Origin of the sequence: Brasilonema octagenarum UFV-OR1 (assembly GCF_963888615.1) — a bacterium.
Taxonomy (GTDB): domain Bacteria; phylum Cyanobacteriota; class Cyanobacteriia; order Cyanobacteriales; family Nostocaceae; genus Brasilonema; species Brasilonema sennae.
In genome coordinates, this window is sequence record NZ_CAWPKW010000055.1 from 1 (window position 1) to 109,353 (window position 109,353).

The 109,353-nt window shown below is 42.0% G+C and carries 95 protein-coding genes, 1 tRNA gene and 2 pseudogenes; 42 read left to right on the top strand and 56 right to left on the bottom strand.

Annotated elements, in window-relative coordinates; genetic code table 11:
• Positions 1-260 precede the first annotated feature (260 nt).
• Positions 261-1,199: a DMT family transporter gene (locus AC5590_RS04000; RefSeq protein ID WP_169263116.1), complete on the bottom strand. Its 939-nt coding sequence runs from the start codon at positions 1,197-1,199 to the stop codon at positions 261-263.
• Positions 1,200-1,505: 306 nt separating this feature from the next.
• On the opposite strand from AC5590_RS04000, the gene AC5590_RS04005 reads away from it, so the two are divergent.
• Both AC5590_RS04005 and AC5590_RS04010 read left to right on the top strand, forming a co-directional pair.
• Positions 1,506-1,856 (top strand): hypothetical protein, encoded by a 351-nt coding sequence (locus tag AC5590_RS04005; protein ID WP_169263117.1) that lies wholly within the window; start codon positions 1,506-1,508, stop codon positions 1,854-1,856.
• 147 nt (positions 1,857-2,003) lie between these two features.
• Positions 2,004-2,270, top strand: coding sequence for a hypothetical protein (locus tag AC5590_RS04010; protein ID WP_211178251.1), 267 nt, complete (start codon positions 2,004-2,006; stop codon positions 2,268-2,270).
• Between the two features lie 114 nt (positions 2,271-2,384).
• On the opposite strand, the gene AC5590_RS04015 is transcribed toward AC5590_RS04010, so the two are convergent.
• The 9 genes from AC5590_RS04015 to AC5590_RS04055 all read right to left on the bottom strand — a co-directional run bounded on the left by AC5590_RS04015 (position 2,385) and on the right by AC5590_RS04055 (position 12,201).
• Positions 2,385-4,352: an ATP-binding protein gene (locus AC5590_RS04015; protein ID WP_348982675.1), complete on the bottom strand. Its 1,968-nt coding sequence runs from the start codon at positions 4,350-4,352 to the stop codon at positions 2,385-2,387.
• Between the two features lie 223 nt (positions 4,353-4,575).
• Positions 4,576-6,069, bottom strand: coding sequence for a circadian clock protein KaiC (kaiC, locus tag AC5590_RS04020; RefSeq protein ID WP_169263118.1), 1,494 nt, complete (start codon positions 6,067-6,069; stop codon positions 4,576-4,578).
• 64 nt (positions 6,070-6,133) lie between these two features.
• On the bottom strand, positions 6,134-6,415 hold the full coding sequence (locus tag AC5590_RS04025) for a circadian clock KaiB family protein (RefSeq protein WP_169263119.1): 282 nt from the start codon (positions 6,413-6,415) through the stop codon (positions 6,134-6,136).
• A 146-nt stretch (positions 6,416-6,561) separates the two neighbouring features.
• Entirely contained in the window at positions 6,562-6,786 is a 225-nt protein-coding gene (locus AC5590_RS04030; protein ID WP_211178252.1) for a hypothetical protein, read from the bottom strand.
• Between the two features lie 376 nt (positions 6,787-7,162).
• Positions 7,163-7,387, bottom strand: a complete 225-nt coding sequence (locus AC5590_RS04035; RefSeq protein WP_169263120.1) for a hypothetical protein — start codon at positions 7,385-7,387, stop codon at positions 7,163-7,165.
• A 289-nt stretch (positions 7,388-7,676) separates the two neighbouring features.
• Positions 7,677-8,030, bottom strand: coding sequence for a hypothetical protein (locus AC5590_RS04040; protein WP_246162610.1), 354 nt, complete (start codon positions 8,028-8,030; stop codon positions 7,677-7,679).
• A 189-nt stretch (positions 8,031-8,219) separates the two neighbouring features.
• Positions 8,220-9,977, bottom strand: coding sequence for a hypothetical protein (locus AC5590_RS04045; RefSeq protein WP_169263121.1), 1,758 nt, complete (start codon positions 9,975-9,977; stop codon positions 8,220-8,222).
• A 319-nt stretch (positions 9,978-10,296) separates the two neighbouring features.
• The gene (locus AC5590_RS04050) at positions 10,297-11,085 is read right to left on the bottom strand and encodes a TspO-related membrane protein (RefSeq protein WP_169263122.1); all 789 of its coding nucleotides are present in this window, start codon (positions 11,083-11,085) and stop codon (positions 10,297-10,299) included.
• Between the two features lie 144 nt (positions 11,086-11,229).
• A complete protein-coding gene (locus AC5590_RS04055) occupies positions 11,230-12,201 on the bottom strand; it encodes a hypothetical protein (RefSeq protein ID WP_169263123.1) in 972 nt (323 codons plus the stop codon).
• A gap of 311 nt (positions 12,202-12,512) precedes the next feature.
• Between AC5590_RS04055 and AC5590_RS04060 the strand changes: the two genes are divergently transcribed.
• From AC5590_RS04060 to AC5590_RS04105, 10 genes are all read left to right on the top strand, one after another.
• Positions 12,513-13,079, top strand: a complete 567-nt coding sequence (locus AC5590_RS04060) for a TetR/AcrR family transcriptional regulator (protein ID WP_169263124.1) — start codon at positions 12,513-12,515, stop codon at positions 13,077-13,079.
• 42 nt (positions 13,080-13,121) lie between these two features.
• Entirely contained in the window at positions 13,122-14,408 is a 1,287-nt protein-coding gene (locus AC5590_RS04065; RefSeq protein ID WP_169263125.1) for an ABC exporter membrane fusion protein, read from the top strand.
• A 284-nt stretch (positions 14,409-14,692) separates the two neighbouring features.
• On the top strand, positions 14,693-15,058 hold the full coding sequence (locus AC5590_RS04070; RefSeq protein ID WP_169263126.1) for a DUF2834 domain-containing protein: 366 nt from the start codon (positions 14,693-14,695) through the stop codon (positions 15,056-15,058).
• A gap of 20 nt (positions 15,059-15,078) precedes the next feature.
• Complete coding sequence (gene devC / locus AC5590_RS04075; protein ID WP_169263127.1) at positions 15,079-16,245, top strand: ABC transporter permease DevC; 1,167 nt, start codon at positions 15,079-15,081, stop codon at positions 16,243-16,245.
• A 169-nt stretch (positions 16,246-16,414) separates the two neighbouring features.
• The gene (locus AC5590_RS04080) at positions 16,415-17,245 is read left to right on the top strand and encodes a class I SAM-dependent methyltransferase (RefSeq protein WP_169263128.1); all 831 of its coding nucleotides are present in this window, start codon (positions 16,415-16,417) and stop codon (positions 17,243-17,245) included.
• Between the two features lie 38 nt (positions 17,246-17,283).
• Positions 17,284-18,033, top strand: coding sequence for a DevA family ABC transporter ATP-binding protein (locus AC5590_RS04085; RefSeq protein ID WP_169263129.1), 750 nt, complete (start codon positions 17,284-17,286; stop codon positions 18,031-18,033).
• A 31-nt stretch (positions 18,034-18,064) separates the two neighbouring features.
• Entirely contained in the window at positions 18,065-18,481 is a 417-nt protein-coding gene (locus AC5590_RS04090) for a XisH family protein (protein ID WP_169263130.1), read from the top strand.
• On the top strand, positions 18,469-18,804 hold the full coding sequence (locus tag AC5590_RS04095; RefSeq protein ID WP_169263131.1) for a XisI protein: 336 nt from the start codon (positions 18,469-18,471) through the stop codon (positions 18,802-18,804). The genes AC5590_RS04090 and AC5590_RS04095 overlap by 13 nt, the downstream gene beginning before the upstream one ends.
• 97 nt (positions 18,805-18,901) lie before the next feature.
• Complete coding sequence (locus tag AC5590_RS04100; RefSeq protein ID WP_169263132.1) at positions 18,902-19,948, top strand: serine/threonine protein kinase; 1,047 nt, start codon at positions 18,902-18,904, stop codon at positions 19,946-19,948.
• 185 nt (positions 19,949-20,133) lie between these two features.
• Positions 20,134-21,444, top strand: a complete 1,311-nt coding sequence (locus tag AC5590_RS04105) for a serine/threonine-protein kinase (protein ID WP_169263133.1) — start codon at positions 20,134-20,136, stop codon at positions 21,442-21,444.
• A 176-nt stretch (positions 21,445-21,620) separates the two neighbouring features.
• On the opposite strand, the gene bchH is transcribed toward AC5590_RS04105, so the two are convergent.
• On the bottom strand, positions 21,621-25,382 hold the full coding sequence (bchH, locus tag AC5590_RS04110; protein WP_169263134.1) for a magnesium chelatase subunit H: 3,762 nt from the start codon (positions 25,380-25,382) through the stop codon (positions 21,621-21,623).
• Between the two features lie 108 nt (positions 25,383-25,490).
• Positions 25,491-26,477 carry a CHAD domain-containing protein gene (locus AC5590_RS04115; protein ID WP_169263135.1) on the bottom strand — a complete coding sequence of 329 codons (987 nt, stop codon included), beginning with the start codon at positions 26,475-26,477 and terminating at the stop codon, positions 25,491-25,493.
• Positions 26,478-26,698: 221 nt separating this feature from the next.
• On the opposite strand from AC5590_RS04115, the gene AC5590_RS04120 reads away from it, so the two are divergent.
• The gene (locus tag AC5590_RS04120) at positions 26,699-27,766 is read left to right on the top strand and encodes a DUF3616 domain-containing protein (RefSeq protein WP_169263136.1); all 1,068 of its coding nucleotides are present in this window, start codon (positions 26,699-26,701) and stop codon (positions 27,764-27,766) included.
• Between the two features lie 46 nt (positions 27,767-27,812).
• Here AC5590_RS04120 and AC5590_RS04125 read toward each other — a convergent pair whose 3' ends face one another.
• The gene (locus AC5590_RS04125; protein WP_169263137.1) at positions 27,813-28,403 is read right to left on the bottom strand and encodes a flavodoxin family protein; all 591 of its coding nucleotides are present in this window, start codon (positions 28,401-28,403) and stop codon (positions 27,813-27,815) included.
• Between the two features lie 241 nt (positions 28,404-28,644).
• Between AC5590_RS04125 and AC5590_RS04130 the strand changes: the two are divergent.
• Positions 28,645-28,838: pseudogene (locus tag AC5590_RS04130) on the top strand (DUF433 domain-containing protein).
• Positions 28,839-28,880: 42 nt separating this feature from the next.
• Here the strand turns inward: AC5590_RS04130 and AC5590_RS04135 are convergent.
• Genes AC5590_RS04135 through dusB form a run of 3 tightly spaced genes read right to left on the bottom strand, consistent with a single transcriptional unit; the run spans position 28,881 to position 30,425 of the window.
• Positions 28,881-29,108, bottom strand: a complete 228-nt coding sequence (locus AC5590_RS04135) for a type II toxin-antitoxin system HicA family toxin (protein ID WP_169263138.1) — start codon at positions 29,106-29,108, stop codon at positions 28,881-28,883.
• Positions 29,101-29,310, bottom strand: coding sequence for a type II toxin-antitoxin system HicB family antitoxin (locus AC5590_RS04140; RefSeq protein WP_169263139.1), 210 nt, complete (start codon positions 29,308-29,310; stop codon positions 29,101-29,103). The genes AC5590_RS04135 and AC5590_RS04140 overlap by 8 nt, the downstream gene beginning before the upstream one ends.
• Positions 29,311-29,369: 59 nt before the next feature.
• Entirely contained in the window at positions 29,370-30,425 is a 1,056-nt protein-coding gene (gene dusB / locus AC5590_RS04145; RefSeq protein WP_169263140.1) for a tRNA dihydrouridine synthase DusB, read from the bottom strand.
• A 433-nt stretch (positions 30,426-30,858) separates the two neighbouring features.
• Here dusB and dnaK point away from each other — a divergent pair, with 433 nt between their 5' ends.
• From dnaK to AC5590_RS04160, 3 genes are all read left to right on the top strand, one after another.
• The gene (gene dnaK / locus AC5590_RS04150) at positions 30,859-32,781 is read left to right on the top strand and encodes a molecular chaperone DnaK (RefSeq protein ID WP_169263141.1); all 1,923 of its coding nucleotides are present in this window, start codon (positions 30,859-30,861) and stop codon (positions 32,779-32,781) included.
• Positions 32,782-33,460: 679 nt separating this feature from the next.
• Complete coding sequence (locus AC5590_RS04155) at positions 33,461-36,484, top strand: zinc-dependent metalloprotease (protein ID WP_169263142.1); 3,024 nt, start codon at positions 33,461-33,463, stop codon at positions 36,482-36,484.
• A gap of 8 nt (positions 36,485-36,492) precedes the next feature.
• The gene (locus AC5590_RS04160) at positions 36,493-37,239 is read left to right on the top strand and encodes a hypothetical protein (protein WP_348982676.1); all 747 of its coding nucleotides are present in this window, start codon (positions 36,493-36,495) and stop codon (positions 37,237-37,239) included.
• A 53-nt stretch (positions 37,240-37,292) separates the two neighbouring features.
• On the opposite strand, the gene AC5590_RS04165 is transcribed toward AC5590_RS04160, so the two are convergent.
• From AC5590_RS04165 to AC5590_RS04180, 4 genes are all read right to left on the bottom strand, one after another.
• The gene (locus AC5590_RS04165) at positions 37,293-37,532 is read right to left on the bottom strand and encodes a type II toxin-antitoxin system HicA family toxin (protein ID WP_169263143.1); all 240 of its coding nucleotides are present in this window, start codon (positions 37,530-37,532) and stop codon (positions 37,293-37,295) included.
• On the bottom strand, positions 37,529-37,750 hold the full coding sequence (locus tag AC5590_RS04170) for a 2-oxoisovalerate dehydrogenase E1 subunit beta (protein WP_169263144.1): 222 nt from the start codon (positions 37,748-37,750) through the stop codon (positions 37,529-37,531). The genes AC5590_RS04165 and AC5590_RS04170 overlap by 4 nt, the downstream gene beginning before the upstream one ends.
• Before the next feature lie 171 nt (positions 37,751-37,921).
• Complete coding sequence (pcrA, locus tag AC5590_RS04175; protein WP_169263145.1) at positions 37,922-40,267, bottom strand: DNA helicase PcrA; 2,346 nt, start codon at positions 40,265-40,267, stop codon at positions 37,922-37,924.
• Between the two features lie 1,224 nt (positions 40,268-41,491).
• Complete coding sequence (locus AC5590_RS04180; protein WP_370460535.1) at positions 41,492-41,629, bottom strand: hypothetical protein; 138 nt, start codon at positions 41,627-41,629, stop codon at positions 41,492-41,494.
• Positions 41,630-41,868: 239 nt separating this feature from the next.
• Between AC5590_RS04180 and AC5590_RS04185 the strand changes: the two genes are divergently transcribed.
• From AC5590_RS04185 to AC5590_RS04200, 4 genes and pseudogenes are all read left to right on the top strand, one after another.
• The gene (locus AC5590_RS04185) at positions 41,869-42,870 is read left to right on the top strand and encodes a metal ABC transporter substrate-binding protein (RefSeq protein WP_171975996.1); all 1,002 of its coding nucleotides are present in this window, start codon (positions 41,869-41,871) and stop codon (positions 42,868-42,870) included.
• A 257-nt stretch (positions 42,871-43,127) separates the two neighbouring features.
• Positions 43,128-43,904, top strand: coding sequence for a metal ABC transporter ATP-binding protein (locus tag AC5590_RS04190; RefSeq protein WP_211178253.1), 777 nt, complete (start codon positions 43,128-43,130; stop codon positions 43,902-43,904).
• A complete protein-coding gene (locus AC5590_RS04195; protein ID WP_169263146.1) occupies positions 43,904-44,782 on the top strand; it encodes a metal ABC transporter permease in 879 nt (292 codons plus the stop codon). Before AC5590_RS04190 ends, AC5590_RS04195 begins: the two co-directional genes overlap by 1 nt.
• A gap of 164 nt (positions 44,783-44,946) precedes the next feature.
• Positions 44,947-45,093, top strand: a pseudogene (locus tag AC5590_RS04200) (L-histidine N(alpha)-methyltransferase); the annotation flags it as partial.
• Positions 45,094-45,274: 181 nt separating this feature from the next.
• Here the strand turns inward: AC5590_RS04200 and AC5590_RS04205 are convergent.
• The 8 genes from AC5590_RS04205 to AC5590_RS04240 form a co-directional block, all read right to left on the bottom strand.
• Positions 45,275-46,111 (bottom strand): sterol desaturase family protein, encoded by an 837-nt coding sequence (locus AC5590_RS04205; RefSeq protein WP_169263147.1) that lies wholly within the window; start codon positions 46,109-46,111, stop codon positions 45,275-45,277.
• A 138-nt stretch (positions 46,112-46,249) separates the two neighbouring features.
• A complete protein-coding gene (locus AC5590_RS04210) occupies positions 46,250-49,090 on the bottom strand; it encodes a CHAT domain-containing protein (protein ID WP_169263148.1) in 2,841 nt (946 codons plus the stop codon).
• A 166-nt stretch (positions 49,091-49,256) separates the two neighbouring features.
• Positions 49,257-49,547 (bottom strand): hypothetical protein, encoded by a 291-nt coding sequence (locus AC5590_RS04215; RefSeq protein ID WP_169263149.1) that lies wholly within the window; start codon positions 49,545-49,547, stop codon positions 49,257-49,259.
• Between the two features lie 303 nt (positions 49,548-49,850).
• Entirely contained in the window at positions 49,851-50,795 is a 945-nt protein-coding gene (locus AC5590_RS04220; protein WP_169263150.1) for a hypothetical protein, read from the bottom strand.
• Between the two features lie 84 nt (positions 50,796-50,879).
• Positions 50,880-52,574, bottom strand: coding sequence for a serine/threonine-protein kinase (locus tag AC5590_RS04225; protein ID WP_169263151.1), 1,695 nt, complete (start codon positions 52,572-52,574; stop codon positions 50,880-50,882).
• A 250-nt stretch (positions 52,575-52,824) separates the two neighbouring features.
• Positions 52,825-54,546: a sensor histidine kinase gene (locus AC5590_RS04230; protein WP_169263152.1), complete on the bottom strand. Its 1,722-nt coding sequence runs from the start codon at positions 54,544-54,546 to the stop codon at positions 52,825-52,827.
• Positions 54,547-55,085: 539 nt separating this feature from the next.
• Positions 55,086-56,348 (bottom strand): methionine adenosyltransferase, encoded by a 1,263-nt coding sequence (gene metK / locus AC5590_RS04235; RefSeq protein ID WP_169263204.1) that lies wholly within the window; start codon positions 56,346-56,348, stop codon positions 55,086-55,088.
• Positions 56,349-56,645: 297 nt separating this feature from the next.
• Positions 56,646-57,647, bottom strand: a complete 1,002-nt coding sequence (locus AC5590_RS04240) for a phosphoribulokinase (RefSeq protein ID WP_169263153.1) — start codon at positions 57,645-57,647, stop codon at positions 56,646-56,648.
• A 553-nt stretch (positions 57,648-58,200) separates the two neighbouring features.
• On the opposite strand from AC5590_RS04240, the gene cpcD/petH reads away from it, so the two are divergent.
• The 4 genes from cpcD/petH (at position 58,201) to AC5590_RS04260 (ending at position 62,568) form a co-directional block, all read left to right on the top strand.
• Complete coding sequence (gene cpcD/petH / locus AC5590_RS04245) at positions 58,201-59,490, top strand: bifunctional rod-capping linker CpcD/ferredoxin--NADP reductase PetH (protein WP_169263154.1); 1,290 nt, start codon at positions 58,201-58,203, stop codon at positions 59,488-59,490.
• 152 nt (positions 59,491-59,642) lie between these two features.
• Positions 59,643-60,929: a homoserine dehydrogenase gene (locus AC5590_RS04250; RefSeq protein WP_169263155.1), complete on the top strand. Its 1,287-nt coding sequence runs from the start codon at positions 59,643-59,645 to the stop codon at positions 60,927-60,929.
• Positions 60,930-61,028: 99 nt separating this feature from the next.
• The gene (locus tag AC5590_RS04255) at positions 61,029-62,051 is read left to right on the top strand and encodes an S-layer homology domain-containing protein (RefSeq protein ID WP_169263156.1); all 1,023 of its coding nucleotides are present in this window, start codon (positions 61,029-61,031) and stop codon (positions 62,049-62,051) included.
• Positions 62,052-62,382: 331 nt separating this feature from the next.
• Positions 62,383-62,568, top strand: coding sequence for a hypothetical protein (locus AC5590_RS04260; protein WP_169263157.1), 186 nt, complete (start codon positions 62,383-62,385; stop codon positions 62,566-62,568).
• Positions 62,569-62,971: 403 nt separating this feature from the next.
• Here the strand turns inward: AC5590_RS04260 and AC5590_RS04265 are convergent, their stop codons facing one another.
• On the bottom strand, positions 62,972-63,145 hold the full coding sequence (locus AC5590_RS04265; RefSeq protein WP_216669986.1) for a hypothetical protein: 174 nt from the start codon (positions 63,143-63,145) through the stop codon (positions 62,972-62,974).
• 32 nt (positions 63,146-63,177) lie between these two features.
• Complete coding sequence (locus tag AC5590_RS04270; protein ID WP_169263159.1) at positions 63,178-63,627, bottom strand: CAAD domain-containing protein; 450 nt, start codon at positions 63,625-63,627, stop codon at positions 63,178-63,180.
• A gap of 765 nt (positions 63,628-64,392) precedes the next feature.
• Here AC5590_RS04270 and AC5590_RS04275 point away from each other — a divergent pair.
• Both AC5590_RS04275 and AC5590_RS04280 read left to right on the top strand, forming a co-directional pair.
• Positions 64,393-64,587: a hypothetical protein gene (locus AC5590_RS04275; protein ID WP_169263160.1), complete on the top strand. Its 195-nt coding sequence runs from the start codon at positions 64,393-64,395 to the stop codon at positions 64,585-64,587.
• Between the two features lie 327 nt (positions 64,588-64,914).
• Positions 64,915-65,814 (top strand): proline iminopeptidase-family hydrolase, encoded by a 900-nt coding sequence (locus AC5590_RS04280; protein ID WP_169263161.1) that lies wholly within the window; start codon positions 64,915-64,917, stop codon positions 65,812-65,814.
• A 293-nt stretch (positions 65,815-66,107) separates the two neighbouring features.
• Here the strand turns inward: AC5590_RS04280 and AC5590_RS04285 are convergent, their stop codons facing one another.
• The 7 genes from AC5590_RS04285 to infC all read right to left on the bottom strand — a co-directional run bounded on the left by AC5590_RS04285 (position 66,108) and on the right by infC (position 73,435).
• Entirely contained in the window at positions 66,108-66,563 is a 456-nt protein-coding gene (locus AC5590_RS04285) for a pentapeptide repeat-containing protein (protein ID WP_169263162.1), read from the bottom strand.
• A gap of 493 nt (positions 66,564-67,056) precedes the next feature.
• Positions 67,057-67,929 (bottom strand): S-methyl-5'-thioadenosine phosphorylase, encoded by an 873-nt coding sequence (locus tag AC5590_RS04290; RefSeq protein ID WP_169263163.1) that lies wholly within the window; start codon positions 67,927-67,929, stop codon positions 67,057-67,059.
• Between the two features lie 100 nt (positions 67,930-68,029).
• Positions 68,030-69,628, bottom strand: coding sequence for a peptidoglycan-binding domain-containing protein (locus AC5590_RS04295; RefSeq protein WP_169263164.1), 1,599 nt, complete (start codon positions 69,626-69,628; stop codon positions 68,030-68,032).
• Positions 69,629-70,011: 383 nt separating this feature from the next.
• Positions 70,012-70,674: a DUF5673 domain-containing protein gene (locus tag AC5590_RS04300; protein WP_169263165.1), complete on the bottom strand. Its 663-nt coding sequence runs from the start codon at positions 70,672-70,674 to the stop codon at positions 70,012-70,014.
• A 223-nt stretch (positions 70,675-70,897) separates the two neighbouring features.
• Positions 70,898-71,341: a secondary thiamine-phosphate synthase enzyme YjbQ gene (locus AC5590_RS04305; RefSeq protein ID WP_169263166.1), complete on the bottom strand. Its 444-nt coding sequence runs from the start codon at positions 71,339-71,341 to the stop codon at positions 70,898-70,900.
• A 126-nt stretch (positions 71,342-71,467) separates the two neighbouring features.
• Positions 71,468-72,640 (bottom strand): pyridoxal phosphate-dependent aminotransferase, encoded by a 1,173-nt coding sequence (locus tag AC5590_RS04310; RefSeq protein WP_169263167.1) that lies wholly within the window; start codon positions 72,638-72,640, stop codon positions 71,468-71,470.
• 261 nt (positions 72,641-72,901) lie between these two features.
• A complete protein-coding gene (gene infC, locus AC5590_RS04315) occupies positions 72,902-73,435 on the bottom strand; it encodes a translation initiation factor IF-3 (protein WP_169263168.1) in 534 nt (177 codons plus the stop codon).
• A gap of 530 nt (positions 73,436-73,965) precedes the next feature.
• Between infC and AC5590_RS04320 the strand changes: the two genes are divergently transcribed.
• Complete coding sequence (locus AC5590_RS04320) at positions 73,966-74,880, top strand: alpha/beta fold hydrolase (RefSeq protein WP_169263169.1); 915 nt, start codon at positions 73,966-73,968, stop codon at positions 74,878-74,880.
• A 305-nt stretch (positions 74,881-75,185) separates the two neighbouring features.
• On the opposite strand, the gene AC5590_RS04325 is transcribed toward AC5590_RS04320, so the two are convergent.
• Positions 75,186-75,914, bottom strand: a complete 729-nt coding sequence (locus AC5590_RS04325) for a Bax inhibitor-1/YccA family protein (protein ID WP_169263170.1) — start codon at positions 75,912-75,914, stop codon at positions 75,186-75,188.
• Between the two features lie 568 nt (positions 75,915-76,482).
• Here AC5590_RS04325 and AC5590_RS04330 point away from each other — a divergent pair.
• Positions 76,483-77,265, top strand: a complete 783-nt coding sequence (locus AC5590_RS04330) for an RNA polymerase sigma factor SigF (protein WP_169263171.1) — start codon at positions 76,483-76,485, stop codon at positions 77,263-77,265.
• Between the two features lie 35 nt (positions 77,266-77,300).
• Here AC5590_RS04330 and bchD read toward each other — a convergent pair whose 3' ends face one another.
• The 9 genes from bchD to typA form a co-directional block, all read right to left on the bottom strand.
• Positions 77,301-79,379, bottom strand: a complete 2,079-nt coding sequence (gene bchD / locus AC5590_RS04335; protein WP_169263172.1) for a magnesium chelatase ATPase subunit D — start codon at positions 79,377-79,379, stop codon at positions 77,301-77,303.
• A gap of 176 nt (positions 79,380-79,555) precedes the next feature.
• Complete coding sequence (locus AC5590_RS04340) at positions 79,556-79,636, bottom strand: DUF5710 domain-containing protein (RefSeq protein WP_370460543.1); 81 nt, start codon at positions 79,634-79,636, stop codon at positions 79,556-79,558.
• A 14-nt stretch (positions 79,637-79,650) separates the two neighbouring features.
• Positions 79,651-80,943: a hypothetical protein gene (locus AC5590_RS04345; protein ID WP_169263175.1), complete on the bottom strand. Its 1,293-nt coding sequence runs from the start codon at positions 80,941-80,943 to the stop codon at positions 79,651-79,653.
• Between the two features lie 137 nt (positions 80,944-81,080).
• Entirely contained in the window at positions 81,081-82,256 is a 1,176-nt protein-coding gene (locus AC5590_RS04350) for an LptF/LptG family permease (protein ID WP_246163096.1), read from the bottom strand.
• Positions 82,257-82,520: 264 nt separating this feature from the next.
• Positions 82,521-83,249, bottom strand: a complete 729-nt coding sequence (lptB, locus tag AC5590_RS04355) for an LPS export ABC transporter ATP-binding protein (protein ID WP_169263176.1) — start codon at positions 83,247-83,249, stop codon at positions 82,521-82,523.
• Positions 83,250-83,278: 29 nt separating this feature from the next.
• Positions 83,279-83,773: an LptA/OstA family protein gene (locus AC5590_RS04360; RefSeq protein WP_169263206.1), complete on the bottom strand. Its 495-nt coding sequence runs from the start codon at positions 83,771-83,773 to the stop codon at positions 83,279-83,281.
• 338 nt (positions 83,774-84,111) lie between these two features.
• Positions 84,112-84,513 carry a DUF309 domain-containing protein gene (locus AC5590_RS04365; protein ID WP_169263178.1) on the bottom strand — a complete coding sequence of 134 codons (402 nt, stop codon included), beginning with the start codon at positions 84,511-84,513 and terminating at the stop codon, positions 84,112-84,114.
• A complete protein-coding gene (locus tag AC5590_RS04370; protein WP_169263179.1) occupies positions 84,510-84,878 on the bottom strand; it encodes a ferredoxin thioredoxin reductase catalytic beta subunit in 369 nt (122 codons plus the stop codon). Before AC5590_RS04370 ends, AC5590_RS04365 begins: the two co-directional genes overlap by 4 nt.
• A 485-nt stretch (positions 84,879-85,363) precedes the next feature.
• Entirely contained in the window at positions 85,364-87,154 is a 1,791-nt protein-coding gene (gene typA, locus AC5590_RS04375; RefSeq protein ID WP_169263180.1) for a translational GTPase TypA, read from the bottom strand.
• A gap of 437 nt (positions 87,155-87,591) precedes the next feature.
• Here typA and AC5590_RS04380 point away from each other — a divergent pair, with 437 nt between their 5' ends.
• Entirely contained in the window at positions 87,592-87,942 is a 351-nt protein-coding gene (locus AC5590_RS04380) for a hypothetical protein (protein WP_169263181.1), read from the top strand.
• Positions 87,943-88,156: 214 nt separating this feature from the next.
• Positions 88,157-88,627 carry an ABA4-like family protein gene (locus tag AC5590_RS04385; protein WP_169263182.1) on the top strand — a complete coding sequence of 157 codons (471 nt, stop codon included), beginning with the start codon at positions 88,157-88,159 and terminating at the stop codon, positions 88,625-88,627.
• 45 nt (positions 88,628-88,672) lie between these two features.
• Here AC5590_RS04385 and eat read toward each other — a convergent pair whose 3' ends face one another.
• From eat to AC5590_RS04400, 3 genes are all read right to left on the bottom strand, one after another.
• On the bottom strand, positions 88,673-90,124 hold the full coding sequence (gene eat / locus AC5590_RS04390; protein WP_169263183.1) for an ethanolamine permease: 1,452 nt from the start codon (positions 90,122-90,124) through the stop codon (positions 88,673-88,675).
• Between the two features lie 631 nt (positions 90,125-90,755).
• Positions 90,756-91,067, bottom strand: coding sequence for a DUF3181 family protein (locus AC5590_RS04395; protein ID WP_169263184.1), 312 nt, complete (start codon positions 91,065-91,067; stop codon positions 90,756-90,758).
• Positions 91,068-91,180: 113 nt separating this feature from the next.
• Positions 91,181-91,438: a 2TM domain-containing protein gene (locus tag AC5590_RS04400; protein WP_169263185.1), complete on the bottom strand. Its 258-nt coding sequence runs from the start codon at positions 91,436-91,438 to the stop codon at positions 91,181-91,183.
• A gap of 168 nt (positions 91,439-91,606) precedes the next feature.
• Here AC5590_RS04400 and AC5590_RS04405 point away from each other — a divergent pair, with 168 nt between their 5' ends.
• Positions 91,607-92,041 carry a hypothetical protein gene (locus tag AC5590_RS04405; protein WP_169263186.1) on the top strand — a complete coding sequence of 145 codons (435 nt, stop codon included), beginning with the start codon at positions 91,607-91,609 and terminating at the stop codon, positions 92,039-92,041.
• A 91-nt stretch (positions 92,042-92,132) separates the two neighbouring features.
• Here AC5590_RS04405 and moaC read toward each other — a convergent pair whose 3' ends face one another.
• The gene (gene moaC, locus AC5590_RS04410; RefSeq protein WP_169263187.1) at positions 92,133-92,639 is read right to left on the bottom strand and encodes a cyclic pyranopterin monophosphate synthase MoaC; all 507 of its coding nucleotides are present in this window, start codon (positions 92,637-92,639) and stop codon (positions 92,133-92,135) included.
• Positions 92,640-92,673: 34 nt separating this feature from the next.
• Between moaC and AC5590_RS04415 the strand changes: the two genes are divergently transcribed.
• Positions 92,674-92,747: transfer RNA gene (locus AC5590_RS04415), tRNA-Arg, on the top strand.
• Positions 92,748-92,791: 44 nt separating this feature from the next.
• Here AC5590_RS04415 and AC5590_RS04420 read toward each other — a convergent pair.
• Positions 92,792-94,018 carry an MFS transporter gene (locus tag AC5590_RS04420; RefSeq protein ID WP_169263188.1) on the bottom strand — a complete coding sequence of 409 codons (1,227 nt, stop codon included), beginning with the start codon at positions 94,016-94,018 and terminating at the stop codon, positions 92,792-92,794.
• A 426-nt stretch (positions 94,019-94,444) separates the two neighbouring features.
• Positions 94,445-95,383 (bottom strand): NAD-dependent epimerase/dehydratase family protein, encoded by a 939-nt coding sequence (locus AC5590_RS04425; RefSeq protein WP_169263189.1) that lies wholly within the window; start codon positions 95,381-95,383, stop codon positions 94,445-94,447.
• Positions 95,384-95,755: 372 nt separating this feature from the next.
• On the opposite strand from AC5590_RS04425, the gene AC5590_RS04430 reads away from it, so the two are divergent.
• Entirely contained in the window at positions 95,756-96,898 is a 1,143-nt protein-coding gene (locus AC5590_RS04430) for a glycosyltransferase (protein WP_169263207.1), read from the top strand.
• 67 nt (positions 96,899-96,965) lie between these two features.
• Here the strand turns inward: AC5590_RS04430 and AC5590_RS04435 are convergent, their stop codons facing one another.
• Complete coding sequence (locus AC5590_RS04435; RefSeq protein ID WP_169263114.1) at positions 96,966-97,286, bottom strand: hypothetical protein; 321 nt, start codon at positions 97,284-97,286, stop codon at positions 96,966-96,968.
• Between AC5590_RS04435 and AC5590_RS04440 the strand changes: the two genes are divergently transcribed.
• From AC5590_RS04440 to AC5590_RS04460, 5 genes are all read left to right on the top strand, one after another.
• Complete coding sequence (locus AC5590_RS04440) at positions 97,213-97,965, top strand: undecaprenyl-phosphate galactose phosphotransferase family protein (protein WP_169263208.1); 753 nt, start codon at positions 97,213-97,215, stop codon at positions 97,963-97,965. The two genes, AC5590_RS04435 and AC5590_RS04440, sit on opposite strands and share 74 nt — an antisense overlap.
• Before the next feature lie 588 nt (positions 97,966-98,553).
• Positions 98,554-99,633, top strand: a complete 1,080-nt coding sequence (gene gmd / locus AC5590_RS04445; RefSeq protein ID WP_169263190.1) for a GDP-mannose 4,6-dehydratase — start codon at positions 98,554-98,556, stop codon at positions 99,631-99,633.
• A gap of 22 nt (positions 99,634-99,655) precedes the next feature.
• Positions 99,656-100,600 carry a GDP-L-fucose synthase family protein gene (locus tag AC5590_RS04450; RefSeq protein ID WP_169263191.1) on the top strand — a complete coding sequence of 315 codons (945 nt, stop codon included), beginning with the start codon at positions 99,656-99,658 and terminating at the stop codon, positions 100,598-100,600.
• A 69-nt stretch (positions 100,601-100,669) separates the two neighbouring features.
• Positions 100,670-101,212 carry a 5-formyltetrahydrofolate cyclo-ligase gene (locus AC5590_RS04455; protein ID WP_169263192.1) on the top strand — a complete coding sequence of 181 codons (543 nt, stop codon included), beginning with the start codon at positions 100,670-100,672 and terminating at the stop codon, positions 101,210-101,212.
• A 168-nt stretch (positions 101,213-101,380) separates the two neighbouring features.
• The gene (locus AC5590_RS04460) at positions 101,381-101,692 is read left to right on the top strand and encodes a hypothetical protein (RefSeq protein WP_169263193.1); all 312 of its coding nucleotides are present in this window, start codon (positions 101,381-101,383) and stop codon (positions 101,690-101,692) included.
• Positions 101,693-101,963: 271 nt separating this feature from the next.
• Here AC5590_RS04460 and AC5590_RS04465 read toward each other — a convergent pair whose 3' ends face one another.
• Positions 101,964-103,175: a HEAT repeat domain-containing protein gene (locus tag AC5590_RS04465; RefSeq protein ID WP_246163095.1), complete on the bottom strand. Its 1,212-nt coding sequence runs from the start codon at positions 103,173-103,175 to the stop codon at positions 101,964-101,966.
• A gap of 139 nt (positions 103,176-103,314) precedes the next feature.
• Positions 103,315-103,719: a QcrA and Rieske domain-containing protein gene (locus tag AC5590_RS04470; RefSeq protein WP_169263194.1), complete on the bottom strand. Its 405-nt coding sequence runs from the start codon at positions 103,717-103,719 to the stop codon at positions 103,315-103,317.
• 440 nt (positions 103,720-104,159) lie between these two features.
• On the opposite strand from AC5590_RS04470, the gene AC5590_RS04475 reads away from it, so the two are divergent.
• From AC5590_RS04475 to AC5590_RS04485, 3 genes are all read left to right on the top strand, one after another.
• Entirely contained in the window at positions 104,160-105,767 is a 1,608-nt protein-coding gene (locus AC5590_RS04475) for a ferredoxin--nitrite reductase (RefSeq protein ID WP_169263195.1), read from the top strand.
• A 192-nt stretch (positions 105,768-105,959) separates the two neighbouring features.
• On the top strand, positions 105,960-107,471 hold the full coding sequence (locus AC5590_RS04480; RefSeq protein WP_169263196.1) for a NarK family nitrate/nitrite MFS transporter: 1,512 nt from the start codon (positions 105,960-105,962) through the stop codon (positions 107,469-107,471).
• 457 nt (positions 107,472-107,928) lie between these two features.
• Positions 107,929-109,353 (top strand): molybdopterin-dependent oxidoreductase (locus tag AC5590_RS04485; RefSeq protein WP_169263197.1); only part of this gene is annotated, 1,425 nt, incomplete at its 3' end.

The window sequence follows — 109,353 nt, forward strand, 5'->3', positions numbered from 1 at the left end:
TATCTGGTGAGACCAGCGCGAATGACGGCTCTCCCGACAGAGGCGACTGGCGTTCGCCCTTGGCGTGCCGCAGGCATACCCGAAGGGCGTTGGGGTTCCCAAGGACGGTGCACCTGGCGTGAGGGATGCCCGACAGGGCAGGGTGAGGTTAAAAATTTTGGGTAATTCGATGACTTGTGTGTACACGGTAGCCTTAGTAAGGAGAGGGGTACCCGGAGGGTGGGGTGAGGTATTGATCCGAACGGATATGATATGAAACATTACTTGAGGTAAAACAGCAATCCAATCCCTGCGATCGCAACTATAACACCAGCGATCGCCCTGACGCTGACTTTCTCTTTCATAGCGATCGCAATGGGGATGACAAATAATGGACTCGTCTGCAACAAAGTGAAGGATATTCCCGCAGGTGTAAGTTTAATTGCTGTCTGTTGCAACCAAATTCCTAAATAAGTTCCACAGAAGGAAGCTAAGATAGCCACGAGAAGAAATCGAGGTTCTTGTAATATCTTTAACTGAACGCTGCTGACTTGTTGCTTGCGGCAAAGTATCCAAATCAAAAGCATTAACACGGCTGCTGTCAATCGCAACAAGGCTGCCCACAAGGGGCTGATACTCGTGTTTGCCAAAGCTGCACGCGAAAGGACACCCCCTGTCGCATTTGCGATCGCCGCCAACAAAGCAAAACATATTCCCCGCCACGGGTATGTTAAAGAAGTCTCACTTGTACTGGGGACTCTTTCGGTAACAACCCAAGCAACACCCAAAACAGTCAGCAAAATACCGCACCAAGCACTCACATTTAACTGCTCTTGGAGAAAAATCAACGCCAGTATTGCCGTTATCGGTGGGGCAAGAGTTCCAATCAGTAAGACACGACGTGCGCCGATAAAATTTATGGCTGCCAAAAAAGCTGTATCGCCTAAACAAATGCCTACAAAACCACTCAGGTGGATGAGACACACAGATAGGGGTGGAATGCTAGGAAACAATTCGCCACGGATGAGGATGGTGAGGAAGAGGAAGGCGATCGCAATTATCCCTTTGATCAAGTTGAGTTGCAATGGCGGGATACGCTGTCCCAAGCGCCCATACAATACTGATGCCAGCGCCCACAAACAGGCAGCAGACAAAGCTGCAATTTCACCCTGAAAACTTGTTACAGACAATATTAAATAATTATTAATAGTAACAAACATCCGTTTTTTACAAATAAATTTTATAATATTTTCATATCAAGACCTCTATAAACTTTAGCACTCAATGCACTTCACTGCTAATTTTCTTGGGACAACTTTTAGCACTCAACGTATTTTACTGCTAACTCTTTTAGGAGAGAAACCTTAGCACTCTCAAGACTAGAGTGCTAGTCTTTGGAATTTTGTTATTTATAAGATAGGAGGATTAGAAGTTTTTTATGGTGAGACTCAAGAGATTTTTAAGACATTAAACTTTTTAGCAACTCTGGTTTGAATAAAATTCACGTCATAATTTGGAGAAGTAGAATGAAATACACTTTCGACATTGTAGGCGTTTCTCCAGTTTTAGATTTTTTTAGTCATCAACAGCACAATTTACACAAACCACAGCATCAAGCTGTGGAATATGTGGGAACTCATAAGTGTACGCTTGATGCCATCATCAAATCTGTAGAACCATTGCCACCAAAGTGGGGCTGGAATATAGATGAAGTAGTGGATACAGTGATTTCGTTTTGGATGAAGAATTCAGAGAGTATCTGTTATTGGAACTCACGTCTTGTGGATGCAGGTAGTAATAACTTGTTAGTAGCAAGAGTCGCGGATATTAAGGCTTTAAAAACAGAATTTGAAGTCTTACTGAGTCAGAACTGGTGAATTTTGTGCTCTCGAAAAATGTTTGGAAAGTTTATAGGGGTTATCTTTTAAATCATATACACCACCGCGATCAATGTAGAGACGTTCCATGGAACGTCTCTACAACCATGTATTGCACTTAGTTCCCTCCTTAGAGAGCAAGATTATGTGTTTGATGACTCGGCGATCGCCGATTTACCAACGCTGCAAAAAAACCTTGCTGCGATAGAAAATCTTAACTCACAGGTGATTGCACAAGTGATTCGTCAGTGGTATCTCAACCATGAATCTGTGATAGATGCCATATTTGACAAAGAATCAAGAGAAATTAATAAAGTCGCGAAGACAAAACCGCAAAGTCAGGAAAACACTTTGGAGAATCGTTACCGGATTTTGGAGGAGGAAGTGCAAAAATTACAAGAGAGAAAGAAATAGAGTTTCTCGTTCCCATGCTCTGCGTGGGAACGAGAAGAGAACGAGAAGGGAACGAGAGACGAGACACAGACGAAACAGAGTATGAGAATTTAAAATCTAAAATCCAAAATGGTATTACTTCTCAACCAAATTTGCGATCGCTGTCGCCAAAAGAACTGGTTCAATTGGCTTGGGAAAATGAAGCGTAAAACCAGTACCATTAGCTTGCTGTTGAGGAGTCTGCCCGGCGTAAGCAGTGAGGGCGATTGCCGGAATTTGTCCTCCTCGTTCAGCTGGCAAAGATCTGATTTGACGAATCAGCATATAACCATCCATTTCTGGCATTTTAATATCACTCACCAGCAAATCTGGCTGTTCTTCAACCAGTGATGAAAGGGCTTCATGTGCTGAGGCGGCTGCAGATACACAAGCCCCATAAGCTTCTAGTAGAAAAGCCAAAAAATCGCGGTTGTCTGGTTCATCATCCACAACCAGTACCCGCACACCATGTAAATCTGGACTCTTGTCATCTTTTTGAGTCTCACCTTGAGTTATGGAGGGATTCAGCATCAATGGAAGCCTAACAGTAAAAGTTGCTCCCTTTCCCTCACCACGACTTTCAGCTTCAATAGTTCCGCCGTGTAATTCAACTAAGTGGCGCACAAGAGAAAGCCCTAAACCCAAACCCCCAAATTTTCTGTTATAACCACTATCTTGTTGACGGAAGTAATCAAATATATAAGGTAAAAATTCTGGTTTTATACCTTTGCCTGTATCAATAACTTGAACTTGAGCGTATAAGCCAACCCTTTTTAATCGAACGGTGACTTGTCCATTTGATGGCGTAAATTTCACAGCGTTAGAAAGGAGATTCCACATGACTTGCTGCAATCGTTTGGAATCACCAAAAACTACTCCCAGATTAGCATCAAATACAGTCAATATCTCAATTGACTTAGCTTGAGCCGCAAGATCTACACTTTCTATAGCTTTGGTAATTATAGTTTGCAGGTTAACAGCAATTGGATTAAGAGTTAGCTTCCCACGCAAAATTTTAGATACACTTAGCAAGTCATTGATCAGTTGCACCTGTAAACTCGCGTTACGCTCGATAGTTTCCAGTGCCTGCTCTTTCTTGTTATCATTAAGCTTACCACTGCGTAAAAGTTTCACCCACCCGAGTATTGGATTTAAAGGTGTTCGCAATTCATGAGAAAGAACAGCAAGAAACTCATCTTTTATGCGGTTTGCTGCTTGAGCCTCTTCTAAAAGTTTATTGCGCTCATCTTCCGCTCGCTTGCGTTCAGTGATATCTCTTAAAGAAACAAGATAAGCAGCTTCTCCTTGCCACTCAATTTCTACCACGCGCATTTGGGCAATTTTTTCGAGACTATCCTTTGCTGCGGTGCGTTCTGTGTTACATCTATATGGGTAAATATCGACCTCTGTATTATCCCCACCAACAACTGGAAAGCCAAATAACTCACCCAATAATTCTTCTTGCTTGCAGGCAAATAGATTTAGTGCTGCTGGGTTAATAAAACGCACAATACCACCTCGATCTACAACCACTATACCGTCAGCATTTTTGGTAATCAGCGTTTGTAACTGTAGCTCAACCTTTTGCAGTGTTGCTTCCACTTGTTGGGAGTGCTGTTTTTGTCTTCCTAGTTCTGCTGTCTGTTCTTGCAGCTCTTGTCTTAAATCTTCCTTATGCAATTGGGACGATTGTGTTTTCTCCCCAAGAACCTGTTTTATAATTTCAGGAAGCCGTGCCAGTTCATCTTTGGATAGGTAGTCTGTTGCTCCTGCCTTTATACATCTTACCGCAATAAATGCGCTATCCGTACCATTAATAATCACAAAAGGAATGTTCAACCCCTGCGCGTGCATTTCTTGCAATGCTTCCAAGGCGTCTAAATCTTTTAAACTGTCTTCAGCAACGATCGCATCGCAACCACAATTGAGATAAGTAAGGTAATCAACTTTTGTTGCTACACACTTATAATCAACTGTAAAACCAGCTCCATTCATCACAGCGAGGATATTTTCTGTAGATTGGGGCGAGTTTAATAAAAATAATATAGTACATTTGTTATCCACTTTTAACAGGTTTTCGTAAACGGGTGATTAATATAATTTAATATTAATCGCTAATGGTGCCGCACAATATCACCCAAAGACTTATGTTTACTACTCTTCCTGTAGAAAGAGAAGAAAAAGAGGTATTCACCAGGGAACGCTTAACAGTGAACAGTGAACAAGGGGTGGACTTTGTCCGTTTCCTACCTGATAACTGATAACTGATAACTGATAACTGTTTTACTCATTTTGGTTTGTAAAAACCAGAGATAGGATTACCAATCAAAATGCCAGTGATGTTGCGAAATGGTTTGCCGATGTGCATGCCCCGATTATCAATTGTAAACTCTCGGATTTGTTTATCGTGCTGTGATCCGCGCATTTTTATCACTGCTATTCCTCTGCGAATTTCTCCATAAATTTCAACATATCGTAGTAATATAATGACATCAGTAGTGATAGAGATATGATTTTCGGAAGTTGAGGTACTACTAACAAGACTCATCGGAGTTGTGGAGGTGTACAGTGCTGTCATTTTACGTTCTCGAATCATTGAATTTAGACCAACAAGAAATTGCCGAAACTCTTCTGTACTAGAAACCCACTCCAATGCTGAGAGACTATCAATTGCTACCCGATGCGGTTGAAATTCCTCAATCATTTCTTGCATTTTGATCAGGTGATACTCTAGTGGATGTGCCTCTGGATTGCGACATACAAATTTCAATTGCCCATCCCGTTCCATTTGTCGGAAGTCAACACTCCACCCCAGCGCATTTCTCAAAATCAGTTCTCGGTTTTCCTCAAAAGCAAACAATAAGCAACGTTCGTTATTATTAACCCCCGCTGCAATAAACTGAGTTGATACCAAAGTTTTGCCTGTACCTGTAGCTCCTGACACAAGAATAATAGAATTTTTAAAAAAACCACCGTCACACATACCATCCAATTCGGGAACACCAGAAGTTATACGGATATCAGTTGTGCTTTCTTCTGTTGTTTCTGTTCTAGACAGGGGAAGAATCACAATCCCTCTGTCAGCAACAATTGAAAAAGGAAATTCTCCCTGCTTGTGAGAACTACCTCTATACTTAAGAATTTCTATAGTTCGTCGGCGCTTCTGCTGGAATATAACATTCCGCAGAATAATCACATTGTCAGCGACAAACTCCTCAACACCGTAAGTGCTAATATCACCGTAGTCTTGATTGCGTTCAGATGTCACCACAACCGTACTTTCAATTTGTTCCAAAACTGAACCAATCATGAATAAGTCATTGCGAACTTGAGCTTTATCAGGTAAATAAGTAAACATTGCTCCCAGACAATCCATTGAGACTCGTGCTGCACCTACCTGATTGATGGCATACTTAATCCGAGCAACAAGAGAATCAAAGTCGTATTCTCCACTCACCAAAGGCTTTTCTCCAGGTTGGCGAGAAGCATCAACAAACGCCCATTTGCCTTCCTCTTCCCATTTGCGGATATCCCAGCCAAAGCCTCGCATATTTTTTCGTATACGCTGGGGAGTTTCTTCAAAAGTCACAAACACCCCATTCTCGCCCCGTTCAATTCCCTGTGCAAGGTACTGAGATGCAAATACAGTCTTACCACTACCTGCGGTACCAACTACTAATGTGACTCGTGACTTGGGTAATCCACCTTCAGATAATATGTCAAAGCCAGGAATTCCAGTGATCAGCTTCTCAACCAAATCTTGTTCTTTTTCTTGATTCATTTGGTGAAATTTAAACTTTTATATTAAAAAATCCAATAGCAGGGATTAGTATTCTTAATGTATTTTACTGCTTATAGGGAATATTAAGCCCTAACAATACTGTGTGTGTATTTGATAGATCACCAATAATTCGTATCTTTGGTAAGGGAAATTCCTTAATTAAAGTTGGGGTTACTAAAATTTTCTCAGCTTCAGCAACTTGGGGTTGCTCCAGTACATCTATAATTACTATCTCATGTCTATTGCGCAGATGTGACTCGCACAACTGAATCAAATTGGATATCGCTCGTTGGGACCGGGGCGTGTATCCTGTAATATACAGTTTGAGCAGATATTTATCACTCATTTGTCAGTCAAGTCATAACTTGCGATCTTTTTGTATTCACTTTTTATCGAAGTTATTATAAGTTTTTATAATGTAGGATTTGCTCAGACTAACGAGGTATTTCTAAATGTCTAGAGGTAGTGAGTTATTTGTGCATTAGCCATGAACTACAAGCTAGCCGCCTTCGGCTGAGCTAGCTGTTTCTGTGGAACAATAGCGATGGTGCTGTAACCTTGCCCCACTCTCACAGGCTTCGCCCCTGACATTGGTTGAGCTTGATGTTCGTAAGTACGCTCTTTTAATGTCACCGCATCAAGTCTTGGCCAAGCCGTATGATCTCCTGCTAAGAGGATTTGTTCTGTTTGGGAAAGTTGTTTTATATACAACTTCATCAATTCTTCTCTTGGTGGATTGCCGTCTTCTAAAGCCTCGTAGATACTAGACCACTGTCGTTAAAATACTGGAGATACGGAGAGTTACACAAACGAGTAAACACTACGTGTCACTAACACTGCATCCATTAGGTCAAATAAAGCATCTTTGGCTTTACTTAGAATCGTATACGCTTTAGTGCGGAATTGTTTAAGCTTATCAAATGGCATGGTCAATGTGGTACTTTTTTCCTTTTATCAGCATTGACCATCTGGTGGTCAGTTCAATATGGCTGACCACTTTTTCTTTTCAGGAAAGTTTCTATTTCCGCTCTTGTGCGTATTTTTTTTGACTCACAATTCTGTAGGTGTTATTTTCTGAGCGATCGCCTTTAGTCTAAACTCCAGTAATTTGGACAATCTCATCATTGCTTGTGTCATCAGAACGCACTTCAGGCGGTGCACCAAAAGGTACCAGAAAGCCAGCGAGATACCACTTAGAAGCTGGCTGCGTCAGGACTTCGCGAGCGTAGGTGGTATCATTGAGTGTTGGTCCTACTAAGTCAAGTTGCAGGGCATTCGTTATGTGCGAACGCACTTCGGCTGGAGTAGTGGCTGGCATGGTGTATCGCCGTTTACTAGAGGTACAGCAAGCAATCAACTGTATTTCTTATGTTGACGAAAGTTTTGTCAAGTGTCAATTCATAACTTCTAAAATTATATAGATAAGCGTCAGATAATTAGGCGTGTCAAGTTGCACAGCTTGAGAAGGTAGATAATATTATAGATAGAACGCCCAAACAGAGCAAACAAATATGTTATGTCAGCTAAAGAGAAATTTATAGATTTCTCGTTCCTATGCTCCGCATGGGAATACCCTACAAGAGGCTCTGCCTCCCAATAATTATAAATTATAATGGCTCAAGCTGATAAGCCTTGACTTCAATACCAGCGCTGTAAGGTGCTTGAAACAATTTTGGATCACAAGAAGTAACGCAGTTCCAACGGAGTGTGTGCAGATACGCAGAAAACAGCCGTGCATCATCAAAACCCCGGCTGGCGACTAAATCCCAATTAGTTGCACCTATGTACTGAGCATCAATTTCCCGTTCCCAGAGAACTTCTAGGGACTCTCCCAATGCATCGTCGTTCAGACACGAAAGACGAACTAAGGTGTCTTCCTCAACAGACAGTCCAGGAACGACATCTTCTACAAGATACTGGCGGGAGCGTACCCGAATAATTTGTCCGGCTTCTAGGTTCATCAGTGGTATTTTATCAGGAATTCGGTTTTGTTTATGAATTTACTAGTTGAGCTAGGGAACGCTTCGACAAGCTCAGTGCATCGCGCTTAACAGGAAACAGGGAACAGATTGAGAGCGATCGCGAAGCGCGTCTGTGGGAGTGTTTCAGCCAAATCAGTGATTCAGTATGACAATCACAAGAATTGGTAGTTATTGCTGTAGCGCATGAGTAATACAGTCTGCTTCCAACACAACCATACTCTTAGTCTCGAACACAGAACAGCGTTTTGTTAGCATTACAAGTGCCGGAACTGTTCCCTGTTCCAAGCTGGTTAAAGCCTCTGTAAACGCTGGCTGAAAACTTCTAAGCCAGCTTTTGCCGCTCAGATAATCAGGTGTAAACGCTGCGCGATCCAACAGCCAGAAAGTTATCCCATACTTCTGAATCAACTGTCGTGCTGCTAATAAGTTATCACTGTACTGAGCATGAATCAAATCAATGCTTCGTTGGTGAATCTGACGGTAGTAGCCTAGATGGAAAGGAAGTGCGTATTCTTTACCGACTAAAATAGATCGTTGGGCAAACGTCGGGATATTATTAGCTTCATCAGACAGGGTAGCAATAAGAATGTTTTTCGGTTGCCTCTGAAAAAATTTATACAAACCAGACTCGTTAGACACTCTATAATTCGTTTTTGGAAAGCTATTTGAAAAATTAGGGTATAGTACGAGCGTTGCTCCTAATGTTACCATTAATACGAGTATCCAGAATCTTTTTCTTGGGAGACTGGATTCTGTCATTTTCTCACAAGCCCGAAAGAGTGCATCCAGTATTAGGGTTAACATTATTCCAGCAGCAAGCGCCATGACAATTCGCAAAGTATGACTTATATATCGGCTAGGAAAAAATAGTTTTAGTAGCAAAGCATGAGATGCAAAAAATAGACATAAGGATACCAACACGATTTGAGATAAAACTGCAACCTCGCTTTTGACTTGCTTAACCAATGGGAAGCAAGACACATTTTGCAGCACTATTGGCAACAACAACCCAACCCAAATCAAAGGAGGTAATAACGGCGGCAGAATACCACTATGTTGTCCAATTAGCCAAAACCTCCAAGAGTTGTCGTCAAAAAAAGGATGTCGTCCTCCCGGCCAGAACTCTGGCATTGCTCTGGCTTGTGTAGCGGTGACAACTGGACTAAACTCAGAGGAAACTAAGGCATAAGGCAAGATTGCGAGAAAGCCTAGCCCCAAAGCAGCTACACACAACAATAAGCTACTGTGCTTCTGCTGAAGCCGGGGTGAGCAATACTTCCAGTTCCATAACCGTAGGAACAAAATTCCTTCTGAAATAAATATAAATACAGGATAAATAAGCCCTTGCAGAACGAGTGTTACGCACACGGCTAGCCAAGATGTACGTAGCATATAGTACAAGAATGCTAAAAACAATGGATATACAAAAGATCTAGGTGTGGCAGAAACCAAGTCATCCTGGAACCAAAGACTTTGATTTAGGAGGAATGTAGCGATAAATCCAGCCATGGGCACTGGAAAAATCTGGAGGCAAACGCCAAAACAGTAGGCGGTGGCAATTAAGCTCAATACGATTGGTAAAATTTTACTGAGTAAAAGTGGATTAATATTTAGACTTGCCATCAACTGGTAAACAGTAGCAAATCCAGGCGGTGTGATGGATTTAAAGTAATCTGCAATCAAATCATGAGGCAGTAGTTCTGGATCTATAAACCGCTGCATCCAAAACACATACTCCCGCGCATCATCCTGGACAACGTATTCATTTTTGAAAGCTTTCAGAAGCCCTAAAATACCATAAAAAAATGCAAACGATAGGCTCAGACCAAACCAAAATATAACTGATGTAGAGGTTCTCAAGTGTTCAGAAGCAGATAATTTGTCTATCGGAGCAGTAAAAAATCTATGCAGACGTGAGACTAGCATTATCTGTTTCTTATCGTTTCAAGAAGTGTTTTAGCAAAAGCACAATTAAACTCCCCAATAGTACCCAATTGACACTCCCCTAGCTACGTGAATATTGGACTACGTGCTGATCATCATATCTAATAATTGGCAATGTGATGACTGCTTTGTTGGGGCGATCGCCGTTCGCGGAGCGTGCGCTTTGCGCTCAGGCGGCTGCTCCGCACCATCGCGCTTTTTAGCCGGCGCTGACACTTACTTCAATCTTTCGTGTCAAAGATATTGAAAGCGAAAATACCGGACTTCTAGATTAGCAATTTGCTCATCCTGATGACACTATTCAACCGTTCAAAAGCTGAGTACGGGAATTTTTTACAACAATTAGTAACACAAGAACAGCTGCACATGCCAAAGCCAGTATTCTCAAAGTAGGATTGTTCCACTGTTTGAGAGCAATCGCTACCATTGCCCAAACCACCACTCCTGTATAAGCCACGTCTCGGCGCTGAACAGCTATGAATATAGCAAGTGCTGCTGCAATTAGCAACATAATAACTGTCCAGATTTCAGCAGAAATACCCCAGCCGTTCCAGCCCACAAAAGACAGCGCACAAGCCACATTCACGATGGTGGCAACACTAATCCACGCTAAATAAATACTGATAGGAAAGTGGACGCACCACTTCTTGATACGAGATACAGAATTTGTCCCAATTCCTAATCTTATATATATAACAATCAGAGGCAGTAAAATTCCCAGCATAGCTACAACCGAAAGTGAAAAAAGCCGGGAAAGGAACAGATAAACCCAGATAATTTGAGCAAAGCAAGCAACCACTAGCAAGTAACCTGTTTTACGTAAATCAAAATCATGTCTCTGGTTTGGTAGAACTTGGTAGATTCCGAAAGCAAACAGACCAAGATAAATCAATCCCCAAATTGCAAAGGCGTAATTAGCGGGAATAATTAATACGTTCTTGAACAGAGTATTAGAAATTTCCCCGATACTAAGTCCATTTAACGGAAAGATGTTCGACAAAACGTTAACTACAAAAGCGCCAACGATCGCAGCCAGGGTAGCAAGCTGTCGCAGAAAATCTTGATGTTCGCTCTTGTTAAACTGCTGCATAGGTCAGATGGCACCATTTATATATGACAACTTATTTCTATTGTGCTTCGTAATCTGTGCAGCGTGATTGTTTCATGAGGCAAAAAATATCTCCAAAAATGAGTCCCGAACCCTGATGAAACTGTGGTTAATTTTTGGAGACTTTTATCTTAAGTATCGATTTTGTGGTTCCAAAGGCACAGATTGCCCATTTATCGTTAGTGTTGTCGCTTCTACAGTCTGGCCAGAATCATTACGAGTCCCAAATCCCTCCGCTTGGACTTTGTCTCCTACATTCGCGATGCTGTCTAGTTGATGGCTTGCAGAGCGTGGAAACCTGACAACAGCCCCATTAGAAAGGACAACACCATTAATATTTCCTCGGTATCCCACCAACCAGTTTTGAGCACTTCCTTCTACAGATACATTACCATAGTTGCCAGAGTTGGGCGGTTGAGGGAGTATTGGAGAAGTTTGTGGCATTAAAGTCTGTCCTGTTTGAGGATTGGTGATGCTTCTTGCTCTAATTTCCTGACCAAAACGGCTGGGAAAACCAGAAGTTCCTGAAACAGTGATTTGAGTTCCTGGGGAAACTGTCGCCATCAAACTATCTCCCATAAAAGGAGGAAATTTCACCTGTAACCCATTGTTGAGTAACAGTCCATCTGCCTGTCCTTCTGGATTAAAAAGATACTGTTGCACTTCTCCTGTTACATTTGTTATGTGTTGTCTGTTATGCCTGTGATGTCGGAAGTGCTGTGGTGGAAATCGATTTGGATCTTCATCTGTCGAAAAGCGAGCAGCGTGGAAACGATGTTCTGGGGAACGCCGAGTGTGTGTAAATTGACTCGTGATCATGTTGTAAACCAAAACACCGAAAAGCATCAGTGCAGCTCCTGCACTACCACTAATGAAAATTAACTTTAATTTTTGTTGTCGTTCGCGAGCTTGGATTTGCTTTGCTTTAATTTGCTGTACAGCTCGTACAATAAACTCTGGGGGAATTTCTACTTCTGCCCCAGCCTGTATCAGTTCTTCTAAGGAATAATCCTGACTTTCTTTTGTATACGATTCGGCAGCAAGCGCAAAAACATCCGCAGCAATGTCTCTAGAAATGCGAACTTTTGAATTATTCATTACAATAACTGATTTTGATTGACTAGTTTTATGGATCGCGAAATCTGGATTCTGTGAGATTGGAATTGGTCTGTACTCAATGTTCTTATATTAAAAGTTAGAAATGCCACCCAAATGAGACAAAAGTCACGCTCTAACTATTACCAAAGTCATAAATTTGGCTCCAATCTACCCACTTATGCTAGCTAAAACGAGTTTGTCCCTTTTCCTGGGGAGACTCTGCATTCTTCCTCAAGTCTAAAGCTTGACAAGCCAGAAGCAATGATAGATTATTATAAATAACGAATGTTCGATCTAAAATATGTGAAAAAATGCCAAAGATTGTTGACCATGACCAATACCGCAAGGAACTCCTCAGTAAGTGCTTTGATTTATTTGCCCAGAAAGGCTACTCAGCAATTACCATGCGCCAAATTGCTGAGGGCTTAAGTGTTTCTACTGGAACGCTATATCACTACTTCCCTAGTAAACAGGTGTTATTTGAGCAATTAGTGGAAGATATATGTGAGCAAGATGTGTTGATGGCGAAGGCTGAATTGGAAGGAATACAAACTTTACAAGAACGGCTAGAAGCTTTAGGTAAATTTTTAGCTAAAAACGAAGACTATTATATTAAGTGGATTTATTTACAGGTTGATTTTTGTCAGCATCAAGACTCAAAGGATATGCAGGATAGTGTTGCGTTGAAACGTGCAACAGAGCGATATGAAAAGGCAGTTTATGATATTTTGGGCATTCAAGATCCCGCACTGACTTGGTTTCTATTGAGTCTGATTGATGGCTTAATCTTTGAACGCTTGATGGATAATAAAGCGGTTTCTTTTACTGAACAATTTTCTTTATTAAGCAAGATGCTAACAGCATATTTAGAAAAATAACTGTCGGATAAAACTTATAACGATGAATTGCGGAGGAAGGATATGACGACTTTTAAAGAATTCTCTAAACCAACAAACCGATGGTTAATTGGGCTAATAGTTGCTGGAACTGTCATCACGGGTGGAATTATTTCTTATGGCATTTCTCAGTATGGGATGGTGAGTCAAAAACCCGCACCTGTGGAAACGGCTCCTCAAGTAAAAAAAGTGACAGCATTAGGACGACTCGAACCAGAAGCTGAGGTGATTAAACTGTCTGCACCTTTGGCGTTGGATGGCGATCGCATCACTCAACTACTCGTCAAAGAAAGTCAACAAGTCAAAGCCGGACAAGTGATAGCAATTCTCGATTCACGAGAGAAACTGCAAGATTCCCTTAGACAAGCACAAGAACAGGTTAAAGTAGCTCAAACAAAACTCGCACAGGTAAAAGCAGGCGCGAAATCTGGAGAAATCGTTGCTCAAAAAGCAACTGTTGAGCGCTTGCAAGTGCAGTTACAAGGTGATATAATTTTTCAAGAGGAAACCATTGCTCGACTACAAGCGCAGTGGGAAGGTGACAGAATAGCGCAAGAGGCAGCAATTCGGAAAATTCAAGCGGAATTCAACAATGCTCAAGCTGAGTATAGGCGTTATCAGCAGTTATATGAACAAGGAGCAATTTCTAGTTCCTCATTTGATAGCAAACGCCTGAGTTTTGAAACCGCACAACAACAACTGAACGAAGCGAAAGCAATTCTCAACAGAATCAACGCCACTGGTAGCAAACAAGTTCGTGAAGCGAAAGTCGCGCTGCAAAGAATTAACGCGACTGGTGTCAAGCAAATTAGGGAAGCTGACGCCACCCTGAATAAGATTGTTGAAGTTCGTCCCGTGGATGTGCAAGCGGCGCAAGCGGAAGTTGATAATGCTGTCGCAGCTGTCAAACGCGCCCAAACTGAGTTGAAACAAGCTTACATCAAAGCACCAACAGCAGGACAGATACTCAAAATCCATACGCGAGTTGGAGAAAAGATGAGTGACTCTGGCATTCTGGATTTAGCGCAAACGAACCAAATGGTTGCTGTCGCAGAAGTTTATCAATCTGATATTGGTAAAGTGAAAACCGGACAAAAAGCTATTGTCACAAGTCAAGCTTTTAACGGAGAACTGCGGGGAGTTGTTTCGCTGGTTGGCTTGCAAGTTAATCAACAAAAAGTTTTCAGCAACCAGCCTGGAGAAAATCTAGATAAGCGAGTTATTGAAGTGAAGGTTCGCCTCACACCAGAAGATAGCAAGCGAGTTGCAGGTTTAACTAACTTACAAGTTCAGACACAAATTGAACTGTAAATTTTATTTAGCAGTAAATATAACGGATGTTCGTTATAGGTTGGTATGGAAAGAAGGAGATTTCTACAAAATGCTTTGCAAAACTTCCCGCATTTGGATTCTCAGGAGAACTTATCCCTGGGCGACTTTGACAATTACAGCTTTGAGACTCACGTACTTAAACGGTGTCAAAAGAAACAGAGAAAAAATTCGTTTTTTAATGGCTTACTTCAAAATTGACTTTGCAAGCGTTCTATCGCTGATGAATGACATGATTTTTTAAACCAACCAAAGAGGGTGTGAAAATGCTGAAAACTATATACTTAATTCTTTGCATTGTAGGTACTATTTTACCTTACTCACAATTTGTTCCCTTTCTTATAGAAAATGGACTGGATATAAACCTCTTCTTAGAGCAACTTTTTGTTAACCGAATTTCTGCATTTTTTGGTATGGATTTAATTGTCTCATCATTAGTTTTGTGGGTATTTGTCTATTGGGAAGGTTCACGTGTGGGAATGAAAAATCTGTGGATTTATATTGCGAGTAATTTGCTTGTTGGTGTTTCGCTGGGACTACCTTTATTTCTGTTAATGAGACAACGCAAGCTTGAAGAAACAACAGTGAATAACAAGATTCCCGATTTCTTGAAGAAGTTGTCGGGAATCTAAGCCTTAAGGAGTTTTTTAAAATGTTTGGTAAATGGCTTCGTAGAACGCCGCTAGCATTGCGACAAGTGATGAAAGAAAAAACTCGTCTAGCAGTAGCAGTGGCAGGTATTGCCTTTGCAGATATGCTGATATTTCTGCAAATGGGGTTTCAAGATGCACTCTTTGACAGTGCGACAAAGCCTCATAGCTTACTTGAGGCAGATTTGGTAATGACAAATCCTCAACTCCAAACCCTTTTTTCAGTCAAAAGCTTTTCTCGTGAACGACTTTATCAAGCATTGAGTCATGAAGGCGTTCAGTCGGTGAGTTCTGTTTACATCAGTTTGGGACAATGGAAAAATCCAGAAACTCGGATTAACCGCGCCATTTTGATTTGGGGAATTGATCCAGAAGCCCCAGGCTTGAATTTGCCAGAGGTGAAGCAAAATGCAACACAGTTACAACTCTTGAATACAGTATTATTTGATCGTGCTGGACGTCCGGAGTATGGGGCTGTTGCTGATGCTGTACAAAAGCATGGAACCCTAGAAGTAGAACTCAATCGCCAGAATGTTCAAGTCACCGGATTGTTTACTATTGGTAGTTCATTTGCTGCTGATGGTAATGTGATCACGAGTGATTCAACATTTTTGAAATTGTTTCCCGAACGTCAACCCAATCAGATAGAAGTCGGTTTGATTAAGCTTAAACCTGGTTTTAATCCGACTCAAGTTGAAAAACAGCTTGCTAAAGAATTATCACCAGATGTACGAGTTTTAACACTAGAAGGTTTTGCAGGGGTAGAAAAGTACTACTGGGAAAGCCAAGGAACGATTGGATTTATTTTTGGACTGGGTGTGATTGTGGGGTTTATTGTAGGAATCGTGATTGTGTACCAGATTCTTTACAGTGATGTTTCCGACCATTTACCAGAGTATGCCACGTTGAAGGCAATGGGATATAGTGACGGCTATCTTTTGGGTGTTTTGTTTCAAGAAGCATTACTTTTGGCAGCATTGGGTTATGTGCCTGGATTTTTGATTGCGATCGCACTTTACCAGGTCACTTATGCAGCAACTTTGCTACCTATTGCTATGACACTAACTCGTGCAATTACTGTGTTTATCATAACGATAGTCATGTGTACTTTTTCTGGGGCAGTTGCAATGAGGAAGTTACAATCTGCAGATCCTGCAGATGTATTTTAGTGAGTAATAAATGATTAAAAAACCGCAGAGAGCGAATTTGCCGTGTGGATGTTCCTCCCGCAAAGTTCGCGGTGGACGCAGAGTACGCAGAGAAAGAGGAAGGAGAAATAAATTGTGATATAAACGGATTTGATATAAGTGATCACACAAATGTCCTGGGAGTATATCAATGGCAAATGACTCAACAAATGCATGGAACAATGAAACTCGTGATGCGTGGAATACCAACGCTAGTGTGTGGGACGCCCGCATGGGTGATGACGGAAACGACTTTCATCAACTGCTGATTCGTCCTGCAATGGAGAGACTGCTGGAGATAAAACCAGGTAGCCGCATTTTAGACATAGGCTGTGGAACTGGGCTAACAACTCGCAGATTAGCTAGCTTGGGTGCACATGTCGTCGGAATAGATTTTGCCGAACAGATGATTACTTGTGCCCGCAAAAGAACTCAACAGCATGAGACATCAATTGAGTATCACGTCCTCGACGCCACAGATGAGACAGCTTTACTTGGGCTGGGGGAAGGTTCCTTTGATGCTGCTGTATCTGCAATGGTACTCATGGACATGGCAGAAATTGACCCTCTCCTACGGGCACTCACAAAGTTGTTGCGTCCTGGAGGCTGCTTTGTCTTTGCCGTCATGCATCCTTGCTTCAATAGTACACATACCAGTATGGCTGCAGAAGTTAAAGATTGCGAAGGTCAACTGGTGAAGGAATACTCAGTCAAAGTGTCTGGATACTTACAACCCAGCACCACAAAAGGATTAGCAATTGAAAATCAACCAAAACCGCAATTGTACTTTCATCGACCATTGCACGTTCTGTTAGGTGCAGCATTCTGTGTTGGGTTTGTACTTGATGGTTTGGAAGAACCTGCTTTTGGGGCTGAACATTCTTCTAATAGTTGCTTTTACAGTTGGTCTAACTTTACTCAAATTCCACCTGCGCTTGTTGGCAGGTTGAGATTTTCTGATGAATTTTTACGCACATCTTAGGTAGTTAGTCAATAATAATAACCTAGAAAAATAAGACTATGAAAAAAATAACTTCTTCTCATAACCCGATGCATATAGTAACAACTGAACCCGTTATCTCTGCCCAAAATCTGAATCATTACTTTGGTGAAAGTACGCTTCGCAAACAAGCATTATTTGATATCAACTTAGATATTTACTCTGGGGATATTATCATTATGACTGGACCTTCCGGTTCAGGAAAAACAACTTTGTTAACTCTTATGGGAGGACTACGTTCTGCCCAAGAAGGAAGTTTGAAAATTCTAGGACAAGAAATGTGTAGTGCGAGTAAGAAGCAGCTGCGGGACGTTCGCCGTCAAATTGGTTATATTTTCCAAGCGCATAACCTCATGACATTTCTAACAGCTAAGGAAAATGTGCGGATGTCGTTAGAGTTGCATGACGAGTTTTTAAATCAGGATATGGACGCTAAAGCTATTAGCATGTTGGAGAGTGTGGGTTTGGGAAATCGTGCAGATTACTATCCAGACAGTTTATCGGGTGGACAAAAGCAAAGAGTGGCGATCGCCCGCGCCCTCATCAGTCAACCAAAAATAGTTCTAGCAGATGAACCCACAGCAGCACTCGATAAAAAATCTGGGCGTGATGTCGTGGAATTGATGCAGAAGTTAGCGAAAGAACAAGGCTGTACAATTTTGCTAGTGACTCACGATAACCGCATTCTTGATATAGCCGATCGCATTATTTATATGGAAGATGGTCATCTTATCAGCGATGGCGTAGATGCTGCAGCGAAAGTGGGTTAAAAAGTTAATGTCCATTTAAATGAATTTTGATATGCCAGCAAGAGATATCTATCATGATGCTGTCAAAAATGCTTTGCTTAAAGACAGCTGGACAATTACAGACGACCCTTTGCATTTAAAATGGGGGCAGAAAGATATGTATGTGGATTTAGGAGCACAACAACTGCTAGCTGCAGAACAGGGAAATAAAAAGATAGCTGTGGAAATTAAAAGTTTTGTGAGTCCCTCAGAAATGCAAGACTTAAAAGATGCTATTGGCGGATTTGTCATGTACCGGGCTGTTATTGGGCGTCTTGAACCTGAAAGGACATTGTATTTAGCGGTGCGCGACAATGTATTTACAGCTTTGTTCGAGGAACCAATTGGTAAACTTTTGATAGAGACAGCAAATCTCTATCTCCTTGTGTTCAATCCTGACAGTGAGACGATTGTGCAATGGATACCTTAGATACTTATCGACCTATTATTAAAGATGTATTAGTTCCATATACAGAGATTCCTTACTCGCACGGAGACATTCAGTGTAAAACAGTCTTCGATAGTGAAAATGATAGCTATTTACTCATTACCTTAGGATGGGATGGTGTTAAGCGGATTCACGGTTGTTTAGTCCATATTGATATTATTGATGGTAAGGTTTGGGTGCAACGGGACGATACAGAAGATGGCGTTACCTATGAATTAGTAGCTGCAGGAATTCCCAAAGATAGGATTGTGTTGGGATTTCATCCAGCTAATGTTCGTCCCCATACAGGATATGCAGTTGCTTGAGGTTACGGTTGAAGGTTAGGTTTTTCCAAAATTGACAAATTTCTGGTTCCTGGATATCTGTGCCAAAATAAGTTCAAACTTTTGTAACTATTAACTAATGACGTGGGCACCAGGACAGAAATTACACCGCGATAAGTACGAAATAAAACGAGAGTTAGGAAGGGGACGGATTGGCATTACTTATCTTGCCACAAATAGGGATGGAAAAGAAACTGTTATTAAAACACTAAATCCCGATTTACTCAATCAACTTCCTCTAGAAGACCGTAATTACTTAGAATCAGGGTTTCTAGATGAAGCCCCTAAACTCGCAAGATGTCAACATCCCAATATTGTCCTTATGATAGAGTCCTTCAAGGAAGGGGACTTACCATGCATAGTCATGGAGTATATTCAAGGAGATAATTTAGCGAACATTATCAGAACCCGAGGATTTTTCCCAGAAAAAGAAGCTTTGGGTTACATTCAGCAAATTGGACAAGCACTTATCGAAGTTCATAAACAAGGATTCTTACATCGGGATATCAAACCAGAAAATATCATGGTGCGGGCGGGTACGTATCAAGCTGTTTTGATAGACTTTGACTTAGCAAGAGGATTTGACAGTCCGTTGACAAGTCGCGGTGCTAGAGTTGACGGATTTACACCGATAGAACTGTACTCCAACTCCACCAGACAGCAGGCGCGACGCGGTGCTTGGACGGATATTTATTCTCTTGCTGCAACTTTATATGTGTTATTGACAGGAGATCAGCCAGTTAGTGCGATAGACAGGAAAGACCAAAATAAAAGATTAGCTGAACCCAAAGAATTGAACAATAAAATTAGCGATCGCATCAACAATGCCATAATCCAAGGAATGGAACTAGAACCAGAACAACGTCCCCAGACGGTAGAGGACTGGTTAAAGGAATTGGGGTTGCAAACAAGAGGTTTTTCTCTCCCGAAACTACTTTGGATAAAACCTCTGTGGGCACGGATAATAGGGATTTTGACTGTGTTGGGGTTATTGGCAGGAATAATATCAGGATTAGACGCCACTATAAATTTGCGGGATAAATTGTTTCCAAAACCATCAGCTACACCCACCAATTCGACAACACAAGACACCACACCATCTCTCAGTCTCCCGCAGAAAAAGTGATAAAATTTTGCTTTTATGACTGATACTAACTGATACCAAAAGATAGGAAATCGCCAAAGCGCCAATGCTTGCGGATGTACCCTGATATATTGCGTAGTTGGAAGTACTTATGGCAAACTGTAGCACATGCCACATCCGCAAAAGGCGTGTCAAAATAAATAATAGTTAACAACAAACTTTTGGTTATGTTCTGGGGCGAGGGGCAACTCATACACAACGGCAAATACAAGATAGAAAAACACTTGGGCGGCGGCGGCTTTGCTGTTACCTACCAAGCAAGACATACTCAGCTTAATCGCCGAGTCGTCATCAAAACACCAAATTTCAGTGTCCAAAACGATCCAGACTATCCCAAGTATCTTCAACGCTTTAAAAAAGAAGCACAGATGCTGGTAGAATGTTGTGCAGACTCCCACCCCCATATTGTGCAAGTCTTCGACTTCTTTGAGGAAGATGGTCGTTCTTGTCTGGTGATGCAATATATACCAGGCGAGAGTTTGTGGCAGTTTGTACAAAGTCGAGGGGCATTACCAGAAACTCAAGCTGTTAAATACATCCGACAAATAGGAGTAGCCTTGGTGGAAGTGCATAAAAAAAGTATCTTTCATCTCGATGTCACCCCTCCCAATATTATGCTCAGTTTTGAGGCAGCATTTCCTAACTCTGGTAAGGCGGTGCTAATTGATTTTGGTATTGCTGGGGATATGTCTCCACCTAGTACACTTTCCAGGTCTTTTGGTAACAAGACATTTGCGCCTTATGAATTAGTCCGTAAAGGTATTCGTCAGCCAACAGTGGATGTGTATTGTTTGGCTGCGTCCCTGTATTATGCTGTAACTGGGCAACGCCCCACCAATTCCTTTGACCGCTTTGATGACGAGGAATTAGTACCACCAAAAAAACTTGTCCCCAGTCTCAGCAAGGGTGTTAATCAGGTAATTCTGCAAGGCATGGCGTTAGAAGCAAAAGACCGCCCTCAGACGATGCACGAGTGGCTGAACTTATTGTTTGAAAGCACCCTACAACCAACCCCTTCTCGCAAGCAGGGACCAGATTACTCTAACCTAGAAAATTTACTCATAGACAAGAAGTGGCGAGAAGCGGATGAGGAAACTGCTAGACTGATGCTGAAAGTAGCTGGTAGAGAAAAGCAAGGCTGGCTAGATGTGAAAGATATTGGCAACTTTCCCTGCACTGACTTACGCACTATTGACCAACTTTGGGTAGCATACAGTGGCAGACACTTTGGCTTTAGCGTACAAAAGCGCATTTGGCAGGAGTGCGGCGCTAAGGTGGATTATGAAACAGAGTGTAAGTTGGGCGATCGCGTTGGTTGGCGAAAGAATGGTTTTTGGGTAAATTATGATGAACGGGACTTCTCCCTGAATGCCCCACGGGGGCTTCTTCCATCCTGTTGGATGGTTTTTAGTGTAGGGCGGTGGGGAGGATTGTGGTTTTCTTCTCTCACGTCCAAACTTGTCAAGTGTAACATATAGACCTTACAGAAAATTGCAAGATTATAAATAAGCTATTTCTCACGGAGTCTTGCAGCTTATAGCTTTGCGATACCAAGTACTAGGTCAAACATCAGTCTTCTTGTTGTGCTTGTAGTACGATGCTGGCAAACTGAGGGTTATAACAGTTAGCGAAGATATAAACCCACGCTACCCGTCTAAACCGTCACCCCTTCCAATTCCTCATCCGTCAACTCATACAACTCGCGTAACTTCTGCAACTTATCCTCACCAGCCTCCCAAAAACCGCGCCCATGCGCTTCTAACATCCTCCCCACAAGATTACGGAAAGCTTCCGGATTCGCCTTCTGCAATTTCTCCGCCATCTCTGCATCTAAAGCATAAGTATCAGCAGCTTGGTCATATACCCAATTATCAGTAAAATCCGCAGTACCGCCCCAACCAATCAACGCCGTCATGCGTTGAGAAATCTCATAAGCACCACCCGAACCCTGATTCGCCATCGCTTCCGCCCATTTGGGATTCAGCAACTTGCTGCGATACTCCATCCGTAACAAATCATCCAAATTTCGGGGAGTCGTATCCTTCGAGAAACTTTCCACAAAACTAGTTGTTACTTTCTTACCGCGTTGTTTTTCCGCCGCTTTCTTCAAACCACCGGTATTGGCATAATATTCTTGAATATCAGTCAAACCGTATTCCACAGAATCAATTTCTTGGACAATGCGATCGCTTGTTTGCAAAAGTTGAGTCAGTACTTCTGGTCTTGCTTGACCTTTATCTTGCCTACCATAACTAAACACATTGCGACCTTGCCAAGTATCCCCCAACTCATCGCCAGATTCCCAATTACTATCAACCACTCGGTCATTCACCAAAGAACCAAAATCACCCGCAGGATTAGAAAACAACCTCGCCGAAACATTCTCCACCCCTTGCGCCTTCAAAGCCAAAGCATGTTTCCTAATAAAATTCTGGTCTTCCGGTTCATCAGCCTCAGCCGCCCGCCCAAACAAATCATCCAGCAACTCAATAACATTCACAAAACTATCCCGGAAAATCCCCGACAAATTCGCCAACACATCAATCCGGGGATGTCCCACCTCAGCCAAAGGCTTCAACTCATAACGAACAATTCGCCCCGTCCCCTCCTTCACAGCTTCCGCACCAACCAACTCCAAAAGAATACCAAGAGATTCCCCCTTAGTCTTAATCGCATCCAAACCCCATAACATCACCGCCACAGTCTCCGGATACGTCCCATTCTCTTCCAGATGCTGCGCAATAATCTTTTGACCAATTTCCCGTCCCCGTGCAAACGCCGCAGGCGAAGGCATACGATAAGGATCTAAAGCATGAATATTTCTCCCCGTAGGCAAAACACCCGCACCATCCCGCAACAAATCACCACCAGGCGCAGGCGGAATATACTCCCCATTCAAACCCCGCACCAGATTCGTCAACTCATCAGTCGTCTGCATCAACAACTCACGAATCAACCTCTCCTCTTCTTTTCTTTCTTCTTCGTGTCCTTCGCGTCTTTGCGGTTCGTTTCCAAAATAAGCCTCCAAATACCCCGCCAACTCCTCCTCACTTGGCTTTTCCCCCAAAACATGCAACCCAGAAGAAAACAGACGATTCTCCAAAACCTGCAAATACTCGTACAACTTCACCAGATAATCATCAAAAGCATGACCACTAAACATCCGAATATTCTCAGGCGTAAACCCAATCCCCAACCGCTTCGCATCCTCAAACGGACAATCAGCATCCAAACCAGTATCCACAATCTTCTTACAAATCGCTTCCTTAAGCACATAATTCTTCTGCGGATCCTCTCGATACTCCGCAATCAAATCCCGCAACGTCACCAACTCCTTATACAAACCCGCACGCCCATAAGGCGGGACATTGTGAGAAATCAACACCCCATAACCGCGACGCTTTGCCAACATAGACTCCGAAGGATTATTCGCCGCATATATATATAGATTAGGCAAATCTCCCAACAAAATATCAGACCAAGAATAACCCGTATTCCCCAAAGGAGAACCAGGCAACCATTCTACAGTCCCGTGCATTCCAAAATGAACCACAGCATCAGCGTCAAACTCATTTTGCAACCATTTATAAAAAGCAGCGTACTGCGGATGAGGAGTTAAATCCCTCTCAAACATCAACCGCATTGGATCACCTTGTAATCCCAAAGGTGGTTGTACACCTATCCAAACATTCCCTAACTGAACACCACCAATATGAAATTCATCGCCATAAGTCTTAATTCCAGTACCCGTCAGAGATTTCCATTGTTTCTCAATCCTGGATGTGCGGAGATATCCCAGCCATTTTTCCAAGGTACGGACATTAACTGATGAGGGAACAATATTTTCCTCATCTTGCTTATCTTCGGCTGAAAGTTCATCCGCTTCTTTAACTTGGCGAATCAACTCTTCTCCATCTTCTGGCAAATCCCCAACTGTATATCCCTCGTCTTTCAATGCTTGAAGAAACTTCAGTAAACTTCTTGGTACATTTAACAACGCAGCTGTTCCCACAGCACCATAACCAGGCGGGAACCCATACAAAATAATTGCAATCTTCCTTTCAGAGACAGGTTTTTGCCGCAAACCAACCCAATTTTTCACTCTCCCAATTAACCGCTGCACCCGTTCGGGAACCAGATAAATTTCTTCTCCCACCAAACCACCAAGGGGAACGGTGTCGATCGCCCCATCCAATTCTGGTAAAGCATATAAAACAACACTTTGCAATCCTCCGATACCCTGGCGTGTCCAAGAGTAAATATCTTGAATCAGCAATGGTGCGGCGACAATGTATGGTATGTTCTTAGCAGTAAGGATGCGTTTTGCAAGATCAACTTGTCTTCCTGCTTCCATTGAACCAGCCGGACCACCGACAAGAGGAAAGCCAATGGTAGAGACAATGGCGTCAACCTTGACTGCTTCTGGAGAAAGGGAGGCAATTTCTACATTTCCTAATTGTCTTTGCTGGGTTTCGTAGTTGGTTGTCATCCAATCACGTACTGCGACATGACCTTCTACACCATTAATAAAGATGGGTAATGGTATCAAACCAGCTTCTTCAAAATGACGAATGAGTTGGGGTATGTAAGGTTGTTTAGTGATAACGTGTTTGCGATAGAGGAGAATTCCTACAACGGGTTTTGTCTTGACGTGCGGCGTTGGGTTTGTTGAACTTTCGGATGCAACGGACCCACTCGCGTGCGCGGGTTTCCCGCGTTGAGCGATGTGGCGTTCTCTACAAAATTTTTGATACCATTCCAGGTATGCCCGTGGTGATTCAAAAAATCCTTGATAGTCGGGATGCAACAGCCCCATATTCGGGGTTTCGACTGGTGGGGGAATTTCGCCTACCTTCAGACTTAAATATTTTTCTGCCAATGTCCAGAATAAAGCAGCAACGTTTTCTGGTCCACCAGCATTCCAGTAACCATATATAATCAGCCAGTTGCGTAAGTCTTGCACTTTTTGCACTGGCACATATTTCAATAGTTTTGGTCCTACTTTTAAAAAGCTAATATAACCCGCGAGTTTATCTTCCTCTCGTCCGTTGCTGAATTTATCCAAGATGAATTTAACTGGTTTGGGCATTCCTTTGGGTTTATCGCCAATGGCGAAAGCGCCCAACTTGGTTAAACTCAGCAATTCCAAAGCTGACTCGAACACGAGGCGGATGGGGATATGGGAGATGCGATCGCGCAACCACAACACCTGATCATAGTCAAACAGCAAACTGCCAAAAAACACATCAGCATCTTTTAGTGCTGCTTCCACCTCAGTTCGTTTGGTGGTGATGTCGCGATCGCTAAACACACAAATATCCAACTCACTGACACGAGAAGTCGCCAAAAAAGCTGCCTTCCGATACAAGTCGGCGTTGAATGATTCAAACCCAGCAATTAAGACGATACGTTTCATGTCTTGAGATTAAAAGCTTAATTAAGGTTTTACATTTCTTATTGTGACACTCCTCAACTTATTTGCCAGCCACAACAACAAACCAGAACTGGGCTAGAACAAATAAACTTACACAGGCTGTAGTATTGTTAAATGAAATCTTTGTCTTGTCTCAGCTTTCAGATACCGCTGCTGTAAGGGTTGCCATTGCTGCCACAGTTCATAACGATTTTGGGCGAACATTGAAGCAAGAGTTGGAAGTTTAGAATCTATTTCTGAGTTGAACACATCTGCAAGCCACTCAGCTAAAACCGCGCTATCTTGCATTGCTCCCAATATCTCTTGGATACTCTTCACTTCTGCAATACAATTAGCATAAGACTCGCCGTATAAGTCAGTAAATAACTCCATCTGGTAGCGTAGGCGTTTGGCTTGTTTGCGCAAATCATGAAGAACTTCACCATTTGTTGCTAATTCTTCTTCTACCTTCTCGGCTTTCCAGCTTCTAGGTATAATAATTTCCGCTTCAGCTTTTTCTACTCGTCCTTCTAATTGTGTTCCAATCAGCCAACCTGGATGCAGTAAAAATGTACTAACTTCTGGTAAAAGTAAATCTGGTAGCACCTGCTGAATTGGCAAATATGCTAATGGTTGATAGAATGGATTGTCTAACCACTCTTTCAATCTCTGTTTAAGAGATTTGTAATGATTGTTTTTGAATGTTGACTTTACCTCTACGACAGCCTCTTCACGTTGTTTGCTTAAAGCTTCCATTGCTGTTTGCAGCGATCGTTGTTCTTTGCGGGGTAAATGTGATTGCTCAAGATTTTCCAAACTTTCTTTTAGCACGTCTAAATCCCGGAGGTTACCCAAACGACGTGCAATTTTACCGATATTTTTATCACTAGCTGATTTTGGCAAATCTACAGCCGGGGAAAACCTTGTGACAGCTGTGCGTAGTCGGCGCATCCCCACTCGCATCTGATGCAATGCTTCTGGATCTTTATCTTTCTTGACTTGTGTTTCCCATTCTAAAGTTTTCTTACTATGTTTTTTAATTGCTGAGTAAGCGTAGTTTCCTAGAGTTTTTATTTTTGATTTTGTCGCTAATGTCATACTGATTGAGACACCCCTTAGATAATAGCACTTAACTAAATGAAGTTCTTGAATGGTAGCATTTTTTGAAAAGTCCATCTATGTTTTGTAAAATTTTAATTTTATTTTTTTTAATAAAAATTATTTTTTTAAGTAACTTTAAGCCATCTATAGTATAAAAGACTTAAAAATTCAGTTTCATAAAAAACAAAAATCAAAAAATATCGTCAGCAGTATATACAATGGACTACTCAACTCGAATTCATCAACTTTTACTGACTTTTACTGATGGTTTTAAAGAACATCGAAACGACCTTTCAGCATTGCTGCTCACACCTGAGAAGCACTTATGGTTGGGGTCGGATGAAACCTCAACTATTGAAAGGCTATCTTTTATAGATACAACCAACTTTGCAGAACATAAACAATTCCACGTAGCAAGCTTTATCAGTTTACCTGCACCAGAGGAAGAAGAAATTGATATTGAAGGTTTGGCATATGCTGACTATTACCTGTGGTTCATTGGTTCTCACAGCTACAAACGCAAAAAACCTAAAGCTGAATTTTCGGATGATAAAAATATTAAAAGACTTGCAAAAATCGCATCAGAACCAAACCGCTATATCATAGGACGTATTCCTTTAGTCGATGGTGAATTATTCCCATTCTGTGAACATCCAAAAAATCCTGATGTACAATTAAGTGCTGCCAAACTTGAGGTAACACAACAGGGTAACTTACTTATGGAAGCTTTGGCAGATGATCCACATTTGGGCTTTTTTGTAAAGGCGACAATTCCGGGTAAGGATAATGGTTTTGATATGGAAGGGGTAGCCGTTTGTAAAAACCGAATTTTTCTAGGTTTGCGTGGACCTGTGTTACGAGGTTGGGCTATTATTTTGGAAATAGAGTTAGAAAACTCTGGTCCAGGACTCCTGAGACTGAAGAATATTACGGCTGATGGCAAGGGATACAAGAAGCATTTTCTCTTCTTGAATGGTTTAGGAATTCGGGATTTATTTTTAGATGGTGAAGACTTGTTGATTTTAGCAGGACCAACAATGGATTTGGATGGACCTGTGCAAGTTTATCGTGTGAAGAATGGCGCTGATTTACAAGAAAATGTTCTCAATTATCCAGAGTTTGTGCTTGATATCCCATATGGAAATAGAGACGAACACGCTGAGGGAATCACTTTATTTCATGAAATAACTGGGGTACCTTCACTACTGGCAGTTTATGATTCTCCGGCAAAGAATAGATTGGTAGGAGATGGTGGTGTACTGGCAGATGTTTTTAAACTGAATTGAAAAATAGAGCAGGACTCTTAGCAGTCTTGCTCTGTTTGTATCAATTCTACCTAACCCAACGTTTTGTTATTTCTGCGATGCGTTGTCCAAAGCGTTCTGAGGTGAGGCGATCGCCCGCATCTATTTCTGCTTCCTTACCACTCATATCAAGTTGACTTTGACCCATCACGCCTAAAAATGAACCAAGTCGGTTAATTCCATCATCCTTACCAAACAAAAAGCTTGACAAGTCTCCCACGTTTACCCAAATCATACCGTGTTGAGCGGCGTTTGTTGCTAAGTATAAGAGTGTTCCCTGCTTATCGCCACTGGGAGAACTAGAGTGCGTAAACCCAGCAGCAATTTTGTCTTTCCATCCGTGTTTAAACCAAATTCCGCTAGCTGCATCAATAAATGCCTTGAGTTGAGCTGCAACACCACCCATGTAGGTTGGTGAACCAAACACAATCGCATCAGCATTATTAAGCTTTTCTATTGTTGCATCATCCTTCCAACGGCCATTGACAATCTGCTCGCCAACAATCCGCAAAACCTCAACAGTGGTACCTTCAACTTTGCTTGCACCTTCAGCAATAGCTTGAGCCATAAGGTGAGTATGACCAGTACCGGAAAAGTAGACAATTGCTACAGTGGGCATGGGAAACCTGCTTAATTATTTTATGTCAAATGACGCCAGTCATATCATAGAGATTCTTTGTCAAAAAGTGAAGTCGCTTTCTTTGCAACAGATACCCCACCCGCGCTATCGCGCACCCTCACGCCAGGTGCTTCAAGTCGGGAAACCCGCCCAACGCACTGGCTCCCCTTGCCAAGGGGAGGGTAGGGAGGGGTTTAACCGATGTGTTGCATTCTTTTTTCAAATTGGTATTAGCTTTGTTATGAGCTATCGCAACATTATTACAATTGAGCCGCGTAAAGGCGGTGCTAAGCCTTGTATCAGACGAATGCGTATCACTGTGTATGATGTTCTGGGTTGGTTAGCAGCCAGAATGTCTCACGCAAAAATTCTAGATGATTTCCCTGAGTTGACAGAGGAGATATTATTGCTTGTTTAGAGTTTGCTGCTGGATGATGTCATTTTTGGAATAGCTGGGCAGAAACATAATCCTCAACGTCATAGGTTCTCAATGAACTCTTCAGTAGTGACTTGCGCTTGCTTGAGGATACCGCTCAAGGTGCCGACTTTTAGTTCCCGATGCACCGGGACAACACAGCCAATTTCGCCATCTGGTGTTTCCTTCTTCATCACGACATGAGTGCCAGTTTGTCGAACTTGTTCAAACCCCAGACGTTCTAATGCACGAATCGCTTCTTTACTTGGGATTCGTGGCAATTTAGGCATAGCTGACTTCAATGCTAGTCACAAATCTGGGAGATGTTTCAGGTAAAGGAAACTCTTCTAAATAAAGCCGTGTTGCTTCTCTCAAACCGGCGATCGCCTGTTCAATCGTTTCTCCTTGATCTACTGTGCCAACTTCTGGGCACTCAGCTATATACATATCATCTTCCTTATAAAGGATAACTGTAAAGCTGCGAGTTTTCATACTTTTTAGATTTTGATCTCACCCAATTCAATAAGTTATTGCGCGATAAGCCTTTATGCTTAAGCTCCGCTTATCGCCAACTGATTTTCTTCAATCAGCTCATACCCATTCGCCAGCTGTGCGATCGCCCTATCAATCAAATCGACACCTTGCTGAACATTCTCTATCAGGCTCAACTGTCCGCGCAAATCAGCCGCACCAGCGAAGCCTTTGGAATACCAAGTCATATGCTTACGTGCTTGACGCACTCCCCTTTCACCTTTGTATTCGTACAAAGCTTGTAAATGTTCTCTAGCACATTCCAAACGTTGAATTGGCGTCGGTGCTGGTAATTCTTCCCCAGTTTTCAGGAAGTAATCAATTTCTCCTGCCAAAAACGGATAACCCAAAGTTCCACGGGAACACATCACCCCGTCAGCACCCGTTTGTTCCAAACACTTCACCGCCGCTTCAACCGAAAAAATATCCCCATTACCAATCACTGGAATAGAAAGAACTTCCTTAACGCGAGCAATCCATTCCCAACGGGCATTGCCATTGTAACCTTGGGCCCGGGTACGTCCGTGTACCGTAATCATTTGCGCCCCTGCATCTTGCATCCGCTTGGCAAAGTCGAGAATTGTGATTTCCTTGTCACTCCAACCAATACGGGTTTTCACTGTTACAGGCACATCAACTGCTTTCACTACTTCCCTAACGATAGCCTCAGCGACTTCTGGCTGACGTAACAGGGAAGATCCACCACCGTTTTTGGTAATTTTATTTACCGGACAACCCATATTGATATCAACAGTATCAGCTCCTTCCTCAACCGCTTTTACTGCTGCTTCGGCAAGGAAATCTGGGCGACAGTCAAACAACTGAATACTAATTGGTCGCTCGTTGCGGTCTACCTCCATGATTTTCGGCAACTGTTTGACATAGTGCAATCCCGTTGCGTTCACCATCTCCGTGTACATCATCGACTCAGGTGCATAGCGACGCACCAGCCGACGAAAGACCATATCCGTCACGCCAGACAAAGGCGACTGGAGAACTCGGCTTTTCACCTCAAAAGAACCAATTTTTAGAGGAGTCGAAAGTTTGGCTTTTAGGTCAGGAGATAGCGTAACCATATATGATGTCGAGGCGTACAAGCTTTTCTATTCTACTAAGCTGTGGGCTAAAACAGCCCTAAGTAAATCGCTTGTGATCACTCAAGACTGATAGCAAAAGTACTGCTTTGACGGCAAACACCACATTGACGATACGGTTCACCCGAATTACTCCTAGTATTAATTCTCATACATTAGACAAAGTGAAAGCAAATTCAGTCTATGAACAAACAAGAAAAACTTTTGAGGCTTAACCGCCCTAACCAAGGTTCGGAAAACCACCCTTCATTGACTGGCTACACAGGCTCAGTATATATATCAGCAGTAAATTAAACCAAAGGTATTCATGCTGAACTGGCTGCTTTCTAAATCCAGTTGGTTCAAAAATTTTGTCCTTTATACTCTCATTCATTTTTTGTAGTTCTTTTGTAGTTATACGGAGCCAGCACCTACAATGGCAAAAGTAGTTGGAATTGACTTAGGTACAACAAACTCTTGCGTAGCAGTTATGGAAGGCGGTAAGCCAACGGTTATTGCTAACGCGGAAGGTTTTCGGACAACACCTTCAGTTGTTGCGTTTGCAAAAAATGGCGATCGCCTGGTTGGTCAAATCGCCAAACGCCAAGCGGTGATGAACCCCGAAAACACCTTTTATTCTGTAAAACGTTTTATTGGACGTAAATACGACGAAATTACGCACGAAGCGACTGAAGTTTCTTACAAAGTTCAGCGCGACAGCAACGGAAACGTTAAACTGGAGTGTCCGCAAGTCGGCAAACCTTTTGCTCCAGAAGAAATTTCGGCACAAGTTCTCCGCAAGCTTGTAGAAGATGCAAGCAAGTACATTGGTGAAACTGTCACCCAAGCTGTGATCACCGTTCCCGCATACTTCAACGACTCCCAACGGCAAGCGACTAAAGACGCTGGTAAGATTGCTGGTATTGAAGTTCTGCGGATTATCAACGAACCTACCGCTGCTTCTCTGGCATACGGTTTCGACAAGAAGAGCAACGAAACGATTCTCGTCTTTGACCTTGGTGGTGGTACATTCGACGTATCGATCCTGGAAGTTGGCGACGGTGTATTTGAAGTGTTAGCAACTTCTGGTGATACTCACCTTGGTGGTGACGACTTCGACAAGAAAATCGTTGACTTCTTAGCTGTACAGTTCCAAAAAGACGAAGGTATTGACCTCCGCAGAGACAAACAAGCTTTACAACGTCTGACTGAAGCTGGAGAAAAAGCGAAAATTGAACTTTCTAGCGTCACCCAAGCGGAAATCAACCTGCCATTTGTGACCGCTACCCAAGATGGTCGCAAGCACTTGGATACAACGCTGACTCGCGCAAAGTTTGAAGAACTCTGTGCTGACTTAATTGATCGTTGCCGAATTCCTGTTGAGAACGCGCTACGCGATGCCAAACTCAGCAAGAGTGATATCGATGAAGTTGTCTTAGTTGGTGGTTCTACTCGTATTCCTGCAGTCCAACAAGTGGTGAAGCAGGTGTTGGGTAGAGACCCGAACCAAAGCGTTAACCCTGATGAAGTTGTGGCAGTTGGTGCAGCAATTCAAGCAGGTGTCCTTGGTGGTGATGTTACTGGTATCTTGCTGTTAGACGTAACACCACTGTCCTTGGGTGTAGAAACCTTAGGCGGTGTTATGACCAAGATTATTCCTCGCAACACCACAATTCCTACCAAGAAGTCAGAAGTCTTCTCCACCGCTGTGGATGGTCAAACCAACGTGGAAATTCACGTCCTCCAAGGCGAACGCGAGATGTCAAACGACAATAAGAGCTTGGGTACCTTCCGTCTAGATGGAATTCCCCCAGCACCACGCGGCGTACCTCAAATTGAGGTGGTCTTCGATATTGACGCCAACGGTATTCTCAACGTTACCGCTAAGGACAAAGGTACTGGTAAGGAGCAATCCATTAGTATTACTGGTGCTTCTACCTTGGATAAATCTGACGTTGATCGGATGGTTAGAGAAGCTGAACAAAATGCTTCAACTGACAAAGACCGTCGTGAGAAAATCGACCGCAAGAACCAAGCCGACTCTTTGGCATATCAAGCTGAGAAGCAGCTGCAAGATTTAGGTGACAAAGTTCCTGCTCCTGATAAGACCAAGGTAGAAGGTTTAGTAAAAGACCTGCGCGACGCCGTTTCTAAAGAAGACGACGATCAAATTAAGAAGGTTATGCCAGAACTGCAACAAGCGCTGTTTGCTGTTGGTAGCAATCTCTATCAACAAGCAGGTGGTGCTGAAGCTTCTGCAAGCGCTGGCGCTAACACCTCTGGTGGTGGTCCTTCCTCCTCTTCTGGCACTGGCACTGGTGATGATGTGATTGACGCTGATTTCACTGAATCTAAGTAGACATTCTTCGGGTGGGTACTACCCACCTGATAATTAAGATTCCCATCCAGAATGATTCTTGGATGGGAATTTTTTTGTAAATATAATGTCAATTGCTAGGGCAGTTCTGAGCAAAACCTGTTGGGATACGCCAAGAGCGCGTCTGCGCTCCCTTACAATCGTCTTGGCGGTAGACAAAAGTTTCTCGTTTGTCAGTCTCGTATTTTTATCTAGCTTGTTATTGTTCGATGTAACCACGAAACGCTTTTATAGCGCAGGATGTCAATTATTAGGCACAGTAGTAGCATGTACTTCCACACATGTTCTATGCCTCGACAGTTAATAACTGCGTGAATCAATACTACTTAAATTGTTGTTTGAAGTCAAACTTCAAAAATATTGACGTTGTTTTTCGATGTAATTTTACCATATTTTGGTATTCATATCTGCACTTTCATGAAAAATTCATAATACGTACTCTGTGCGACAAACGCCTTTGTTGGGAAAACTATTAGCGTAAGATATTGCAACCAAGCTAAATAATCCTATCGATAATTGACTGAGTTCACTGAATCAGGTAACTGCTTGCAAGTGGTTAACGATTTGTTCAGTTCTTAATACTGAGTTAAAGAGAGTATGAATTAGCTTTGTTACACAAATATTGGAAATAAAATAGGAATCAATACTGGGTATGTATTGGATGAAAAAAATTATTTATTTTGTTATTCTGTTTTATTGTTTATTTTTAGGTATACCACCTTCTAGTGCTCAGTCAAAAGCTTTAAAGATCTCTGAAGGTGGGCGCTTTGCTGACAACGCAAGTGAGGGACAAGAAGAAAGAGCAGCAAAAGAGGAAAAGAGTAACAGAGTAGGGGAAACTTCTCTTGTTCCCTCATTCGTCTCTAACTCATCGCAGTCACATCAATCAAAATCAGAGAATGTTGCTTTTTTTGAGAAACAGGGGTTATCAAAAGAGCAAGTCTGGGTGATTGATGGAAGGCAAGAAGCACAGCACGAGTCTTTTACTTGGGTTGTTGAAGATAATAAAAAAGTTGAACAACCTTTTTTACAAGTAGAGAAAATTGCAGAGAACCCGATTAAGCCAGAAGAAAAAACTGAGGCTATTGCCAAACCATCAAAAAAGGAGGAATTAGAGGCGTTTGACAAAGTTGTCAAAGATGCTGAAATCCTACCAGGGCTGTTTAATTTGTATCGAGACAAGGAAAAGAATAAAATTTATCTAGAAATAAAACCAGAACAACTCAAGAAAAATTATTTAGCCACAGGAACGTTAGAATCTGGGATTGGTGAAGCTGGAATCTACAGTGGAATGCCATTGCACGATTTTTTATTTTACTTTCAGCGGGTGAATAATAAATTGCAATTTGTGGTTCGCAATGTGAATTTTAGGACACGTGAAGGAGATCCACAACAGCGATCGCTCGCCCGATCTTTTAGTGACTCAGTTCTCTACTCAATATCCATTAAAAGTATTCATCCAGTACGCAAAACAATTCTCATCGACTTGGGAGATCTACTACTAACAGATTTAGCTGGATTATCTCTTAGTTTAGGAGTTGCGCCAGCGACAGATAAATCCTATTTTGGGACTGCTAAAGCTTTTCCCCTAAATATGGAAATTGAGTCGGTGTTGAACTTCACTAACACTCGTGCCAATAGTGATAAACTCCGTTTTGGTGGTACACTAGCAGACCTTCGAGGCTTTAGCTTGCGCGTTCACTATAGTCTGTCCCAACTTAGCGAAAACAATTATCGACCGCGTTTAGCCGATGAGCGTGTTGGCTATTTTATCACCGCCTACCAAGATATATCTAACGATGAGCACAGAGATCCATTTGTCCGCTACATCAACCGTTGGAATTTAGAAAAGCAAAACCCTAGCGCACCCCTTTCTCCACCGAAAAAACCAATTATCTTCTGGATTGATAACGCAGTACCCCTAGAATACCGCGATGCAATCAAAGAAGGTGTGCTGCTGTGGAATAAAGCCTTTGAAAAAGCAGGATTCAAAGATGCGATTCAAGTACAGCAAATGCCGGATAATGCAACATGGGATCCAGCAGATATACGCTACAACACAATTCGCTGGATTAACACAGTAGATGGATATTTTGCGATGGGACCATCCCGTGTTAACCCATTGACTGGAGAAATCTTAGCTGCAGACATTCTGGTAGATGGTAGCTTTATCCGGGCACTCAAGAGTGATTATTCTAGAGTTGGACAGTTCAACCAAACACAAAATCAGAGGTCGCTATCTACGTTGATGCAAAATAACCTGATTTGCACCAATAGAACAGAGGCAGAAAGTAGCGACACTTCCGCAGAGAGTATGGAAATGGAGGGGTTAGCGAGTCGTTTATCAAAACTGGCAGGTCAGTATGACCTTTGCTATGGTATGGAAGCTGCTAACCAATTTGCTTACGGTTCACTGTCAATGAAGCTGTTGCAAAACAGCCCGCCAAGTCGTGAGCAAATGAAAGATTATATTCATCAATATTTACGCTTAATTATTGCACATGAAGTGGGACACACCTTGGGGTTGAGGCATAACTTCCGTGGTAGTACAATGCTTACTCCCCAAGAGATCAACAATCCGGATATCACTCGCCGTAAGGGTATGATTTCGTCAGTGATGGACTATATTCCACCAAATCTTTCACCCCGAGGTACTAAGCAGGGAGATTATTTCCCTAAGATGATCGGACCTTATGATGAGTGGGCAATTCAATACGGATACGCACCAATTCCAGCCGCAACTCCTGCAGCAGAAAAACCATTTTTGGATAAAATTGCTCAGCAATCTGACAAACCTGAGTTCAGTTATTCCACAGATGAAGATATGTTTGACCTTGACCCAACTGTTAACGCATGGGATAACAGCAATAATGTGCTGATTTACTCTCATTGGCAGTTGGATAATGCCTTGGTTATGTGGCAACGTCTCAACAAGGTTGACCTCTTGTCTGGCGAAACTTTCAGCGATGTAAAGGAACAGTTTGGTACAGTCTTAGACCAGTATTTTAAAAATATTTACTATATTACAAAATACATTGGTGGACAGTCTTTCTACAGGGTTCAACCTGGTGATCCTCAAGGAAAATTACCATTTAAACCTGTGCCTGTACAAGAACAACGGCAGGCGTTAGACCTTGTACAAAAGTATGTATTCGCTGAAGATGCTCTGAGTTTTCCCCCAGAATTGCTCAATAAATTAGCACCTTCGCGTTGGCGACATTGGGGGAGTTCTCCTCGGGTTGGTCGTTTGGACTTTCCAATTCATGATTGGGTATTGTATATGCAGAGTTCAGTGTTGTGGGATTTGCTGTCAGGCGATCGCCTCTCCCGTCTCAAGGATATCGAACTCAAAACTGGTCGCGATCAAGCCCTAACTCTACCAGAACTATTTGATACATTACAAAACGATATTTGGACTGAGGTCGTTAAACCAAATGGCAAGCCCATCGTCATTTCCAGTTTGCGTAGAGGCTTGCAGCGGCAATATGTTGACAAATTGACTGCGATGGTTTTACGTAAAGAACGTGTCCCAGAAGATGCTCGTACGCTGGCTTGGTATAAACTCAAACAACTAAATGACAAGCTGGATGAACTGAGTTCAAATGATGAGTACACCAAGGCACATTTGCTAGAAACACGCGATCGCATTACTAAAATATTGAACGCCCAAGTGCAAGCGAATTAGGAAAACCTGTGTCAAAGATAGCTCGCGAAATTATTTTACTACTTATAGTTTGTCAACTACTTTATAGAAATGGCAATTTACCAAATGTAAGTTCTTACAGTAATGACTTATTAATGGGAAATGACTCTAATTGGTTGAAATCTGAGATGGTACTTGTTCTTTCTCCAAAAAAGCAATCTACTATCAGCAAAGGAAGTTTCCAAGATATGCTGGAAGCACTTGGAGTTCGTGAAACAGGGCTATTATCAGGAAATCCTAATCAGTACCAATTTGAAAACCCACTCTCATTTATTGGTAAGTACCAATTTGGAGAAATTCTGCTGATTCGTCTTGGTTACTACAAAGCCGACGTTTATTATGGACGTGGTGCTGACAAGAATTACTGGCGAGGTACATGGACAAAAAAGAAGGGTATTGATAGCAAATTAAAATTTCTCAATACCCCCAATGTTCAAGAAGAAGCGATTCGTGAAGCTTTTAGGGTGTATTGGAAGGATATCAACGATCTTCTCACTCAGCAAGGTAAGTCTGTAAATAATTACCTTGGTCACAAAAAAACGTTTAATGATAAAGGGAAGTCAAAAACAATCACAATTACCCTTTCTGGCATAATAGCAGGGGCACACTTGAGAGGTCCTGATCAAGTGGTAAATCTTCTAGTAACAGCGAAAGTATCTCATGACGAATTTGGCACTTCTATTCTTGAATATATGGAGATGTTTGGGGGTTATGACATGAGAATAGAAGATTTATGAATCTGTGCCGAAAAAGTATTCAGAACGGGCTGCACCCTTGCACTCTACAAAACTCAGAATAGTTGCTCCAATAGCTCATCACGCGTTAGACCGAAATGCTCCGCAACTTCTCGTAATATAGCATTTAGCGTACCGATCTTTAGCGGATCGTGGGCAGGAATGGTGATATGGTGTTCGCCCTGAAGTTGAGTAGTTAAGCGAATATGACTACCAGTTTGTCGATCTACCGCATAACCAAAAATAGCTAATGCCTTAACCAAATCCTCACCCGACAAATCTCGCGGTAGCTTCACGACGCAATAACCTCATCCCGAACAAAATGTAACCGAATGACTTTTGGACGGGTATCCTCATCAGGAAAATGGCATCGAACCGCATCACGAACCATTTCTTTTAAAGTCGTCATGTCCGAAGCCTGGGTGAAAATTGGTTCACCCAATGCGGTTGCTACATAACCATCTTCAGGATCTTCTTCAATCAGAAATACAATCTCTGACGCTGTGTTTTTCACTAATTATTCTGTCAATAGTTAGTTACAACAATAATTTTACAGTAAATTACATTCTCACTCACAACCTACAACAGCAACCTTCAGGTGAATGTCATTTTGTTAATGTAGCTGCCATTTCTCCTCACACGGGTTTTACCATGATTTTAAATCATGACTGGAAGCATCCTAGTATTACCACTCCACCCGTTGCAACTGTGCAACTCTTGGATCGATAATTTTTTGCCCCAAACTATCAAATTTAATTGCCAAAGAAACTTTATTTCCTGAACCAAAAATGTGAGTAATTTCTCCAATACCAAAGGCTTTGTGCAGAACTTTTTCGCCGACTTGCCAACTAGCAGTAGTGTCTTGGTTTCGTTTGGTTGTACGTTGGGCTGTGCTACCAGCAGTACCTTTTGTATAAGCAACAGTGCTTTTTTGTCGAGTCATTAGTAATTCTTCGGGTAATTCGTCGAGAAATTGCGATCGCAAAGCTGGTTCCCGAGAACCATAAAGGCGGCGTTCGCGGGCGTGGGTTATGTACAATCGTTCTTGGGCGCGAGTAATCCCGACGTAGCACAACCGACGTTCTTCTTCCAAAGATGCTGGATCATTCATTGAACGGTAGTTAGGAAATAGTCCTTGTTCCATCCCCACTAAAAACACAACAGGAAACTCCAGCCCTTTGGAGGCGTGTAAAGTTAACAGCGAAACTGCTGTTTCTCCTTCTTTTAAGTTATCCAAATCAGAACTGAGGGCGGTACTGGCGAGGAAGGCTTGCAGGTTCACATCTTCGTTCTCTTCTTCAAATTGCAGCGCAGCGTTGAATAATTGTTGGACGTTTTGCAACCTGTCTTCTGCTTCATCTGTACTCTGAGTTTCCAAGTCTTTAATGTAGCCAGAGTTTTCCAACACCCCTTGCACAAGTTCGGAAACTGGAACCGTCTCTATTTGTTCTTGTAAATGACGAATCATCTGGGCAAAAGTATTAACAGCTTTGGCAGAACGTCCTGCCAATGTGTTTACTGATGTCTCATCAATCAGTATTTCCCACAGGGTTGTGCCTAATTCTTGAGCGGCGTTTACGAGTGCGTCGATGGTGGCTTTACCAATTCCGCGCCGAGGAGTATTAATCACTCGCAATAAACTGAGTGTATCAGCTGGGTTGGCGATCGCCCGCAAGTAAGCCAGGACATCTTTAATTTCTTTGCGATCGTAAAACTTTATTCCTCCGACAACTGTGTAGGGAATTCCTGATCGCACCAATAATTCTTCAAACGGTCGAGATTGGGCGTTGGTACGATAAAGTATGGCAAAACTTCCCCAATTCAATTCTGGATGCTGATTTTCCAAAGAACTAATTTGCTTAATGACAAAATCTGCTTCTGCAATTTCATCATCTGCTTTATGACAAAAAATCTCCTCACCTGCACCTCTTGTTGCTTTGAGGATTTTATCAATACGTTGGGTGTTGTTTTCAATCAGTTGGTTTGCTGCTTGCAAAATATTTTCACAAGAGCGATAATTCTCTTCCAACTTCACCATCGTGCGGGTATCGTCGTCTGGTAAACCATCGCCAAAATCTTGCTGAAAGTCCAACAAGATGGTGAAATCTGCCATTCTAAATGAATAAATCGATTGGTCTGCATCACCTACCACGAAAGTGGAACGATTTGTCCAGTCCCAATCAGTCTTTTTGGTTTCGTTATTCGTCGTCAAAAGACGGATGAGTTCGTATTGAGTGCGGTTGGTATCCTGATATTCATCTACCAGGATATGGCGAAACTTATTATGCCAATAACCTAAGACTTGCTCGTTCTGCTGAAACAATCTGACAGGAACGAGGATAAGATCATCAAAGTCGAGGGCGTTGTTCTGTGCAAGTCGGCTTTGATAGTGATTGTAAACTTCTGCTATCACCCGTCCGCGATAATTGGGTTGTTCTGTTTCAAATTCTTTGGGTGATAAGCCTTGGTTTTTGGCGTTACTAATGGCGTAGCGCACAGAACGAGGTTCAAACTTTTTATTATCCAGATTAAGTTGTTTGGTGACGATTTCTTTCACCAGGCTTTGGGCGTCGGACTCATCAAAGATGGAAAAATTCCGCGTCCATTGGCGTCCTTTTTCGTCTTGGTATTTGTCGATGTCAAAGCGGAGAACGCGAGAAAGCAGACTGTGGAAAGTACCGCACCACATATCTTTGATGTAATTTTTCCAGACTTTCGACTTGAGCTTGGTTTGGTCGTCTTCTGGCAATAAATCAAACCGCTCGTTGTATTCTGTTATTGCTAGGCGATCGGCAAATAACTTTTGAATACGTTCTTTCATTTCCCGTGCGGCTTTGTTGGTGAAGGTTACCGCCAGGATATTTTCTGGATCGACACGATGTTGCAAAATAAGATTAGCAATGCGATAAGTCAGCGCTCGTGTTTTGCCGGAACCCGCACCAGCAACAACGAGTAGGGGACCGCAGTGATGTTCAACAGCGCGGCGTTGACTGGGGTTAAGGTGACTGAGAAAGTCTGTGGTTGTTGTCATGGGTGTGAGGAGTTCTTAGGATTGAGCAGTAAGTATCGCTTAGCTTTAAATATAGAGAAAAGATAACTATAGCTTAGGCTACACTATCTAGAGCGAACGAGAGTCAACATATTGTTTATCGAAAAGAACTCAGAACTCAGAACTCAGAAATCAGAATAAGAAAGAAAAACAAGCGCATAAATTGTAGAGTTCTGGTACGGAAGTCTTTGGGTTTAAAACCCCACCCTCTATACGGTGTATTCAATTGGTTGGGGCGGCACGTTTTGGGTTGTTGCTTTTTACCCAAAAGCTGCCTTGTTTGAATACCAATACAATCATATTGCTGAGTTCTGCGTTCTGACCTATGTGTTCTTCTTCAACTGTGTGCATTTAGGGATCTGCTAAACCAGCGCCCCTCCAGGGGAGAGATCATTTACAAACCATTACCACTCGCTTTGTATTCTCAAATACAAGAAAAATTCACACAATATCTATCAATCTATAGATAGTAGATGTATTGTTTCATACAGTTAAATGATTGAGAAAGCACGTCTTAACAAGGAATGTTTTGCCTCTCTCCTGTGTCATTTGTTATGACTACTTGGGAGAGAGCATTTTTTATTTTGCCAAAAATTGCAGACGCTTTAATTCAACTTTCTTTGTCTGTCTGATAACAGTTTGTTGTTGGGGTTTGGCGAAATTCATTCACTATCTCACTTGTATTCCCCAGCACGCAGATTCTTAATCTGAACTCTGACTTTTGGAGGGAGTAAAGCTAATTGGACGAAGATACGATGAATCAAGCGTTACAAGTAATGAGACGACTTGTTCATACACCCGTAAAGGGTGTTTTTTATGGCATGGTAGATGGCTTTATTTATCCACAGAGTATCAGTAATATACAACAAAATTGTGACACCAAGGTTAGGGTTAACTGCTGTGTCATTCATTCTCTGCACCTCTGTGCAATTCTGGTTCTAAGAGCGTAGGTTTAGGCATGGTCGTATCCATCCTTCCGATGAACAGGTGTTAAATATTGCAATTTTATTGACCTCTTCAGTGTGAGAACAAATTGCAGTAGCTTTAGAGTTTACGACTTAAGGACTAGGAAGGTTTGCACATTCTTACTTATTCTTTCAAAGAAAGGGGCATGGACATTGTTTTGTTGGAACGGAACAATAGAAGGGAGTAAACCTTCGCTCCAAAAAATGGGCTGTTGGGAGATGGAAAAATAAAACTTAACTATCACTCTGGCGTTGCATAAACACTAGCTAGTAGCAGAGGAAAATTGTGAGCATTTGGTGGATGCATTGCCTGAAGTCCCAAATTAGCAGGATTAATCAAATCTGCATGAGTCAGTATAACATGACCAGTACTGTCCAAAATCGATTGATTAAAATGGAAGCCTATTATTAATTTTTCCTACTAGATTAGTTTCCTTTTGCTCTCATTCTTATTTCATATTTGTATCAGAAGATCTCTATGAAGAAACCTTGAATTTTCTCGATTTGCTGGAATAAAAACCAAAATCTGACGTCTTGTTAGTTTTTTGATTTTTGTTTTATTTTGATTCACTTTATGATAGATTCATTTAAAAATGAGAAAAATATGAATATTGACAAGTGAGAAAAAATATTAATATTTTTCCGGCACGACTGCCGCAGCACGTACCCTCGTTGGTTGTTGTATCTGGGCTGCTATTGGGACTTTGGATCAGTGGATGCAGTCCCACGCCTTCTGATGAGCAGTCGCAGGTAAATGCTACGCCAGAGACAACCAATGGGGTGAATCCGGCGAAAAAAGACAAAAAGGTAATTCTAACGACCTTCACAGTGATTGCGGATATGGCGCGAAACGTGGCGGGTGACAAGGCGGTTGTGGAATCAATTGTCAAGCCAGGTTCGGAAATTCACGGTTATGAACCGACACCGAGTGATTTAGTGAGGGCGAAATCAGCTGACCTGATTCTGGATAATGGTTTGGGTTTAGAACGTTGGGCAGAAAAATTTTACAACAGCATTCCGAAGGTTCCCCATATCACTCTGAGTAAGGGAATTAAACCTGTGGAAATTGCGGAGGATGCTTACAAGGGTAAGCCTAATCCTCATGCTTGGATGTCACCACAAAATGCTGTAATTTATGTAGAAAATATTCGTTCATCTCTGGTAAATTTAGACCCAGCGAACGCAGACACTTACAATGCTAATGCGAAAGCATACAGTCAGAAGATTAAGGCAATTGACCAAAATTTACGAAAAGAGGTGTCAATCGTTCCCCCAGATAAACGCTATATGGTTAGTTGTGAAGGGGCGTTTTCCTACATCACCCGCGACTATGGCTTGAAAGAAGTTTATCTGTGGGCGGTGAATTCGGAACAACAAGCGACCCCGAAGCAAGTGGAAAAGGTGATTAACACTATTAAGACAAATAAAATACCTGCTGTTTTTTGTGAAAGTACGGTAAGCGATAAAGCGCAAAAGGAGGTCGCTAATGCTACAGGTGCACAGTTTGGCGGAGTGTTCTACGTAGATTCTCTCTCTCCGTCAGATGGACCAGCATCGACTTATCTCAAGTTACTTGAATATAACGTGACTACACTGATTAAGGGGTTGCAGGGAAAGTAGTAATATCACAACCTGTTCAATATTTATTATTTAAGGCTGATGCGGGGACGTAAAGAAATCTGAATGATTAAGTAGTTAAGCGAATTTGATATTAGTGAATAACTAAGGGTGTAAGGGTATGAGAATGTAAGGGTGTAAGGGGTACAACAGCACATGGTGGCTTTCGGATGTATAAAAAGAAAATCTCTTCTTTTCGTTCTACACCGCTAGCTTGGTCAAAAAATCGGGATATTTAGGTGAACTACCAACAAGTAATTATGAATGAAATCAGTATTAATGTTGAAAATGTGACAGTCGCTTACCACGGTAAGGTAGCTTTGCATAGTGCTTCTTTGCAACTCAAAGCCGGTTCCATTTGTGGGTTGGTGGGGATGAATGGTAGCGGAAAATCAACCCTATTTAAAGCAATTATGGGATTTGTGAAGCCGACAACGGGAAGAGTGTTGATTAACGGCTTGCCAATCAGAATGGTACAAAAAAATAACCTGGTGGCGTATGTGCCTCAGTCTGAAGAGGTGGACTGGAATTTCCCGGTGAGTGTCTACGATGTGGTGATGATGGGACGCTACGGATATATGAATATACTGAGGATTCCCTCTGTAACAGATAAACGGATTGTGAGGGAGAGTTTGGAGAGGGTAGAGATGTGGGAAATGCGCGAACGCCAAATTGGAGAACTCTCTGGTGGACAAAAGAAACGTGCCTTTTTTGCCCGTGCTTTGGCACAACAGGGAACTGTCTTACTGTTAGATGAACCATTCACAGGGGTAGATATCAAAACAGAAAAAGCCATGATTGACTTGTTACTGGAATTACGAGACGCGGGTAACACAATTTTGGTTTCTACCCATGATTTGGCATCAATTACTACCTTCTGTGACCAAGTTGTCCTGATCAATCGCACTATTTTAGCCTACGGCAATACGAATGAAGTCTTCACACAGGAGAATCTCTCTCGCACTTTTGATGGTTCTCTGAGTGATTTAGGGTTTAGCAAAAGTCGGATTTATCGTGAAAATATGGAGGGTTTTTGATGCAATTACTACAATGGTTTACTGCGCCTTTGCAAAACGAATTCATGGTTAAGGCAATTCTCGTCAGTGCCTTAGTTGGTATGGTTTGTTCAGTGCTATCTTGTTACATGACCCTGAAAGGTTGGGCATTGATGGGAGACGCAGTTTCTCACGCGGTTATGCCTGGGGTGGTGATTGCCTATATTTTGAAAATACCCTTTGCTGTTGGTGCGTTTGTGTTTGGCGTGGGTTCGGTTATTGCTATTGGTTTTATCAAGGCAAAGACAAGAATTAAGGAAGATACGGTGATTGGACTGGTGTTTACGGGGTTCTTTGCCTTGGGGTTGGTGTTAGTTTCTAAAACACCAAGTAGCGTAGATTTGACACACATCCTGTTTGGCAATGTTCTGGGTATTTCTCAAGCAGATATTATTCAGACGGTGATTATTAGTGTTGTTACTTTGGTGGCGATCGCCATCCTACGCAAAGACCTACTATTATTTTGTTTTGACCCCACCCATGCGCGTTCTATTGGTTTAAATACAGGAGTACTCTATTATATTTTGCTATCGTTACTTTCCTTAACTGCCGTCGCCGGACTTCAGACAGTGGGAATTATTCTGATTGTTGCTATGTTAGTCACTCCAGGTGCAACGGCATATTTATTAACTGATAACTTCGACCACATGATGCTGATTGCGATGGCTTCTGGAGTATTTTCGAGTGTTATGGGAACCTACATTAGCTATCACATTGATGGTGCAACTGGGGGTTGCATTGTGGTGTTGCAAACTCTGTTGTTTGTCGTGGCGATGATATTTGCACCCAAGCATGGTTTGTTGGTTAGGGCAAAAAAACACAAAGGTGTTTCTATCGTGGGAACAGACAATAGGAAATAGGGAACTCTTAAGCTTTACTCTTAAGAAGGAAAAATTTTAATCTCAATTTATTCACTCATCAAGCAATTTATAATCAAGCTGATGCTCAAATTTAAATGTATCTCCATTGCCAAGAAAATCATTGGGTGTCTCTAGATATCCTCGATTGAAAAGTTTCGTTTCAAGCTGGAGAAAGCATTCTCACCGAAAATTCTCGCCAGTTCGATTTGGCAATCATTCAAAAACAATTTGCAGCGCAAGGACTTATAACTTTGAAAACTTGGACAGATTCTCAGCAGTGGTTTGGGTTAATTCTTTACCAAACTCAATAACTTTTCTAAAAATGTAAACTGATATCTTGCACCATTCATTCTCAATAACTGTAGGGTGGGCAGTGCCAATAACTTAAAATTCAGGGTTTGAGCCAAGGGTACGCACTGCCCACCCTACAAAAATCTGAAGAACCATTATCTCACAACCGTTGAGAGGATTGCTATCTCTAGAATTGGTAACTCAATCCAAACGGCTAGACGACTTGATGGTGAGATTCTCCAAAGAAGCTACAGGGAACATAATTCCTGACTTCTTTGTAGGAGGATTCAGCGTGTTGAATACCCTGTCCCAAAATCCTTGAATGCCATAGTTTCCCTTGAAACAAGTGTGGTGAAGATCGTGAAAATCTGATGGCACGAAAAAGATTGATAAAGAACTATGACCTTCTAGGTTGTAAGCATTGCCTATAATAGTCCAGGCACATAGCTGGGTGATATCATACCCAAATATAAAGATAGGCAAAAGGTCTGTAATACTAACAATAATATATTCTGTCAAACTCTTATGACCAGCAACAAAACTTGATGAGTCGGCAAACTCATGATGTTTAAGATGTATTTTCCGCAAGAATTTTCTGTGAAATAGCCAATGGGTGACGTAAAAACAGAAATCAGCTGCAATTATTCTCATCAAGAACCATCCAAGATTTAGGAGCAAGCTATTTCCTCTATTTACCTCTGGCGCTAGATAGACGATCATCAAAGCTGCTATTAAACTTCTGATTTCCCCAATAATGATGCCTTTTGCAGTAAAAGAAGGAAATGGTTGTTTTTTGACTTTCTTAACCCTGGCAGTCAGTTTCTCTCTTAAAGTATCATTCTTTTTAATGACTTTTTCGATGAAAAGACCAATGCTATAAAATGAGACAGAACCAACAACCCAGTATAATAGCACCTGAGTGAGAAATTTGAGTTCGACATTGTGCAATAGCCAATAAAAGATTTGCTGAATAATTGTGCAACTAATAGCTATTTTTAGATAAAATTCAATCTCAAAACATAAATTAAAAAAAATCATCCCTGTGTCCTTGTAGTAATTATTAAATCACATTCAATTTTTTCATTGTTCCAGATTTTTTTACAAGCATACATTCAAGCATATATTATTTTTATCCTCATCCATAAGATTCTAAGTGCATTTTCATTTTAATTGGTATTACAAACCATTACCAATTAGAATGAAAGGTGCCCAATAATAGGGATGACTCAGACGATTAGCGACTTTTGCTGGTAGATTCTGGCGTGTAGATTTAAGAATTCCTCTGTCTTGATCTTGAGTTATCCCTGAATAGTCGCCTGTAATCATTGCAACTTGCGCTTGACGTAAAGCCTCAGCCTTACTCATTTTCCCTTGGCTTAAGAAGGCGTAAAAAGCATCCATTAAAGCTTGTGTACCGCCATCACTCACAGACCATAAAGATGCGATCGCAGCTCTTGCTCCTGTACGCTGTACTTGATAGCCAAAACCTAAAATTTCTTCTCCCTTGCCTATTTGGTCACTGGCTGCTGTTTCACAAGCACTCAACACAACCAAATCTACATTTGGCAAAGATAACTTTTGAATTTCAGGTAGCTTAATTAAACTACCATCACCCATCAAAATAAAAGAATCTTGCGGCTGACCGTTGACAAATTTCGCGTGAGTCGCCATATGAATAATTGTATAAACACTTAAATAAGGAATCATTGCTTGGCGACTAAATTCGTTATCTAAAAGTGTCTTAGTTCCTGGCATCATAGTAGCAAGATTTTCAACCTCCGCTCCTGCATATTCTAGTGCTTTAAATGGTAATGAAGTAGACTCTAATTGTACGACATGACGCTGTGTTGTCGCCCCAGCCAAAACTTTTATTTGTGGTAAAGGTTGGGTATCAATTTCTGTTAAACTCAACGCAGTAATATTGTTAGTACGGAAGCGCTGCGCTAACCATTGTTTGCCGTCATATAAAGCAGCTAGAGGAATATAACGTAATGCTCCATCCGGTGCATAAATAATTGTTTTTGCATCGGCATTTGCTAAGTCTTTTTCTATCGGTTGAATTAATAATTCATACAGCTTTTGGGCGGGAACTATGGCGTTCGATTCGGGATTTTCTAAAGCTCTACGAAAATCTACAATGAGCCGATTGAGTTCTTCTTTTTTAATAGGAACACTACGATGGATTGGTGGTGTATTTGGAGTCGTTAGTACGAGTTCCAAACGATTGTCTAAAACCAACGGATACAGCAAGACGGCGTTTTGGTTAAGACGCTGCAAGTTGTCGCGCAAGCTGTTAAGATTATCCAGTGGTATAATCTGTTGTGCCGTTTTTGGGCTAAGCTGTCCTAACCAAGCATTCACTTCTGGGCTATCAATAAATTGGTTAAATTCGGTGAGAAGATTTGCCTCCAGTGCTACGATTTTTTCTTTGTCTTGCGGTTTTCTATTCGTTGGTGGAATTTTTTGCAGTTCGCCGAGTTGTCTGCTGATTTGAATTTGTTTATCGGCTATAACTTTCAACCCTTGATTAATGGACTGTTCTGGAGACAGCGACTCAACTCCTTTAGCTGTTCTTTCATTACCCCGAACATCATGCAGATAATCGTCTAATTCTTGGATTTTAAGTAAATCTAAAACTTGCTGTGCTTCTAGCACTCGATCTTGTTGCAGAAGTAAGTCAGCTAAACGTCGATAGATATCAGCAACGGTTGCTGTGTAAGATTGCTGTTCTTGTTGTGGAAGCGATCGCAATTGTGCGCGTATAGCTTCAGTCACATTCACAGATTGCTTGTAAAAAATAATTGCCAGTTGTGGTTTGTTTTGCTGCGCTAGTAAATCACCAATGTTTCCCAGGGTAATTCTTTGAGCAGTTCTATCACCAATTTCCCGACTCAATAATAATGCTTGCTGATATGACGCTAATGCTTGTGGATACTTACGCATACCTTTGTAAACGCTTCCCATACTATCAAGAGTACGCCCAACGACAGCACGCTCACCCACTTGTTGCAGAACACTCAACGCTCGATCAAGAGATTCTAGTGCTTGCGAATACTGTCCCAATTGTTGATAGACAAAACCGATATTGTTAAGAGTGGTGCCAATCTTTTGTTGATTATCAATATCTCGAAAATTTGCTAATGCTTGCTGATAGTAATTTAGAGCTTGAGAATATTTATTCATCTTGTTGTAGGCGAACCCAATATTATGAAGAGTTGTGCCTTCGCCTAACTTCTCGCCATTTTTTTTCCAAATTGCTAAAGCTTCCCGATAAAACTTGATGGCTTGAGGATATTGACCGAGTTCGCTGTAAACAAGTCCAATATTATTAAGGTTCTTCGCTTCTTCTACAGGGTCTTTAGCTTTTTTAACGTTAACTAAAGCTTGTTGAAAAAACTTGAGTGCTTGGGAATATTGTCCTGTTTCGTAATAAACTCCACCAAGACTATTGAGGGCAGAACCGACTCCTAGTTTATCTTCAATTTTTTCCATCAAGGAAAGGCTTTGCTGATAGTATCCCACTGCTTGAGAATACTGCCCCATAGATTGATAAACTAACCCAATATTATTGAATATAGTTCCAGTTGTTTCCTGTTCCTCTTGGTTAGGAATTTTGCCAGCTTCTACTTCTCGATTTATGGCCAACGCTTGCTGATAAAATTTTAGTGCTTGCGGATATTGACCTAGCTCTCTAGAAACTGCTCCTAGGCTATTAAATGTATTACTAATATTTGTTTTATCATCTATTTTTTGATAAAATTCAAGCGCTTTTTGATAGATTTCTAAGGCTTTGTGAAACTGAGCTTTATCATATTGGTCAGCTGCTTGGTTAGATAATCGATCTGCTTCTATTTTCAGATTTTTATATTTGTTTGCTTGTAAGAGTGTTTTAGAAGAATCACTCACAATTTGATAACGAGAACCTACAAGTGATTGTTGTCCTTCGTAAACTGAAGCCTTTAACAAACACAAAATAATTCCAATTGTACCAAAGCGAATTAAATGAGATAAGTGCATGAATCAAGTTTTGATATATTTGAAAAGAAAGAGTTGCTTATTAATCAAATAAGCAACTTCAACACTTAGTTATTAAATTTTTTATGGCAAAAGATTGAGATGCACCTGTAAAAATTTTCTCAAAATCGCATTCAGTCATTAAAATGTTGAATTATTAAGTTTTCCTTTACTTAGGACGTCTTATCCTTGAACGATTAGCCAATATACCACTAGCAGCAGTTAAGTTGATTTTAGAATTACCAGACTTATCTGTGCTACTAACAGTCAAAATTTTGCTTTGAGAAATAAGATAGGAGATGAGAGTAGCAACAGTCTCTTCACCCACGTCCTGATAGAGTTCTTGTGCTTGTTGGTAAGATTTTAAAGCTTCTCCTAACTGTTGATTAGCTTGTTCTAGTAGTTTTTTGGCTTCAGCTTTACGAATATCTTGATTCGGGTGTAATGTTTGGTCAGTCATTTGTCATACTCCTGTTGTTGGGTGATTTATAGAACAGATTTTACTTCACCTAAAGACATATATGTATACCAACAGAAATCACACCATTCCGGATGCTAAGTTAAGTCAACGTTGAAAAAGGTAAATAGAGTCTTTGGAATGACTTGCTTATCTTTTTCTTGGAAACGCCAAGAGTGCGAACAGAAAGCCGCCTCCCTTGTCTACACTCAGTTTGCCTTATATGCTGAGAACACACACTCGCGTTCCTAATTACATTTTACGCTTAATTAGATTGAGCTACTAATCAGTGTCTTGATTTCTAACTTACGCAGTAGGTTTGTTTGTTTTCAGTTGATTTATCTGCTCATTTAGTTCTTCTACTCTTTGCTTATTACCTAAAGTTTTGTAACTGTCTCGTGCTTTATTGAACCAATTTCTGCCTGTTTTTTGGTCATCTATTGCTATATACAAATTTCCCAAAGCTTCCGCAATCTGTCCTTGCTGTAAAACATCCTTATTAGCTACTGCTAATTTGTGTGCGTTTAAATAATTAGTCTCAGTTAGCACATTAACTCCTGTTTGCCAGTAGAGATAGCCAAGCTTTCGATAGACGGAAGTTTCTTTAATACCACTACTTATCAAGGCTTCTAGTGTCTCAATCGCCTCTGATTTTAAGTCAGCACCAATATAAAAAAAAGCACTTTGTAAACCTTTTACTTTGTCAGAAGCTTTTTGATTATTTAGTTGCATCATGCTTGCTTTCACAACTTGTGCTTCTTCTTTGGACAGAAGGCTAAAACCTCGTGCATTTGGTTTTTCATCTGTTGACAATTTACCGTTGTCTGCTTTAACATTCAGTAAATATTCCACACCTGTTTCTAGTCTTGGTTCTCCTGGATACACCACTTGATTAGTACTCACTTTTGTTTGCCAAAGAACCGAACCAGCTTTTTGTAAACTCACATCATAACTTTTGACACCTAAAACTTGATTCCAGCGTAGCTTCGGCTTGTCAGTCAGTAGCAAAGTTCGGCGGGGACTGATAATGTAGGGAATATCAGGGTTATTCGGACTGCGAGGATCACCACTTTGAGCGATTGTGCACTCAGACTGAGCAATGGGTGTTTGACTAACTTCAGTGCTAAATGCTGGTGGTAAAATTGGTTTTACTAGTATCAAAAGCAAGAAGCAAGCAGCAACAAAACAAACGAAATTTTTCGCTTTTGTACTCTTTACTATCCTGTTTTTTGGTAGTGCACTTAACTTCATTATTGAGTCCTTTGGTTTTTAGAAGTGGAAGATAACTGTAATCTTTCCTTCATTTTTTTTGCAGGTTCGTTAATTTGATAATTGTTATATTTCCTTAATTTTTTTTGCTGCTTCGTGAACCCACTGTTTTTCTTCTATCGTTTTTGATTGGCTAGATAAGCACTTTTTCCAAACTGAAAGTGCTTCTTGCCTATTATTTTGCTTTTCTAAAACTTTACCTAGGAGACAATACGCAGCAGCGCGATCGCCATTAATATTGATTGCCTTTTGAAGAGAGTTTTTCGCCTCTGGATAACGCCCAAGTTCTAAATATGCCCAACCTAAATTTTTCCACATAGCGTATTTCACTTGATTATCCTCAGCAATTGACAGTCCTTCTCGCAGTAGCGTCACTGCTGTTGTATATTGTTTATTGAAAATCTGTAAACGTGCTAAATTGTTGTAAGCTTTATCGTCACGCTTCTCCACAGCTTTTTGATACATAGTCCGAGCTTGAACTAAGTTATTTTTATCTTCATAAAGCAAGCCTAAATTGTAATCAGGTTCTGATAATTTTGGGTTCAATAATAGAGCTAACTTATAAGAAGTTTCGGCAAGATCAAAACTTTTATTACTGTATTCTGTATAACCAAAGTTATTGATTTTATATGCCAATCTGGGTGCCATTGTCCAGATTGTAATACCTCCACTTAGCAAAACTAAACATCCAGTCATGAAAATTTTACCCTGATATTTTTTATAAATTTTATCCTGTGTTTTTTTAGGTTTTTCAACTAGTTGTTTATCTGATTTTTGTTGAGAAGGAAATGTATTTGATAGTGAACGATTCAGTCCTGAAGTACTGACTACAAACCCTGTATCTGGTGGTAAGGTATCTGGTGGTAAGGTTTCTGATTCATCTTCAGATAGTGGAAACTCGTGTTGATTGCCTTGAAGATAATTTAAGATTTCCTGGCAATTTTGAGGTCGCTGTCCAGGAAAAGGAGCTATGAGGCGGTCGATTAAGTTTATTAGTTGTGGGGAAACACTCGTTGCTTGGTCACGCCAAATCAGTTGTCCTGTTTGCAAGTTTGTAAGAAAATCGAGAGGAGATTTTCCTGTGAGCAAACAGACAAAAGTTCGCCCCAAAGCAAAAAAATCTGACTGTGGGACGGCGTGACCTTCAGCTTGTTCTGGAGGTGTAAATCCAGGAGAAACAAGTACAGTTCCAGTTTGTTTGCCTAGTTCTTTTTCTAAATAAGAATTTGTGACTTCCCTAACACCACCAAAGTCAATCAGCACCAGTTGCCCGTCAGGTCTTAGCATGATATTAGGTAGTTTAATATCTCGGTGAAGGTATTGATGCTGATGCAGTACCTTAAGTATTTCTACTAATTTAATTAACCATTCGTGAGCTTGTTCTGTGGTGAGTGGTTGATTTCCTCTGGCTTGCAACCACTGTTGCAAATTTGAACCTGGTATTTTCTCCATCACCAGACAGTGCAACGGTTCAGCATTATTACCATCAGACCAAGTAAAATACGCATCTGAGTCTACACGCGGTATACCAGAGTGCCTTAAACGACCTAGTAATTCAGCTTCTCGTTGAAATAGCGTGATCGCCTTTTGTTTAATTGTTGGATTATGAAAGCGCTCTAAGCTCAAAACTTTTAAAACTTTAGAGGTACCGCCATCATCCACTTCAAACACTTTACCAAAACCACCGCCACCAATTTGAGAGACAACTCGGTAGCGTCCCTGAAGTAACATTCCTGGACGAATCATGGCGACTATCATCATAGCTCAGTCTTTGCTCCACAAAACTGAATTATCAATCCCCATACTCCAGTGCACAAAGCACCGAAACAAGGACTGCATAACGCCCTTATGCACGCCTGGGCGCAGTGGCTTGTCCATCTGCGGTTCAAAAATTTCAAATTGTTTTGACTTTTGAATTTTAGCGCAGGGAGGATCGACTGAGTTTACAGCTCATTAATTCAAAGAATAAACCATTTTCTTCTACAAGTTAAAATCGACTTATTACAGAAAACTAATCTTTAGCTATCAGTGGAAGGCGAACGGTGAAAATTGAGCCGACTCCAGGTTCGCTCGTGACAAAAATTTCACCACCCATCATCTGGCAAAAGTGACGGCTAATTGCTAACCCCAGTCCTGTTCCACCATATTTTTTTGTGGTAGAAGCATCTCCTTGCGTAAAGCGTTGAAACAGCTGCTGCTGTTGATGATCGGACATACCAATCCCTGTGTCTTCAACAGTAAATGTGATCATTGCAGGAGTGTGACTTCTTTGAACGTCTTGTATTTCTTTGTTGATGATGAATCTCACCCTACCGTTGGTGGTAAACTTGGCAGCGTTGCTCAGCAGATTGTACAGAACCTGTCGTAGCTTAGTTTGATCCGTGTACATGATGCCAAGTTCGCGATCAAAATTCACTTCTAAAAGATTGCCATTTTTCTCCACCAAAGGCTTGACTGTGAAAACTACGTTATTGATGAGCGCAGCGAGTTCAAATGTCTCTGGGTAGAAAGTCATTTTGTCCTCTTCAATTTTTGATAAGTCGAGGATATCGTTGATTAATATCAGTAAATGCCTACCCGCAGTGTTGATAGATTCAAGATCATCAATAAACTCTTCTGACATTGCAAAATCAACAGCATCATCGCGCAACAGTTGGCTTAAGCCAATAATGGCATTTAACGGTGTGCGTAACTCGTGACTCACATTTGCCAGAAACTGACCTTTTGTTTTGTTAGCAGCTTCTGCTAATTCTTTTGCTTGCTGCAATTGTTTGGTTCGCTCAGAAACCCCCTCAATCAAACGATTGAGAGATTTCGCCAGTGAGCCAATTTCATCTTCTGTACTGATAGGAGCTCGCAAATCAAAGTTAGATTTTTTCGCGACTTGTTCGGCGACTTGAGTGACAAGAATGACTGGTTCGGCGATCGCCCGAGAAGTACGCCATGCTACAATTGCTGCGATCGCCACTGACACCAGCATACTCATTACAGCAATTAATCTCTCGACTTTTTTTGCGATCGTCAGATCTGTTGTAAGTTTCTGCTCTTGTTGTTGAGCAATTTGCAAGTTGTTGGTTAACCGTTTACGTATCTCATCCAGCCGCATGGCTGTTTTACCGCTCATCATTTCCAGCAACTCGTTTCTGACTACAAAAATCTGCTGTTGTTCTGGCTGCTGGTCAAACCGCTGTAAGATTGAATCAATTTGGCTAACGTAAGATTCTAGGTTACGGGAGTAGTCATTTAATATAGCTCGTAGAGTATCTTCCGGTACTGCTAATTTTCCAGGCTTGCTATCTATAAATTTCGTAATTTGTTGCTCAACGTTTTTAGCATCTTTTACACTGCTTAACAATTCAGCTCTTTTGCTAGAAAGGCGTTGCGGATTTCGTATAACAGCAACCAAGTTAGAGCCATGCAATTGTGCATTTACTAAAGCATTCCTATAACTACTCAGCACTTGCGTTTGAAACTGAGCATGCTCTAATTGTTTAGTTTCTATCCCCAAATAGAAATTGGATATGACTAACCCAGTCAACGAGCCTAGAAAACCAATCCCAATTGCCAGAAAGTACCCATAGCCAATTTTCTGATGAATGCGCCAAGAACTGGCTTTGAGTTTCCTTCGAGAGGGATATTCTATAGTGGGGAGTTCGTCAGTAGAAGGCTCTTGGGCTGACACTTGTGTTATTTCCAAATTGCTGTCAACAGCGGTTGGCTCTTGAGTTTGCATCCCTCAAATCTCCTTACCCTCCCGCAAAAATCACCGTATTTTTTTCCAAGCTAGGATTTTGTTCAATTTTCTATTAACTCTTCTTACATTATCATCTTCTTTTTAACAGGTTCACTGCGTTTTTCACTAAAGAATGTACTTAAAAGTGTGAAATAAAGGCTAAGTTTTTTCGCCTAACTTATGAAGTTTTTATAAAGCTGATTTCTTTCAGCTTACACTGAGTTGTTGCCAATAAGGCGTCTACATCTTTTATCGCTTCTAAGTTAAATTTATTTGCTGCAAAAAAAAATCGCCATCATTTAGAGGATGTTTGAAAAGTGAGGGGGTGTTGTAAGAAAGCTCACAAGGCTTAAATAGAGATCCCATTTTTTTTGACCCAAACTTATGGTCAAAGTTAGGTTGTCAGATGGGAACAGGACTTACGCGCCCCGTATACTAGCTACTTAGGAATTGTTCGATAAAATAGCCCCCTAACGGGGGCTGGGCAAACAAAGAGGGCTAGAAGCTAAACTAATTTAGCCTCCAACTCCTGATTGTATTTATACAATCGCTGCCGACAGCAAATTGTTAGCTGCTTGCTGCAACAATTCTGCTTTATCGGTGCGCTCCCAAGGTAAGTCTAAATCGTTCCGTCCAAGATGACCGTAAGCCGCGACGTCCTGATAAAAACGTCCGCCTCGTTCTTTGGGCAGGTTACGTAAATTGAAGGCATGAATAATGCCTGCTGGGCGTAGTTCAAAATGCGTTTTGATCAATTCGAGCAAAATTTGATCATCAATTTTACCCGTGCCAAAGGTATCCAACATCACGCTGACTGGTCGCGCTACACCAATGGCGTAACTGAGCTGGACTTCACATTTATCTGCCAAGCCAGCGGCGACAATATTTTTCGCGACATACCGAGAAGCGTAAGCTGCTGAACGGTCTACCTTGGTGGGGTCTTTACCAGAAAAAGCTCCACCACCATGTCGCGAGTAACCGCCGTAGGTATCAACTATGATTTTACGTCCGGTTAGACCAGAATCTCCCTGAGGACCACCGACGACAAACTTGCCTGTGGGGTTAACCAAAAAGCGAGTTTGCTCATCTGGCTTAACATCAATGTCTCCGAATACAGGTTCGACCACTGCTGACCACAGATCTTCTTTAATCTTGGCTTGCACTGCGGCTTCATCTGTGATGTCACCAATGGTAGCCGTATGCTGGGTAGAAACCAGGATGGTATCAATTCCTACAGGGCGTCCGTCTTCATATGCAATAGTGACTTGCGTTTTACCATCAGGACGCAGGTATGGCAAATCACCTGTTTTACGGACTGCAGCCAGTCGGCGAGCAATGCGGTGAGCAAGGCTAATGGGTAAGGGCATCAGTTCTGGTGTTTCGTTACAAGCGAAGCCAAACATGAGACCTTGGTCACCTGCACCAACAGAGTCAAATAGTTCTTCACTATTCTTCTCACGGCTTTCTTGAGCAGTGTTTACACCTTGAGCAATATCAGGTGATTGTTCATCCAATGCGACAATCACTGAGCAGCTGTTGTTACAAAACCCATTTTCCGCGTTGGTATAACCTATCTCAGCAATTTTTTTGCGAGCTAGATTCACATAATTCACATTGGCTTTAGTCGTAATTTCGCCAGTGATAAGTACCAACCCAGTGTTAACGACAACTTCAGCCGCAACACGACTACTGGGGTCTTGTGAGAGTAAGGTATCTAGAATGGTATCAGAAATCTGATCGCAGATTTTATCTGGATGCCCCTCAGTCACTGACTCAGAGGTAAATAGATAACGATGAGACAAGTGTAGTTCCTCCATAGAACATTTTTCTGATTGACTAAACGCAAGCGTTTAGTTCAGCCACTTTAATCTGCAATCATAACAACATTTTTACAATCAAAGTTCGTAAGTTATGTTACTTTCTTAAAAATATAACTTAAGACTGATTATTTTAAAGATAAATAAAAGTTACTCTACTTAGTTATCATTCTTTCCTGAAGAACAAACAGGGAACGGAATAATACTAAGCAAACCATAAAAAAATCGGGGGACGCCCGTGAGCACCCCCAACACCACAAGACACAAAAACATCTACTTAAACTAAACCTTAGCAGCTAGTTTTGCTTGTTTAGATGTTAACCGCTCGTAAGCAGCACGCATTTTTAAACCTGTCAGCACTTGGAATAAACCAGTACCATTGTTGGAACCTGGGTATTCGCGGTGTTGCAGTAACAAGTGAGTCATCTCACCTTTGTAGTTTGTAGATGTGTTGCTCAAATGGGTTTCAATGTAAATGACTTCTTCTAGGTTGTCAAATTGACCATCTACCTCTAACACAGAGACATAACGACCGTAGTAGACATCCGAGCCATAGTACAGTTGCATACCAGGGTAAGAACAGGTCAGTTTACGTCCGCAGGGAGTCCACTGAATTGATGATCCTTCATCAAAGAGGTAGACTGGGGCAAAGCCTTCTTTCCCTTCCTGCTGGAGCATACGTACCCGCAGAACTTTGCGCTCTTTATCGTCTTTGATTAAGTTTGTGGGCAATACCTGGAGAACCACATCAGCAAATTCTCTTTGCGGTTCAATGTACTTTGTAAAATCAGGTTTACGGGAATTGATTTGAGCTAAGACATCTTCATAGCGGTGACCGCGTTCTGCCATGTCTCGCTGGATTTTCCAGGCAATTTTGACTTCATCGCTGATGTCGAAATAGACACTGAAGTCAATGAGTTCGCGTACCCGCTCATCATATAAGGGATGTAACCCTTCAACAACGATAATGTGATTTGGCTCTATTCTTTCTGGTGGATCGATCGCCCCGGTCTCGTGGTTGTAAATCGGCTTATCAATTGCTTGACCTTCTTTGAGCGCTTTGATTTGCTCATACATCAGGTCAAAATTGTTTGCTCTTGGGTCAAGTGCAGTTATTCCGGTTTCTTTACGCTGCTTACGGTCTAATAAGTGATAGTCATCTAAGCAGATGACTGTCATTAAGTCTTCACCGAATAAATCTATCAGGCGACGCAAAAAAGTAGACTTACCGCATCCGGAGTCTCCGGCTACCCCAATCAATACTATGCGTTCCGGCTTAGTCATAAATCTCCTCTTGATACTAAAGATGAGTCAATCAATTATTTTTCTGACAGTTTTTTCTAGCCAGGAGTTTACCCCAATGGTTTATCCTGCGTTTTCGCCCCCAGCCGTGCCATAACAGAGTAGACGGGTATACAAGACTGTGCCAGTAGATACCTATCTGAGTAGTCTGAATTTGTTGCTGGTAAGTATTTAATCCTAGTGTTATATTGGATTGTAACAGAAGGAAGTACTGCATACAAGGCTTGCTAGTATTTCCTTTCAAGAAGTTATCTCCCTCTATGGGAGGTGGTGCTTCCAAAAAAAAGATTAAATTGATTCATGATTAACATTCTCCAAAAGATTTATCCTTTACCTTAGAAGGTGAACAGGTGTGTGTGTTTGCCATTCGGTGCGTGTCTTTGGTGAGTGTGCCTGACAAGGCATTGGCTAATGATCCCGGCCTTCCGAAAAGCGCCAGTTTTGTCCACCGAAAATCATGTAAACTAAAGCTGGCGCTTTGTGCTGGGAAAGATTTTTAATTAAAGGTTAAGTAGACATCGGAGTGGTAGAAGGAATGTATATTAAAGGTGCTGTTGAAGGTGCTGCCAACACAGAATCAGGTAGCCGTGTTTATTTATATGAAGTGGTGGGTTTGCGTCAGAGCGAAGAAACTGATCAAACAAACTACCCGATTCGTAATAGTGGCAGTGTATTCATCAGAGTGCCTTACAACCGCATGAATCAGGAGACACGGCGGATCATTCGCCTAGGTGGGAAAATTGTTAGCATCCAGCCTTTGAATGCTTTAGAGCATCTCAATGGAAATACCTCTACAGCAAATGCTAACACTGAAACCGAGACTGCAAGCAGTCAAGCAAATGGTAAAGCCACACCTGTCGCTGAGCAACAGCCCAAAAAAAAGGACAAACAAGGCAACACCATGACTCAAGCAAAACCCAAAAAAGAATCACATGCTGACGTTCCTGTCAACATTTACCGTCCAAACGCTCCATTTATTGGTAAGTGCATATCCAATGATGCGTTAGTAGCAGAAGGCGGAATTGGTATTGTTCAGCACCTTAAATTTGACATTTCTGCTGGTGATCTGCGCTATATAGAAGGTCAAAGTATCGGTATTATCCCACCTGGAGTGGATAAAAACGGCAAGCCAGAAAAAATCAGACTATACTCGATCGCCTCAACCCGTCATGGCGATGATGTAGATGACAAAACAGTCTCCCTGTGCGTCCGCCAGTTGGAGTATAAGCACCCAGAAAGCGGCGAAACAGTTTACGGTGTCTGTTCTACACACCTGTGTTTCCTCAAACCAGGAGACGATGTAAAAATCACAGGTCCTGTGGGTAAAGAAATGTTGTTACCCAAAGACCCAGAAGCCAAAGTTATTATGATGGGAACAGGAACAGGTATCGCCCCAATGCGTGCCTACCTGTGGCGCATGTTCAAGGACAACGAAAGAGCTGCTAACCCAGAATACGAGTTCAAGGGATCTGCGTGGTTGATATTTGGTGTACCTACAACTCCTAACATCCTCTACAAGGAAGAACTGGAAGAATTACAACAAAAGTATCCTGATAATTTCCGCCTCACTTATGCCATCAGCCGGGAACAGAAAAACCCCGAAGGTGGCAGAATGTATATCCAAGACCGTGTCGCAGAACATGCAGATGAACTTTGGAATTTGATCAAAGATGAGAAAACCCACACATACATTTGTGGTTTGCGCGGTATGGAAGATGGTATTGATGCGGCACTGAGTGCTGCTGCACAAAAAGATGGTGTGACTTGGAGTAGTTACCAAAAAGACCTCAAAAAAGCTGGTCGTTGGCACGTAGAAACATACTAAGTTAGTCCTTAGTCATTCGTCATTCGTCATTAGGCTTTTGACAAAAAGCTATAAACTAAGTAACAAAACTAATTGTAGGGTGGGCATTGCTCACCCTACAATTGTTATTTATTTGACAAAATAATCTAAAATCTAAGATTGGTGTAAGACTTGTGGGTGTAAAGCTAGGAATATTGGGATTAGGCACTGTAGGGACGGGTACGGTGCAATTGTTACAAAATAGCGGTTTTCGTCACCCGTTGTTGCAGCTCGTAGAAATTTCTCGTGTGGGAGTGCGATCGCTCGACAAACCCCGCGCAGTCACACTACCACAAACGGTATTAACAACAGATTTGGAAGCCATTGTCACCCTACCAGAGGTAGATATTGTTGTCGAGGTTATGGGGGGACTTGAACCAGCGCGATCGCTAATCCTCAAAGCTATTCAAAATGGCAAGCACGTGGTGACTGCTAACAAAGCCGTAATTTCCCGTTTTGGTGATGAAATCTTCACGGCTGCGAATCAAGCTGGGGTCTACGTTATGCTGGAAGCCGCCGTCGGTGGTGGTATTCCAGTCATTCAACCTTTAAAGCAATCTTTAAGTGTCAACCAGATTCACACCATCACTGGCATTATTAATGGTACGACTAACTACATCCTCTCGCGGATGCAAACCGAAGGCAGCAACTTCAGTGATGTCTTAGCTGATGCCCAGCAATTAGGTTATGCTGAAGCTGACCCAACTGCTGATGTTGATGGCTTAGACGCCGCAGATAAAATCGCCATCCTCGCATCATTAGCCTTTGGTGGACGCATCAGGCTGGAAGAAGTCTACTGTGAGGGAATTCGGCAAGTCAGCAAAACAGATATTGCCTATGCCGAGAAATTAGGATTTGTGATCAAATTGCTTGCGATTGGCAAACGAATTTCCTCTTCTGGTGCCATCTCAATCACAGTCCAGCCGACTTTAGTCCCGAAAGCACACCCCCTAGCCAGCATCAACGGCGTGAATAACGCCATTCTTGTTGAAGGTGAACCCATTGGACAGGTGATGTTTTTTGGTCCTGGTGCCGGTGCAGGACCAACTGCGAGTGCTGTGTCATCGGATATTTTGAACCTAGTAGCAGCACTCCAAACAGGTACATCAGTACCAAATCCGCTACTGACCTGCGGACATCAAGACTACTGCCAAATTGTGCCAATGGCAGAACTGATCACCCGATTTTATACTCGTTTTCTCACCAAAGACCAACCGGGAGTGATTGGCAAATTGGGAACTTGCTTTGGCAATCACGCAGTGAGTTTGGAGTCAATCGTCCAAACAGGTTTTCAGGGAGAACTTGCAGAAATTGTTGTTGTGACTCACGATGTTCGAGAAGGTGATTTTCGGCAAGCATTAACAGAAATTCGTACTTTTGCAGAACTAGAAAGTATTCCTAGCTTGCTGCGAGTACTCTAAGATGATGGTTATAAGAGTTTTAACGAATCTGTAACCTGAAAACTGTAACCTATTACTTAATAACCTTAATCATGCACCTTGTCGTTTAGTCCTTAAAAGATGACAAATATGCGCCCTCCAGATCCGGAGTCATCTCCAAACAATACCCTTGGTTTTGATGAATTTATCGGTATTCTTGTTGCTTTTGTGACTATCGGGATTATTTTATTTTGGACATTCTCCCGTAAGAATTCTAACTGGAATTTCACTGGGTTGATATCTCCCTCGCGGACTTCCTCTGGTTCTCCAATCATTCCAGCAATCCCTGAACAACCAGCAATTCCATTTATTCTTCCTGGTGCCAAACCAACAGTAACTCCATCCCCAACTGAGAAACACACCTTCTTAGACGATCTGTTCCCTCAAACTTTAAATGTACCTCCAGAGCAAGCCTGGTCACAATCACAAGAGCCATCATCCTTTCCTCGTACCACGACTACAGAACAATCTCGCGTCACTGCGAGTGAAAAATTACCAACAATTCCCCCACCAATTGCTTTTACAGATGTACCTGGTGATTTTTGGGGACGGCGTTTCATTGATATTCTATCTTCTCGTGGAATGATCAAAGGCTTTCCTGATTACTCTTTTAGACCTAACCAGCCTGTAAACCGTGCTGAATTTGCTGCTATTTTGCAACAAGCGTTTAAAAAAGCAGATGCTGGGAATTCAATAAGTTTCAAAGATATACCACCAAAATTCTGGGCAATTCCAGCAATTAACCGGTCCATTGCAACTGGATTTTTAAAAGGATATCCAGACGAAAGTTTCAAACCAGACCAAAAAATTCCACGAGTACAAGTTTTAGTTGCTCTTGTCAGTGGGTTGGATCTCAAAGTACCTTCTTCCCCTGAAAAAGTTTTAAGTATCTATAAAGATGCCAAAGATATTCCTAAATACGCCATTGATAAGATAGCAGCAGCTACAGAAAATCGTCTTGTAGTAAACAACCCTGATCCAGAAGTTTTGGCTCCCAATCAAGAAGCAACCCGTGCTGAGGTTGCTGCTATGGTTCATCAAGCTTTGGTGCAAACAGGAAGATTGCAACCCATAGAATCTCAAAGCATTGTGAAAACACCTTGAGAGGGTTTGCAGTCCAAGTGCTCAACCAAAATTAACGCATTTGAGCGGAATTCCCCATCCCTGAGTGCGGTGGGCGAGGTTGCGCGGTCAATCAAGGGGGTTCAATGCCCCTTTGATTGACAGTCTACGAACAAGTTCTCTCAACACTTCTGTTTGGTTGCGTTCCGTTAGTTCGCAGTACTTTTGTAAATGCTCTTTTTCTCTCTGTGATAAGCGCAAACTAATTTGAGTCATGGTAGCAAATCTGATGTCTATGTGCTACCATTGTAGTGGTTGATGACCCACCTGATTGTGTCGGAACAGATAACCTAAGTAGCGGTAAGAACGGCAGGTGCTAACTCCTGCGGAGACGCTGTGGGTTCGCGTAGCGTGCGCCTTGCGCTTACAAGTCGGGAAACCCGGACGCCAGATACTTACGGAGGGAGACCCTCCTGCACTACTGGCTCCCCAACGCACTGCCTCCGCTTGGTACAGAAAGATCAAAGGTCAGGGAAAGAGCATAACCGCTGGTTCGTAGATTACGCTCTACGGTAAAAAATAAGCCATGTTGTGCTGTACCAAAAATTATATCCTTGCGGGAGGCGAGGATCTGCCTGTTGAGGGAGAGTAAGACGGAATCAAGCAGGGGTTTGAGGAGGCATCACCCGATGAAGCGGGAAGCCCAAAAGACGAATAAGACCGTCCTTGTACTAGTTGGATTTGGGGGGAAGCCCCATCTTCAGAAGGCACGTTTTGGGGGGAATCTTCCCCCCAAAAGCTGCCACCCAAAGGCAATATCGGGTACTTCACGCAACTACTCATAAACCAAAAGCCTGCTTACGCAGGCTTTGCTTTGTCAATTTCAGACTTTGATCTCAAGACGCTGATAATGCCCGACAATACTCTATTGATTTGCTATTACCCTGGGCGAAGCACTATGCCTATGGTACACCTATATCCTGTGCCATAGGCACGGCTGCGCCATTCCCTAAAGCAGCAGCCGTGCGCTTTGCGCTTACAGGCACTGTCAGGAAACACTCATGCAGAACTGGATTTACCCAGTCATGAGGCATTGTAATTTGACGTTCACCAAGTGTTTCAGGCAGACAATTCAAAACCAACGATATGCAGTTTCCTTCGCAGCTACTTAGCTTTCCGAAATTTCCTTGCCAACAACTTGTGACTTGAGAGTTGTAATCTCATCAGTTAACTCTTGCCGAGTTGAGGCTTTGAGTAGATAGCGGTAAATAAACCATGTAGAGTAACCAATACCAATTAATTCAAAGGTTGGTGATACCAAAGGAATGTCATTCAAAGCATCCAATACCGCCAAAACTATCTTGACCGCGACAATTGCTGCCACAATCAAACCAATGCTAACCAGGGGCTGTTTGTATCTATTAAAGAAGCTTCCCAGATATTCGGGCAGTGTCGCTAAAAAGCCAGAAACTTGTTCTCCGTATTTTAGCCATTGATCTTGAGACTGCACGCTTGGCTGGAGTTTCGTTATGCTGCCTGTTTGATTGTTGATATTTGCCATCGTTGCTTCTGGAGACTTAGTTTCCACTATTTCTGGTTCTTGCATTTGGGCTTCCATAATTTTCAGACTTGAGTTACTTTTATCCGGACAGTTACAACCAAAAGGTTGTTGACTAAACGATGCACTGGTACGTTAGCACAACTGACTTTGAGGTACAACGCTCGTTCTAGCTACCTATAACCATAATTGCGCTTCCATTACCACTTCATCAACTACAAGGTAGAAAAGCACTAACAGGGCAGTAGCTATTACCTAATTAGTATGGCTTAGAGGTAGCATTCTAAGTCGATTTTTTAATGAACTACACTCTCAAATGTATGGTTATCCCACGCTATGTAGGTTGCTAATCATGGTACTCATCTAAATACAAATCATGCAAAAATTAGCTCATCTTGTATTTAGACTTGTCTAAATGCCGATTTTACCCTATATTTAGCCTATCTTATGCTCTTATCTTTGAGGAGGACATTTCACCAATATTTATACTTATTGACATTATTAATATCTTACGTTTCGAGTTTGGGTAAAAATTCTCAAAAGTTACGTCTTTCTTACAGTACTACAACCATTTGATAAACGTCTTTACCTCCAAAAGCGGATTTACCTCAGAGTGACATCGGGCGTCCAGCAGCTTTACGGAAGTGTAAATTTTCCCATAGGCTAAGCCGTACCCGCCCCAGTTTCCGCTCATAATTGCTCATAAGAAGTAATTCTTTATACTAAAAAAACCAAGCCAGCGCTTATCCCGTTAGGTGCAAGATATAAAATAGGGAAAATGGTAGAGTTAACAGCTAAACCAAGCCCGAAAAATGTAAATAAGATATGGCTGATCAAAAAGATAAAGCTCAAGAAAAAAACCGCCTTGAACAACTCCAGGAAGAACAAGGAAACACGGATTCTAAACACTCAGGCGGTGCTGGCGCTTCTGGCGGCAACTCCGGTGCAGGTAAATCTGGCACATCAAAAATTTCTGCCAGTGGTACACCTGATGATATTGAAAAAGTTGATAAAGAATAAAGCTAACTACTCCGACGAGTCAAGGTTTAACTACGTCAGCTTTCATTAGTAACTCAACGAAACAATGGTGGATTGAATACCTTAATTATTCAGTTCACCATCGCTATAGGTGCAGCGTCAAGCATTCGACTGCCCTTCGGCAAGCTCAGGGATCGCGCTCACACCGAAGTCCTCGGGCTTATCGCCTGCTTTTATTTTAAATACCAGTTTATAATAAAAGCCGGATTTCAATATGGCTAAGTATAAGAGTTTTTCACTACTTAAAATAGTTTATAGATATACAAATCAAGTTATTGTAAATACTATTGCTAATTTTTTGCTACTTGTATGAATCAACAGTCATCAACTTCTGCCGTTGAAGGCTTTATCTCGTTTCGTGAGCATCAAGTGTGGTATCGCATTGTTAAACCGAACCAAGAAGCAGAAGACAAACTACCTCTTTTGTGTATTCATGGAGGACCAGGAGTACCCCACGATTACTTGGAACCATTAGAAGCGATCGCTAACACGGGAAGGCAAGTTATATTCTACGATCAACTAGGATGTGGAAATAGCGATCGCCCTACTGACGCAAATTTATATTCCATTGATTTATTTAAAGATGAACTTATAGCCATCCGCAGCACTTTAAACTTAGAGCAAATCCATCTTTTTGGACAATCATGGGGTGGTTGTTTGGCACTAGAACATACTCTTTCTCAAGCAACTGGTTTAGCAAGTCTGATTTTAGCTAATACACCTGCCAACATTCAGCAATTTGTGAGTGAAGCTTATAAGTTGATGAATGATCTACCAGCAGAAATCAAAGAGATTATTAGTAAACATGAAACCGCAGGTACAACTCAACAGCCAGAATATAAACAGGCTATGGAGGTCTTTAACCATTCTTTTCTCTGTCGTTTAAACCCTTGGCCTAGTTGTTTGACTAAAGCATACAGCAAAGTTGGTACAGAGTTTCGCGGCGCTGGCAAAATCATCGACTGGAGTCTTGAAGATCGATTGAGTGAAATTTTTGTACCGACACTGCTGCTTTCTGGTAGGTATGATGAGGTAACCCCAGCTTGTGTAGAAAAATTAAAGCAAGGTATTTCTGATTCAGAGTGGGTACTGTTTGAAAACAGTTCACATATGCCTCATCTGGAAGAAACAGAAAGATTTCTGCAAGTGTTAGACGAATTTTTGACTAGAGTAGAACACACTCGCGACAATCCCCGACTTCAGCAATAAGTAGCTGGACAAAAATAAATAAGACTATTTATCCAAAAGTCTCTGTATGTAAACAGCTTAGCGTTTAGCTGTCGAAATAAGTCTAGAGTCCCGTCGCCAATACATGACAACAATACAAGATGTCAGCTTTCCACAGGGCGATAATTCATCGCCCTACATAACCTCTTTCTCAGGCTGTCCTAACTTACAGAGTGACTCAATCAGCTAAACCAATGAAACAAACAGAGAATTTGTGTGCAAGGAGTTTACCAATCCCTATTCTCTTGTTCCCAGAATCAATGCTATCGTAAGCTTTATTTCCAATCAGGAACTTCTGCGTCTTCACCACCGATACCTATGCCTGTGTTAGATATTTCGGCATTAGTAATATTGAGGTCATTCATCGATGCCCCATACACATTAGAATCGTGAATCGTAGCACGAGTGAAATTGACTTTATTAAGATTGGCTTTCTTGAAATCAACATTAGTCGCTAAAGTTGACGTCATGTTAGCGCCGGCTAAATTAGCACCTGTAAGATCAGCACCTTCAAGATTTGCCTTTGTTAAATTTGCTCCTTGAAGATTAGCATCTCTCAAGTCAGCACCGATTAAATGTGCACCGCTGAGGTTTGCTTTCGATAGATCACACTTTGCACATTCCCCAGTAGCAAGTAGCTTCTTAACATGCTGTGGATTCGCTGCATTCACTGAACTAGCCAAGACTAGGGGAGTCACTAAGGTTAAAAGTGCTATAAGTTTGGCTTTCATAATATTTTCACCTTTCTGATACAAGTTGCTTCCGTTTTATCCTCACAAGTTATATTATCCCCTATATCTCGGTAATATAACTTGGTTGTGATACACGTCAGCTTTTTTTTGTGATGGTAGACAAGTTTTTCTAACTGTAAATGATTGGTAACTGATGCAGCCTGTTGTACTTTCGTTGTACTTTAACTGTTCTACCTTCACTGAAAAAAATAATAACACCTGGAATGAGGTAAGAAATTCTGCCATTGGGCATTAATCGATATCTGCTATAAGACGTAAATTGCCCAAAAGGTTGCTTAGAAAAGTGTTATGACTTTAGAGGTACTTATGGGAAAGGAAACACCCTGACAGTATTGCTTCAAAACAGTAATAATGATTACCAACCAGATACTATAGATGAACGCTTCGTGTACGGCTGCAGCACGCTCCTGCGGTACGCAAAGCGTACCGCAGGCGTACGCGCAATTTTGGTGTTTGTATGATACTCTCGTTTCTAGATATACTTTTTCAACAATAACCCCAACTTCTCTTTAGTTGCTGTGGGTGCCTTATCTAGATTTGTCAAAATCGCATGCTTTAGCGCTGAATGTGCATCACTTGAGGGTGGATTTTCGCTCAAACGCCGTACTGTTTCTTGAATGACTTTCTGAGCGTTGAGTGCATTTCGCTGCAAATTAGCAATGACCATGTCCACTGTCACGTTATCGTGATCTGGATGCCAACAATCATAATCAGTCACTAAAGCAAGCGTAGCATAGGCAATCTCTGCTTCCCGTGCTAACTTCGCCTCTGGTAAATTGGTCATTCCAATCACCGTTGCGCCCCAACTGCGGTAAAGATTGGATTCCGCCTTTGTTGAAAATGCTGGTCCCTCCATACACACATAAGTACCACCACGATGGACAGTGATATCTGGTAAGTTTTGGGAGGCAATCGCCTCTGCAACAACAACTGCCAAATTTTTACAAATCGGATCACCAAAAGCGATATGAGCAACAATCCCCTCACCGAAAAACGTTGAAACCCGATTTTTCGTTCTATCAATAAATTGATCGGGAACCACCATATCCAATGGTTTTACTTCTTCTTTCAAAGAACCGACAGCAGAAGCAGAGATCAGATACTCCACACCCAGTTGCTTCATTGCATAAATATTGGCGCGAAATGGCAACTCGGAAGGCAACAGCGTGTGATTGCGACCATGACGCGCTAAAAAAGCAACTCGTGTACCCTCTAAAGTTCCCAGTATCAAAGCATCCGATGGAGAACCAAAAGGTGTCTGGACTTGTACCTCTTCGATATTCTTGAGGGCGTCCATTTTGTATAAACCACTGCCACCAATAATCCCAATACGAGTTTCTACCATTATCTTTAGATTACGCGAAAAGTGAGGAATAAAGTTACAGAATCAAGATATCAGAGTTATGAGTCATCACTCATAACTCTAAACTCATGGCTCTTAACTTTTAAAAGTATTCTACTCGTGCATCTAACCCGCGTGAGCGTAACCACTTAGACAAATCTTCTGCTTGTGAGCGTTCTCTAAATTGTCCAGCATTGACATAGGGACCGAGTCTAGATTCAGCGCGGAAAGCTTCCGGTATATATTGACGCACTTCATTTAAAGTGTCGTTTCTAGAAATCGGGATGAGAACAACATAGCGATTCTCTTTAGGGTTCAATTCTGTAGAGTTGTTCGGGTTGTTGGTCAAACCTAATGCTTGCCAAGTGTGAAAATTGCCAGATCCTGTTGTTTCTAAGCGAGAGTTTCGCTGAAATTGAACCACAGCATCTCTGGTTGCAGGACCATAAAAACCAGTGACATTACCTTTAAAAAATCCTAAATTCTGCAAACGCTGTTGTATGGTGGTCACTCGCTGACTTGTCTCACCCTGACAGATATCTCCGGTGGTCGAACAACTATAATTTTGTCCATAATTTTGGCCGTAATTTTGCCCATTACTTTGTCCATAATTTTGGCCGTAATTTTGCCCATTACTTTGTCCATAATTTTGTCCATTACCTTGTTGTGCTAAAGCTGTGCTTATTGCTCCCAAGGTTTGTGAGTCAGCAATACCGTTGGGTGTGATTTCATGATCTTGCTGAAAACGTGCTACAGCTTCTTGAGTTGTTCGACCAAAATAACCAGTTGGATTCACCCTAAAGTAGCTCAGCTGCTGCAAATCCTGTTGCAATCCTCTCACCTGAGCACCTGAGTCACCCACATTCAAAGCATTTGGTAAGCTATCTCCACCGACGCCATCTTGGTAATTGCTAACACTGACTGAGGAATTAGAGGAATTATTTGTGTCTTGGTAACTGCTAACACTGACTGAGGAATTATTTGTGTCTTGATAACTGTTAACACTGACTGAGGAATCATTTGTGTTAAAACTGGTGCGTATTGCTTCTTCTGTTCTCGCACCGACAACACCATCAGCACGTATTCCACGTGATTGCTGGAACCTGATCACTGCTTGCTGGGTTTCTGAACCAAAGTTACCTGTTACTGGACCATAAAAGAAACCTAAGCGCCCTAAATTTTGTTGCAATCTAGCGACTGCTTGACCACTGCTACCTGGTCGCAAATCAGTGCTAACACTCACTCGCGATCTTTGATTAGATCTTCGACTTTGACATTGAGATTGCAATAGTTGTTGAGTTCTTGCACCGACATATCCAACAGTTGGTAGTCCATTGGCTCGCTGGAACCGAATCACTGCATCCTGAGTTAAGGAAGCAAACTTACCTGTAAAAGGACCTTTGTAATAGCCTAAATTGCTCAAACACCTTTGGATATTTGAGACTTGAGATCCACTACTTCCACTTCCGACTTTCTGGAGTGCGATACGCGGAGCGTCAGCCCTTTGGGCTATCGCACGCTCGGCTATACTCAAGACTACCAAAGTCAGTGTTACAGATAAAAGATGTATCGCTGCACGATTAGACAGTTTTCTCCAATTCAACCCAGCAAAAAGATTAAGAGAAAATCCCACAGCAGTATGCTCATTTCTTGTTGATGCTTCGTTTGCTGATCCAAGCTGAAGATAACCAATTGTTTCCATAGTAGTTATTTCGGTTTATTATCTTAGATGATTCCCCTGTTGTGAAATTGACTTCAGACAGAGTGTTAGTCAGTTTTTTTATATGCAATTGTAGATACACTGCCCTGACACGTAATTCCTGACAACTTGTTTTGTAATAATTAAAATTTCATTTTTACCGTAAAACTACGGTAGTCGTGCAAAACTTTTGCTGCTTACACCCATTCAGAAAGAAAACCTTCAAAAGGCTCTTTACTAAGGTTTCATACAGCAAGCAATCTACCCCCTGATTGAACTTAATTGCACAAAGTGATTTATACGAAGAATATACCAGGTTCTTAAGTCAATTGGTTTATCTGCCTCAAAACATATGGCGTTTATCTTACGCAGCAATTCTGTAAGATTTACTTGACATCAGTCATTATCAAATGCTCAGCCAGAATCTGCTTCACTGCATCCCGATGTGCTGATGGAATTCGTAAGCTCCGGAGTCCTGTTGATAGGAGATAGGGTGGTTGTTTGAACTCAATCGTCACGATGTTAGGTTTGTCTTGGCTCCACCAGTAGGATGTCAGTTTCTCCCACTTCACTACTGAAAGCATATAGCAGATGCCGTTTTCTCGAAACTCCAATCTACTCAATCCCATTGAAAGGAAATAAATGGCTAGCGACCAAAACAAAACCGGTTGCGATATAACTTCTAGCAGTTTAGTGTCATTCCCAAGCCCTGTTGAGATTTTATTAATCGCCGACCAAGTATCAAAGACTGCGAACAGTGGTACCAACACACCAACCCAAAGTATTAATTTGCTTCGTGACAACTGTCCTGCATCAAGTAGTAAAGCACCAGCCTTTCTCTTTCGCCAGTTCCAAGTTAGGAGCCATAAAACCACATAAGCTGAACATATAAAATAAAAGCTTATCGATCCATATTTGCCTAGGAATCCATGTCTGTTTAGGAAAGAAAGCCCAAAGCCAACGAAGAAAGCAGGCAGCATGCGACCCAAACGCCTTTGAGCTGCTTGACGCCCGACTGTCCGGTAGGAAATTGCGTATGCAATTGCCATAGCGGGCACAATAACAATCAATAATAATATTAACCCTGTAGAAAAGGACTGAAACATCATCATTTCCTTGCATCTACATAACCTATTAGTAGAATGCGTTAAGTTCTAATCTACTATATATAGGAGCCAATTCTGTTAGGATATGCAGTCTCTATCCTACTTGCTCGCTATGTGAGGTTCTTGCCAAAAACCCATAATTGAGCTTGAACTCCTAACTTATCACTCACGATTCGCCAGAAATTTGACAAAATACAGTCCTTTTACGTGGTCCATCTAACTCAAAGAATAAAACAGATTGATAAGTTCCCAAAGCTAATTTTCCATCCACAATCGGAATAACTTCACTCGTACTTAAAGTCATTGCCATTAAGTGAGAATGGGCATTCATTGGTTCATCTGGAGGAATATTTTCTCTTAAGTGTAGGTCGTTATGTAAGTATCGGTCTGATTCTGGTGCTAGTTTGTGCAAATAAACTTTGACATCTTGTAACAATCTTTCTTCATATTCATTAATAGCCAATGCCGTCGTTGTGTGGCGCGAAAAGACCAAAGCTTGACCATTCTTAATTGAGGTTGATTCTATCAACTCTTGAATCTGTAACGTAATATTATGAATATTTATTCCTTGTTTTGTTTCGATTTCTATAAAATGATTAACAATTGGCATACAGTTAATTTTGTGTTTTTAATTTTGCAAGTTATTAAGATGAAAATGTTCCACAAAATACAAGTCTTGTGGATAAAGTTTATTTTTTGACTGATTTCTAGTTTAAAGGTAGTGTGTCGCACTGCGTTAATGCACCTTACATATTTTTTGCAAACCCCTCACCAAGCGTTCAATTCCTTCTTTTGCTGTCTGTTTTTGTAGCGCACCGTAGGCGACGCGGAGATAGCATCCATCATCCATCCCAAAGGTTGTACCAGGTATCACTGCGACTTGATGTTCGCGGATGAGTCGTTTGACAAGTTCAAAGCTATCCACTTGAGTATGAACTTTCAGGAAAAAATAGAAAGCACCATCAGCAGGAGCAATGGTACACAAGTCTTGTAAGCTGTTGAGGGAATCAAGTACGACTTGTCTTACTTGGGCGATCGCCGCAATATGATTCTTCAAATAGTCGTCTTTGGCTTGTAACGCCCCCAAAGCTGCATACTGGGAAATCACAGGCGGACAAATCAGAATCGTGTCTTGAACTTTTTTGACGGGGACAAGCAGGTGTTTGGGGATAACCATGTAACCAATACGCCAGCTAGCAAAACCATAAGCTTTGGAAAGGCTATAGAGAGAAATCGTGTACTTGCTACTTCCAGCAAATGCACCGGGAGATATATGTTTCACTCCGTTGTAGGTAAAGTATTCATAGGCTTCATCGCTGATGTGGTAGATACCGCGATCATGACAAATTTGATTCACTTGCTGCAACGCTTGTTCTGAATACACAGCACCTGTGGGATTATTAGGGGAAATCGTCACCACTGCTCGTGTTTTTGGAGTGATAGCAGAGGCGATCGCCTCTGGACGCAGTTGGTAATTTTCATCACATTTGACGACTACCGGACGACAACCCGCCATAGTAATCGCCATTTCATGGTTGAAATAGTAAGGCGTATTGAGAATAACTTCATCTCCCACCGAAGTGATAGCAAGAACAGCATTCATAAACGCCATATTGCTACCTGCTGTCACAACGATGCAGTTTTCCTCATTGATTTCAATACCATTAAAGTCTTGTAGTTTTGCTGCTAATGCAGTTTGTAATGGAGAAATTCCCTCAACCGCTTTGTATAAATGATTAGTTGGTTCAGCTAGGAACTTGGGCAAAAGTTCTATAGCTTCGGGTGGTGGACTATAAGAAACAACACCCTGTCCCAAAGAAATAGTACCAGGACAGCTTTGAATCAGTTCCGCGACAACTGGAATAATAGGCGACTGCACCGCCTGCATCCGAGAGATAAGAGATTCCATGCGATATCACATTTAAAATAAGTTCAATTTTCTCTTAAAAGTTAATCTTATATGCGAGTCCAATTTGAGTTGTGAAATTAAGGATTGGATTTAAATCAGCATAATGAGGAAGCATCTGCCTCATCTCCTACTTTTATTCACGAACGCGAGTGCGTGCCCGTAGAACTTATCATTTAGAATGACGCTAAATAAAACTGGGGGAAACTTCACCAACGGAAGTATCCCCCCTTGTCTGATTTGCTAAGTTTGCTTATTTCTTGATTACTTCTTGGGTGAGATGAGCATCATCATGTTCCGCCCTTCTTTTTTGGGCATTTGCTGAACTTCGCCTAATGCTTCTAAATCTGTTGCCATTCGCTTGAGCAATTTTTCTGCCATGTCGCTGTGTTGAATTTCGCGACCTCTGAACATCACAGTTGCTTTGACTTTATCCCCGTCTTTGAGAAAACGCTCTGCTTGCTTAACTCGTACATTGTAGTCGTGTTCTTCAATCTTGTAACGCATCTTCACTTCTTTGACATCAGCAGTGTGCTGCTTTTTCCGGGCTTCTCGTGCCTTCTTCTCTTGCTCAAACTTGTATTTCCCATAGTCCATAATCCGACAAACCGGAGGCTCTGCCTTATCACTCAGCAGCACTAGGTCAAGTTCTTTTTCCTCTGCTAGTTGTTGTGCTTCTTGTGGGGTCAGGATTCCTAACTGAGAACCATCAGTATCAATAACCCGAATTTTCGGGAAGCGAATTCGTTCGTTAATTTGGGGCAGGTCGCGATTTCTTTTTCTTTCAATCACTGACATGATTTGTGGGAGCTATTTGTTAAGAAAGTGACTTAGTTGTTTGTTGTATGCCTCAGAAGTGAAATACTAAAATCACTGAGGACTAGAAAATGAACCTATAGTTCTAGGGTAGCTAATCCCTAGAGCAGTTTCATTGTCTTCGTTGTATCTGCCATTTTACTCATTTTGAAAGGATTTCTGTCCAATCGTTAATCTAAGTTACAGAATAGTAGCAATTTTTAATGATTGTAACACTTTCTATAAAACCATTGACTTTGTTGGTTTTCAGTGTTCGTAAAAAATGCCGTTTCAGATAATACAGTATTTAGATGATAAGCATATTTTGATGTTTGCTTATAAATAGTATTGGCTCGGTATTGATTCTAAGCAAAAAAAGGTCGAAATGCACCTAGTCTAGAATATATTTAAAGACTATCAACTTTCGCCTGCACTATTGGTACCAACTCTGCACAGATTTAGCCGCAAGGAGTTGAGCTAACTTTGACAAAGTGAAATGAAAAGTTTTTCTGTACGATAAATTGGAGAAAAGCGTGGATACTATCGTGGACTGGCAGCAACGGGTTGGCAATCAAAGAGACTGGGTTTGGAGAGGCTGGCAAACTCGCTACACATACATTCGTCCTGCTCTAAACAATCGCAAGACAACTCCCTTGATTCTGCTACACGGATTCGGTGCATCTATCGGTCATTGGCGACAGAATTTAGAAGTACTAGGCGAACACCATACTGTTTACGCCCTTGATATGTTAGGTTGGGGCGCTTCTGAAAAAGCTCCCGTAAATTACAGCGTACATCTTTGGGCAGAACAGATTTACGATTTTTGGAAAACATTTATCTGTCAACCAGTTGTACTCGTAGGTAACTCTCTTGGTTCACTTGTTTGCTTGGCAGTCGCAGCTGCTCATCCAGAGATGGTGCAAGGTGTCGTTATGATGAGTTTGCCTGATCCATCATTGGAGCAAGAAGCGATTCCTCCCATTCTACGACCTGTTGTCATGGGAATCAAAAATCTAGTTGCTTCACCACTGTTGCTTAAGCCTTTATTCCAGTTCTTACGCCGACCAAACGTAGTACGTCGCTGGGCTAGTATTGCCTATGCTAACCCAGAGGCGATCACCGATGAACTGGTAGAAATTCTGGTTGGTCCTTCTGGGGATCGAGGTTCTGCCCGTGCTTTCACAGCCTTGTTGAAAGCTACCATTGGTATTAACTTTAGTCCTAGCGTTAAGACAGTATTGCCAACCTTACAAATTCCCATGCTTCTGATTTGGGGGCAAAAAGACCGATTTATTCCCCCTGCACTTGCGACTCAATTTGCTAATTTTAACGAAAAGTTGGAACTGCTTAACTTAGAAAATGTGGGACATTGTCCTCACGATGAATGCCCAGATGTGGTGAACAAGGCGATTTTAGATTGGATTAAATCAGTGAACAGTGAACAGTGAACAGTGAACAGTTATCAGCGGGTCAATAAATCGCTTCCTCTGTTTACTGCTTTTGACCGGGACGATTTTAGATTTTAGATTGGGGTTAGTCGGTACAAGCCCCGTCCTTCTAGGACGGAATTAATTCCTCAATTCAAAATCCGCTCATTTTCAAGCTCCTCACCTTTAGCTTGGGCTGAGCGCAGCCGAAGCCGGTGGAGTCAATTCCATTATCCAAAATCCAAAATCCAAAATTCAATAAAAACCGTGATTTGGAAAGTCAAACCACGGCTGATTTTGTTTTGAGACAAAAAACTTCAATGTACTTAATCGCGGCTGTTAAAAGCAAGAATCAATCGCAAGATAAAAACAAACAAATTGATATATGTTAAGTACATTGATAAAGCAGCAGGCAGGTATTGGTCATTGCGGTAGGTGCGTGGCAGGATGTAGAAATCTACAACTGATGCACCAACAAAGAGAAATACGCCCAAACCTGAGATGCCAATTTCTAACCAGTTCGGTGTGTAAACACCAAAAATACTGAATAAAAATTGCACACCGACTACAGCAACTAAGGCAATTACCCCCAGATTAATCGTTTTCGTCAATGCCATACCATCTTGCTCAGAAAGATTTGAGCCAATTTGACGAGCAACGATAAAAGTCACACCACAACCAAGAGCTGCGAATCCAACACCTTGAATACCAACACCTGGGGTTCTCAGTGCTAAGTAGATTAAACCACTAATTGTGTATCCAGTGAGCAGACTGTATGTTGCTAATAGAGGCAGTGCAACTTTGTTATTGCCTTTTTCGGCAACATTCTGGGCAACGAAGAACAAAATCAACTGTAGAATGACTGCACCAAAGAAGGTCGGCAAGAACAATTGAGGGTTAGCACGGTTGACACTCAATCCACCGTATGCCCCTAATGCTGTTAGCACTAGTCCGCCGCCTACAAAAGGAAGAGCGTTGGCAATGACATTGGGACCGACTAGGGCTTGAGTTTTCGCCTGACGAATTGCGTCACGGAAGTTACTGGTATTGCTCATATTTCACACTTATTTTTTAGTTAGTTGAGCATTTGTGTTTCTTTCCATTTTTACTGATAACCAGAGCTAGTAGCCATAAAGATAATTCTCAGGAGTGAGTTAACGCCCAACGTTAGGGGTGTGAGGGTGTAAGGGTGTAAGAGAATGAAAATATAAATGCATTTCCCCTATACCCCTACACCCTTACACCCCTTCTTGGAACACCACTTGCCACCTCGACAGGAAGCCGAAGAGTGGCTCTACAACAAAACGGCAGTTTGCATGCACCGAAGGGAACTTTCACACGGTGAGACAGCGCTGCAGGAGGGTTTCCCTCCGTAGGCGACTGCGAACCCGAAGGGCGCTGGCTTCTCAGTATTCACAACTCAGCACTTTGTTAATTTACCACAACTAAAAAATCCGAGTTTTTTACCCGTGAAAACACTTAGATTTGGAAAAGACTATTAACAATTTCAGTAAAACAACGAATGGTTTCTACAAGAGTTCCTAAGGAAAATAATAACAGCTGTAATGGAGATTTACACTACTTTATTTTTCCCAAAAAAGGACTTCTTAAAAAGGAATTTATATGGCAGCAAATCAGTACTATATGCAATCTGATGGTATAGAATTACTACGAGCATACTACCAGAATCCTTCTGTTAAACTTCGTAATGAACTTGTACAAATGCATACTGGCTTAGTGCGCAAGATGGCTCATAAATTCAGTTATCAATGCAACGAGCCTTATGAAGATTTAGAGCAAGTCGGTTATTTAGGTTTAATAAGAGCAATTGAGCGTTTTGATCCGAGCCAAGGATATGCTTTTAGTTCTTTTGCTGTGCCTTACATTCGAGGTGAAATGCTGCACTTTTTACGCGATCGCTGTACCCTCTTAAAAATTCCGCGTCGTTGGCAAGAACTCTATAACGAAGGGCAAAAGGTTCGCAAAGAATTGGCACTGACTTTAGGTCGTCCTCCCAAAGATTTAGAAATTGCAAGCAAACTCAAGGTCTCTCCCCAAGAATGGCAACAGACAAAATTAGCTGCTCAGAACCGTATGCCTTTGAGTTTAGATGCTACTGTTATTCAGTCTATTGATTGTCAAATCACTCTAGGTGAAGCACTTCCTTGTCACCGTTCTGCTAGTTTGCAACAACAACACGAAGAACGGCAACAACTTCAAGGGGCAATAAGTATGTTGGAAGAAAAGCCCCGCATGGTAGTAGAAATGGTATATTTGAATGAATTTTCTCGCAAAGATGCCGCGAACAAAATTGGTACCAGTCCAATGACAGTTACGCGATATTTGCAAAAGGGAGTTCAAGATTTAGTCTCTATGTTAAAAACCCAAGCAGTGCCAGCAGGGTGATGATGTTTATTTAAAAAAGTATGGAAGTGCTGACATCAACGAGATTTTAAATCAGCAATTGCTCCTTTTGTCATTGCAGCAATAGCTTTATCTGTGGCTTTGGGCAAATGGTAATACTTGCCTCCTGCTGTCTTTGCTAACTCCTTAGCAAATCCAGTAGAAACAAATTTACTTTCTGTATCAATAACTAATAACTGCATTCCCAAAGCACGCATTCTAGCAGCAATTTCTAACAATTCTGCTTTGATATCTGGTTTTTGTCCACTTTCTTGCGGTTCACCCAAAGAACGCGACAAAGGAATATTGCCGCGTCCATCGGTTATCGCTACAATCACAACTTGTCCAATATCTCCGCTCATTTGGGCATTCAAACCGACGCGTACAGCTTGGGTTAAACCATGAGCCAGTGGTGAACCACCACCACAGGGTAATCTTTCCAAACGGTTGCGCGCCAAAGCAATAGAACGTGTGGGGGGTAACAATACCTCTGCTAGTTCTCCTCGGAAAGGAATCAAAGCCACTTGGTCACGGTTTTGATATGCTTCTGTCAGGAGTTGCATCAGCGCACCTTTAGCAGACTGCATCCGGTTCAGCGCCATTGAACCTGAGGCATCTACCACAAATACTATTAAAGCACCTGCTTTGCGTACCAAGCGCTTAGCTCGAATATCACTTTCTTCTACAAAGACGCGCCGTTCTCTTGAGGAAGAGGATGCATTATCTCGTCTGTTCTCATACCGCTGCCGTCGTGCTTTCTGATACGGTGCTGCCGAACGAAGTGTGGCATCTACGGCAATGCGTTGCACTTTTCCTTTCGGCAACATTGGCTTGATGTAACGTCCCCGGTCTTCGGAAAAGATTAAACTGCGACTGCCAGATTTCCCTCGCCGCTGCGCCATCTGAGCAAAATAAAGCACACTAGGATCAAGAACGACTCCTTCAGGATCAAAGATAAACTCTTCAGGGATACCAGGCGGTTCTTGTTCTGGCTGTTCTTGGTTTTCCTCTTGTTCTTGTTCGGAATTATCTTCGTCGGGTTCCTCCTGATCTTGTGGTGGGGGTGGAGGCGGTGGCGGTGGTTCTTCTTGGGGTGGCGGTGTCTGCACAACAGTCGCCCGTGGGACTATCACAAGTTCCACAGCACGCCGCAAATCCTCCGCGTTCACTTGTGTGCGTCCATCCAAAGCAGCAGAGGCTTTGGCAACACGTACGGCGAATAACTCAGCGCGGTGTCCCTGCACGCCTCCACGAATTGCTTCTTCTACTAGGTAGGAAATTTGTTGGTGGGTGATGGAAACGTCTTTTAACCATTCCCGCGCCAAGATGATTTGGGTTTTGAGGTTGTCTAAGTCTTCGCTATACTGTTGGAGAAATTCTTGAGGAGATTGGGAGTAAGCAATAGCTTGCTCGACTGCTTGGACTCTTTGATCTAAACCGAGGACACCATCAGCGCTGAGGGCGATCGCAATTCTATCTAGTAAATGTTCCCGCAATGCTCCTTCTTCTGGGTTATAAGTCGCGATAAATAAGGGTTTGCACCGATGCTGAAAACTAATGCCCTCGCGTTCAATTTGGTTGCGTCCCTCAGATAATACTGTTAAAAGCTGATTCGATATTTGGTCATCTAATAAATTGATTTCATCTATGTAGAGAACGCCTCGGTTTGCTTGGGCGAGTAAACCTGGTTGAAAGATAGTTTCCCCGAGTTTAACAGACTGTTCTACATCCACAGAACCCAAGAGTCTGTCTTCTGTGACTCCCAAAGGAATTTGTACAAAAGTTGTGGGGATGATTTCGGTTTTTACCTCGCTGCTTCCATCTTCGCTTGTAGGGAGACTGAGGGAGGAATCTGCCAAAAGTTGGTCATCCCATTCTTCTGGACGGTTGGGATCGCAATTGCTGATAGAACCAGATACAACTTCAATAGGTGGAAGTAGGCTATGAATAGCGCGCGCCATTACAGATTTTGCCGTACCGCGACGACCGGCGATCGCGACTCCTCCCAACCCCGGATCTACCGCAGCAAGCAGCAAGGCTAATTTAATCGCTTCTTGACCGACTACGGCTGTCAGGGGAAAAGCAGTACTAAGAGGGATGGTGGTAGGCGCAGGCATAGTTTAAGTCATAGCTAGTCCAGCTTTCTAGGATACCAAATAATAGCGCGGTGCAGCCCCTACAGTTATCTAAAACTGCTCAATTCCCTGCTCTGTTACCACGTCTGGGCGATGAAGAATGACTCGATATCCCAAATTGCTCTAGATAGGTAATATCTAAATCCCATTCATGCTGGCTAGCTAGCATCCCATCTTGCACCGAGTTTTTTGGCTTGATCTTTTTGTTGATATGGAACATTTAGATAGGTTCGTGCCATAGATCTTACGGATACTAGTACCTATTTATCTGTCCGCCACCAGTATACTGTCCGGGAATCTGAGTAGAAGATGGATCAAGATACTGCGGTATTGGAGCTGGGGCTTGCTGTGAGCCTATATTTCCATAATTATTGGACGTGGGTGGCGTATTATTAATAACGCCACTTTGATTGGGGGTATAGTTGGGAGCACTGAGTGTATTCGAGGACGGAGGTACTACTAATGTTGGTTGTGTTACATTAGACAATGGCTGAGCAGTATTTATGTTATTCAACCTATTGTTGATAACTTGGTTAAGAAGAATAGCCCTGCTATTAGGAACTGCACTTGGAGTTTGCGGTATGCCTACAGGTGCTAATTGAGGTTGAGGATAAGCTGTTCCAGGAATGGAAGTTTGTAGTTGGTTTGCAGTTGGTGGTTGTATATAACTTGTTCCACCAGATAAATTTTGTGGTTGCGGATTATTGAAACTTGGTTGGGGGTAAGCTGTTCCAGGAGTAGTTCCTGGTTGTATGTAATTGGTTCCAGAAATCGCTCCCGGCTGCGTAGAACCTGTTCCTATGTTCAGAGGATTGATTGTGTTTGTATTAAAGTTAGTGCTTGGAACAACAGTCTGACTGCTTCTGTTTTCAGTGGATAGTAAAGATGATGGCTCAAGAGGGTATCTCTGAGTTGAGGTGATACGATTTGAGTTTGTAGATTGTTGGCTCTTTATTTGGTTAAGCGCTGTTTGCAAGGCACTTTCTGAGACGCCGTTTTGATTAGAAGTGGTTTGAGTCGCTAATCCCGTTCCCAAACTCGGAGCTAAGGCATTCACTCCTAGTGAATTGCTACCATTTTGAAGATTTTTAAATTGTAATAAACTCTGTGCTTGTGCTAGGAATGGATTTTCCAACTCTAGAACGGGTGTAGAATTACCGTCCTTGACATTAAGCTTTAATTTACTATCACTTGTAGAAGTCTGGGTGTTGCTATTTAAAGCTTCTAATAAACTTTTGCTGTTTTTTGCTTGAGTGTTTTGTTTGGAGGCGAGATTTTTGGCTGGATACGGAACTGGTGGTAAATTATTAATATCCGGTGTTATTGGGCTGTCTTCCTTTGAAACAGAGGAATTGACAGGCTTGTTATCCGCAACTTGATTTTTTTGCCATTGAGTCAAAAAGTCGGGGTTTGTCCAGTATTCTTTGATACCCAGCCCTACGACAGATAAAAAAATTGCTGTTCCCCAAAAACTAGGTCGTGCTAAATACCATAACCTAGCTTTGAGATAGCGTAAGTAGGCGGGAGGATGGTGGTGGCGTGACATGGGCAATATAGTCTAAGTTTACAAATAAATTGGTAAAAGAAAAAAGGTTTAGACCAGCGGTTTTAATGCGAGTTTTTTTATCCTACCTACTCCACAATTGTAATTTATTAACCCCAGGTGTGATTGTTGTCAAAAAACTATTTTTGTGCAACTCGCCTCAATAACAAGAAACCTACACCAAATCCCAGAAAGTTACACATCCAAGCAGCTACCAAGGGAGAAAGAATACCAGCTTCTCCTAAAGCACCAGTAATAAACCAAAGCAAATAATAACTAAAAATAACTATGACACTGATGCCAAAACTTGTCCCTTTTCCAGTACGCTGAGGTACGGTTCCCATTGCTGCACCGACCAAACCAAAAACGACACAGACAAATGGTAAGGAAATTTTTTGTTGAATCCTGACTTGGAGTTTGCGAATTTTGTGCTCATCACCACCGAGACGTTCAACCTCTAGTTGTTCCAGTGCTTGACCAATGTTCATCTCGCCATAGTCTCGGCTTTTCTGTGCCAAATCAAGAGCAGTCCGAGGCAATTTTATTTGTTGGTGTTCAAACCTGAGAATGTTACGATAAGAGCGGTCAGGGGCGACTAAATAGATGGTACCGTTGTGAAAATCCCAGACATTTTGAGATGGATTCCACTCGCCTGATTCTGATACAATGATTTGACTCACACCTTGTGTAGAACGGTCAATAATTGTCAAACCTTTCATCTCTTTACCGTCAAATTCATCAGCGTAAAACAAGCGTGTTAAGATTTTACTATTTCCACTACCATCCTTTTTTTTTACCTTCTGGTATTCGGGGTAAAAAATGTTTTGCCGCTTAACAATAGTTGGAGTTTCGGACTTGAGAGCCGCATTCAATATTTGAGTTGCTCGGTATTTGGATGCTGGTGCAAGCTGTTCGTTAAACACAAATGTCATTCCTGTAACGATCAAACTCAACATCACAGCAGTGAGTACCATGCGATACACACTAACTCCGCAGCCGCGTAAAGCTACAAGTTCGCTATCGCTGGAAAGACGACTGTAAGTCATCAAAGTAGCCAGGAGCGTGGACATGGGGAAAGCTAAAACGATAAACTCTGGCATAGTTAACATAAAAACTTGAGCGGCGATGCTTATCGGTAATCCGGATTCCACGATTTTCCGTATTAGCTCGAACATAGCATCTATTGTTACGCCAATTGAAGCGAAAGCCCCAACACCAAACAAAAATGTCGGCAACAATTCCCTCGCCAGGTAGCGATCCATTATAGAAAAAGGGAGCAGCGAATTGATGGTGTAGAAAGACTTAAATTTAGGCATTAGTTATTAGTTATTAGTTATTAGTCATTAGTCATTGATACTAGGTTTTTTGTCACGATTCATCAAACATTTATGCACTATACTATGCAAACTCAAGTGAGAAATCCTGGTTTCGGGTAGCAACAATTTCAGCCACAAGAAGATTTAAGCATCAAAAATGTAGCAGTTATCAAAATAAATCGTAAACAAAATAAAGCCAGATTACGAAATTTTAATTAAAAACAGTAAATATAAAAGTTTTTTTATTTTTAATTGATTTTTTATTTACGCTTGGAAGTTATCGCCCAGATAGTATTGCCGCACAAGGGGGTTATTGTAGAGTTCTTTGGAGGTACCGGAGGCAAGGATTTGCCCCTCACGCATAATATATCCGCGATCTGTGATGGCTAGAGTTTCGCGGACGTTATGATCGGTGATTAAAATGCCCATATCGCGATCGCGCAGTTGCGCGACAATTTGCTGAATTTCTGAGACTGCTATGGGATCAACTCCTGCAAATGGTTCATCTAAAAATAAAAATTTTGGTCCTTCTTTACCAGCAGCCAACGCCCTTGCCAATTCTGTCCGGCGTCTTTCACCTCCAGAAAGTTGAATTCCTTTGTTGTTGGCTACTTTTTCTAAACGAAACTCCCGCAACAAGGTATCCACTCGCCTTGCCCAATCCCAGCTTGGCACATTTGTTTGTTCTAGCACCAAAAGAATATTATCTCGCACGCTGAGTTGACGAAAAACACTTGCTTCTTGTGCCAAATAACCAAGGCCTAGTCGCGCCCTTCTGTGCATTGGTAGCGGAGTCATATCTACATTGTCTAACCAGACTTTTCCCTTATCTGGTTTTTCTAAACCTGTGGCTATGTAAAAAGTCGTCGTTTTACCAGCGCCATTAGGACCAAGTAACCCAACGATTTCGCCTTGGGCGACTGAAAGGTTGACGCGATTGACAATGACTCGCTTGCCATAAGTTTTATGAACATTTTCTAAGACAATTTTCACCCTCTGCCGTCCTTTATGAGTTATCTGTGCTAATTAGATTTTTTCACAGGTGCTGTTGCAGGAGCAGATCCAGGAGTTTGGTTATTCTCGTTAACCAGATAAATAGATTCTACTTGACTACCTTGCTTGGGTGTAGCAACAAATCGCGCTTCATCAATTAGATACGTTACTGAGTCAGCCTTAATGCTATTGCCTCCTTGTTGCAAAACATAGACGTTGCCACTAAGAATAATCTGACGTTCGCGGGTAAAGTATTGTGCTTGGGCAGCTGTTGCTTGAATACCTCGTGCGGGATAAGACAGTTCCACTTCACCGCGAATAGTTGCCACTTGTGTCTTAGAGTTATACTCTTGTACCTTTCCACGGATGTAAAGAGGACGATTTTGCTGAGCTTTTTGAGTTTGTGCAGTAGCTCTTTGCAGTTGGCTCGGAAAGGTCATTGACCCCAGAAGCACAACTGGTACTATTAAAGCTAGTGCCAAACGACGTATGTGAAACTGAGGCAATTGATAGTGGGGCATGATAGCTATTTATAGTTTCTGATTTTTGATTGTTATTCCAATTTTCTCAACTACTTTAACCACAGATCATAAAATACGCATTTTGGGCTATTCGAGGATAGCTGCTGGCTAAAACTAGGAGTATTGACGCTGTCTCGACTTTTAAGGTTTCATTTGTTAGAAACGCCGGAATAGGGAACACGGAACAGGGAACAGGGAGGTGTTTGTTTCATCCATAACGGATTGCAATCCCTGCCCGTGGGGTGCTATCAGAGCACACAGATTTGCATGCACTGCCACCTAGGTTGAATCTACAGTATTTTAATAATTTTTAATATTTCTTTAATTTTTTTTTTAATTCTTTACGTATTTTCATTATTAACTCTGATAATCCTAGGCAAGGGTAAACCTTCATCTTGACCGAGGTTAAGAGCGGCAATCTTTTCTGGCTCTGTGAGTTGTAATGCCTTCAACAATGCCGCACTCTGAATTAATAATTCGTCTACATCAATGCCGCCATATTCTGATGGGTAACGTCGCAAGCGATTGCTACCCTCACCCAACAAAATGACCGCACCACGTAAATTTTTGTTGCCTAAATGATAAAATGCTACGGCAATTTGCAAAATGCCTTGATAAAAAGTTTTGTCTGGCTCTGTTGCTTCAATCCACAGAGCCTCCAAGGTATCATGACAAGCATAATACTCCCCAGTATTAAACTGCTCTACACCTTGCCAAAACTCATCAGGCATTTCTTCGTTCATCCCATACCATCTCGTACTTCCTTAATTGTTTCTAAAGAAATTTCTTGCTTATCACCAGCGAAATCATTATCTGATGTAAGGAACAGCATGCAGTGACATTCTTTGCGCTCCCGCATTGGTACGCATGGACAGTTCCAAAAAGTAGCTTTGACTTCCGCTTGTTTGTCTTCATAATGGCGACATGGACACAAAGGAGCTCCGATTTCATCTTTGTGCTTGGCAAGTCCTTCAATCACAACTGCGGTAACAGAAGGTTCAGAACAGAAGTACGTTCCAGTACGCTTGGCGTATTGTTCCGAAAAATGCCGCATCGCCTCTAGGCTATGTTCGCTGGATTTTGTTGTGTTAACCTCTGGTGAAATCATGGGATCGGCCATTCATAATTTAAACATTTCTTTGCATTGTACCGCAGCCTACGGGAGCTATAACTAGGGAGGACTCCCCTTCTTTGAAGCGATTTGAAATTTTGTAAAATGTGTGTTAAGGCGCGAGTTCGTGACTCAAGGGTTAGGACACAAGGCAGATTTCACTATTTTGAATTGACAAAAACTGTATGGGGAGCAGAGCATCGTAGAATCGGCAGAATCTGGACATCACATCATAGTTACCGTTTCGTCGCACCCAATTGAAATTTTCATGGGTGAAATTTGAATGCATTTTATAGCGATAGATTCTTGCGGTAGACATACATAGGACTTACGCACGAGTTACTAATGAACTTGACTGTGAGATTGCTTTGTGACGTCGCAATTACACAACTACGTTACTTTTGCATAAGTCCTGATACACAAAAAGTGCTGAGCCTTAAGTGAGATGTCCTCAAAACTCAGCACTCAGCATTTCATAGTGTCTAGCGTTTCGCTAACTTCTTCGCCAACTTCCGCAGACGAATTGACTGAGGAGTCACTTCCACCAATTCATCTGGTCCAATGTACTCTAAAGCACGCTCTAGACTCATATCGACTGGTGCTTGCAACTGTACCAGTTCATCACCGCCTGCTGCACGGTGGTTGGTCAGTTGCTTCGTCTTGCAGACGTTCAATTCCAAGTCTTGGGGACGATTGTGTTCTCCGACAATCATGCCTCTGTAAACTTTCGTACCTGGAACAATAAAGAATACACCTCTATCTTCGGCGTTCTTCATGGCGTAGAAGGTGGAAACGCCTTCCTCAAATGAGATTAAGACACCTTTGTTACGGGCTTCAATATCACCAGTGATAGGACGGTAGTCAAGGAAACTGTGGTTCATGATACCTTCACCACGAGTCATACGCATGAATTCACCGCGAAAACCGATTAATCCACGGGCGGGGATGACAAACTCTAGCTGGGTGCGTCCGTTACTACCCACTTGCATATCTTGCATTTCGCCTTTGCGTTGTCCCAGTCGCTCAATGCAACTGCCAACGGCATCTTCAGGAATGTCTAATACCAGAAGTTCGTAAGGTTCGCAAGGTTGCCCGTTGACTTCGCGGTAAATCACCTGTGGCTGGGATACTTGAAACTCAAAACCTTCGCGGCGCATGGTTTCTATTAAGATCCCTAGGTGGAGTTCTCCACGACCGGAAACCAAGAATTTATCGGGGGAGTCGGTTTCTTCAACGCGTAGGGCGACGTTAGTTTCTAGTTCGCGAAGGAGGCGATCGCGCACTTGTCGTGATGTCACCAACTTTCCTTCTTGACCTGCAAAGGGCGAATCATTCACCCAGAAGGTCATTTGCAATGTCGGTTCATCTACCTTAATCAGTGGCAATGCTTGGGGTTCGTTCGGGTCAGTAATCGTTTCCCCAATGTTGGCATCAGCAAACCCTGACACAGCTACGATATTGCCAGCGGAAGCTTCTGTGATTTCAATGCGCTTCAGCCCTTCAAAGCCCATCAATTTGGTGATTTTTGCCTTGACAACTTCGCCGTTTTCTTTTACCAAACCCGCTTGTTGTCCCATGCGGATGATGCCATTGTGAATTTTGCCAATGACAATCCGTCCCAGATACTCAGAATAATCTAGGGTTGTGACTTGTAGTTGCAGTTGCTTGTCGGCGTCACCCACTGGTGCTGGTACATGGCGCAGGATAGCTTCAAATAGTGGCTGCATATCCTTGGCTTCATCTTCTAACTTTTCTTTGGCATAGCCACTTATACCAGAAGCAAACAGATAAGGAAAATCACACTGATCATCATCTGCCCCTAGTTCCAGAAACAGATCCAGCACTTTATCTGTGGCACCATGTGGGTCTGCTTGGGGACGGTCGATTTTATTAACGACAACGATGGGGCGCAGTCCTTTTTCCAGGGCTTTTTTCAAGACAAAGCGTGTTTGAGGCATGGGACCTTCGTTGGCATCAACAATGAGAATGCAACCGTCAACCATGCCGAGTACACGTTCTACTTCACCACCGAAGTCAGCGTGTCCAGGCGTATCAACAATGTTGATCAGCGTCTCTCCATAGTGAACCGCAGTATTTTTGGCAAGAATTGTAATTCCCCGTTCCCGTTCTAGGGCGTTGGAGTCCATGACGCAATCCGGAACGTCTTCTCCTTCACGGAAGATGCCGGATTGTTTGAGGAGAGCATCAACAAGGGTTGTTTTGCCGTGGTCAACGTGGGCAATAATAGCGACGTTACGGATTGGGAGCGTCATAATAGAGCGTTTGGATAAAATTAGCGTGGGGATTTTATAACTTACATCTAGTGGAGGAATGTTGTAACAGAATTCCGGTAGTTTGATAAATTCTGTAAACAAGCCTTAACAATTCTATATTAACTCTTTATGGTTGAAGTGTTTTTGCGAATCACCAAGATGCTAAGGACGTAATAGATTGGATGTTATGCTGGCAACACCGTGATATAAACCACTTGCGCTCCCGTATCCTGTGACCAAATCAAGCAGGGGTGCAGGGAATATCAAAAAATGATCAAAAATTTTTGTCCTCTACACCCTTGCAATTCGGTTTAAAGCCGACGTATTGTCCCTAAAAATCTGGTAGCCTTCTTTTTGTTGATTAACGCCAGTCGCCTACGGCGCTGGACTCACTGTTTAATTGCAGGGGTGAAAAATCCGGCAGATTTCATTCTATTATGAAAAAGATTTTTTCTATAACTTGTTTGATAGCTTTATTGTGTTTAGTTGGTTCGTGCTCCATATTTGATCGAACGGTTCAAATTAAGGATGTCAGCAAACCAGAACAAATCACCATCAGCAAAGCACCATTACAAGGAAATGTTTATCTCATTAGTATTCAAGTTACTGGCCAACTTGATGGCACAGCGAGTTTAACGATTGATGGCAGAACCTCTGTATCAGATAAAATGCATAACAATGTGAATTTTAAATGGGAAAATGATTGGTATTCTGATGTCGCTGTTATCCACCAACCAATTGATGTTAAATCTGGTAAGTTGACCATTTCCTATCGCTTTTTTGGTTAATATCACTATCGGTACGATTGGGGTAGTTAATGCATTCAAGATTCTGGTAACTAAGTGATAGCGCTTACATATAGTAGTCCTACATCATTTGTGAAACTTTCTTTTGTTTCTCTGCTCTAAATTAACCGTTGAGTAAATATAAGTGGTAGGTAGGTATTCAAATGTGATTAGCCATAATAAAATATGATTGTACCAGTCGAATTTTACATTTGTTATGTCTATCGAGCAAATTTTCAACGTTGCTAATATTTTCGTTTTACCATTTTGGACATTAATGTTTCTCCTACCCAAATGGAAAGTGACACAAAGGGTTATGGAATCGTATCTTCCTTTTGTGCCGTTGGCAGGCGTGTATTTGTATTTGTTTGTTACTAGCATCACACCAGAAAATGCTCAAGCTTTATCAAATCCTCAATTAGCAGATATTGCTAGATTTTTTGCAGATGAGAAAGCTGCTGCAACTGGTTGGGTTCATTTCCTGGTTATGGATTTATTTGTTGGGCGCTACATTTATTTAGAAGGACAGAAAACAGGAGTTTGGACAATCCACTCGTTGGCGCTTTGCTTATTTGCTGGTCCAATGGGATTACTTTCTCATATTTTCACGACTTGGATAACAAAGGCAGTTTCCCCAACTGTTAAGAACGAAGCGGCAGAAGTTGCCGAGAAAACAGTATCTTCTTAAAGTGACTTGATTTCACTACACTACTCCCTCAGCCCCTGCTTAGGATCATGTTTTGAATTTTGAATTGCTTAGCGCTGCTGCTTCCTCTGGTGCTTGAGCGACTAATCGATTTCTGCTACAGAAGAAGAAGTAAAAAGTCGCAATAATCAGAACAAGTGCAATGCCCTTGATACCAGGTTGATAAGCAGGTATAAAATAACAAGCAACCAGGGCAAAAATTCCTAGGATAGACCCAAGACTTGCCCCAAAAATCCCCAATGGGCTTTCGTAAGGTCTTGGTAGGTTAGGACAACTCAACTTGAGCTTAATGTAGCTGAGCATAACGAGAATATAGGAAATGAGTGCTGCAAAAACAGCCATATTTAAAATCACTGCATCCACTGCATCGCTACCTAAGTCAATTAGCATGACACAAATTAATCCGACTACTGTACCTAGAATTAATGCCCGATAAGGAGTATGGTTTTCACTTGTAACAGAAATCCAATGGGGTATATATCCGGCACGAGATAGGGAAAAGAGCGATCGCCCGTAACCGTAAATCACAGTATGAAAGCTAGCCACCAAGCCAAAAGTGAGTGCAATCACTGTTAAGACGTCACTAGTCACACCCTTACCAAAATAAGCTTCCAACCCATCTTTTAGAGGAACATTGGATTGACCGATTGCAGCAGCGCCACCACCAACACCAGAGTTTAGGACTAGGGTAAGAAGCGAAAGGGCAATCAAAGTGAACATACCTAATATAAGTGCTTTGGGCATATTCCTAGGCACGTCATTAGTTTCTTCGCTAGAGAGTGGAAGTATTTCAATTGCCAGATAGAACCAGATAGCATAGGGAATTGAGGCAAAAACTCCCTGCCAGCCTTTGGGTAACCAGGTTGCTGATTCCCCCAGATTGGCAGGAACATTGAACAGTTGTTCCGGCTTAAAAACATCTGCTGCCAACATACTCACATAAAATATCCCTAACACCAGCATTGCTGCCAAGGTGAGAAAAACACTCACATTCAGAGTCAGTTCCACACTCTGGATCGCGATCGCCACGAAAATTGTGTAGGCAAGCAGCCACAGAAGGTAGCTTGGTACGTTGGGTATCAACGATTTCAGGTAGTTACTCATACTAAAGACAATCGCAGCAGTCGTTAGCACATACTCAATGGTGACAGCTACACCGCAAATAAACCCCCAAAACGGACCAAAGGCGTTACGAGTGAAGGAGTAAAAGCCGCCTGTATGGGGTAAGGCTACTGACAGTTCCGCAAGACTGTAGACTATGCATAAATACATGATTGCGATCACAAAGGTAGCAATCGTTAAACCCCAGAAGCCACCTGCTGCCAAACCATAGTTCCAACCAAAGAAATCACCAGAGATCACAGCACCAACACCTAAACTCCACAAAAGGAAAGAATCAGCGCCTCTTTTTAGTTGCCGCTGCCTTAAATAATTTTTGGGAACATTTTTATACGAGATAATTCCTCTTGATTTTTGCATGAATACACTTATGCTCATCCGTAACATATGTATTCTGTTATTGGACTTTATCTCCGGAATTTTGTAATGAACTATTACAATTGCAGTAGGATGAGTTATGACTTAAATCGTTATGTAAAGTGACATAAACAAATATTTTTCAGATAAATTTTCAGAAAAGTCCAAGTCATCGCAGACCGAATATAATGTGTCCCAAAGCACATAGTGTTCTAAAAGTAAAAATCGATATGCCATCCAATAATTTTACTGTCGTCTACGGTCTTAGGTAGGAAGAAGTCATTTTTCAAAAAAGACACTGCCTTTTCTACTGCATAAGTCGATTTCGCCTACATCTATATAGAAATTAGACCACTGTATATTTTGCACCCCCTTTAGCAGCGGATGAAGGGGGGCATTTTTTTGCACCTGATGACATCAGGTGTGGGGTTGCTGTTAAGACTCACCGTCACGTTAAAAGGGGCACAGCATACCGTACCCCAAAAAATGTTGAAACTTAATGAAAAAAGCTGTTTTTCGCTACGAACTTCTGGAATCTAGTACTAAGTTGCTCAACCCTGGCATTGCTAATTCTAGGTATTTGTCCGTCCCGACCCACACGTTGAGTGGCCTTTACGCTCCCGATGCTGTAAGATTACATATCTTGCTGAAATCTTTTTAAAATATCTACTAGGTTGGTTTGGGATTGCTGCGGTAGTAAATCAATCAGAGGAAGTTCTTTTGTGCCACCACCAATTTTAACAGGAATAGATTCTAAAACTTGTACAACTTCATCTTGATCCACTGATTTTCCAGCAGTAATTAAGGGATATACTTTTTCTGCAACTATAGTATGTAACTTGGTATTCGATAAGTAAAGGTGCCATTTGGCAATATCTATATAAATGTTTTCGCCTATTTCTGCTGCTAGGGCTTCTATTGACTCTGTAATGTTAGTGTTAGCCATAAAGATAATCCTATATAAAGCGAGAACTTTCATTTTATATATATTATCCCTCAAATCTTGAGACTGACTCTACCACCGCAAGTTACAATCGCCCTAGTCTGTCTGGTCAGTCTTCAGGTGGATGTAGGTGGTATTTCGGAGTAATTGGCGATCGCCGAAATATAAATCAAATGTCCCAATACCACGACCATCCAACCTGCTGTTAACCAAGGAAGCCACTCCCAAGTAACCATATTCAAGTTATGGAAAAACCACAAACCGGAATTACACAGGGCAAATATCGCCACATGAATGGCAAAATTCATCCGGTCATCTAATTTCCGGTAAGCAGGGTCTTTGCGATCGGGTTTACGAGGCCAACGAGGAGGCATAAGTTATTGTTACAGATATTAACAAAAGTGCTTTCTCACTCATTTTATGATTTTTGGGAGTAAGGTTGACTACCTTTTGAGAACTTGATTAACAAACGCAACAGCCAATTGTGTATTTAATTTAGGGTTGAGTGTACTTAGACACCCTAAAAAAATAAAATACTTACTATGGAAAAAGTTTTATTTTTTTGTTGCTGCTTAGCAGCGCTTGGCACCACCGCCTTGCTCCTTTTATGGTCGTTGCCCCTCTCCCCATTTACACACCCTGGAATAACTGCTAATGAAGCCGTGATCATCTTCTTCCCTGTCATGCTTATGCGCTGGCTTGCTCTCGCCGCCGCACTCATACTGATTGTTATTGCTTGGGGGCGACGGTTGAATATGGCAATGCGCTGGATTGTTGGTCTGAGTATCGTCGTACTAGCCCTACACTTCGTGCTTGGGGTGATAAATATTGGCGTGATGAATGCTTGGATGAGTATTGACCACACAAAAACCCGCGCTACTAACGCCGTTTACGCAGCAATCTACTTTGGTCTGCCCACGCTTTTGCTGCTACTCACAGCGCCCCTAATGCTGAGTGCTGCTCGTTTTTTGCGCTGATCGTCGAATCGGCGGTTACTGAAAGTGGCGATACGCCTTTGGCGTCTGCGCTCCGCGCAATCACGCTCAGACGCATTAACCAAAAGTTACATCAATCTGACTGGCTATAATCTCCTGATTTCCCGCCAGTTTTACTAATCAACCTAATCGATTCAATTTGAATCGACTTTTCCAAGGCTTTCGCCATATCATACAAAGTCAGAGCCGCAACAGAAACTGCAGTTAAAGCTTCCATTTCGACTCCTGTTTCTGCTTTGGTCTTGACTGTTGCTTGAATTTGGTAACCAGGTAATTCTGGACATGGTGTCACCAGTACTTCGATTTTTTGTAATGGTAAGGGATGACATAGGGGAATCAAAGAAGCTGTCTGTTTGGCTGCCATAATTCCGGCTAGTCTGCTGGTTCCTAAGACATCCCCTTTTGGAGCATTTCCTGCTTGAATGGCGGCGAAGGTTTCTGGTAGCATCCTGACTCTGGCTGCGGCGACAGCTTGGCGAACGGTGGACGCTTTTCCAGACACATCGACCATCTGAGCCTGACCCTGATTATCCAGGTGGCTCAAGTTTTTGGAGAAAATTTCAAAATCTTCTTGCGTCATTTAGAAAAGGTGTGCTATTATTAGATGTCGGCAAGGGCGTGTAGCTCAGTGGACTAGAGCACGTGGCTACGGACCACGGTGTCGGGGGTTCGAATCCCTCCTCGCCCGTTATTTGAGAGACACGAACTTTCGTGTCTCTATCTGTTATATATCTACGTATCTTTCAATGCATAAACATCTCGACCGCGCCCAAGAGCAAAGCGCACGGAACTAGATAAATCTTTGCCAGAAAAAGTCAAAAAGACGATAAGACCTAAGAATGTTAAACTAGCGCATAGACCAAACATATTTCTATAGCCAAGATATTCGGCAACATAACCAAGAATTGGACCTGCGATCGCAATCCCTATATCTAAGCCCATCAGACAGATAGCAAATATCTGCCCCCGTTCATAAGGGTGAGCTCGATCCACCATCAAAACTGCAATAATGGGAATCAGAGTGCCAGAAGCAATCCCCTCAATCATTGATGCAAATAAGAAAGTCGCAGGACTCTTTGCTAGCCATAGAACTGATAATGCTAACGTGTAAAGAACTAGACTGATAGTAATAAACAAACCACGACCAAAGCGATCGCTTGCCTTTGCTGTAAATATCCTGATGCCAAAACTAGCAACTGCAGCCGCTGTATAAAACAACCCTGGATTTAAATTAATCCCTGTTGATTTAATGAACAACGGGACAAAAACGTGTAAAGCACCAAAAGCCAAACCAACCAGCAACATGATAAAAGCCGGAATTCTCACTCTGGGACTAAACAAAACTTGCCAAAATTGAAGATTTTGGATATCCCCTTGGTGGTGTTTTGGCAATGGTGGATTGACAATTGTCAACAAACCTAAAAACGCCACAAAAGCCAATTCAGCAGTCATCAGAAATAAAATCTGATCACCAACTCCGGCTTGCAAATATCCGCCTAAAGCAGGTCCAATCGCCACTCCAATAGGATTAACCAAGCTCATGTACCCAATGATTTCACCTCGTTTTTGCGAAGGAGCGATGTCAGCCACCAATGCATTAAAACCAGTGGTGAAAGCCGCTAAACTAATACCATGAAAAGCACGCACTACTATCAGTAGGGGAATAGATTTGACTAACAAGTAACCAAGGGGTGCTATAGCAGCCACGAGCGTACCAATTAGTAAGACGATTTTACGACCCCGCCAATCCGCTAAGCGTCCTAACAAAGGGCGAAAAAACAACAGTCCGATGGCAAAACTACCCATCACAATCCCAATTTGCTGCTTTGTTGCACCCACAGACTCAACATACAGTGGTAGGGTTGGCAGCAATGAACCAATGCTGGACCAGAATAATAAACCTGCTGCAAATAAAATCAGCAGCTTGCTTTGCAATTGGATATTGATTGTGCCAGACATATTCACAGCAAATGCTTATTAATTGTGTCTTTGTTTAATCTTTTACCAGCAATTTCAATGAAATACAATAATGACTCGTTCTTAAAAGAGTACAAAATCCCGTAAAACCCGATAAGCAGGCTTTTTTATGGTATCAAAAAAAAGAAAAGATTGGCTTAGGGGTCGCGTACTATAAAAAGATCGGTTTAGTTATTAGATAAACTAGTAGCATTTCTTACTATCGAAAGCTTAGTAGGTCTATTTGAAAATCTTTCTAAAGATGCAAGTTAAACAGTGATGCTCTCCATCTGTGTCAACTTAAGCCAAAACTTTTTCACATGGTGGGTGCGAACGCTTACGCGTAAGCGTTCACGTTCGCCGTGTCTGGAGGATATAGGGCACCTACTTGAATTGCTTATGCCCGCGTCTTTTGCCTGAACGCAAAATTTAAAGAGACTGCAAAATCTCTTCATCCATAGAAAAATCAACTTCTACTTGATCTCGCCCAGAAGTGAGAAAATCATTCTCAAAGGAGTCTTTGAGTCCAGAAATTAAATCATACTCAGGCTGCCAGTTTAATTCTGTTTTCGCTTTATTCACTGAGGCAAAGAAGTGCTGCACCCGCAAAGGAAAAGCTTTGCGCTTCTTACCGAAATCAAATTTTTTCGGATCGTAATGCACGATATTTATCTCATCGGGAGATTTGCCAGCAGCAACGATGCAGCCGCGGGCTAAACCATCAAAAGTGACGAAGCGATCGCCAGACAGATTGTAAATTTGTCGCAGTGCTACAGAATTGCCCAGAACTTTGGACATTGCTGTTGCTAAGTCTTTGACATGACCGAATTGGGTTATGTGCAAACCGTTCCCAGGGATAGGAATGGGACGGTTACGCACAATTCTGTCAAAAAACCAAGCTTCTAAATCGTTATAGTTCTGAGGACCGTAAATGTAGGTGGGACGAATTGAGGTAAAAGGCAATCCCTGTTGCGTTAGGTAAGCTTCTGTTTCATGTTTACCTAAGTGGCGACTTTTGGGATCGATAGTATCCCCTTCCACATGAGGCATTTGGTCTGATTTGAGATATACTCCAGCAGAACTCATGTACACAAAATGTTCTACGCGGTCTTGAAAAATTTCTGCTAATGGTTGAGTATCAGTCAGTTCTCGTCCGTTGTTGTCAAAAATGGCATCGAAATTTTCTTTAGATAATTTTTCTTTTAACTGGGCAGCATCAGTGCGATCGCCTATAATTTGTCCTACACCCTCGACTGGTGCAGGACGATTCCCACGATTAAAGAGTACGACTGAATGTCCTTGTTCTACTAATAATTTGGTTAAGTAAACACCAATGAACCGTGTACCACCCATTACTAAAATTCGCATACCATTACCCGATCTTAAGTTGCTTGATAAAGGGACTAGTACAGCATGGCGGAATTCGCAAGCCGGAGAAAACCCTGAACATAAGGGTTTTTGATTTTTTGTCAAATGGTATGCTTATTTCCGCGCCCGACGTACTAGGGACTGGTGAGTAGGAGTGAGGATATGAAAAAAAATCCGCGCCCTAAGACTCAATACCTAGTATTTTGTCCCCATCTTGAGGTTATCAGTTTGCGGTATTCTGCAGGAACCTCCTATAAAAGGATTACGTCTTTAGCTAGAAGTGGGGCGTTTCCCATTCCTTTGGGAATACTGTTTGGTGTAAAGCAACCTCTAACTCCCGCCTTGCGTGTTCTCTACCAATTACAGTTAGCTGTGCCCACTAAATGTGCCCTCGTTCATGAATGGTTAACACCGAAAGCCACTGGTGGTTCAGAACTCGTTGTGCGAGAAATTCTCAACCACATCGATGCTGATTTATACGCCCTCATCGATTTTGAATCCAGTCACTCGGAAAGTTACTTATACCAGAGGAAGATTGGCACAACGTTTCTTCAACACCTTCCTTTTGTCCGTAATGGTGTACAAAAATATTTGCCCTTGTTACCACTAGCAATAGAACAGCTAGATTTACGAGCATATGATGTCATTTTATCTTCATCCCACGCCGTAGCAAAAGGAGTTATAACCACTTCCGAACAGTTACATATTTGCTACTGTCATAGCCCCATGCGCTACGCATGGGAGTTGACTTTCGATTATCTTCAACAGAGCAAGTTGGGAAGTGGTTTACCTGGGTGGATGACGCGGTATATACTGCATCGTCTGCGTCAGTGGGATGTGTTGAGTGCGAATCGTGTTGATTACTTTATTGCTAACTCAAAACATACTGCAGGTCGTATTTGGCGTTGCTATCGAAGAGAAGCAACAGTCATTTATCCGCCAGTTAATATTGAGAGTTTTCCTTTCTTGCCTCAAAAAGAAGATTTTTATCTAACTGTTTCCCGGTTGGTGAGTTACAAACAAGTATCTTTGATAATCAGGGCTTTTAATAAATTGCAACTACCTTTAGTAGTAATTGGAACAGGATCAGAGATGAGAAAAATCCGGAGTGTAGCACAATCAAATATACAAATACTGGGGTGGCAACCCGATGATGTGGTAAAAAAATATATGGCTAATGCTAAAGGTTTTGTCTATGCAGCTCGTGAAGATTTTGGCATAGCTTTAGTGGAAGCCCAGGCTTGCGGCACTCCGGTGATCGCCTATGGTGCTGGTGGTGCTTTAGAAACTGTGCGAGATATACGCGAACACGGTGAGCAAGGAACTGGTATCTTTTTTAAAGAGCAAACAGAGGAGGCATTAGTAGACGCGATCAAAAAATTTGAAGTTTATCAAGGAAAATGTAATCCTGAGTATGCGCGAGTGCACGCTGCTCAATTTTCGCCGCAAATGTTTGCACAGCGCTATCTTGACTTTCTAAATAAGTGTATACAAAAAAGACCATCACCTGATTGATGGTCTTATTTTACAGGCTTTTGGAAATTTGCCCCAGAAGCACCTCCTTTTAGCTTTAAGATTGGGACTATGTGTGGTGTGGATTGTTAAGGAGTATGATGACTGCCCAGAGCTCACTCCTCTCCGGGAAGCGATCGCGTAGTAAGCCCGGGACTGGGCGCTGTTTTTCCAGCAGCGTCCGCTCATCTGAAGGACGGACACAACTAAATGCACCTCGGTTAGCGTTGAGCAGGAGATCGCCCTTTAAGGCACTGCGCTCAGCACAACCGCATAGAGCGTTTTTACGCTCAACTGCAACAAATGTGGCTGCCCTATTGCCCTGGAAACGGGCAGGTGTTGTTGAGACAAACACTTCAACAACATACAGAGGATCACGGCTTTTCTTCAAACGCGATCAACACAAAAAGATACCTAAAGTTCAAACTAAAGGTCTGTCTTTTCAAGTTTTAAACGGAGAGTTTACCAAGCGACTGTTCGATATTTTCTTTTCTCTGTCGGTACTAATTCTGTTTTCCCCTTTGTACTTAATTTTGGCTTTGCTGATTGCTTTAAGCTCACAAGGTCCAATTTTTTATATACAGGAACGGGTTGGTAAAAATTACAAACCCTTTTATTGTATAAAATTCAGAACAATGGTAACCAATGCCGACGAAATTCTCGTACAAATGATGGAAACATCTCCTCATATGCGGCAAGAATTTGAGACAAATTTCAAACTCAAGCATGATCCACGAATTACGACAATCGGTCGTTTTTTGCGAATGACTAGCTTGGATGAATTTCCTCAGTTCTGGAATGTTTTAAAAGGAGACATGAGCGTCGTCGGTCCGAGACCTCTAGTCGCAGAAGAGTTACCTAAGTATGGTTCTCACATAGAGCAGATTTTAACTATCCAACCAGGAATTACTGGATTGTGGCAAGTCTCTGGACGTAATGATATTCCCTATCCTCGACGGGTTCAAATAGACTTGCATTACGCCAAATTCAGAAATTTTTGGTTAGATTTGTGGATAATTTTTAAAACCATTGGTGTTGTCATTATGCCCAAAGACAATGGAGCGTACTAAACAATTCAAAATTAAAAGTATGGCACTTTGTCTGGGGCACAGGCTAACGCTCTACGTACCAAGCTATCTCCTTGAGAGAGGCTATGTGTATGCCTACGATACCTTTTGTGTTTACACTATCAAAATTGACAAGCTAATGCTCGGGAGCATTGTAGTCGTTTTTTTATTGCAAATTAAATTCGCGACAATGATCTCGTGATCAAAAATTCGTAATTCCTAATTAAAGTTGTGATTATGAATTACGAATTTTTCCTGAGACTCTGTGCTCAAGCGGCAACTTGACTGCTGAGTTGAGCCTAAATGGTCACTTCACTAAATTTTTTCTTATTTTTAGATAATTTTAAAGTAAACGCTTATATAAAGTTTTTATAAAGGTAACAAAAAATTACAGAATGAGGTAAAAGAGTTTGTATAGGGTAATAAAATCTTGCTGTCAACTCAGGTATCGGCAGATTTACGCATCTGTCCATAAATCTACAAATTAGAACTTGTAAATTTCCCGTTGGAAAATTAAGCAAATACTTGTTAGGTTGTACCAGGGTCGCCTGTAGTATTCATCTATTCAGTAACCACAAGGGATAAGAAAGCATGACGCAAAAGAAGCGAGCGTTGATTACTGGTATTACCGGTCAAGATGGTTCATATCTGAGTGAGTTTTTGCTAGACCAAGGATATGAAGTTCATGGTATTATACGTCGGACATCCACCTTCAACACTGACCGCATAGATCATATCTACGAAGACCCTCACAAAGAGGGAGTGCGGTTATTTCTACACTATGGCGACTTGACGGATGGTACCACTTTGCGCCGCATTCTAGAGGAAGTCCAACCAATAGAAATTTATAATCTGGGTGCTCAATCCCATGTACGGGTGAGCTTTGATTCTCCTGAATACACAGTGGATGCTGTAGGTGTAGGAACGCTGCGTTTGTTAGAAGCAATTCGTGACTACCAGCGTCGCACAGGTATCCAAGTGCGATTCTACCAAGCAGGTTCTTCGGAAATGTTTGGTTTGGTACAAGCAGTCCCACAGACAGAAACCACACCGTTTTACCCCCGTAGTCCTTATGCTTGTGCTAAGGTTTACGCTCATTGGCAAACAGTAAATTACCGTGAATCTTACGATATATTTGCGTGTAATGGAATACTGTTTAACCACGAATCACCAAGACGAGGTGAAACGTTTGTCACCCGCAAGATTACTATGGCAGTTGCCAGAATCGTTGCTGGCAGACAGAAAAAGCTTTACATGGGTAATCTTGATTCCAAGCGCGACTGGGGCTATGCCAAGGATTATGTTAAGGCAATGTGGTTGATGCTTCAGCAGGACAAGCCAGAGGATTACGTGATTGCTACGGGTGAAACCCATACAGTACAAGAGTTTCTCGAACAAGCGTTTGGTTATGTCAACCTTAACTGGGAAGACTATGTGGAATTTGACGAACGCTATCTCCGTCCAGCAGAGGTGGACTTGTTAATAGGTGATTCTACCAAGGCTCAGCAAAAGTTGGGTTGGAAACCATCGATAACATTTGACCAACTAGTAGCCATAATGGTAGAAGCTGACCTGCAAGGATTGGGACTGACTTTACCAAATGGTAAGGTAGCAAAAGTCCTCAAGGATAATGCTATGATTCGGCAAGAATTGGGTGCGCTCCACTTGTGATGTACACCGCGAGGAAAAAAATATGAATGCCTTAGAACTCAAGGACAAAAGGATTCTCGTGACTGGTGGGGCTGGTTTTTTAGGACGTCAAGTCATAGACCAGCTGTGTAAGGCAGGAGCCACAGAAAATAAAATTACGATACCGCGATCGCATTCATGCGATTTACGTGTCCTACAAAATTGCCAACGAGCAGTGGATCAACAAGACATTGTTATCCACCTAGCAGCTCATGTCGGCGGTATCGGTCTTAACCGTGAGAAACCTGCTGAATTATTCTACGACAACTTGATGATGGGAACTCAGTTGATTCATGCATCTTATCAAGCGAAAGTAGAAAAATTTGTCTGCGTTGGTACAATCTGCGCTTATCCTAAATTTACCCCAGTTCCATTCAAAGAGGATGACCTGTGGGATGGATACCCAGAAGAAACCAACGCTCCCTACGGAATAGCAAAAAAAGCCCTTCTTGTCCAACTGCAAGCTTACCGCCAGCAATACGACTTTAATGGTGTTTACCTGCTACCTGTGAATCTGTATGGACCAGAGGATAACTTTGATCCTAAAAGTTCTCACGTCATCCCAGCGCTGATTCGCAAAGTTTATGAAGCACAAAGCAAGGGAGAAAAGAAACTCCCTGTTTGGGGTGATGGTAGTCCTACCCGCGAGTTTCTGTATTCAGAAGACGCGGGGCGGGGTATTGTGATGGGGACTCAATTTTACAACGACCCTGAACCCGTTAACTTGGGAACAGGTTATGAAATCTCCATCCGTGACTTAATCAATCTCATCTGTGAATTGATGGAGTTTGATGGCGAAATTGTTTGGGAAACCGACAAACCCAACGGTCAACCGCGTCGCTGTTTAGATACCGAACGGGCGAAGAAAGCCTTTGGTTTCAATGCTGAAGTAGACTTCAAGCAAGGGTTGAAGAACACGATAGAGTGGTGGCGTAAAAACGCTGCTTAATTATCGTCAGAATACTAATTAATTGTAAGGTGGGCATTGTCCACCTTATTTTTGTTTTTTAGAACTCAGATGAGAAAAACAGAGTTACGCAAATCGTTGCTCAAAACACGTCAATCTTTATCCGTAACAGACTGGAAACATAAGAGTCAGCTTATCTGCCAAAACCTTTTAGACTCCCCTCAATTTAACCAAGCAAAAACAATACTCGCTTATTTTAGCTTTCGCCAAGAACCAGATCTGGGTTCTTTATTTTCAGATTCCCCTCATCGTTGGGGTTTTCCTCGCTGTGTTGGTCAGTCGCTTTCTTGGCATCTCTGGACACATCAAGACACCGTAGTAACCGGAAATTATGGCATCACGGAACCCCATGCTGACGCACCAACTATAGCTCCTGGAGACGTTGATTTAATTCTCGTTCCTTGTCTGGCTTGTGACTATCAAGGATATCGCTTGGGTTATGGGGGGGGATATTATGACCGAATGCTGAGTTCTCCAGAATGGATAAATAAGCCAACCATAGGTATTGTGTTTGCATTTGCCTATTTACCTGAGATACCCATTGATACTTGGGATAAACCGTTGCAAAGTGTATGCACAGAAATAGCCACTTAGAAATTACTCTTTTGACAGAGTTACAAAAGATTTTTATCTAGTTTCTTTCTCCTCCTATAGAGAGAATGCTTGATGATAATCTATAGCAATAATAAGATGAAGCAGATGACACTTAAGTCACTTGCAACTGAATTAATCGTGCTTACTAACAAATTCAAGGAGATTCTTATGGCAATTTCAGATGATGTGCAACCCGGAAGCGAACGACCAGATAATCTGCGAGATGAACTTTTTTACTATCTACTTAATAAAGTCAAACACAGTGAGCAAGGACAGGATGTTACCTACTTCGCTGAAGATTTTGAGGGTAAATCAGTAAGCAAACCTGAATTGATTGAACATCTGGAGCATTTGATTCGGGAAGGAGCGATCGAGGGTAAGGTTGAATCTGATGGCTCGTCTGGTTTGGTGACTTGTAAGAACGCTCGAATTACGACAGAAGGTGAAAACCTGGCGAGAGTAAATTTTTTCAAGGTGTAGCCGTCATTTAGGAATGATTTAACAAGATTTGGCAAACTGAACTACCAACTTATACCCTTTCACGAAAATCCTGATACATTTCACTCCCCCTACTCCCCCTACTTCCCCCTACTTCCCCATATGTATCAACGTTAAAGTGAAACGGTATTACCAGACTCCCCACATCTGCCTGTACGGGCGTGGGGATGTCTCGTTTTAGACGGCGTTTCAAACCGATTAAATAGTTTTGAAAGAAATCAGATATGGAAGGAAGCGCTTGTGCAAGTAGAACTTAAAAGTCGGGAGTGAGTTTCTTTAGTGCAGCGCTTGCATGTAGTCTGACTTGAGCATCTTTGTCTGCCAACATCTGGGTTAATGGATGTATTGCTTGCTTTTTGCCCAACTGTCCTAAAGATAGGGCGATCGCACTTTTAATATTGGCAATTTCAACTCCCGGATGGTTTTGTTGCAACATTTCCAATAAAATTTCTGCTGATTTGTCTGTTAAACTTGTATCACTGACTCGCCCTAAAACTGTAACAATTTCCTGCCATACTGTGGGGAACTCCAGTTGATAAAGTGCTTGTTGCAAATACTCTAAACCCGATAGTGTCCCTACCCAACTTAAAGCGCGGATGGCTTCTAGTTGCAACCGAATTGGTACATTAGGCGACACCAAAACCTGAAATAATTGCTGTGCTGCAGCCTCACCACCCATTCTAGAAAGAGCAACGACGGCGGCACAAGAAACATCTTGGTTAACGTCATAAAGTCTCGCTTGTAATTCTGCCACCAAATCTAGCGCTTCACGTAACTCAGGGCGAAAACCCAAACCAACCACAGCTTCTCGCCTGACTGGGGCGGCAATATCATTCAAAGCATTGATAAGCACTAGTGGCACACGGTGATCGTGAAAGCTACTCAGTGCTTCAATTGCCACAGCACGCACAGCAACTTGTGAATCTTGCACTATGCTCAACAAAGGTGCGATCGTTTCTTTTTGCCGGATGTAAGAAAGCATTTGAGTTGCTAATAGCCGTGTCTGTTCCTGGGCTAAAAGTTCTGTTAAGGAAGCAATAGCAACACAACCCATTTGCCCCAAGGCAGTAGCTGCTATCTCCTTGAGTTGCTCACTGTCATTGCTTTGTAGCAATTCCATTAGAGGTGGAATGGCATTTGGATTTTTCAAATCCCCCAAAATGCGTGCTGCGTAAGCGCGTAACTCTTCCTCTACGTCTTCATCTTTTAATATATCTATCAATGGGGGGATGGTAATCGTCCCTAAGCCAGTTAATATTTTGGCTATTTCCCAGCGTTGCTGAAAATCTCCATTTTCCAGAACACAAAGTGCTAATTCCAGGAGATGTTCTTGATTTTTCAGTATCTCTGGATGTTCTAAGTTGTGTTGTTGAGTCAACTGTTGCAAGCATTGAATCAGTGATGACCAATCAGCTGCGTTGTATGCTACTTGCGCTTGCACTAAAAGCTGGTTGATGTTATCCACAATTAACAAAATCTCTCGCTAGGTTTCAAAAGCTATCAGCTTTTTGTCATGTGTCCTCGCTTGCAAGGCAGAGGTGATAAGGGAAGAAAAAGTTTTAAGATATGGGTTTGAGACAAGCGCTCCTACCAGGGGTGTTCCATTAGCGAGTCATGACTAACACCGAATTTTTCTCTATCTTGACGGAGTAGGTTGCTAACGGTTTTGTAGCTGGACCTGTTTGCACCTTACCATCATTTCCAAATTTTGAGGCATGACAGGGACAGAAGAATTTTTGTGCATCATCTTTCCATTGGACTGTGCAACCTGCATGAGTACAAGTAGGGTCAACTGCAATTAGATTATTTGATTTAGATTTACCAACTACCAAGACTGGACCAACAGGTGAGTTTTTGGCAAGCAACTGACCAGTCTTATCTAAATCTTCCGTTGTACCTACAGTTTGCCAACCTTTAGGTTTTTGGGAAGAACAAGCTGCAATCAATACGGGTAAGGAACTTGCTATCCAACCCAAACCAACGAAAGTTATGAAATCACGACGATTCATGGCTGCTAAAAAAAGGTAGAAAATATAACCCTAGTGTGGCATCTCAAATGTTGTTCTGGGTAAATAAAAGGCTTTGCGTCTCTTGTGCTTATTTTGATGCGAGAAATGCATCTGATTGATACAGTTTAATCAATTTTTCTAAAATTTCGTAACTAAAGATACGATTTTCATCGCTTTAGAGCATTAAGGTAAGGAGGAACAAGTACATAACGTGTATCCAGACAGTGCAGCAAACAAATTATTTTTAGCAAGCATCTAAACACCAAAAAATACAAACAATTTTTTCTACTTATATACCTCATAAACCTAGAAAAACAGGATGTTATGAGGTGAACTAGCGCTGGTCTCACCGTAAGGCGTGGCGTTAGCCATAGGGTGATAAATTGATGTTGAGCAACGACCTCTAAAACTTTTCTGGAATTTGCAATTGAGTTGAGCTCATGACAGACCTAGCAACTACCACTACAACCAGCTTAAACAAGTTTGAGAAATTTAAGGCACAAAAAGATGGTCTTGCTGTTAAGGCAGAAATAGAAAAATTTGCCTCTGTTGGCTGGGAGGCGATGGACGAAACCGATCGCGATCATCGGCTTAAGTGGGTGGGTGTATTTTTTCGCCCAGTCACTCCTGGTAAGTTTATGATGCGGATGCGGATACCTAATGGTATTCTCAGTTGCGAGCAAATGCGTGTGCTTGCTGAAGTGATTCAGCGTTACGGTGATGATGGTAACGCTGACCTTACGACCAGACAAAATATCCAACTGCGGGGCATCCGGATTGAAGATTTACCAGAAATCTTTAAGAAACTTCGTGCCGTAGACTTAACCAGTGTCCAGTCAGGGATGGATAATGTCCGCAATATTACAGGCGATCCAGTCGCTGGGTTAGATGCGGATGAATTGTTTGACACACGAGAGTTGGTACAACAAATTCAGAATATGATTACCAGTCAAGGTGAAGGTAATCCTGAGTTCACCAACCTCCCACGCAAATTTAATATTGCGATCACTGGTGGACGGGATAATTCAGTTCACGCCGAAATTAACGATTTAGCTTTCGTTCCAGCTTTTAAGGAAGTCGAGGGAGCTCGGATCTCTGAGCAGGGAGCAGAGGAAGAAATGACTTTCTCATCCCCAATATTTGGCTTCAATGTTATTGTTGGTGGATTCTTTTCTGCCAAGCGCTGTGAGGCGGCTGTTCCGCTGAATGTTTGGGTTCCACCAGAGGATGTCGTCGCTTTGTGTAGAGTCGTTTTAGAAGTTTTTCGTGATCACGGTTTACGCGCAAATCGGCAAAAAGCCCGCCTGATGTGGTTAATTGACGAATGGGGTTTGGAAAAATTCCGCGCAGAAGTTGAAAAACGGTTTGGTAAGTCGTTGATCAGCGCAGCAGCACGGGATGAAATTGATTGGGAAAAACGCGACCACGTTGGGGTATATAAACAAAAACAACCAGGATTGAACTACGTAGGGTTACACATTCCCGTTGGTCGGTTGTTTGCCGAGGATATGTTTGAAATCGCACGTCTGGCAGAAGTTTACGGCAGTGGCGAAATCCGTCTTACGGTTGAACAAAACTTGATTATTCCCAATATTGCTGATTCATTGCTGGAAAGTTTATTAACAGAACCTGTACTTAACAAGTTTAGTATTAACCCCACTTTGTTGACGCGATCGCTCGTTTCTTGCACAGGCGCACAATTTTGCAACTTTGCCCTCATTGAAACCAAAAACCGCGCTTTAGAAACCGTAAAGGCGTTGGAAGCAGAGGTAGAACTAACTCGTCCTGTGCGAATTCACTGGACAGGATGCCCCAACTCTTGCGGACAGCCCCAAGTGGCAGACATTGGCTTGATGGGAACTAAAGTTCGCAAAAATGGTAAAACTCTGGAAGGGGTTGATATTTACATGGGTGGTAAAGTTGGCAAGGAGGCACAACTAGGAACCTGTGTTACCAAAGGTATCCCTTGCGAAGACTTGATACCAGTCTTGCAAGAACTCCTGATTTCAAATTTTGGCGCACGCTTACGAGAACCAGCGACAGTTTAAAGCTACGCCTGATTTCATTTCCATATTTTTTTTCTACATTATTTGTCCTGATTCATTAAGTATTAGAAATGACTTAGGGGATAAGGACAGGCTTCACTAAAAATGTAGCCACATGAATGTTTTTAGGACCATCGCACGATTGTCCCCAGATTTGTCGATCCAATTTTTCTGTCTTCTATCCAATAAAACCCAATGCTCAAAGGATTGTTTTCGTTTAACGGTCGCTATCGCATTCTGCACCAGACTTGGTTTGCCTTCTTTCTAACTTTTGTTTGTTGGTTTAACTTTGCTCCTTTTGCGACAACTATTGGCAAGGAGTTACATCTGGCACCAGAGCAAGTTAAGACTTTGGGCATTTGCAATCTTGCTTTAACAATCCCCGCACGGATCATCATTGGGATGCTTCTAGACCGTTTTGGTCCGAGAATTACCTATTCAATGCTGCTGATTTTTGCTGCTGTTCCTTGTTTGGCAACAGCGCTATCGCAGAATTTTCACCATCTCGTCATCAGTCGCTTACTAATGGGAATTGTTGGCAGTGGGTTTGTCGTTGGTATCCGGATGGTGGCGGAATGGTTCCCACCAAAGGAGATTGGAATTGCCCAAGGTATTTATGGCGGTTGGGGTAACTTTGGGGCTTTTGGGGCAGAGTTTGCCCTACCTACAATTGCGGTTGCTGCTAGCTTTTTGAGTGGTGGCGCTTCTAATTGGCGGTTTGCGATCGCCCTAACTGGTATCATCGCCGCTATCTATGGCGTGATTTATTACAACAGTGTTCAAAACACACCCCCCGGCAAAGCTTATAAAAGACCTAAGAAAAATGGTGCTTTAGAAGTGACCAGTGTTAAAAGCTTCTGGGCAATGATTCTCTCAAATTTCGGTTTGATTTTCGCCTTGGGTTTGTTGGCTTGGCGTCTGGAACAAAAGAACATTCACTTTTTGAATTTGAGCCAAATGTATTTGGTTTGGGTCATGTTGGCAGGATTATTTGCTTACCAAACATACAAAGCTTGGCAAGTTAACAAAGAACTTCTCACTGGCAATAAAACCTACGCTCCCTCACAACGCTATCAGTTTGGTCAAGTTGCTTTACTCGAATTCACTTACGTGACTAACTTTGGTTCGGAACTTGCTGCCGTTTCCATGCTACCCGCGTTTTTTGAAAAAACCTTTGGTTTAGAACATGTGGTAGCTGGGATGATTGCTGCTACTTATCCCTTTTTAAACTTAATTTCTCGTCCCAGTGGAGGTTTAATTTCTGATAAGTTTGGCTCCCGTAAATGGACAATGACAATTATTTCTGTTGGCATTGGTGTCAGCTATTTAATGGCACATTTTATTAACGGCAGTTGGGCGCTTCCAGTTGCAATTGCAGTGACGATGTTAGCCGCTTATTTTGCTCAAGCTGGCTGCGGTGCGACCTACGGAATTGTACCTCTCATCAAGAAAGAAGCGACTGGACAAATTGCTGGAAATGTGGGAGCTTACGGTAATTTTGGAGGCGTGGTTTATCTGACAATTTTCAGCTTAACTGATGCACCAACGCTGTTTACCACAATGGGTGTAGCTGCTCTGATCTGCGCTTTTATGTGTGCTTTTTTCCTGAAGGAACCAAAGGGTTCGTTTGCTGCTGCTTATGAAGGTGAAGTACCAGAAATGGGAACTGCAGCGAATCACAATTCTGGTCTGATGGCGGAGAAATAAGATGAAATAATTGATATCTTAGAAAAATCTGGCATAAGAGTATTAATAACCGCAGATGGACGCAGATAAAGTATCTGTGTTTATCTGTGTTTTTTTCATAAAATGATGTTGTTTTAAAAATCTTTATTTAAAATTAATAGATTAGATAAATTGTATAAGAAAGCTCTATCAATCAAGTCACTAAAAAACGATATTTTGTATCAGTAAAAACTTTTTTTGTTTTTGAACTCAGATTTAATTAAGTAGAAATACTTGCAATTACGAAATTTGACTTAAAAGAGTAAATAAAATTAAGCAAATATTAGTTACTCTGATTTCATGTTTGGTCAATCAGTACTCGGAGAATTTTGTTAGTGCAGTCAACTGAATAGAACAAGTTTAAAAACATAGTATTTTGCTGGAATAGATCTTTGACAAACGAAACATTTAAACAATTTATGAACATGGTGGAATTGCCATGACTGAATCTACCAAAACTGTGTGTCCATACTGTGGTGTTGGCTGTGGACTGGAAGTTTCTCCGCCAGCACAATTAGGCAAAGCGACTCATCGAGATAGTCACGGAAATCCGATTTGGCGGGTGCGAGGCGACAAAGCGCACCCTTCTAGTCAAGGTATGGTTTGTGTCAAAGGTGCCACAATCGCTGAGTCTTTAGACAAAAACAGATTGCACTACCCAATGGTACGAGACTCGTTGGATCGGGAGTTTCGCCGCGTTAGTTGGGATGAAGCTTTTGATATTATTGTCAATCGTATTCAAACACTGCGCCTCACCACTGGATCTGAAGCTATATGTATGTATGGTTCAGGTCAGTTTCAAACTGAGGACTACTATATGGCTCAGAAACTCTTAAAAGGGTGTCTGGGTACTAATAATTTTGATGCTAACTCGCGTTTATGTATGTCTAGCGCTGTAGCTGGATACATACAAAGCTTTGGATCGGATGGTCCGCCGTGTTGTTATGAAGATTTGGAGTTAACGGACTGTGCGTTTTTAATTGGGACAAATACGGCGGAATGTCACCCAATTATTTTTAACAGACTTGAGAAATACCACAAAAAGAACCGCAAAGTGAAAGTGATTGTGGTTGATCCCCGTCGCACACCAACCGCAGAAGCCGCTGATTTACATTTAGCTATTCGTCCCGGTACAGATATCGACTTGTTGAACGGTATCGCTCACTTGTTGATGCGCTGGAACTACATAGATACCGCATTTATTGACGACTGCACCAGCAACTTTCCCGCATATGCTGAGGTGATTCGCCACTATCCTCCAGAGGTGGTGGCTCGTCAATGTGGTATCAGTGTTGAAGATTTAGAAACAGCAGCACGCTATTGGGGTCAATCTAATCGGGTGTTGTCCCTGTGGTCGATGGGCGTGAATCAATCATCAGAAGGAACTGCTAAGGTCAGAACTATTATTAACCTGCACCTGATGACTGGACAAATTGGCAAGCCAGGTGCAGGACCTTTCTCTCTCACTGGTCAGCCAAACGCGATGGGAGGACGAGAAGCTGGAGGTTTATCGCACTTGTTACCTGGCTATCGAGTGGTCAAAAATCCTCAGCACCGCGCCGAGGTTGAGGAGTTTTGGGGACTCAAGCCAGGACAGATTTCTCCAAATCCCGGTATGACGGCTTGGGATATGATTACTGGGCTGGAAAATGGCAATGTGGGGTTAGTGTGGGTTGCTGCTACTAATCCTGCTGTGAGTATGCCGGATTTGGAACGGACTAAGAAGGCTTTGTTGCGATCGCCCTTCACCATCTACCAAGACGCCTACTATCCAACAGAAACCGCTGCTTACGCTCATGTCCTGCTTCCAGCTGCACAGTGGAGTGAGAAAACTGGCGTGATGACCAATTCTGAACGCATGGTC

Excerpts from the sequence above, each read along its gene's own strand:
- cpcD/petH (WP_169263154.1), top strand. The coding sequence starts at position 58,201 with ATGTATATTAAAGGTGCTGTTGAAGGTGCTGCCAACACAGAATCAGGT.
- dnaK (WP_169263141.1), top strand. The coding sequence starts at position 30,859 with ATGGCAAAAGTAGTTGGAATTGACTTAGGTACAACAAACTCTTGCGTA.
- AC5590_RS04080 (WP_169263128.1), top strand. The coding sequence starts at position 16,415 with ATGGCAAATGACTCAACAAATGCATGGAACAATGAAACTCGTGATGCG.
- AC5590_RS04090 (WP_169263130.1), top strand. The coding sequence starts at position 18,065 with ATGCCAGCAAGAGATATCTATCATGATGCTGTCAAAAATGCTTTGCTT.
- AC5590_RS04365 (WP_169263178.1), bottom strand. The coding sequence starts at position 84,513 with ATGAACGAAGAAATGCCTGATGAGTTTTGGCAAGGTGTAGAGCAGTTT.
- AC5590_RS04045 (WP_169263121.1), bottom strand. The coding sequence starts at position 9,977 with ATGCTAGTCTCACGTCTGCATAGATTTTTTACTGCTCCGATAGACAAA.
- AC5590_RS04350 (WP_246163096.1), bottom strand. The coding sequence starts at position 82,256 with ATGCCTAAATTTAAGTCTTTCTACACCATCAATTCGCTGCTCCCTTTT.
- AC5590_RS04205 (WP_169263147.1), bottom strand. The coding sequence starts at position 46,111 with ATGATTTTTTTTAATTTATGTTTTGAGATTGAATTTTATCTAAAAATA.
- typA (WP_169263180.1), bottom strand. The coding sequence starts at position 87,154 with ATGACGCTCCCAATCCGTAACGTCGCTATTATTGCCCACGTTGACCAC.
- AC5590_RS04380 (WP_169263181.1), top strand. The coding sequence starts at position 87,592 with ATGAAAAAGATTTTTTCTATAACTTGTTTGATAGCTTTATTGTGTTTA.
- AC5590_RS04140 (WP_169263139.1), bottom strand. The coding sequence starts at position 29,310 with ATGAAAACTCGCAGCTTTACAGTTATCCTTTATAAGGAAGATGATATG.
- AC5590_RS04400 (WP_169263185.1), bottom strand. The coding sequence starts at position 91,438 with ATGCCTCCTCGTTGGCCTCGTAAACCCGATCGCAAAGACCCTGCTTAC.
- AC5590_RS04060 (WP_169263124.1), top strand. The coding sequence starts at position 12,513 with ATGCCAAAGATTGTTGACCATGACCAATACCGCAAGGAACTCCTCAGT.
- AC5590_RS04420 (WP_169263188.1), bottom strand. The coding sequence starts at position 94,018 with ATGTCTGGCACAATCAATATCCAATTGCAAAGCAAGCTGCTGATTTTA.
- AC5590_RS04210 (WP_169263148.1), bottom strand. The coding sequence starts at position 49,090 with ATGCACTTATCTCATTTAATTCGCTTTGGTACAATTGGAATTATTTTG.
- AC5590_RS04230 (WP_169263152.1), bottom strand. The coding sequence starts at position 54,546 with ATGCAAACTCAAGAGCCAACCGCTGTTGACAGCAATTTGGAAATAACA.
- AC5590_RS04085 (WP_169263129.1), top strand. The coding sequence starts at position 17,284 with ATGAAAAAAATAACTTCTTCTCATAACCCGATGCATATAGTAACAACT.
- AC5590_RS04280 (WP_169263161.1), top strand. The coding sequence starts at position 64,915 with ATGAATCAACAGTCATCAACTTCTGCCGTTGAAGGCTTTATCTCGTTT.
- AC5590_RS04455 (WP_169263192.1), top strand. The coding sequence starts at position 100,670 with ATGAGAAAAACAGAGTTACGCAAATCGTTGCTCAAAACACGTCAATCT.
- AC5590_RS04055 (WP_169263123.1), bottom strand. The coding sequence starts at position 12,201 with ATGAATAATTCAAAAGTTCGCATTTCTAGAGACATTGCTGCGGATGTT.
- AC5590_RS04475 (WP_169263195.1), top strand. The coding sequence starts at position 104,160 with ATGACAGACCTAGCAACTACCACTACAACCAGCTTAAACAAGTTTGAG.
- pcrA (WP_169263145.1), bottom strand. The coding sequence starts at position 40,267 with ATGACAACAACCACAGACTTTCTCAGTCACCTTAACCCCAGTCAACGC.
- AC5590_RS04005 (WP_169263117.1), top strand. The coding sequence starts at position 1,506 with ATGAAATACACTTTCGACATTGTAGGCGTTTCTCCAGTTTTAGATTTT.
- AC5590_RS04035 (WP_169263120.1), bottom strand. The coding sequence starts at position 7,387 with ATGCCAGCCACTACTCCAGCCGAAGTGCGTTCGCACATAACGAATGCC.
- AC5590_RS04370 (WP_169263179.1), bottom strand. The coding sequence starts at position 84,878 with ATGATTTCACCAGAGGTTAACACAACAAAATCCAGCGAACATAGCCTA.
- AC5590_RS04385 (WP_169263182.1), top strand. The coding sequence starts at position 88,157 with ATGTCTATCGAGCAAATTTTCAACGTTGCTAATATTTTCGTTTTACCA.
- AC5590_RS04105 (WP_169263133.1), top strand. The coding sequence starts at position 20,134 with ATGTTCTGGGGCGAGGGGCAACTCATACACAACGGCAAATACAAGATA.
- AC5590_RS04040 (WP_246162610.1), bottom strand. The coding sequence starts at position 8,030 with ATGAACCTAGAAGCCGGACAAATTATTCGGGTACGCTCCCGCCAGTAT.
- moaC (WP_169263187.1), bottom strand. The coding sequence starts at position 92,639 with ATGACGCAAGAAGATTTTGAAATTTTCTCCAAAAACTTGAGCCACCTG.
- AC5590_RS04125 (WP_169263137.1), bottom strand. The coding sequence starts at position 28,403 with ATGCCCACTGTAGCAATTGTCTACTTTTCCGGTACTGGTCATACTCAC.
- AC5590_RS04480 (WP_169263196.1), top strand. The coding sequence starts at position 105,960 with ATGCTCAAAGGATTGTTTTCGTTTAACGGTCGCTATCGCATTCTGCAC.
- AC5590_RS04135 (WP_169263138.1), bottom strand. The coding sequence starts at position 29,108 with ATGCCTAAATTGCCACGAATCCCAAGTAAAGAAGCGATTCGTGCATTA.
- AC5590_RS04225 (WP_169263151.1), bottom strand. The coding sequence starts at position 52,574 with ATGATGATAGTCGCCATGATTCGTCCAGGAATGTTACTTCAGGGACGC.
- AC5590_RS04050 (WP_169263122.1), bottom strand. The coding sequence starts at position 11,085 with ATGCAGCAGTTTAACAAGAGCGAACATCAAGATTTTCTGCGACAGCTT.
- AC5590_RS04270 (WP_169263159.1), bottom strand. The coding sequence starts at position 63,627 with ATGGAAGCCCAAATGCAAGAACCAGAAATAGTGGAAACTAAGTCTCCA.
- AC5590_RS04325 (WP_169263170.1), bottom strand. The coding sequence starts at position 75,914 with ATGAGCAATACCAGTAACTTCCGTGACGCAATTCGTCAGGCGAAAACT.
- AC5590_RS04030 (WP_211178252.1), bottom strand. The coding sequence starts at position 6,786 with ATGAAGTTGTATATAAAACAACTTTCCCAAACAGAACAAATCCTCTTA.
- dusB (WP_169263140.1), bottom strand. The coding sequence starts at position 30,425 with ATGGTTACGCTATCTCCTGACCTAAAAGCCAAACTTTCGACTCCTCTA.
- AC5590_RS04460 (WP_169263193.1), top strand. The coding sequence starts at position 101,381 with ATGGCAATTTCAGATGATGTGCAACCCGGAAGCGAACGACCAGATAAT.
- AC5590_RS04470 (WP_169263194.1), bottom strand. The coding sequence starts at position 103,719 with ATGAATCGTCGTGATTTCATAACTTTCGTTGGTTTGGGTTGGATAGCA.
- AC5590_RS04305 (WP_169263166.1), bottom strand. The coding sequence starts at position 71,341 with ATGCCAATTGTTAATCATTTTATAGAAATCGAAACAAAACAAGGAATA.
- AC5590_RS04115 (WP_169263135.1), bottom strand. The coding sequence starts at position 26,477 with ATGACATTAGCGACAAAATCAAAAATAAAAACTCTAGGAAACTACGCT.
- AC5590_RS04215 (WP_169263149.1), bottom strand. The coding sequence starts at position 49,547 with ATGACTGACCAAACATTACACCCGAATCAAGATATTCGTAAAGCTGAA.
- bchD (WP_169263172.1), bottom strand. The coding sequence starts at position 79,379 with ATGCCTGCGCCTACCACCATCCCTCTTAGTACTGCTTTTCCCCTGACA.
- AC5590_RS04000 (WP_169263116.1), bottom strand. The coding sequence starts at position 1,199 with ATGTTTGTTACTATTAATAATTATTTAATATTGTCTGTAACAAGTTTT.
- bchH (WP_169263134.1), bottom strand. The coding sequence starts at position 25,382 with ATGAAACGTATCGTCTTAATTGCTGGGTTTGAATCATTCAACGCCGAC.
- AC5590_RS04395 (WP_169263184.1), bottom strand. The coding sequence starts at position 91,067 with ATGGCTAACACTAACATTACAGAGTCAATAGAAGCCCTAGCAGCAGAA.
- AC5590_RS04295 (WP_169263164.1), bottom strand. The coding sequence starts at position 69,628 with ATGGAAACAATTGGTTATCTTCAGCTTGGATCAGCAAACGAAGCATCA.
- AC5590_RS04100 (WP_169263132.1), top strand. The coding sequence starts at position 18,902 with ATGACGTGGGCACCAGGACAGAAATTACACCGCGATAAGTACGAAATA.
- gmd (WP_169263190.1), top strand. The coding sequence starts at position 98,554 with ATGACGCAAAAGAAGCGAGCGTTGATTACTGGTATTACCGGTCAAGAT.
- AC5590_RS04025 (WP_169263119.1), bottom strand. The coding sequence starts at position 6,415 with ATGAGTGATAAATATCTGCTCAAACTGTATATTACAGGATACACGCCC.
- AC5590_RS04425 (WP_169263189.1), bottom strand. The coding sequence starts at position 95,383 with ATGCGAATTTTAGTAATGGGTGGTACACGGTTCATTGGTGTTTACTTA.
- AC5590_RS04220 (WP_169263150.1), bottom strand. The coding sequence starts at position 50,795 with ATGAAGTTAAGTGCACTACCAAAAAACAGGATAGTAAAGAGTACAAAA.
- AC5590_RS04405 (WP_169263186.1), top strand. The coding sequence starts at position 91,607 with ATGGAAAAAGTTTTATTTTTTTGTTGCTGCTTAGCAGCGCTTGGCACC.
- eat (WP_169263183.1), bottom strand. The coding sequence starts at position 90,124 with ATGCAAAAATCAAGAGGAATTATCTCGTATAAAAATGTTCCCAAAAAT.
- AC5590_RS04285 (WP_169263162.1), bottom strand. The coding sequence starts at position 66,563 with ATGAAAGCCAAACTTATAGCACTTTTAACCTTAGTGACTCCCCTAGTC.
- AC5590_RS04310 (WP_169263167.1), bottom strand. The coding sequence starts at position 72,640 with ATGGAATCTCTTATCTCTCGGATGCAGGCGGTGCAGTCGCCTATTATT.
- AC5590_RS04340 (WP_370460543.1), bottom strand. The coding sequence starts at position 79,636 with ATGGCACGAACCTATCTAAATGTTCCATATCAACAAAAAGATCAAGCC.
- AC5590_RS04300 (WP_169263165.1), bottom strand. The coding sequence starts at position 70,674 with ATGGCAATTGCATACGCAATTTCCTACCGGACAGTCGGGCGTCAAGCA.
- AC5590_RS04195 (WP_169263146.1), top strand. The coding sequence starts at position 43,904 with ATGCAATTACTACAATGGTTTACTGCGCCTTTGCAAAACGAATTCATG.
- AC5590_RS04275 (WP_169263160.1), top strand. The coding sequence starts at position 64,393 with ATGGCTGATCAAAAAGATAAAGCTCAAGAAAAAAACCGCCTTGAACAA.
- AC5590_RS04190 (WP_211178253.1), top strand. The coding sequence starts at position 43,128 with ATGAATGAAATCAGTATTAATGTTGAAAATGTGACAGTCGCTTACCAC.
- infC (WP_169263168.1), bottom strand. The coding sequence starts at position 73,435 with ATGTCAGTGATTGAAAGAAAAAGAAATCGCGACCTGCCCCAAATTAAC.
- AC5590_RS04240 (WP_169263153.1), bottom strand. The coding sequence starts at position 57,647 with ATGACTAAGCCGGAACGCATAGTATTGATTGGGGTAGCCGGAGACTCC.
- AC5590_RS04450 (WP_169263191.1), top strand. The coding sequence starts at position 99,656 with ATGAATGCCTTAGAACTCAAGGACAAAAGGATTCTCGTGACTGGTGGG.
- AC5590_RS04095 (WP_169263131.1), top strand. The coding sequence starts at position 18,469 with ATGGATACCTTAGATACTTATCGACCTATTATTAAAGATGTATTAGTT.
- AC5590_RS04290 (WP_169263163.1), bottom strand. The coding sequence starts at position 67,929 with ATGGTAGAAACTCGTATTGGGATTATTGGTGGCAGTGGTTTATACAAA.
- AC5590_RS04345 (WP_169263175.1), bottom strand. The coding sequence starts at position 80,943 with ATGTCACGCCACCACCATCCTCCCGCCTACTTACGCTATCTCAAAGCT.
- AC5590_RS04120 (WP_169263136.1), top strand. The coding sequence starts at position 26,699 with ATGGACTACTCAACTCGAATTCATCAACTTTTACTGACTTTTACTGAT.
- kaiC (WP_169263118.1), bottom strand. The coding sequence starts at position 6,069 with ATGAATCAAGAAAAAGAACAAGATTTGGTTGAGAAGCTGATCACTGGA.
- AC5590_RS04065 (WP_169263125.1), top strand. The coding sequence starts at position 13,122 with ATGACGACTTTTAAAGAATTCTCTAAACCAACAAACCGATGGTTAATT.
- AC5590_RS04255 (WP_169263156.1), top strand. The coding sequence starts at position 61,029 with ATGACAAATATGCGCCCTCCAGATCCGGAGTCATCTCCAAACAATACC.
- AC5590_RS04070 (WP_169263126.1), top strand. The coding sequence starts at position 14,693 with ATGCTGAAAACTATATACTTAATTCTTTGCATTGTAGGTACTATTTTA.
- AC5590_RS04155 (WP_169263142.1), top strand. The coding sequence starts at position 33,461 with ATGAAAAAAATTATTTATTTTGTTATTCTGTTTTATTGTTTATTTTTA.
- devC (WP_169263127.1), top strand. The coding sequence starts at position 15,079 with ATGTTTGGTAAATGGCTTCGTAGAACGCCGCTAGCATTGCGACAAGTG.
- AC5590_RS04330 (WP_169263171.1), top strand. The coding sequence starts at position 76,483 with ATGGCAGCAAATCAGTACTATATGCAATCTGATGGTATAGAATTACTA.